The organism is Glutamicibacter soli (assembly GCF_003309065.1).
Lineage (GTDB): Bacteria > Actinomycetota > Actinomycetes > Actinomycetales > Micrococcaceae > Glutamicibacter > Glutamicibacter soli.
Genome location: NZ_POAF01000005.1, coordinates 55495 through 169391, shown reverse-complemented (window position 1 = coordinate 169391; position 113897 = coordinate 55495). Strand labels below are relative to the sequence as shown.

General features: G+C 63.8%; 108 protein-coding genes and 5 tRNA genes (2 of these 113 only partly in view). 72 read left to right on the top strand and 41 right to left on the bottom strand.

The features are described 5' to 3' along the window. The 3 genes in view from C1H84_RS11590 to C1H84_RS11580 are tightly spaced (at most 4 nt apart) and all read left to right on the top strand, a layout consistent with a single transcriptional unit that may run on beyond the window. Positions 1–948, top strand: partial view of a thiolase family protein gene (locus C1H84_RS11590; protein ID WP_113607470.1) — the 3' portion only. Its footprint begins 276 nt before the window's first position; only the last 948 of its 1224 coding nucleotides appear in the window; the start codon falls outside the window, past its left edge; it ends in the stop codon at positions 946–948. 4 nt (positions 949–952) lie between these two features. Continuing rightward, positions 953–1747 carry an enoyl-CoA hydratase/isomerase family protein gene (locus C1H84_RS11585; protein WP_047119803.1) on the top strand — a complete coding sequence of 265 codons (795 nt, stop codon included), beginning with the start codon at positions 953–955 and terminating at the stop codon, positions 1745–1747. 2 nt (positions 1748–1749) lie between these two features. After that, on the top strand, positions 1750–2622 hold the full coding sequence (locus C1H84_RS11580) for a 3-hydroxyacyl-CoA dehydrogenase family protein (protein ID WP_113607469.1): 873 nt from the start codon (positions 1750–1752) through the stop codon (positions 2620–2622). Between the two features lie 70 nt (positions 2623–2692). Here the strand turns inward: C1H84_RS11580 and C1H84_RS11575 are convergent, their stop codons facing one another. Beyond that, positions 2693–3550 (bottom strand): helix-turn-helix transcriptional regulator, encoded by an 858-nt coding sequence (locus tag C1H84_RS11575; RefSeq protein WP_113607468.1) that lies wholly within the window; start codon positions 3548–3550, stop codon positions 2693–2695. A gap of 124 nt (positions 3551–3674) precedes the next feature. Here C1H84_RS11575 and C1H84_RS11570 point away from each other — a divergent pair, with 124 nt between their 5' ends. Continuing rightward, positions 3675–4289 carry an acetate uptake transporter gene (locus C1H84_RS11570; RefSeq protein WP_047119801.1) on the top strand — a complete coding sequence of 205 codons (615 nt, stop codon included), beginning with the start codon at positions 3675–3677 and terminating at the stop codon, positions 4287–4289. Between the two features lie 81 nt (positions 4290–4370). Here C1H84_RS11570 and C1H84_RS11565 read toward each other — a convergent pair whose 3' ends face one another. Continuing rightward, on the bottom strand, positions 4371–5276 hold the full coding sequence (locus tag C1H84_RS11565; protein ID WP_052772453.1) for a serine protein kinase RIO: 906 nt from the start codon (positions 5274–5276) through the stop codon (positions 4371–4373). Between the two features lie 137 nt (positions 5277–5413). Here C1H84_RS11565 and C1H84_RS11560 point away from each other — a divergent pair, with 137 nt between their 5' ends. The 4 genes from C1H84_RS11560 (at position 5414) to C1H84_RS11545 (ending at position 7434) form a co-directional block, all read left to right on the top strand. Beyond that, positions 5414–6142 carry a tyrosine-protein phosphatase gene (locus tag C1H84_RS11560; protein WP_053798579.1) on the top strand — a complete coding sequence of 243 codons (729 nt, stop codon included), beginning with the start codon at positions 5414–5416 and terminating at the stop codon, positions 6140–6142. A gap of 31 nt (positions 6143–6173) precedes the next feature. Further along, positions 6174–6542: a VOC family protein gene (locus C1H84_RS11555; RefSeq protein WP_047119800.1), complete on the top strand. Its 369-nt coding sequence runs from the start codon at positions 6174–6176 to the stop codon at positions 6540–6542. Positions 6543–6645: 103 nt separating this feature from the next. Next, positions 6646–7215 (top strand): hypothetical protein, encoded by a 570-nt coding sequence (locus C1H84_RS11550; protein ID WP_053798578.1) that lies wholly within the window; start codon positions 6646–6648, stop codon positions 7213–7215. Positions 7216–7227: 12 nt separating this feature from the next. Next, complete coding sequence (locus C1H84_RS11545) at positions 7228–7434, top strand: hypothetical protein (RefSeq protein ID WP_047119798.1); 207 nt, start codon at positions 7228–7230, stop codon at positions 7432–7434. Between the two features lie 229 nt (positions 7435–7663). Here the strand turns inward: C1H84_RS11545 and C1H84_RS11540 are convergent, their stop codons facing one another. Further along, positions 7664–8092, bottom strand: a complete 429-nt coding sequence (locus tag C1H84_RS11540; protein ID WP_053798577.1) for a hotdog fold thioesterase — start codon at positions 8090–8092, stop codon at positions 7664–7666. A 91-nt stretch (positions 8093–8183) separates the two neighbouring features. Here C1H84_RS11540 and paaZ point away from each other — a divergent pair, with 91 nt between their 5' ends. Then, entirely contained in the window at positions 8184–10307 is a 2124-nt protein-coding gene (gene paaZ, locus C1H84_RS11535; protein ID WP_113607467.1) for a phenylacetic acid degradation bifunctional protein PaaZ, read from the top strand. Positions 10308–10391: 84 nt separating this feature from the next. Here paaZ and C1H84_RS11530 read toward each other — a convergent pair whose 3' ends face one another. The 6 genes from C1H84_RS11530 to C1H84_RS11505 all read right to left on the bottom strand — a co-directional run bounded on the left by C1H84_RS11530 (position 10392) and on the right by C1H84_RS11505 (position 17083). Beyond that, entirely contained in the window at positions 10392–11117 is a 726-nt protein-coding gene (locus C1H84_RS11530; RefSeq protein WP_181728118.1) for a nicotinamide mononucleotide transporter, read from the bottom strand. A gap of 190 nt (positions 11118–11307) precedes the next feature. Continuing rightward, positions 11308–11937: a TetR/AcrR family transcriptional regulator gene (locus C1H84_RS11525; protein WP_047119794.1), complete on the bottom strand. Its 630-nt coding sequence runs from the start codon at positions 11935–11937 to the stop codon at positions 11308–11310. A 32-nt stretch (positions 11938–11969) separates the two neighbouring features. Further along, the gene (locus tag C1H84_RS11520; protein WP_053798573.1) at positions 11970–13289 is read right to left on the bottom strand and encodes a phenylacetate--CoA ligase family protein; all 1320 of its coding nucleotides are present in this window, start codon (positions 13287–13289) and stop codon (positions 11970–11972) included. A 33-nt stretch (positions 13290–13322) separates the two neighbouring features. After that, positions 13323–13769 (bottom strand): hydroxyphenylacetyl-CoA thioesterase PaaI, encoded by a 447-nt coding sequence (paaI, locus tag C1H84_RS11515; protein WP_047119792.1) that lies wholly within the window; start codon positions 13767–13769, stop codon positions 13323–13325. A 116-nt stretch (positions 13770–13885) separates the two neighbouring features. Next, positions 13886–14899 (bottom strand): bifunctional GNAT family N-acetyltransferase/GrpB family protein, encoded by a 1014-nt coding sequence (locus tag C1H84_RS11510; protein WP_113607465.1) that lies wholly within the window; start codon positions 14897–14899, stop codon positions 13886–13888. A gap of 24 nt (positions 14900–14923) precedes the next feature. Further along, the gene (locus C1H84_RS11505) at positions 14924–17083 is read right to left on the bottom strand and encodes a S9 family peptidase (RefSeq protein ID WP_113607464.1); all 2160 of its coding nucleotides are present in this window, start codon (positions 17081–17083) and stop codon (positions 14924–14926) included. Between the two features lie 275 nt (positions 17084–17358). On the opposite strand from C1H84_RS11505, the gene C1H84_RS11500 reads away from it, so the two are divergent. From C1H84_RS11500 to C1H84_RS11460, 9 genes are all read left to right on the top strand, one after another. Next, positions 17359–18753 (top strand): amino acid ABC transporter substrate-binding protein/permease, encoded by a 1395-nt coding sequence (locus tag C1H84_RS11500; protein WP_082124069.1) that lies wholly within the window; start codon positions 17359–17361, stop codon positions 18751–18753. Between the two features lie 14 nt (positions 18754–18767). After that, complete coding sequence (locus C1H84_RS11495) at positions 18768–19505, top strand: amino acid ABC transporter ATP-binding protein (RefSeq protein WP_047120861.1); 738 nt, start codon at positions 18768–18770, stop codon at positions 19503–19505. A gap of 213 nt (positions 19506–19718) precedes the next feature. After that, complete coding sequence (locus tag C1H84_RS11490) at positions 19719–20165, top strand: DoxX family protein (protein WP_113607463.1); 447 nt, start codon at positions 19719–19721, stop codon at positions 20163–20165. A gap of 183 nt (positions 20166–20348) precedes the next feature. Further along, entirely contained in the window at positions 20349–21335 is a 987-nt protein-coding gene (gene paaA / locus C1H84_RS11485; RefSeq protein ID WP_047119790.1) for a 1,2-phenylacetyl-CoA epoxidase subunit PaaA, read from the top strand. A gap of 1 nt (position 21336) precedes the next feature. Then, positions 21337–21627: a 1,2-phenylacetyl-CoA epoxidase subunit PaaB gene (paaB, locus tag C1H84_RS11480; protein ID WP_047119789.1), complete on the top strand. Its 291-nt coding sequence runs from the start codon at positions 21337–21339 to the stop codon at positions 21625–21627. Beyond that, positions 21624–22484 (top strand): 1,2-phenylacetyl-CoA epoxidase subunit PaaC, encoded by an 861-nt coding sequence (gene paaC / locus C1H84_RS11475; protein WP_047119788.1) that lies wholly within the window; start codon positions 21624–21626, stop codon positions 22482–22484. The genes paaB and paaC overlap by 4 nt, the downstream gene beginning before the upstream one ends. A 40-nt stretch (positions 22485–22524) precedes the next feature. Then, positions 22525–23022, top strand: a complete 498-nt coding sequence (gene paaD / locus C1H84_RS11470) for a 1,2-phenylacetyl-CoA epoxidase subunit PaaD (RefSeq protein ID WP_047119787.1) — start codon at positions 22525–22527, stop codon at positions 23020–23022. Continuing rightward, the gene (gene paaE / locus C1H84_RS11465; RefSeq protein ID WP_047119786.1) at positions 23019–24179 is read left to right on the top strand and encodes a 1,2-phenylacetyl-CoA epoxidase subunit PaaE; all 1161 of its coding nucleotides are present in this window, start codon (positions 23019–23021) and stop codon (positions 24177–24179) included. The genes paaD and paaE overlap by 4 nt, the downstream gene beginning before the upstream one ends. A 15-nt stretch (positions 24180–24194) precedes the next feature. Then, positions 24195–24980 (top strand): enoyl-CoA hydratase/isomerase family protein, encoded by a 786-nt coding sequence (locus C1H84_RS11460; protein WP_047119785.1) that lies wholly within the window; start codon positions 24195–24197, stop codon positions 24978–24980. A 507-nt stretch (positions 24981–25487) separates the two neighbouring features. On the opposite strand, the gene C1H84_RS11455 is transcribed toward C1H84_RS11460, so the two are convergent. Next, positions 25488–25940, bottom strand: coding sequence for an Lrp/AsnC family transcriptional regulator (locus C1H84_RS11455; RefSeq protein WP_047119784.1), 453 nt, complete (start codon positions 25938–25940; stop codon positions 25488–25490). A gap of 226 nt (positions 25941–26166) precedes the next feature. On the opposite strand from C1H84_RS11455, the gene pdhA reads away from it, so the two are divergent. The 4 genes from pdhA (at position 26167) to C1H84_RS11435 (ending at position 31051) form a co-directional block, all read left to right on the top strand. Next, positions 26167–27330, top strand: a complete 1164-nt coding sequence (gene pdhA, locus C1H84_RS11450; RefSeq protein WP_047119783.1) for a pyruvate dehydrogenase (acetyl-transferring) E1 component subunit alpha — start codon at positions 26167–26169, stop codon at positions 27328–27330. Between the two features lies 1 nt (position 27331). Further along, positions 27332–28414 (top strand): alpha-ketoacid dehydrogenase subunit beta, encoded by a 1083-nt coding sequence (locus C1H84_RS11445; protein WP_047119782.1) that lies wholly within the window; start codon positions 27332–27334, stop codon positions 28412–28414. Between the two features lies 1 nt (position 28415). Next, on the top strand, positions 28416–29837 hold the full coding sequence (locus C1H84_RS11440) for a dihydrolipoamide acetyltransferase family protein (protein WP_113607462.1): 1422 nt from the start codon (positions 28416–28418) through the stop codon (positions 29835–29837). A 257-nt stretch (positions 29838–30094) separates the two neighbouring features. Next, positions 30095–31051 (top strand): DUF3093 family protein, encoded by a 957-nt coding sequence (locus tag C1H84_RS11435; RefSeq protein ID WP_113607461.1) that lies wholly within the window; start codon positions 30095–30097, stop codon positions 31049–31051. Positions 31052–31067: 16 nt separating this feature from the next. Here the strand turns inward: C1H84_RS11435 and C1H84_RS11430 are convergent, their stop codons facing one another. Beyond that, positions 31068–31922: a phosphatase PAP2 family protein gene (locus C1H84_RS11430; protein WP_113607460.1), complete on the bottom strand. Its 855-nt coding sequence runs from the start codon at positions 31920–31922 to the stop codon at positions 31068–31070. Positions 31923–32002: 80 nt separating this feature from the next. Between C1H84_RS11430 and C1H84_RS11425 the strand changes: the two genes are divergently transcribed. The 3 genes from C1H84_RS11425 to menD all read left to right on the top strand — a co-directional run bounded on the left by C1H84_RS11425 (position 32003) and on the right by menD (position 37095). Then, the gene (locus tag C1H84_RS11425; RefSeq protein WP_047119779.1) at positions 32003–32998 is read left to right on the top strand and encodes an o-succinylbenzoate synthase; all 996 of its coding nucleotides are present in this window, start codon (positions 32003–32005) and stop codon (positions 32996–32998) included. A gap of 123 nt (positions 32999–33121) precedes the next feature. After that, complete coding sequence (locus tag C1H84_RS11420; protein ID WP_060616998.1) at positions 33122–35245, top strand: PhoX family protein; 2124 nt, start codon at positions 33122–33124, stop codon at positions 35243–35245. Positions 35246–35394: 149 nt separating this feature from the next. Continuing rightward, positions 35395–37095 (top strand): 2-succinyl-5-enolpyruvyl-6-hydroxy-3-cyclohexene-1-carboxylic-acid synthase, encoded by a 1701-nt coding sequence (gene menD, locus C1H84_RS11415; protein WP_047120857.1) that lies wholly within the window; start codon positions 35395–35397, stop codon positions 37093–37095. Positions 37096–37200: 105 nt separating this feature from the next. Here the strand turns inward: menD and C1H84_RS11410 are convergent, their stop codons facing one another. From C1H84_RS11410 to C1H84_RS11395, 4 genes are all read right to left on the bottom strand, one after another. Then, complete coding sequence (locus C1H84_RS11410) at positions 37201–37983, bottom strand: amino acid ABC transporter ATP-binding protein (protein WP_047119778.1); 783 nt, start codon at positions 37981–37983, stop codon at positions 37201–37203. Positions 37984–37995: 12 nt separating this feature from the next. Then, positions 37996–38787 (bottom strand): amino acid ABC transporter permease, encoded by a 792-nt coding sequence (locus C1H84_RS11405; RefSeq protein ID WP_047119777.1) that lies wholly within the window; start codon positions 38785–38787, stop codon positions 37996–37998. A 96-nt stretch (positions 38788–38883) separates the two neighbouring features. Further along, the gene (locus tag C1H84_RS11400) at positions 38884–39681 is read right to left on the bottom strand and encodes an ABC transporter substrate-binding protein (RefSeq protein WP_047119776.1); all 798 of its coding nucleotides are present in this window, start codon (positions 39679–39681) and stop codon (positions 38884–38886) included. Between the two features lie 170 nt (positions 39682–39851). Further along, the gene (locus C1H84_RS11395; RefSeq protein WP_052772449.1) at positions 39852–41189 is read right to left on the bottom strand and encodes an isochorismate synthase; all 1338 of its coding nucleotides are present in this window, start codon (positions 41187–41189) and stop codon (positions 39852–39854) included. A 305-nt stretch (positions 41190–41494) separates the two neighbouring features. On the opposite strand from C1H84_RS11395, the gene C1H84_RS11390 reads away from it, so the two are divergent. Beyond that, entirely contained in the window at positions 41495–42592 is a 1098-nt protein-coding gene (locus C1H84_RS11390; RefSeq protein WP_047119775.1) for a polyprenyl synthetase family protein, read from the top strand. An 81-nt stretch (positions 42593–42673) separates the two neighbouring features. Here C1H84_RS11390 and C1H84_RS11385 read toward each other — a convergent pair whose 3' ends face one another. Genes C1H84_RS11385 through C1H84_RS11375 form a run of 3 tightly spaced genes read right to left on the bottom strand, consistent with a single transcriptional unit; the run spans position 42674 to position 45043 of the window. Beyond that, positions 42674–43186 (bottom strand): HIT family protein, encoded by a 513-nt coding sequence (locus tag C1H84_RS11385; RefSeq protein ID WP_113607458.1) that lies wholly within the window; start codon positions 43184–43186, stop codon positions 42674–42676. Then, the gene (locus C1H84_RS11380; protein WP_113607457.1) at positions 43186–43620 is read right to left on the bottom strand and encodes a hypothetical protein; all 435 of its coding nucleotides are present in this window, start codon (positions 43618–43620) and stop codon (positions 43186–43188) included. The genes C1H84_RS11385 and C1H84_RS11380 overlap by 1 nt, the downstream gene beginning before the upstream one ends. Positions 43621–43639: 19 nt before the next feature. Beyond that, positions 43640–45043, bottom strand: a complete 1404-nt coding sequence (locus C1H84_RS11375; RefSeq protein WP_113607456.1) for a PucR family transcriptional regulator — start codon at positions 45041–45043, stop codon at positions 43640–43642. A gap of 116 nt (positions 45044–45159) precedes the next feature. On the opposite strand from C1H84_RS11375, the gene C1H84_RS11370 reads away from it, so the two are divergent. From C1H84_RS11370 to gabT, 3 genes are all read left to right on the top strand, one after another. Continuing rightward, positions 45160–46767 carry a sodium-dependent transporter gene (locus C1H84_RS11370; protein ID WP_047119771.1) on the top strand — a complete coding sequence of 536 codons (1608 nt, stop codon included), beginning with the start codon at positions 45160–45162 and terminating at the stop codon, positions 46765–46767. A gap of 2 nt (positions 46768–46769) precedes the next feature. Beyond that, on the top strand, positions 46770–46907 hold the full coding sequence (locus tag C1H84_RS11365; protein WP_113607455.1) for a methionine/alanine import family NSS transporter small subunit: 138 nt from the start codon (positions 46770–46772) through the stop codon (positions 46905–46907). Between the two features lie 197 nt (positions 46908–47104). Beyond that, entirely contained in the window at positions 47105–48448 is a 1344-nt protein-coding gene (gabT, locus tag C1H84_RS11360; protein WP_053798557.1) for a 4-aminobutyrate--2-oxoglutarate transaminase, read from the top strand. Between the two features lie 300 nt (positions 48449–48748). Here gabT and rarD read toward each other — a convergent pair whose 3' ends face one another. Further along, on the bottom strand, positions 48749–49687 hold the full coding sequence (gene rarD, locus C1H84_RS11355; protein ID WP_113607454.1) for an EamA family transporter RarD: 939 nt from the start codon (positions 49685–49687) through the stop codon (positions 48749–48751). A gap of 256 nt (positions 49688–49943) precedes the next feature. Between rarD and htpX the strand changes: the two genes are divergently transcribed. Then, positions 49944–50822: a zinc metalloprotease HtpX gene (htpX, locus tag C1H84_RS11350; protein WP_047119768.1), complete on the top strand. Its 879-nt coding sequence runs from the start codon at positions 49944–49946 to the stop codon at positions 50820–50822. An 86-nt stretch (positions 50823–50908) separates the two neighbouring features. Here the strand turns inward: htpX and C1H84_RS11345 are convergent, their stop codons facing one another. Beyond that, positions 50909–51397: a YajQ family cyclic di-GMP-binding protein gene (locus tag C1H84_RS11345; RefSeq protein WP_047119767.1), complete on the bottom strand. Its 489-nt coding sequence runs from the start codon at positions 51395–51397 to the stop codon at positions 50909–50911. Between the two features lie 181 nt (positions 51398–51578). Between C1H84_RS11345 and C1H84_RS11340 the strand changes: the two genes are divergently transcribed. Together C1H84_RS11340 and trxA are read left to right on the top strand one after the other, a co-directional pair. Next, positions 51579–51660 (top strand) — tRNA-Tyr (locus C1H84_RS11340). A 127-nt stretch (positions 51661–51787) separates the two neighbouring features. Continuing rightward, entirely contained in the window at positions 51788–52162 is a 375-nt protein-coding gene (gene trxA, locus C1H84_RS11335; RefSeq protein ID WP_047119766.1) for a thioredoxin, read from the top strand. Between the two features lie 18 nt (positions 52163–52180). On the opposite strand, the gene C1H84_RS11330 is transcribed toward trxA, so the two are convergent. Beyond that, positions 52181–53152, bottom strand: a complete 972-nt coding sequence (locus C1H84_RS11330; protein ID WP_047119765.1) for a DNA-3-methyladenine glycosylase family protein — start codon at positions 53150–53152, stop codon at positions 52181–52183. A 139-nt stretch (positions 53153–53291) separates the two neighbouring features. On the opposite strand from C1H84_RS11330, the gene C1H84_RS11325 reads away from it, so the two are divergent. Next, positions 53292–54656, top strand: coding sequence for a cystathionine beta-synthase (locus C1H84_RS11325; protein ID WP_113607453.1), 1365 nt, complete (start codon positions 53292–53294; stop codon positions 54654–54656). A gap of 25 nt (positions 54657–54681) precedes the next feature. Beyond that, positions 54682–55839, top strand: a complete 1158-nt coding sequence (locus C1H84_RS11320; RefSeq protein ID WP_053798553.1) for a cystathionine gamma-synthase — start codon at positions 54682–54684, stop codon at positions 55837–55839. A 142-nt stretch (positions 55840–55981) separates the two neighbouring features. Here the strand turns inward: C1H84_RS11320 and C1H84_RS11315 are convergent, their stop codons facing one another. Next, entirely contained in the window at positions 55982–56410 is a 429-nt protein-coding gene (locus tag C1H84_RS11315) for a hypothetical protein (RefSeq protein WP_047119762.1), read from the bottom strand. A gap of 305 nt (positions 56411–56715) precedes the next feature. Here C1H84_RS11315 and C1H84_RS11310 point away from each other — a divergent pair, with 305 nt between their 5' ends. Continuing rightward, the gene (locus C1H84_RS11310; protein WP_113607452.1) at positions 56716–58605 is read left to right on the top strand and encodes a DEAD/DEAH box helicase; all 1890 of its coding nucleotides are present in this window, start codon (positions 56716–56718) and stop codon (positions 58603–58605) included. A 602-nt stretch (positions 58606–59207) separates the two neighbouring features. On the opposite strand, the gene C1H84_RS11305 is transcribed toward C1H84_RS11310, so the two are convergent. Next, a tRNA-Thr gene (locus C1H84_RS11305) sits at positions 59208–59279 on the bottom strand. Between the two features lie 259 nt (positions 59280–59538). Further along, positions 59539–59769, bottom strand: coding sequence for a hypothetical protein (locus C1H84_RS18020; protein WP_146956040.1), 231 nt, complete (start codon positions 59767–59769; stop codon positions 59539–59541). 28 nt (positions 59770–59797) lie between these two features. On the opposite strand from C1H84_RS18020, the gene C1H84_RS11300 reads away from it, so the two are divergent. Continuing rightward, positions 59798–59869 (top strand) — tRNA-Thr (locus C1H84_RS11300). Between the two features lie 47 nt (positions 59870–59916). Continuing rightward, a tRNA-Met gene (locus C1H84_RS11295) sits at positions 59917–59990 on the top strand. A 196-nt stretch (positions 59991–60186) separates the two neighbouring features. Here C1H84_RS11295 and C1H84_RS11290 read toward each other — a convergent pair. Further along, positions 60187–60945, bottom strand: a complete 759-nt coding sequence (locus C1H84_RS11290) for a GTP pyrophosphokinase (protein ID WP_047119717.1) — start codon at positions 60943–60945, stop codon at positions 60187–60189. Positions 60946–61390: 445 nt separating this feature from the next. Here C1H84_RS11290 and C1H84_RS11285 point away from each other — a divergent pair, with 445 nt between their 5' ends. After that, positions 61391–62221: a DUF2797 domain-containing protein gene (locus tag C1H84_RS11285; RefSeq protein WP_181728117.1), complete on the top strand. Its 831-nt coding sequence runs from the start codon at positions 61391–61393 to the stop codon at positions 62219–62221. A 10-nt stretch (positions 62222–62231) separates the two neighbouring features. Here C1H84_RS11285 and C1H84_RS11280 read toward each other — a convergent pair whose 3' ends face one another. After that, positions 62232–62762: a hypothetical protein gene (locus tag C1H84_RS11280; protein WP_113607450.1), complete on the bottom strand. Its 531-nt coding sequence runs from the start codon at positions 62760–62762 to the stop codon at positions 62232–62234. Between the two features lie 245 nt (positions 62763–63007). Here C1H84_RS11280 and C1H84_RS11275 point away from each other — a divergent pair, with 245 nt between their 5' ends. The 6 genes from C1H84_RS11275 (at position 63008) to C1H84_RS11250 (ending at position 67024) form a co-directional block, all read left to right on the top strand. After that, the gene (locus tag C1H84_RS11275) at positions 63008–63439 is read left to right on the top strand and encodes a DUF4190 domain-containing protein (RefSeq protein ID WP_181728116.1); all 432 of its coding nucleotides are present in this window, start codon (positions 63008–63010) and stop codon (positions 63437–63439) included. Further along, positions 63436–63711: a hypothetical protein gene (locus C1H84_RS11270; RefSeq protein ID WP_047119714.1), complete on the top strand. Its 276-nt coding sequence runs from the start codon at positions 63436–63438 to the stop codon at positions 63709–63711. The genes C1H84_RS11275 and C1H84_RS11270 overlap by 4 nt, the downstream gene beginning before the upstream one ends. 102 nt (positions 63712–63813) lie before the next feature. Continuing rightward, positions 63814–64260 carry an FAS1-like dehydratase domain-containing protein gene (locus tag C1H84_RS11265; RefSeq protein ID WP_047119713.1) on the top strand — a complete coding sequence of 149 codons (447 nt, stop codon included), beginning with the start codon at positions 63814–63816 and terminating at the stop codon, positions 64258–64260. A gap of 2 nt (positions 64261–64262) precedes the next feature. Then, complete coding sequence (locus tag C1H84_RS11260; protein ID WP_053798547.1) at positions 64263–64703, top strand: MaoC family dehydratase; 441 nt, start codon at positions 64263–64265, stop codon at positions 64701–64703. Continuing rightward, complete coding sequence (locus tag C1H84_RS11255; protein ID WP_244910886.1) at positions 64679–65911, top strand: MFS transporter; 1233 nt, start codon at positions 64679–64681, stop codon at positions 65909–65911. Before C1H84_RS11260 ends, C1H84_RS11255 begins: the two co-directional genes overlap by 25 nt. A gap of 18 nt (positions 65912–65929) precedes the next feature. Continuing rightward, complete coding sequence (locus C1H84_RS11250; protein WP_280524260.1) at positions 65930–67024, top strand: UDP-N-acetylmuramate dehydrogenase; 1095 nt, start codon at positions 65930–65932, stop codon at positions 67022–67024. A gap of 85 nt (positions 67025–67109) precedes the next feature. Here the strand turns inward: C1H84_RS11250 and asd are convergent, their stop codons facing one another. The 9 genes from asd to C1H84_RS11205 form a co-directional block, all read right to left on the bottom strand. Beyond that, positions 67110–68228 (bottom strand): aspartate-semialdehyde dehydrogenase, encoded by a 1119-nt coding sequence (gene asd, locus C1H84_RS11245; RefSeq protein WP_047119710.1) that lies wholly within the window; start codon positions 68226–68228, stop codon positions 67110–67112. A 112-nt stretch (positions 68229–68340) separates the two neighbouring features. Beyond that, positions 68341–68568, bottom strand: a complete 228-nt coding sequence (locus tag C1H84_RS11240) for an NF038396 family protein (protein ID WP_047119709.1) — start codon at positions 68566–68568, stop codon at positions 68341–68343. A 10-nt stretch (positions 68569–68578) separates the two neighbouring features. Further along, on the bottom strand, positions 68579–69154 hold the full coding sequence (locus C1H84_RS11235) for a dihydrofolate reductase (RefSeq protein WP_113607448.1): 576 nt from the start codon (positions 69152–69154) through the stop codon (positions 68579–68581). Then, positions 69151–69954 carry a thymidylate synthase gene (locus C1H84_RS11230; protein WP_053798542.1) on the bottom strand — a complete coding sequence of 268 codons (804 nt, stop codon included), beginning with the start codon at positions 69952–69954 and terminating at the stop codon, positions 69151–69153. The genes C1H84_RS11235 and C1H84_RS11230 overlap by 4 nt, the downstream gene beginning before the upstream one ends. 76 nt (positions 69955–70030) lie before the next feature. Further along, positions 70031–70360, bottom strand: coding sequence for a GNAT family N-acetyltransferase (locus C1H84_RS11225; RefSeq protein WP_047119706.1), 330 nt, complete (start codon positions 70358–70360; stop codon positions 70031–70033). 156 nt (positions 70361–70516) lie between these two features. Further along, the gene (locus tag C1H84_RS11220) at positions 70517–71524 is read right to left on the bottom strand and encodes an NUDIX hydrolase (RefSeq protein WP_082123945.1); all 1008 of its coding nucleotides are present in this window, start codon (positions 71522–71524) and stop codon (positions 70517–70519) included. Continuing rightward, positions 71524–73740, bottom strand: coding sequence for an RNA degradosome polyphosphate kinase (locus C1H84_RS11215; protein ID WP_047119705.1), 2217 nt, complete (start codon positions 73738–73740; stop codon positions 71524–71526). Before C1H84_RS11215 ends, C1H84_RS11220 begins: the two co-directional genes overlap by 1 nt. Before the next feature lie 85 nt (positions 73741–73825). Continuing rightward, on the bottom strand, positions 73826–74782 hold the full coding sequence (mshD, locus tag C1H84_RS11210) for a mycothiol synthase (RefSeq protein ID WP_113607447.1): 957 nt from the start codon (positions 74780–74782) through the stop codon (positions 73826–73828). A gap of 50 nt (positions 74783–74832) precedes the next feature. Further along, entirely contained in the window at positions 74833–75501 is a 669-nt protein-coding gene (locus C1H84_RS11205; RefSeq protein ID WP_113607446.1) for a response regulator transcription factor, read from the bottom strand. A 127-nt stretch (positions 75502–75628) separates the two neighbouring features. Between C1H84_RS11205 and C1H84_RS11200 the strand changes: the two genes are divergently transcribed. From C1H84_RS11200 to ygfZ, 3 genes are all read left to right on the top strand, one after another. Continuing rightward, complete coding sequence (locus C1H84_RS11200) at positions 75629–76369, top strand: hypothetical protein (RefSeq protein WP_146956038.1); 741 nt, start codon at positions 75629–75631, stop codon at positions 76367–76369. A 269-nt stretch (positions 76370–76638) separates the two neighbouring features. Next, positions 76639–77253, top strand: a complete 615-nt coding sequence (locus C1H84_RS11195; RefSeq protein ID WP_113607444.1) for a nitrobindin family protein — start codon at positions 76639–76641, stop codon at positions 77251–77253. 2 nt (positions 77254–77255) lie between these two features. Beyond that, the gene (ygfZ, locus tag C1H84_RS11190) at positions 77256–78338 is read left to right on the top strand and encodes a CAF17-like 4Fe-4S cluster assembly/insertion protein YgfZ (RefSeq protein WP_181728115.1); all 1083 of its coding nucleotides are present in this window, start codon (positions 77256–77258) and stop codon (positions 78336–78338) included. Between the two features lie 84 nt (positions 78339–78422). Here the strand turns inward: ygfZ and C1H84_RS11185 are convergent, their stop codons facing one another. From C1H84_RS11185 to C1H84_RS11170, 4 genes are all read right to left on the bottom strand, one after another. Then, on the bottom strand, positions 78423–79451 hold the full coding sequence (locus C1H84_RS11185; protein WP_053798537.1) for a 6-phosphofructokinase: 1029 nt from the start codon (positions 79449–79451) through the stop codon (positions 78423–78425). A 240-nt stretch (positions 79452–79691) separates the two neighbouring features. After that, positions 79692–79934 carry a PspC domain-containing protein gene (locus C1H84_RS11180; RefSeq protein ID WP_047119699.1) on the bottom strand — a complete coding sequence of 81 codons (243 nt, stop codon included), beginning with the start codon at positions 79932–79934 and terminating at the stop codon, positions 79692–79694. A 30-nt stretch (positions 79935–79964) separates the two neighbouring features. Beyond that, positions 79965–80213 (bottom strand): hypothetical protein, encoded by a 249-nt coding sequence (locus C1H84_RS11175; protein WP_047119698.1) that lies wholly within the window; start codon positions 80211–80213, stop codon positions 79965–79967. Between the two features lie 11 nt (positions 80214–80224). Continuing rightward, positions 80225–81646, bottom strand: a complete 1422-nt coding sequence (locus tag C1H84_RS11170; RefSeq protein WP_113607443.1) for a PspC domain-containing protein — start codon at positions 81644–81646, stop codon at positions 80225–80227. Positions 81647–81772: 126 nt separating this feature from the next. Between C1H84_RS11170 and C1H84_RS11165 the strand changes: the two genes are divergently transcribed. Both C1H84_RS11165 and C1H84_RS11160 read left to right on the top strand, forming a co-directional pair. After that, on the top strand, positions 81773–83044 hold the full coding sequence (locus C1H84_RS11165; protein ID WP_113607442.1) for an ATP-binding protein: 1272 nt from the start codon (positions 81773–81775) through the stop codon (positions 83042–83044). After that, entirely contained in the window at positions 83041–83706 is a 666-nt protein-coding gene (locus C1H84_RS11160; protein ID WP_113607441.1) for a LuxR C-terminal-related transcriptional regulator, read from the top strand. Before C1H84_RS11165 ends, C1H84_RS11160 begins: the two co-directional genes overlap by 4 nt. 72 nt (positions 83707–83778) lie before the next feature. Here C1H84_RS11160 and C1H84_RS11155 read toward each other — a convergent pair whose 3' ends face one another. Then, a complete protein-coding gene (locus C1H84_RS11155) occupies positions 83779–84978 on the bottom strand; it encodes a pyridoxal phosphate-dependent aminotransferase (RefSeq protein ID WP_047119694.1) in 1200 nt (399 codons plus the stop codon). Positions 84979–85242: 264 nt separating this feature from the next. Here C1H84_RS11155 and C1H84_RS11150 point away from each other — a divergent pair. The 8 genes from C1H84_RS11150 to C1H84_RS11115 all read left to right on the top strand — a co-directional run bounded on the left by C1H84_RS11150 (position 85243) and on the right by C1H84_RS11115 (position 91207). Then, positions 85243–85315: transfer RNA gene (locus tag C1H84_RS11150), tRNA-Trp, on the top strand. Between the two features lie 115 nt (positions 85316–85430). Next, complete coding sequence (gene secE, locus C1H84_RS11145) at positions 85431–85679, top strand: preprotein translocase subunit SecE (RefSeq protein ID WP_047119693.1); 249 nt, start codon at positions 85431–85433, stop codon at positions 85677–85679. Positions 85680–85752: 73 nt separating this feature from the next. Beyond that, positions 85753–86589 carry a transcription termination/antitermination protein NusG gene (gene nusG, locus C1H84_RS11140; RefSeq protein WP_053798534.1) on the top strand — a complete coding sequence of 279 codons (837 nt, stop codon included), beginning with the start codon at positions 85753–85755 and terminating at the stop codon, positions 86587–86589. A gap of 127 nt (positions 86590–86716) precedes the next feature. Next, complete coding sequence (gene rplK / locus C1H84_RS11135) at positions 86717–87148, top strand: 50S ribosomal protein L11 (protein ID WP_047119691.1); 432 nt, start codon at positions 86717–86719, stop codon at positions 87146–87148. 139 nt (positions 87149–87287) lie between these two features. Then, positions 87288–87989, top strand: coding sequence for a 50S ribosomal protein L1 (rplA, locus tag C1H84_RS11130; protein WP_047119690.1), 702 nt, complete (start codon positions 87288–87290; stop codon positions 87987–87989). A 932-nt stretch (positions 87990–88921) separates the two neighbouring features. Further along, a complete protein-coding gene (gene rplJ / locus C1H84_RS11125) occupies positions 88922–89443 on the top strand; it encodes a 50S ribosomal protein L10 (protein ID WP_047119689.1) in 522 nt (173 codons plus the stop codon). A 71-nt stretch (positions 89444–89514) separates the two neighbouring features. After that, positions 89515–89889, top strand: coding sequence for a 50S ribosomal protein L7/L12 (rplL, locus tag C1H84_RS11120; RefSeq protein WP_047119688.1), 375 nt, complete (start codon positions 89515–89517; stop codon positions 89887–89889). 148 nt (positions 89890–90037) lie between these two features. Continuing rightward, positions 90038–91207: an acyltransferase family protein gene (locus C1H84_RS11115; protein ID WP_113607440.1), complete on the top strand. Its 1170-nt coding sequence runs from the start codon at positions 90038–90040 to the stop codon at positions 91205–91207. On the opposite strand, the gene C1H84_RS11110 is transcribed toward C1H84_RS11115, so the two are convergent. Further along, positions 91161–91658 carry an aminoacyl-tRNA deacylase gene (locus C1H84_RS11110; protein WP_113607439.1) on the bottom strand — a complete coding sequence of 166 codons (498 nt, stop codon included), beginning with the start codon at positions 91656–91658 and terminating at the stop codon, positions 91161–91163. The genes C1H84_RS11115 and C1H84_RS11110 overlap by 47 nt on opposite strands. 711 nt (positions 91659–92369) lie before the next feature. Between C1H84_RS11110 and rpoB the strand changes: the two genes are divergently transcribed. The 15 genes from rpoB to rplV form a co-directional block, all read left to right on the top strand. Continuing rightward, on the top strand, positions 92370–95876 hold the full coding sequence (gene rpoB, locus C1H84_RS11105; RefSeq protein ID WP_053799447.1) for a DNA-directed RNA polymerase subunit beta: 3507 nt from the start codon (positions 92370–92372) through the stop codon (positions 95874–95876). A 98-nt stretch (positions 95877–95974) separates the two neighbouring features. Next, the gene (locus C1H84_RS11100; protein WP_047119686.1) at positions 95975–99865 is read left to right on the top strand and encodes a DNA-directed RNA polymerase subunit beta'; all 3891 of its coding nucleotides are present in this window, start codon (positions 95975–95977) and stop codon (positions 99863–99865) included. 214 nt (positions 99866–100079) lie between these two features. Continuing rightward, positions 100080–101315 (top strand): phospholipase D-like domain-containing protein, encoded by a 1236-nt coding sequence (locus tag C1H84_RS11095; RefSeq protein WP_053798531.1) that lies wholly within the window; start codon positions 100080–100082, stop codon positions 101313–101315. 431 nt (positions 101316–101746) lie between these two features. Further along, a complete protein-coding gene (gene rpsL, locus C1H84_RS11090) occupies positions 101747–102121 on the top strand; it encodes a 30S ribosomal protein S12 (protein WP_047119685.1) in 375 nt (124 codons plus the stop codon). Beyond that, a complete protein-coding gene (gene rpsG, locus C1H84_RS11085) occupies positions 102121–102591 on the top strand; it encodes a 30S ribosomal protein S7 (protein WP_047119684.1) in 471 nt (156 codons plus the stop codon). Before rpsL ends, rpsG begins: the two co-directional genes overlap by 1 nt. 69 nt (positions 102592–102660) lie before the next feature. Further along, entirely contained in the window at positions 102661–104775 is a 2115-nt protein-coding gene (gene fusA / locus C1H84_RS11080) for an elongation factor G (RefSeq protein ID WP_047119683.1), read from the top strand. Between the two features lie 239 nt (positions 104776–105014). Further along, on the top strand, positions 105015–106205 hold the full coding sequence (tuf, locus tag C1H84_RS11075) for an elongation factor Tu (RefSeq protein WP_113607438.1): 1191 nt from the start codon (positions 105015–105017) through the stop codon (positions 106203–106205). Positions 106206–106917: 712 nt separating this feature from the next. After that, entirely contained in the window at positions 106918–110220 is a 3303-nt protein-coding gene (locus C1H84_RS11070) for a hypothetical protein (RefSeq protein ID WP_113607437.1), read from the top strand. A 413-nt stretch (positions 110221–110633) separates the two neighbouring features. Next, positions 110634–110942 carry a 30S ribosomal protein S10 gene (gene rpsJ, locus C1H84_RS11065; protein ID WP_013349689.1) on the top strand — a complete coding sequence of 103 codons (309 nt, stop codon included), beginning with the start codon at positions 110634–110636 and terminating at the stop codon, positions 110940–110942. 20 nt (positions 110943–110962) lie between these two features. Further along, complete coding sequence (gene rplC, locus C1H84_RS11060; RefSeq protein WP_047119681.1) at positions 110963–111613, top strand: 50S ribosomal protein L3; 651 nt, start codon at positions 110963–110965, stop codon at positions 111611–111613. Between the two features lie 4 nt (positions 111614–111617). Further along, entirely contained in the window at positions 111618–112220 is a 603-nt protein-coding gene (rplD, locus tag C1H84_RS11055; RefSeq protein ID WP_047119680.1) for a 50S ribosomal protein L4, read from the top strand. Further along, positions 112217–112519, top strand: a complete 303-nt coding sequence (gene rplW / locus C1H84_RS11050) for a 50S ribosomal protein L23 (protein WP_047119679.1) — start codon at positions 112217–112219, stop codon at positions 112517–112519. Before rplD ends, rplW begins: the two co-directional genes overlap by 4 nt. Before the next feature lie 31 nt (positions 112520–112550). Next, positions 112551–113390 (top strand): 50S ribosomal protein L2, encoded by an 840-nt coding sequence (gene rplB / locus C1H84_RS11045; RefSeq protein WP_047119678.1) that lies wholly within the window; start codon positions 112551–112553, stop codon positions 113388–113390. 12 nt (positions 113391–113402) lie between these two features. Beyond that, complete coding sequence (gene rpsS / locus C1H84_RS11040; RefSeq protein WP_022874134.1) at positions 113403–113684, top strand: 30S ribosomal protein S19; 282 nt, start codon at positions 113403–113405, stop codon at positions 113682–113684. Positions 113685–113744: 60 nt separating this feature from the next. Next, positions 113745–113897, top strand: partial view of a 50S ribosomal protein L22 gene (rplV, locus tag C1H84_RS11035; RefSeq protein ID WP_047119677.1) — the 5' end (the start) only. The gene runs 213 nt beyond the window's last position; 153 of the gene's 366 nt are visible here — the first part of the coding sequence; its start codon is at positions 113745–113747; the stop codon falls past the right edge of the window.

Sequence of the window (113897 nt, the reverse complement as noted above, 5' to 3'; positions counted from 1 at the left end):
ATGAGCGCCATCACCATGGCAAGCCACATGGTCAAGTCCGGCGCCGCGGACATCGTGGTAGCCGGCGGCGTGGAATCCATGTCCCGCGCCCCATGGGTCATGGAGAAGCCTGCCAAGGCCTTCGCCAAGCCGGGCGCCACCTTCGACACCTCCATCGGCTGGCGCTTCACCAACCCCGCCTTCCTGTCCGGGGAGCTTTCCCGCGACGGCAAGGCCACCTACTCCATGCCGGAGACGGCCGAGGAAGTCGCCCGCGTCTACAACATCTCCCGCGAGGACGCCGACCAGTTCGCGGTGGAATCGCACGCCAAGTCCATCGCCGCCATCGAGGCCGGACGCTTCAAGGACGAGATCGTCCCGGTGACCGTCAAGGGCCGCAAGAGCGACACGATCGTCGACACCGACGAGGGCCCGCGCCCGGGCACCACCGCCGAGGTGCTGGCCGGTCTGCGCCCGGTCGTCAAGGGCGGCTCGGTGGTCACCGCCGGCAACGCCTCGACCCTGAACGACGGCGCTTCGGCCATCCTGGTGGTTTCCGAGCGTGCCATCCAGAAGTACGGGCTGACCCCGCGCGCCCGCATCGTCGACGGCCAGGCCGCCGGCCTGGCACAGGAGATCATGGGCATGGGCCCGGTCCCGGCCACCAACAAGGTGCTTTCCCGCGCGGGCCTGTCCATCTCGGACATCGGCGCCATGGAGATCAACGAGGCCTTCGCCAGCCAGTCGCTGGCCAGCATGAACGAGCTGGGCGTGGACCCGTCCATCGTGAACCGCGACGGCGGCGCCATCGCCCTGGGCCACCCGCTGGGCTCCTCTGGCTCGCGCATCGTGATCACCCTGCTGGGCCGCATGGAGCGCGAACTGGCCGGAGCCGAGCGCAAGCTCGGCGTGGCCACCATGTGCGTGGGAGTCGGCCAGGGCACCGCCCTGCTGGTGGAGGGCGTCTAACTCCATGAGCCTGACTCCCGAAGACTTCACCACCTTGCAGATCACCGAGACCGATGACCGCGTGTGGGTGCGCCTGCACCGCCCCGAGGTCCGCAACGCGATCGACCAGGTCATGGTCGACGAACTGCACGCGGTCTGCGCCTACCTTGAGCGCACCCCGAAGATCATGATCCTGGCCGGCACCCCCGGCACCGCGCCGACCGAGGAAAAACCGCGCGGCTCCAAGGGCATCTTCGCCTCCGGCGCCGACATCGCGCAGCTGCGCGAGCGCCGCCGCGACGACGCGCTGGCAGGCATCAACTCCGGCATCTTCGACCGCATCGCCAAGCTGCCGATGCCCGTGGTGGCCGCGCTTGACGGCTTCGCTCTGGGCGGCGGCGCGGAACTGGCCTACGCGGCAGACTTCCGCATCGGCACCGAGGATCTGCGCATGGGCAACCCTGAAACCAACTTGGGCATCATGGCCGCCGCCGGCGCGACCTGGCGCCTGAAGGAACTGGTCGGCGAGCCGCTGGCCAAGGAGATCCTGCTGGCCGGCAAGGTGCTCACCGGAGCGCAGTGCCTGGAAGTCCAGCTGATCACCGAGCTGCACCCGGCCGCCGAGCTGGACGCCGCCGCCGACGCGTTGGCCGACCGCATCGCCGCGCAGGACCCGCTGGCAGTGCGCATCAGCAAGTCGGTCTTCCACACCCCGCGCGAGGTGCACCCGATCATCGACAACCTGGCCCAGGGCATGCTCTTCGAGTCCCAGGCCAAGTTCGACCGCATGCAGGCATTCCTAGACCGAAAGAAGAAGTAAGCATGAGTGAAGCGACAAACTTTATCGACGGCGCCCTGCCTGCCACCATGGGCGTGCTCGGCGGCGGGCGCATGGGCGCCGGCATCGCCCACGGCTTTTTGGTCAGCGGCAGCGCCGTGACCGTGGTTGAGCGCGACGAGGAATCCGCCAAGGGCGCCTACGAGCGCGTGGTGGAGTCCGTGGACAAATCCATCGCCCGCGGCGCGGTCAGCGAAACCCGCGAGCAGCTGCTGGCGCGCTTCGCCGTGAGCACCAACTACGCCGACTTCGCCTCGGCACAGCTGGTCATCGAAGCCGTCCCGGAAATCTGGGACCTGAAGATCTTCTCGCTGCAGGCGGTGGAAGCCGAGCTGTCCCAGGACGCCGTGCTGGCCTCCAACACCTCCTCGCTGTCCGTGTCCGGCATGGCCGAGAAACTGGCGCGCCCGCAGAACTTCCTGGGCCTGCACTTCTTCAACCCGGTCCCGGCGTCCACGCTGATCGAGGTCGTCATCGGCAAGCAGACCAACCCGCAGCTGGTTGACGCCTCGCGCGGCTGGGTCTCCGCGCTGGGCAAGACCGCAGTGGTGGTCAACGACGCCCCGGGCTTCGCCTCCTCCCGCCTGGGCGTGGCCATCGCGCTGGAAGCCATGCGCATGGTCGAAGAGGGCGTGGCCAGCGCCGAGGACATCGACAACGCGATGGTGCTGGGTTACAAGCACCCGACTGGCCCGCTGAAGACCACCGACATCGTGGGCTTGGATGTGCGCCTGGGCATTGCCGAATACCTTCACGAAACCCTTGGCGACCGCTTCGCTCCGCCGCAGATCCTCAAGGACCTGGTGGCCGAGGGCAAGCTGGGCCGCAAGACCGGACAGGGCTTCTACACCTGGTAGGAACCCAAGAGCACGACAACCGATGGAAAGGGCTGCGCAAGCGGCCCTTTTCGCATATCCGGCGCGCGTTTCAGGGAATCAGGCCGCGGCTTCGGGCCCGCAGCACCAAATCGAAGCGGTTGGCTGCCTCCAGCTTGCGCATCGCCGAGGCGATATAGCTCTTGACCGTGCTCTCGGCCAGGTCAAGGTGCGCACCGATCAGCGCGTTGCGCTTGCCCAGCGCCAAGTGGGTGAGGACATCCAGCTCCCGGGGCGACAGCGGGCCCGCGCCGCGTGAACCGGCGACCTCGCGCGGCTGCCCGGCGCGCAGCATGGATCCCGCGGTGCTCAATCGCTGCGCCAATTCCGGATCCTCGATCAGCCGGGCGATGTCGCGCAGCTCGGTGTACAGCACTGTCAGGTCCTCCTGGCTCAACGCCAGATCCGAGGCGTGGGTGGCGTGGGCCTCCGAGGCGGACAGCACCGCCAGACGACGTTCGGTCTCCTCGTGGACCGACAGTTCCCAGGCCAGGCGCCGCGCCTCGCCGGCCGCGGCGGCCAGCGTTTCATCCGTGAGCTGGGAACGGTCGCGCAGCCCGGCGTAGATCAATGCGCGCACCTGGTTGTCGACCACCACGGGGATCGCCAGCAGGGTGATGATCCCTTCCACGCCGATCTCCCGGTCGTAGCTGTGGATGATGTCGGGGGACTGTTGGTAAGCCCCGGTGGCCGTCAGCTCCCGGCGGGCCAGGGCAAGCCCGCCCAGCCCCTGTCCGGGCTGGATCACCAATCCGCGCAACGCGCCGGTGCGGGTGCCGGCGAAACTTGTCAGCACCGTGCCGCCGGATTCCGCGAAGCCGCCGAAGGCCACGGGGAAGCCGGTGCGGGCGGCCAGGGTGTTCAGAGTACGCTCCAGCAGGGCCACCTGGGGCAAGGAATCGGTGGTCAACTGCTACCTCCTTTAGATGGTAGTGACGCGTCTCACTGCCTCCCTAGGATACCTGCAGGAGAGTTGGTGACGCAGGTCACCGCCCGACGATTATTCCGTACAACTACACATCGGAGTGTGCCCCATGACTGCAACCCTGACCCGCCCGGACCTGGAGTTGCCGCTGCGCGAACAGCCAGCCGCCAAGACCGCTATTGCCGATCCGGCGGCCCTCGGCCTGGGCGCCTTCGCCATGACCACCTTCGTGCTGAGCCTGGCCAATGCCGGGCTGATTCCCGAGGCCGGTTTCGCGGTCCTGGCGCTGGCGTTCTTCTACGGCGGCATTGCACAGATCATTGCCGGCGTCATTGAATTCTTCAAGGGCAACGTCTTCGGGGCCACCGCCTTCACCTCCTACGGAATGTTCTGGATGGGCTTCTGGTGGATCGAGAGCAACCCTGAAATCGCCGCCGCCGTGGGATCCGTCGGCATGGGCGTCTACCTGCTGGGCTGGACTCTCTTCACCATCTACATGACCATCGCCTCGCTGAAAACCAATGGGGTCCTGGTTACCGTGTTCACCGTGCTGTGCACCGCCTTCGTCGCGCTGACCATCGGCGCGTTCACCGGCAACCAGCTGATCCACGAGCTCGGCGGCTGGCTGGGCCTGGTCACCGCGGCACTGGCCGCGTACGGTTCCTGCGCCGTCGTCACCAACGCCACTTGGAAGCGCGAGGTGCTGCCGATGTGGGCCAAGTAGCCCGCAGCTGAGCAGACCGCAAACGACGACAGCCCGCCGACCCGGAGGATCCCGGGTCAGCGGGCTGCCGTCCGTCTGGGGCTAAGCGAACATGCTGGCCAGCAGCGAGGTGAACAGCGCCTCGGCGTCGCGCGGCAGGCCCTTGGCGGTAAACCAGTCGCACATGTTGACGCAGTCGCGGTGCAGGTAATCCAGGCCCTGCACGTTGCCGGCCAGATCCACGCATTGCGGCACATCGATGACCACCAGCCGGGCGCCCGCAACCAGCAGGTTGTAGGCCGACAGGTCGCCGTGCGCGATGCCCAGCGCGGCGAACTTCTCCATGGCGTCGGCCAGCTGGTCCCAGAGGGCCGGAAGCCGAGGATCGTTGCGGGAGATCTGCTGCAGCCGGGGCGCGGCGGCCCGGGGGATCTCCGGGTCCGCAATGAATTCCATGAGGATTTCAGTGCCGTCGATCTGCACGGGATAGGGGACCGGGATCCCCGCTTCGTGGCAGCGCCGCAGATAGGACCACTCGGCGCTCGCCCACTGCAGGGCCGCCACCTCGCGGCCATAGCTGGAGTTGTTTTTCACCGCGCGGTTATCGCGCGAGCGCCGGGCGGAGCGGCCCTCGCTGTAGGCCTGCGAACGGCTGAACTGCAGGTGCTCCCGGCCGCGGTAGCGTTTGGCCGCCAGCAGCGTGCTGCGTGTTTCGGTGGCCCGCTCCACGAGGAAGACATCGCCTTCCTTGCCGGTCTTGAGGATTCCGAGCTCGGTATCCAAGGCCGCGGCGTCCTCGATGAGCCACGAGGGGTAGGGCTGCGGTCCGCGACAGCCCTTTTCGATGGATGGCCAGGTGGAGTAGCGCTGGCCCTCGATTAGATCGTCCTGGGTGGTTTCGTCCCAGGTCGGCTGGCCGCGGCGGGTTTTCAGCTGGGTGTCGGCCTCGTCGTAGCCGTTGCGCGCTAGGGGAGAAAAGGCGGTGTTGCCGCCGGGGTAATGAGACACAATGAGTCCTTGGTGAGAAGGGGAGATGGCATAGCAAGGTCACGGACATTCATCGGTACCCCTCCTTAGATAGACTCATTGGCATTTGCCAATGACTAATACCCTACAGCAGATGGCGAATGTGTTGCAATGGACTCATGAGCCACGCCCCCGAGTACCGCAAGCAGTCGATGGACGTCCACTGGGACGGCGCGATCAATGCCCGCCACATCTGCGGAGTCTTCTACCGCATGGGCCGCCACGAATGGCTCACCGCCCAAGGCTGGCGGCAGCTGCAGGCGGACGGCATCGACCGGGTGATCGACCTGCGCAACCCGGGGGAGATCAGCCGCCGCGAGCACGACCCGGTGGTGGATGAGTTGAGCATGCAGGGCATCGAGCTGTTCAACCTCCCGCTGGAATCCCCGGGCAACAAGCGCTTCGAGGCGATCGCGGTGCCGTACATGAACCACACCGGAATGTTCCGGCTGGTCTGCGAGGAATTCGGCGGGCATCTGGCCTCGGTCTTCGAGAACCTGGCCGCAACGCGCAGCGGCGCGGTGATCCACTGTTCCGCCGGACGGGACCGCTCCGGACTTGTGGCAACGCTGCTGCTGGATTTGGCCGGGCGGCGCGACGAGATCCTGGCCCACGACGAAGCGGCGGTGCGCGGCATCAACGAATGGCATCGGGTCTCGCCGCGCAAGCACCCCTATGAGTCCCACCAGGCGGACGGCGAGCTGGACTCGATCATCCGCGGCCGCGCCGCCGAACTGGAGAAGTTCCTCGACTGGCTCGGCTATGCCGAGGACTACTTGCGCGGGCAGGGCGTGGGCGAAAGCAGCTTGGCTGCATTGCGACAGCTGGCACGTCGCGAAAACCCATGACAGAGCCGCAATCGAACTGTAGGCTCGGGGCATGGATGGAAAGCTGCGGCATCATGCCTTGAACTATGTTGAACTGACCGTCACCGACCTGCAGGCGGCCAAGGACTTCTACGCGGCCGCCTTCGGCTGGAAGTTCGTCGACTACGGCGACCAATACGCCGGCATCCTCATGCCGGAAGCTACTGCGGAGGAGTCCGGGGGACTGCTGTTGGCCGACAAGCCGCGGCCCGTCGGCGGGCCCTTCGTGCTGCTGTATTCCGAAAACCTGGACGCCACGGCGCGCGCCATCGAGGCCGCCGGAGGCTGGATCGACCAGCCTGCCTATCCGTTCCCCGGAGGCCGCCGGCTGCATTTCACAGATCCTTCCGGAAACGAGCTGGGAGTTTGGGCCTCCGCATAGGAACGTGGCACCCATGGCCTTGATCCAGCACGATCAATGGCACTATTTCGATCCATCAGCTTCGCTGACCGGCGGATGATCGTAAAGAAAAGGAGCACGGGAAATGGGCATTGGTGACTCAATCCCGCGCGGCGGTGATGATCTGGTCGTGTCTCTGGGCCAAGACGACGAGGCATTCTGGAGAGATATCGCTGACAGAGGCGTGGACGCTTTGGAAGCACTTGAACCGGGTGGGCCGAATTTCTGGACTGTCGTGCAAGCCTTGGCTCCGTGGGCCGCATTCCTTGCTGCGGCCGTAGTTGCGGTGCTTGCTTTGCTGAATCTTGCGCATCAACGAAAAGTTCTCGCCTCGTCCAATGCCAATGAGTCCCGCTCCGAATGGTGGCGGCGAACCCAATGGGCGCTGGAAGCCAGCACATCTCGGGACCCTTCGATGAAAAAGTTCGGGAAGGAAGTACTGGAGCAACTTGTAGACAGTCCCCTTACCAGCGATTCAGACAAGATATTGCTTGATGCCGTTTGGAAGGGTGGCAACACGGGTTTGGTTGAATCCAAGATTCAGCTACTTTTGCAGGATGCCAATAGGTTTGGTTTTCTCGGGGGTGGGGATCCCGCGTCGGAAGAAACTGTAGACCAGAAATCAACCGAGCGGGACAATGGGGACCAAGAGTGAAAGGAGAAAAACATGTCGGAGCCGGCAACCGCACCTAGGGCGCGGACTTACGACCCCAATAACGCCGAAGAAGTCTTCAGGGTGCTGGGCGAGGAAATCGAAGCAGCCAAGCTTAAGGTTGCGCTTGATCGCCGATTGGGTCGCAAGACGTCCGAGTCAGTCATTGAGCTTTCCCAAATTCGCTTGCCCGAGCACCTCGGCCGAGTTGTGGATGGGTAGTTTCCACCGCGGTTTGCAGAAGGGATGAAATCCAGAGTCTCCGCGGAAATATTCCGCGCCATTCCTAGGTGATCTTGTTGCTCTTCGGAAAACTTGAGGTGTTGGGACTCCACGCGGATTTCATCTGAAAGCGGGCCCGCCGATGGCGAGCCCGCTTGTTCGTGGGATTCCGTTTCCCGGAGCAGCCAGCCGTTCTTTCCTTGTCTCGGCGTAAACCGAGCGCAGGAGCCTAGTGCTTGGGCTTATCCACCACCAGGTTGGTGATGCGCAGGGTGCAGATGCGGCGCTGCTGCTCGTCGGTGATGAGCACTTCGTGGCTGGTCATGCGCCGGCCCAGCTTGATCGGCGTGGCCGTGATGGTGACCAGCCCTTCGGTGGCCGAGCGGTGGTGCGTCGCGTTGACGTCGACTCCCACCACGACCTTGCCGAAGGTCGAGGCGAATTTCACGGCGGCCCAGGAGCCCACCGCTTCACCTACTGCCAGCGAGGCGCCGCCGTGCAGCAGCCCGAAGGACTGGGTGTTGCCTTCCACCGGCATGGTGGCCACCACCTTGTCCACGGACTCCTCGATGATGCGCACACCCATCTTGCGGTCCAATTCGCCCAGCTCAATCGTCCACGGTTCGAGGTTCTGGGCCTGGTGCTGTACGTCGGTCATTTTCACGGTCCTTTACGGGTGTCGTCGATCACGTCATTGCTGTTATGGTTAACACTAATACTGACCGACCGTTCAGGAAGGAATTGCGTCGATGACGACAGCCCAGATTGGTGTAGTCCCAAGTTTCATTGCCGGTCAATGGCAGACCCCAGCAGCCGAGGGAGGCACCGAAGTACTTGATGCCAACACCGGCGAACTGCTCGCCACCGTCACCAAGGACCGCCTCGATGTGGCCGGCGCCGTAGCCTACGGCCGCACCACCGGCCAGCGCGAACTGGCCAAGCTCTCGCTGCATGAGCGTGCGCTGAAGCTCAAGGAGCTGGCCCTGCACCTCAACGAGCACCGCAAGGAGCTCTACGAGATCTCCTACAAGACCGGCGCCACCAAGATCGATTCCATGGTGGACATCGACGGCGGCATCGGCGTGCTGTTCACCTTCTCCGGCAAGGGCCGCCGCGAACTGCCCAACTCCAACGTCATCCTCGACGGCCCGACCGAGCCGCTGAGCAAGGACGGCTCGTTCCTGGGAACCCACATCTACACCGCGCTGACCGGTGTCGTGGTCCAGGTCAACGCCTTCAACTTCCCGGTCTGGGGCATGCTGGAGAAGTTCGCCCCGGCCTTCATCGCCGGCGTGCCGACCATCGTCAAGCCCGCCACCCCGACCGGCTACCTGACCGAAGCGGTGGTGCGCCTGATGCTCGACTCCGGCCTGCTGCCGGACGGCTCGCTGCAGCTGCTCTCCGGCTCGGCCCGCGACCTGATGGACCACCTGGACTACCGCGACATGTTCGCGTTCACCGGCTCGGCGGCCACCGCCAGCAAGCTGAAGGCCCATCCGAACGTCGTCGACGGCGGCGTGCGCTTCAGCGCCGAGACCGACTCGCTGAACGCCGCCATCCTTGGCCCTGACGCAGTGGAAGGCACCCCGGAGTTCGATGCCTTCATCAAGGTCGTCGTCAACGAGATGACTACCAAGGCTGGCCAGAAGTGCACCGCCATCCGCCGCAACATCGTTCCGGCCGGCCAGGTGGACGCGGTCATCGCAGCCATCGGCAAGCGCATCGACGAGCGCGTGGTCGTCGGCGACCCGCGCGTCGAAGGCGTGACCATGGGCGCGCTGGCCTCCCTTGACCAGCTGCGCGACGTGCGCGCCGCGGTCGAGGATATGCTGGCCGCCGGCGGCGAGCTGGCCTACGGCGCGCTGGACGCGCCAAAGGTCCGCGTGGCCCCGGACACCGACGCAGTGGCCGAGCAGGGCGCCTTCATGGCCCCGATGGTGCTGCGCTGGGAGGACGCCCGCAACCCGATCCTGCACTCCCGCGAAGCCTTCGGCCCGGTCAGCTCCGTGGTCGGCTACGACACCGTGGACGAGGCTGTGGCCCTGGCCGCGCTGGGCGCCGGCTCGCTGGTCGCCACCGTCTGCACCAATGACGCCGAAGCCATGCGCCAGCTCTCGCTGGGCATTGCAGGCCACCACGGCCGCGTGCACATCCTGAACCGCGAAACCGCGCGCAGCACCACGGGCCACGGCTCGCCGGTGCCGCACCTGGTCCACGGCGGCCCGGGCCGCGCCGGCGGCGGCGAGGAACTGGGCGGCGTGCGTTCGGTCAAGCACCACATGCAGCGCACCGCGGTGCAGGGCTCCCCGAACATGCTCACTGCCCTGACCGGCGTGTGGCACACCGGCGCGGCCCAGTCGCTGGCCGGCTGCGAGAAGTTCGGCGGTCAGGCCTCGAACGTGCACCCGTTCCGCAAGTCGCTGGCCGAGCTGAAGATCGGCGACGGCTTCGTTTCGGACCTGCGCGAGGTGAGCCTCGAGGAAATCACCGCGTTCGCGAATGAAACCGGCGATACCTTCTACGCGCACACCGACGCGAAGGCCGCCGAAGCCAACCCGTTCTTCCCGGGCATCGTGGCCCACGGCTACCTGCTGGTCTCCTGGGCCGCGGGGCTGTTCGTGGAGCCCGCTCCGGGACCCGTGCTGGCCAACTACGGCTTGGAGAGCCTGCGCTTCATCACCCCGGTCGGTGCCGGGGACTCGATCCGCGTGACCCTGACCGCCAAGAAGATCACCCCACGCGTGACCGACGAGTACGGAGAGGTCGCCTGGGACGCCGTGCTGCACAACCAGAACGACGAGATCGTGGCCACCTACGACGTGCTGACCCTGGTGGAGAAGACCGATTCCACCTACGCCAACTGGCAGGGCTGAGCCCCGCTCCGCGGTAGCGCCATAAACACCACGCCGGCCTTCGAGAATTCTCGAAGGCCGGCGTGGTGTTGTTCCGGGAAGTATTTACTTGTCGTCTGCGGAGTTCAGCTTGTCCAAGGCGGCCTTGGCGGCTGCTTCCAGGGCGATCTCTTCCTGGGTCGGTTCCGGCTGCGAGGCCGCGGGCAGCGCGCGCCACTGATACCAGCCGTACAGTGCCGCCAGGGCGGTGAACACGTACAGGCCCAACATGCCCAGCATCGGGCTGACCAGGAAATACACCACGACATAGGAGATCGCGCCGGCGGCCAGCAGCAGCCAGCCACTGCGCACGCCGCGGGCGATTAGCACGAAGGACGCGAAGATCACCGCGTCGGAAACGTACATGGCCCAGACTTCCGGGGTGGCGCTCAGGTAGCTGCCGTTGAACAGGAAGACGTTGAAGTGCAGGGCCACCAGCAGGATGATGCCGGCCAGCAGGCCGACCACCGAGGTCACGGTGAGCTGGGTGCGGGTCACCATGCGGATGAACTTGCCCTTGAGCTCGAATCGGGAGAAGCGCCACAGTCCGAAGATCGCCAGCAGAAGCAGCGGGACGCCGTAGAACAGCGCGTACAGGTCGTACTTCATGGCGCTGATGATCGGTCCGGAGAATACCGCCATGATCAGGGCCCACCAGCCCAGGTCGTTGCGGTGCGCCAGCAGCAACGCGGCGATGACCACGAACAGGGCGCTGATCGCGAACAGCAGGATCTGCACGCCAGAGCTGGTGCTCAAGGACAGCTGGAAGAGACTATCAATAATTGATTCCACGATGCTTCTTTGTGTTGAGTTGTATACGGCTGCGCGGGAGCAAAACGCACCCCTACGATGCTAGCTGTGAATCCTGTGAGGAACACAAGCGCGGCAGCCAGTCCGGTCCGCAGGAACCCGGTGCACCTCGATGCACGGCAAAGGCCCCGGCCCGCCCCGCAGGGCGAACCGGGGCCGATAGCGCCGGGGTTCAGGAGGTCTGGTCCTCGGGCAGCGCATGCAGGCCATTGAACAGCAGCGAAATCGCCTGGTTCTCCAAGGTCACCGCATCAATCACGCCGTCCAGGCGGTACCAATCCACCACCGAGTTGATCATGCCGAACAGCAGGCGGGCGGTGGCGCGAGGCTCCAGGTCCTCGCGCAGCTGACCCTCGCGCTGCGCCAAGGTCACCAACTGCGAGAGTTCGCGGTCCATCTGGCGTCGGCGCTGCAGCGCGGCGCGCTCAAGCTCCGTGTTCCCGCGCAGGCGCAGCAGCAAGGTCACGTAGGAACGCTTGGCGATCAGGATGCGCACCGTGGAGCGCAGGAAGAATTCCAGGCGCTCGTCGGCGTTTCCCTCATGCCCGTGCACCTGCTCGATCATGGATTCCAGCGGGATCAGCGCCTCGTCCAGCGCCAGGCGCAGCAGATCCTCCTTGGAGGGGACGTGGTGGTAGATCGCCGACTTGCTGATGCCCAGCCGGTCGGCGAGCTTGCCCATCGAGGTTGCATCGTAGCCGTACTCGTTGAACGCCTCGACGGCGGTCTGGAGCACGGTTTCCTGGTCGTAACCGGGACGGCCGCGTTTGACCGGTGGGGTCACTGCTGGGGTTGTCTGCATAATTCCTCGATTATTTCACGTCTCCGTGACGGCTAGCTGTTGCGCAGGTCGTAAATGCGCTTGAGCTTGCCCATGGAGCGTTCAAGAGTCTCCGGATCCACCACGTCGATGGCGCAGGAGGAACCCACATGGATCTTGATCAGCTTGGCCAGGGTCTTGGCGGCGTCGGCCGCGTCCTCGGCCGAGGCATCCGAACGGCGCTCGACCTTGACGGCCAGCTGGTCCATGCGGTCAGGACGGGTGAGCACGAGCTGGAAATGCGCGGAGAGGGCCGGCACCTTCAAGATCAGTTCCTCGATCTGGCTCGGGAACAGGTTCACGCCGCGCAGGATGATCATGTCGTCGCTGCGGCCGGTGATGCGGCCCATGCGGCGGTGGCCCGGACGCGCGGTGCCCGGCATCAGACGGGTCAGGTCGTGGGTGCGGTAGCGGATGATCGGCAGCGCCTGCTTGGTCAGCGAGGTGAAGACCAGCTCGCCGTGCTCGCCGTCCGGCAGCACCTTCGTCGGGTCGTAGGCGTCCAGGATCTCCGGGCGGAAATGGTCCTCCCAGATGTGGCTGCCGTCCTTGCGCTCGCGTGATTCGCCGGCCACGCCTGGGCCCATGACCTCGGACAGGCCGTAGATGTCGCAGGCGTCGATGCCGAACATCTCTTCCAGCTCGTGGCGCATTTCCTCGGTCCACGGCTCGGCGCCGAGCACGGCGACCTTCAGCGAGGTGTCGCGCGGGTCGAGGCCCTGGCGCTGCATGGCGTCGCCAATGGTCAGCAGGTAGGTCGGGGTGCACAGGATGGCATCCGGGGCGAAGTCCTTGATCAAGGTGATCTGCTTCTCGGTTTGGCCGCCGGACATCGGGATCACGGTGGTGCCCAGGCGCTCGGCCGCGGCGTGGGCGCCCATGCCACCGGTGAACAGGCCGTAGCCGTAGGCGTTATGCACCTTCCAGCCCGGCTTGACGCCGGACAGGCGCAGGCAGCGGGCACCGAGCTTGGCCCAGTCGTCCAGGTCCTGCTGGGTGTAGCCGACCACGGTGGCGCGGCCTGTGGTGCCCGAGGAAGCGTGGATGCGGGCGACCTCGTGCTGCGGCACGGCGAACATGCCGAACGGGTAGGTCTTGCGCAGGTCTTCCTTCTCGGTGAACGGGAAGATCTTCAGATCATCCAGTTCCTTCAGGTCGTTCGGGTGCACACCGGCTGCGTCGTACTTTTCCTTGTAGTACGGCACCTTGTCGTAGGCCAGGTGCAGGGTTTCCTTCAGGCGGGTGAGCTGGATCGATTCGATCTGATCACGGCTCATGGTCTCTTCTGCATCCAGCGGATTCGGCAGGCTGTCGCGATCGATATTCTGTGACATGCTCGTACTTTCGTGTGGTGGTGGCGGAAAGGTCTAGCGGCTCTTGGGCTTTGGGACGGTTCGTGAGCGCCCGCGGAACTCGGCCACCGTTTCGGTGGCTCCGTCGCGGCCCGGCTGGGTGACGGTGATGTCGTAGAGTCCGCTGCGGCCCTGCTGGGAGACCCGGCGTGCTGATGCGGTCAACAAGCGTCCGGGGATGCCCGGCTTGAGGAAATTGATGTCCACTCCGGAAGCGACTGTGATCGTGTCCTCCGACCCCTCGGGAGGGTTGCAGCTCAGTGCGAAAGCGGTATCGGCAAGGGCGAAGATCATTCCGCCGTGGGCGATGCCGAAGCCGTTGAGCATCTCCCGTTTCAGCTCCATGGTGATGACGGCCTTGCCGTCGGAGACCTCGACAACCTCGATGCCCATCCACTGCGTGGCATAGTCATTCTCGAGAATTGCGTGCGGAAGAGGTTTCTCGACCTGTGTTTCGCTCATGGACTTCCTTCGCCGAATTATTTACCGAACGATCATTAGGTAATAACAAAATGTGAGGCAAGTCAAGTTCTGGTGGTGAATCGTCTGCGAATGGCTGGCTATCGCGGGGAAAAGTCTTAGCTGCCGAAAATCCGTCGGTGGAGGTCAAGGATGAAAGGCTCCTTGATCCGGTTGTAGTCCATCACCAGCCCCTGTGCCCCGTGCGTCGCCGCCAGCTGGCTGGCCGCCTCGCGTTTGGCCGCGGCGTAGGCCTCGCGGTCCGCGCGGTGGCCGCGCAGGTGGTCGCGGAAGAGGACCATACGCAGGAACTCCGGGCTGCCGGGACTGAAGACATGGATGTTGCCGGCCGCCAGCCCGGTGCCGGCCCCGGGCTTGAACATGCGGTGCTTGTACCAGCCAGGTTCCCGGTGCCAGAAGACCATGCCCGCCGCGCGCAGCTGCGGGACGTACCGCCCTTCATCATCGGCATCGGGAACCAGCAGGGCCACGTCGATCAGCGGCTTGGCCGGCAATCCCGGCACCGAGGTGGAGCCGGTGTGCTCGATGGCCAGGGCGCTGGACCCCAGCGCTGCGGACAGCGCCGCGCGGATCTTCTCGAAGTCCCCAGGCCAGCGCGGATCCGCCGGGGCCAGCTCGATGAGTCCGCGCGAGGGTGCGCCATCGACATCCTCGTAGCCCGGGTCCGAGGTCGGCTGGAGGCCGAGCAGCGGAGCGTAGGGCAGCGTGCACAGGTGCCTGCGCGCCGCAGGCCAGCGTGGATCCGCAGCGCTGTCGCTGATGAGGAAGCCCAGCGCGCGGTAGAAGTCCACCGCATCCGCGTCGGTGGTGGCCCAGATGCAGCGGCCGTGCAGTTCCTGCAGCCGGCTCACCAGTGCCGAGGCCAGGCCCCGGCGCTGGTGCGTCCCGAGCACGGCGAGGTACTCGATGCACAGGCTGTATTCGTCGCCCAGCCGGTAGGCTGCCAGCGCCACCGGGCCGCCGTCCGCGCCGAAGGCTGCCAGGACCTGCAGCTGCAGGCAGTCATCGATCAGTTCCTGCAGGGCCGGCTCGTCCACCGGGTCGGCGGCCAGCGCCAGCAGCTCGCGCACGGCGGGATCCTGGCGGTACTCGGAGATCTGGATGTGGCGCATGGCAGTCTTTCCGGTGGTAGGTGTCTACTTCACGATCTCGCGGCAGCCCAGCGCGTCCAAGATGAATGCGTAGTCCCAGGCGCGGGACTTCCACGACTCGTAGCGGCCCGAGGCGCCGCCGTGGCCGCCTTCCATCTCGGTCTTCAGCACGATCGGCTGCTCTCCGGTGTTCAGCTCGCGCAGCTTGGCCACCCACTTGGCCGGCTCCACGTAGAGCACACGCGTGTCGTTCAGCGAGGTGACCGCCGCGATCTTCGGGTAGGACTGCGCGGTGACGTTCTCGTAGGGGGAGTAGGACTTCATGTAGTCGTAGACTTCCTTGTCCTCGATCGGGTTGCCCCATTCCTCCCATTCCAGCGCGGACAGCGGCAGCTCGGGATCCAGGATCGAGGTCAGCGCGTCCACGAACGGCACCTGCGCCACGATCGCGGTGTACAGCTGCGGGGCCATGTTCGCGATGGCGCCCATCAGCAGGCCGCCGGCCGAACCGCCCAGCGCCACCAGGCGCTGCGGGTCGGCCCACCCGGAGTCCAGCAGGTACTTGGTGGCGTCGATGAAATCGGTGAAGGTGTTCTTCTTGTGCAGCTTCTTGCCCTGCAGGTACCAGTCGCGGCCCAGCTCGCCGCCGCCGCGCACATGGGCGATGACGAACACGACCCCGCGGTCCAGCACGCTCAGCCGCGGGATGCCGAAGCCCGGATCCATGGACGCCTCGTAGGAGCCGTAGCCGTAGATGAGCACCGGGTTGGGCACCGAGGTGTCCAGGTCCGCGCGGCGCATGATGGTCAGCGGGATGCGCGTGCCGTCGGCCGCCACGGCCCATTCGCGGGTGGACAGGTAGTCCGCGGCGTCGTAGTTGTTCACCGGGGTCTGCTTGCGCAGCACCAGCGACTGGTCCTCGAGCCACAGGTCGTACACGCGGGCGGGGGTGAAGTCCGCGGTGTAGCCGATGCGGATCAGCGGAGCTTCCAGCGAGGCGAAGGTCGGGGAGGCGGTGAACAGCTCGTCCTCGAAGGCCGGCTCCAGGGCCGCCTGCTGCGCGGCGGTGCCCAGCCCGTCCAGGGCGATGAGCTGGACGCGCTCGCAGGTGTCGCGGCGCACCGAGAGCACCAGGTGCGTGCCGGTCAGCACGGTGCCCTCGATCTTCACGGTCTGCTGGTGCTCGATGACCGTGCGCCACTGCGCGGGCTCGGTCTGCTCGCCGAGCTGGTCGAGTCCGGCCAGCGACACCATGTTGTTCGGCGCCTGGAAATCGTGGGTGATGACTGCCGCGCCGTCGGTCCCGGGCAGCAGGTCCACCCCGTGCAGCAGGCGCAGCGAGCGCGGCACCAGCAGCCGCACCTGGGCCGCCGGATCAGTTAGATCCAGCACGCTGGTCTCCGAGTATTCGGAGTTGCCGCTGGAGATCAGCAGCTTGGTCCGATCGGTGCTCAAATCGAAGCCCAGCCACATGCCCGGGTCGTCTTCCTGGTAGAGGACGGTGTCCGTGGCGGGATCGGTGCCCAGCACGTGGGCCTTGATCTGGTGCGGGCGCCAGGTCTCGTCCACCACGACGTAGAAGACCGTCGAAGAATCGGGGGAGAACGCCAACCCGTAGAACACGCCCTCGATGACGTCGGGCAGCAGCTGGCCGGTGGCCAGGTCCTTGACGTAGAGGGTGAAGCGCTCGTCGCCTGCGGTGTCGATGCAGTAGGCCAGCAGGTTGCTTTCCTCGTTCAGGGCCATGCCGCCCAGTGCGAAGAAGCTCTGTCCCTCGGCCAGCTGGTTGCCGTCGAGCAGCACCTGCTCGGCCTCCAGCGCGGTTTCCGGGTCGATGACCGGCGGGGTCCAGTCGGCTCGCGGGTCCCCGGTCTGCTCCGCTGCGACGCGGCACTGGATGGTGTAGGGCTTGCCCTCGACCGAGCGGGTGAAGTACCACCAGCCCCGGCGCCGGGTGGGCACCGACAGGTCGGTCTCCACGGTGCGGGCCTTGATCTCGTCGAAGATGGCCTGGCGCAGCGGCTCCTGGTCGGCAGTGACCGCGTCGGTGTAGGCGTTTTCAGCCTTCAGGTGGTCCAGGACCTGCTCGCTGGTCTTCTCGCGCATCCATTCGTAGTCATCGGTGAAGGTGTCCCCGTGGAAGGTGCGGGTGACTGGATTCTTCGCGGCGATCGGCGCGCTGGCGGTAAGCGGTTCTGGATTCATATACCTATTCAATCCCACCGGTCCGCTGTTTGGCAGGCCGCTAAGCTCAGCGCGGACAGCCTTCAGGACCTCGTGCGCTGACGCGCTCGGTTGGGCGGAAAAGGTTTCGACATGCGCGCATTGGCCATAGGCTAGCAAGCAGAGTGAATCAATCTGCCCCATGGGTTACTCGCCCCTACAGCATGAGAAAGCGATTGAGATAAGTGAAAAATAAACACACACCGACCCGGACAGGTCGCCTTGCCCGGTGGATCGCCGGCGTGGCCATCGGTCTGATGGCGCTGGTGGTCGGAGCCCCGGCGTCCATGGCCCAGGGCGCCGACAGCGTCGAAGGCCAGACCTACGTCATCGGCACCGACACCACCTTCGCCCCGTTCGAGTTCCGCCAGAACGGCGAGCTGACGGGCATCGACATGGACATCCTCCATGCCATCGCCGAGGACGAGGGCTTCCAGGTCGAAGTCCGCTCGCTGGGCTTCAGCGCGGCGCTGGCCGCGCTGTCCGCCAACCAGGTCGACGGCGTCATCGCCGGCATGTCGATCACCGACGAACGCAAGCAGATCTACGACTTCTCCGAGCCGTACTTCGAGTCCGGCGTGCAGATGGCGGTGGCCAAGGACGACGAGGCCATCAAGGGCTACGAGGACCTCAAGGGCAAGACCGTTGTCGCCAAGACCGGTTCCGAAGGCGAGACCTACGCGAAGTCGATTGCCGAGCAGTACGGCTTCACCGTCAAGTCCCTTGACCAGTCGGCCACCATGTACGAGTCGGTCAAGGCCGGCTCCGCCGTCGCCGTCTTCGACGACTACCCGGTGCTGGCCTACGGCATCGCGCAGGGCAACGGCCTGAAGACCGTCACCGACAAGGTGCCCGGCGGCTCCTACGGCTTCGCCGTGAACAAGGGCGAGAACACCGCGCTGCTGGCCGCCTTCAACGACGGCCTGGCCGAGCTGAAGGCCAACGGCGAATACCAGAAGATCCTGGACAAGTACCTGGCCGACCCCACCGCCAGCACTCCTGGCAACTTCTTCGACCTGGCGGTCAAGTCGTTCCCCGCGCTGATGACCGGTCTGGGCAATACGCTGGGCGTCACCGCCATCTCCTTCGCGATCGCCATGGCGCTGGGCCTGATCTTCGGCTTCTTCAAGATCTCCGGCAACATCGTGCTGCGCGGCATCGCCACCACCTTCGTGAACATCTTCCGCGGCACCCCCCTGCTGCTGTGGGCGTTCATGTTCTACTTCGGCCTGCCGCAGCTGACCGGATGGGACATCAGCGTCTGGACCGCCGGCATCCTCACCCTGTCGCTGAACGCCGGCGCCTACGTGGCCGAGATCGTGCGCGGCGGCATCCAGTCGGTGGATCCGGGACAGCTGGAAGCCGCCCGCTCGCTGGGCCTGGGCTACGGCAAGTCCATGCAGAAGGTCGTGATCCCGCAGGCCTTCAAGATGATGACCCCGTCGCTGATCAACCAGCTGATCATCAGCCTGAAGGACTCCTCGCTGCTGCTGGCCATCGGCTTCGCCGAACTGCTCTACCAGGGTCAGCAGATCTACGCGGCGAACTTCCGCGTCACCGAGACCCTGCTGATCGTGGGCGTCATCTACTTCGTCGCCATCATGGCCCTGACCAAGCTGGCCAACTATGCCGATAAGAGGTTCAACAAGTGAGCACCGCAAGCGAGATGAACTCGCAGGTAAAGATCCAGGTCACCGACCTGCACAAGTCCTTCGGATCCAACAACGTGCTCCAGGGCATCGACCTGGAGATCCGCGAGGGCGAGGTGTTGTGCGTGATCGGCCCGTCGGGCTCGGGCAAGTCCACGCTGCTGCGCTGCCTGAACAAGCTGGAGGACATCACCTCCGGCACGGTGGTTGTCGACGGCTTCGACGTGACCGACCCGAAGGTGGACATCAACGAGGTTCGCCGCCACGTGGGTATGGTTTTCCAGCACTTCAACCTCTTCCCGCACATGTCGGTGGCCGAGAACATCATGCTGGCCCCGGTGGAGCTGAAGAAGATGAACCGCACCGAGGCCCGCGCCAAGGCGCTGGAGCTGCTGGAGCGCGTGGGGCTGAAGGAGAAGGCAGATGCCCGCCCGGCTTCGCTCTCCGGCGGCCAGAAGCAGCGAGTGGCCATCGCCCGCGCGCTGGCCATGTCCCCGGGCATCATGCTTTTCGACGAGGCCACCAGCGCGCTGGACCCTGAAATGGTCGGGGAGGTGCTCCAGGTGATCAAGGAGCTGGCCGACTCGGGCATGACCATGGTGCTGGTGACCCACGAGATGGGCTTCGCCCGTGAGGTCGCCGACCGCGTGGTCTTCATGGCCGACGGCGTGGTCTGCGAGCAGGGCAAGCCGGAGGACCTCTTCGGCAACCCGCAGCAGGCCCGCACCCAGGATTTCCTGTCCAAGGTGCTGTAGCGACGCAGCGTCCGTAGTCGCGACGCTTTATTCCGCAGGCCGCCCGGAAATGAACAAAAAAATTGTTCATTTCCGGGCGGTTTTGCCATGTGCGGGTCAATCCACAGGAACGACATAGAAAATTATCATTGAAGCTTCAAGTTTTAAGCATAGGGTTGATCCCGAGTTGTTGCGAAGCCGCTCATCCCCGAAGATCCGCCGATGGAGATTGACATGACCACCCGAAACAACCCGCCGATGACCTCCGCCGCCCTGCTGGTGCTGCGCGTTGTGCTCGGCATCATCCTGGCCGCCCATGGCTGGCAGAAGTTTTTCCAGTACACCCTCGATGGGGCTACCGCCTCGTTCGAGCAAATGGGCGTCCCGCTGGCCTCGATAGTGGCTTCCGCCGTGGCCACCCTTGAACTCGCCGGCGGCATCGCGTTGGTCCTCGGGGTGGTGACCCGTGTCGCCGCGGGGCTGCTGGCTCTGGATATGCTCGGTGCGCTGTTCCTGGTCCACCTTCCTGCCGGCATTTTTGTCGACAACGGAGGATATGAGCTGGTGGCCATCTTGGCTGCCGCTGCCGCGGCTCTGGCCTTGGCCGGCCCGGGCTCCTACTCGGTGGACCGTCTGGTCTTCGGCCGGAAGGCCCCGGTCGTGTCGATGTCGAACGCCTAGGAGATAGTCAAGCCCGGCACCCGAAAGGGCATCTTTCGGGTGTCGGGGCATTTAAGCGGACGATTGGCTGGCCTGGGGTGCTTGCGCGATGCCGGTTTCGGTGGTGATGTTGACGTGACCGAACCCACTCTGACATACTGAACGAACGGTCAGTATGTAAATAGTTTTCAGTGAGGTGAACCCATGGCCCCGACCACACCGCAGGAGCCGGGACTGAGTGCCGTCCCAAGCTACGAAGAAGAGCAGTCGCAGGCGCGTTTTGACGCCCTGATCGGCAAGGATTCGCGTATTGAGCCACGCGACTGGATGCCGGATGCCTACCGCAAGACCTTGACTCGCCAGGTTTCCCAGCACGCGCACTCCGAGATCATCGGCATGCAGCCTGAGGCCAACTGGATCACCCGCGCGCCGTCGCTGAAGCGCAAGTCGATCCTCATGGCCAAGGTCCAGGACGAGGCAGGGCACGGACTGTACCTGTACTCCGCCGCCGAAACCCTCGGCACCGACCGCGACGAGCTGAACGACCAGCTGCTGACCGGACGCGCCAAGTACTCCTCGATCTTCAACTACCCGGCACGTTCCTGGGCCGACATGGGCGCCATCGGCTGGCTCGTGGACGGTGCGGCCATCGCCAACCAGGTGCCGCTGTGCCGCGCATCCTATGGCCCGTACGGCCGCGCCATGGTCCGCGTCTGCAAGGAAGAGTCCTTCCACCAGCGCCAGGGCTTCGAGATCCTGCTCTCGCTGTCCCGCGGCAGCGAAGCTCAGAAGAAGATGGCCCAGGATGCCGTCAACCGCTTCTACGAGCCTGCGCTGATGATGTTCGGCCCACCGGACGAGCAGTCCCCGAACTCCAAGCAGTCCATGGCCTGGAACATCAAGCGTTTCTCCAATGACGAACTGCGCCAGCGTTTCGTCGGCATGATCGCCGAGCAGGTCAAGGTCCTCGGACTGACCCTGCCGGATCCCGAACTGCGGTACGACGAAGAGACCAAGCAGTGGATCCACAAGGATCTGAACTGGGATGAGTTCATGGCAGTAATCAAGGGCAACGGCCCAGTCAACGCGCAGCGCATGGAGCGCCGCCGCGAAGCCCACCGCGAGGGTGCCTGGGTTCGCGAAGCCGCCGCAGCATACGCCGCCAAGCAAGTACAAAGTGAGGTTGCCTAACATGAGCCAACAGAACAATTGGCCCCTGTGGGAAGTATTCGTTCGTTCCTCCCGTGGACTCTCGCACGTCCACGCAGGTTCGCTGCACGCTCCGGATGCCCAGATGGCAGTGCGCAACGCCCGCGACCTGTACACCCGCCGCAATGAAGGCGTGTCCCTGTGGGTTGTGAAGTCCGAGGACATCATCAGCTCCGATCCGGATGAGAAGGACGCTTTCTTCGAATCCCCGCAGGGCAAGGACTACCGCCACGCGACCTATTACAAGGCCAGCGAGGGAGTGAAGCACCTGTGAACCACGACGAACTCGATGCCGAGCTCGACAGCTTCGGCGACGCGCTGGCCTCGGCCACCCGCGTCACCCCGGGCAACGCGCTGCGTCCGGAAGACATCGCCGTGGGCGGTGCCAAGCCGAGCGAAGACGTTGCACGCTACGCACTGACCCTGGGCGACGACGCACTGATCCTGGCCCAGCGCCTGTCGCACTGGATCTCCCGCGCACCTGAGCTGGAAGAGGACATCGCCCTGGGCAACATCGCCCTTGACGTGCTCGGACACGCCCGTTCGTTCCTGACCTACGCCGGCCTGGCCTGGGACAAGACCGAAGACGACCTGGCCTACTGGCGCGAAGAAGACGACTTCACCTCGCTGTGGATCGTCGAGCAGCCCAACGGCCACTTCGGCGTGACCATCATCCGCCAGCTGATCGTCTCGGTTTTCCAGCACCTGCTGTACTCCAAGCTGACCGAATCCGCCGACGAGACCCTGGCCGCGATCTGCGCCAAGGCAGTCAAGGAAGTCGACTACCACCGCGACCACGCCATCCAGTGGACCATCCGCCTGGGCCTTGGCACCGAGGAATCGGCTGCCAAGATGCGCCACGCGCTGGAAATCCTCTGGCCATACGTCGACGAGATGTTCCAGGACCTGGAGCTGCACCGCAAGCTGGACGGCATTGCAGTGCTTCCGTCCTCGCTGCGCGAAGCCTGGGACAAGGAAATCAACGCCGTCCTGGCAGATTCCGGCCTGGAAATCCCGAAGACTGGCCAGGCCATGGCCAACGGCCGCGGCGGAGAGCACTCCGAGCACCTCGGATTCATCCTGGCTGAAATGCAAGTCCTTGCCCGCAAGCACCCCGGTGCAAGCTGGTAGCCACCACACCAACCCTTTCGCCCGCTAAGGGGGAGCAGTCTTGAGCAACCTGATCGCCAACACCGAAGATCTGTTCGCCATCGCCTCGAAGGTCACGGATCCGGAGATTCCCGTGCTGACCATCGCCGACCTCGGCATCCTGCGTGAAGTCCAGCAGGACGAGGACGGCGCGGTCCACGTGGTCATCACCCCGACCTATTCGGGCTGCCCGGCCATGGACGTCATCACCGAGGACCTGCACAGGGTCTTCCAGGAGGCAGGCCATGAACAGGTCGACATCCGTTTGGTGCTCACCCCCGCCTGGTCGACCGACTGGATGACCGAGAGCGGCAAGGCCAAGCTGGAAGCCTACGGCATCGCCCCGCCCACCGGGCGGGGCCATGCCGGACGCGTGACGCTCGGCATGAGCGTCAAGTGCCCGCGCTGCCATTCGCTGAACACCCGCGAGCTGGCGCGCTTCGGCTCAACTTCCTGCAAGGCGCTCTACACCTGCAAAGACTGCCTGGAACCCTTCGACTACTTCAAGGTGCTCTCATGACCGACCAAACCACACCAACTCGTCGCCGTGCCTCCTTCCACCGGCTGACCGTCTCCAACGTCCGCCGCCTGACCAAGGACTCCATCGAGGTCACCTTCGCGATTCCCGAGGAACTGAGCGAGGAATACGACTACGTGGCGGGCCAGTACGTGGCGCTGCGCAAGGAGATCCCGAACGCGGAAGGCGAGCTGCACGAGCTGCGCCGTTCCTACTCGATCTGCGCCGAGCCCACTGGCAGCGAGATCAAGGTCGCCATCAAGCGCGACCTGGGCGGCTTGTTCTCCACCTGGGCCAACGAAAACCTGGCCGCAGGCGACCAGATGGACGTGATGAGCCCTGCCGGCGCGTTCATCTCCAAGCACCGCCTGACCGAGATCAATGATCCGTCCAAGATCGACACCGCTGACCAGGACCGCTTCGTCGCGGTGGCCGCAGGCTCGGGCATCACCCCGGTGCTCGCCATCGCCCGCACCATCCTGGCCGCGAACGAGAACACCCGCTTCGACCTGATCTACGCGAACAAGGCAGCCATGGACGTGATGTTCCTGGAGGAGTTGGCGGACCTGAAGGACCGCTACCCGTCCCGACTGGCCCTGCACCACGTGCTCAGCCGCGAACAGCGCATCTCCCCGCTGCTCTCCGGGCGCATCGACGCGGACAAGCTGTCCACGCTGCTTGAGACCGTGGTTCAGGCGCCGAGCGTCGACGAATGGTTCCTGTGCGGACCGTTCGAGCTGGTGCAGCTGGTCCGCGACCAGCTGACCGGCATGGAGATCCCGGCCGAGAAGGTCCGCTTCGAGCTGTTCTCCACCGGCGAGCCGACCAAGCCCCAGGGCCATATCGGCCGCCCGGTCAACGTCGAAGAAGACGAGGACAGCTACGAGATCAGCTTCACCCTCGACGGCCTGCAGGGCGAGGTCAAGTCGCCGGTACGCGCCAACGAGACCGTGCTGAACGCGGCGCTGCGCGTCCGCCCGGACGTTCCGTTCGCCTGCGCCGGCGGCGTGTGCGGCACCTGCCGCGCCAAGGTCACCAGCGGCACCGTCACCATGGCGGAGAACTACGCGCTGGAGCCTGACGAGGTCGAGGCCGGCTACGTGCTGACGTGCCAGTCGCACCCGACCACCGAAAAGCTTAGCGTCGACTTTGACGCCTAGAAACGGGATGACTTCATGATCGAACTGACGATTGCCGACTCCATCGCCCGCGTGGTGCTGAATGCGCCGAAGAAGATGAACTCACTGGACGAGGCGGCACTTGCCGAATTGTCCGAGGCCTATGACAAGGCCGCGGCGGCCGTGGAAACCGGAGAAGTCCGCGCCCTGGTGCTGACCGGCGAAGGCCGCGGCTTCTGCGCAGGACGCGACATCTCCGGGGTCAACCCGGCAGATGACGACGTCATCGGCTACCTCGAAGGCAAGGTGCAGCCGCTGCTGGAGAAGATGTCCAGCTTCCCGGCTCCGACCTTCGCCCTGGTGCAGGGTGCCTGCCTGGGTGTTGGACTTGGCCTGGCAGTCGCCACCGACGTGGTGTACGTGGCGGAAAACGCGAAGATCGGTTCGCCGTTCGCCAACCTGGGCGCGACCCTGGACTCCGGGGGACACTGGCTGTTCACCGAGCGCCTGGGTGCCCACCGCACTCTTGACATGATCTACACCGCAGAGCTGATTTCCGGTGCCGAAGCCGTGCGTTCGGGCCTGTTCTCCCGCGCCTTCCCGGCCGAGGAACTCGCCGAGCGCGGCGAGGAGATCATCGCCAAGGTCGCCCAGGGCGCTACCCAGGCGTTCGTCGCGTCCAAGCAGCTGGTGGCGGAAATCCGCGACCAGCGTGTGGGCCTGTGGAACTCCATGCGCACCGAGAACCGCGCGCAGGCGGCACTGTGCGACACCGTGGACTACGCGGAGGGCTTCAAGTCCTTCCAGGAGAAGCGCCCGCCGGTGTTCACTGGCAAGAAGTAAGTACTTGAAGCCAAGCGCCCGCCAGATTGATTCTGGCGGGCGCTTGGTGCATCAATAGACTTTCAGGCTGGGCCGCCGAGGCTGCCGTCCGTAAAGTTTTTTCTTGCAGGCCAACGCCGCCAAGCCGGCAACGAAATTGCCGACGCGCAGGTTGAACTTGCGTAGAACCAAGCACCCTGTTTCACAGTTTTCCCAGCTGGACCGCGCATGTACTGTGCATGACAACAACAGACTTCATGACCGGTCAACGGAATCCGCACAGCGATGCTATCGATCTCGTGCGGGGACCAGTCGACAGCTTTGCGTTCTTCCATGGGTCGGTGCTCGTCTTGGGCCCCTCAATACGCTGTTGTTCCAGTTCGGCATAGCAAGTATTGGCCAGGGGACGGCTGCGACTTTGGATGTTGAATGAGAAGCGGCCTGCCGTGCGAGAATTTTCGGAGCAACGACAAAACGTCCGCTGGATCTGATCCGGCGGACGTTTTGTCTTCGGGCGGGCTTGCCCGTTTAACGGGTATCGGTGTCTTCAAAAATCAGCAGCGTCTGGGTATCCAGCACGGTGGGCAGCGATTGCAGCTCCTCGAAAACCACCCGGCGCAGGTCCAGATTGTCCTTAGCGCGCACCAGCAGGATCACGTCGAAGTTTCCGCCAACCAACCCGATATGGTGCACCTCCGGGATCGAGGCCAGATGGTCGCGCAGTTCCCGCCAGGAGTGCTGGCGCAGCTTCAATGTCACGTAGGCACTGGCTTTCAGGCCGGTTTTCACAGGGTCGATGACCACCGTGTAACGGGTGATCACCCCTGCATCCTGGAGCTTGGCGATTCGCGAGTACGCATGGGCCCGGGAGACATGGACCTTCTGTGCGACCGTGGTGACCGACTGCCGGCCGTCGCTGGTGAGTTCGGCCAAGATCGCGCGGTCGACATCATCCAGTTTCAGTTCCGCGTCAGCGGTCATTAGTACTCCTTGCGAGCGGGTCGGACGAGTCATCGCCAAACCCATTTTCTTGATACGAATCGTCTACAAGTATACGCATCCCATGCTCAACTTTCCATGATTAGCGCCGGGAGTGGATACAGATTGCCACTGATACGCATAATTAGTTGCAAATGATGTTTGGGTGAAGCCAGTCACAGGTATGCGTGACGGGGGACCTTCGCAGCACTACGAAAGGTGGGAGAACATGAGCACCGATGCACACGCGGGTCGCATGACTGAAGTCAGCGACAAATTCGGTATCACCCCGGAAGACTACATGCTGCCAGCACGGCACATGATCAACCTTCTGGACCCGGATGGAACCCTCCGTCCACAGGACAAGCAGGGCACCGAACCGGGCCATGAGTACCCGTTGCCGAGCCCCGCTCGTCTCATGGAGGCCTACTCCGCCCTGGTGACCGGACGCCGCGTCAACGACCAGAACTCCGCCCTGGTGCGCCAGGGCCGCATGGCCGTCTACCCGTCGAGCCACGGCCAGGAAGCCTGCCAGGTCGCCGCCGCGCTGTGCCTCGAAGAAGGCGACTGGCTGTTCCCGACCTACCGCGACACCGTGGCCGTGCTGACCAAGGGCGTCGCCCCGATGGAAGTCATGACCAGCTTCCGCGGTGAATGGCACTGCGGGTACGATCCGAAGGCCTACAACTGCGCGCCGATGGCCACCCCGCTGACCACCCAGCTGCTGCACGCGGTGGGCGTCGCCCACGCGGCCAAGCTGCGCGGGGAGGACACCGTTGTGGTCGCCATGTGCGGCGACGGCGCCACCAGTGAAGGCGACTTCCACGAAGCGCTGAACTTCGCCGCGGTGTTCAACCTGCCGGTGATCTTCTTCGTGCAGAACAACAAGTACGCGATCTCCGTGCCGTTCTCCCAGCAGTCCGCCGCCCCGTCCCTGGCCCACAAGGCCGTGGGCTACGGCATGGCCGGCGAACGCGTGGACGGCAACGACCTGATGGCGCTGATGGCAGTCATGACCCGCGCCGTGCGCTTGGCCCGCGAGGGCAACGGCCCGCTGCTGGTCGAGGCCCACACCTACCGCATGCAGGCCCACACCAACGCGGACGACGACAAGCGCTACCGCGAGGACGCCGAGGTCGCCGAGTGGAAGGCCAAGGATCCGGTCATCCGCATCCAGTCCTACCTGGACGATGCCGGGCTGCTAACCGAGCAGGCCACCGCGGAGATCACCGAGAAGGCCGAGGCAGTGGCCAAGACCCTGCGCGACGGCATGAACCAGGACGCGGACACCGATCCGCGCGAGCTGTTCGAGCACGTCTACTCTTCCAAGACCCCACAGATGGCCGAGCAGCAGGCAATGCTCGCCGACGAACTAGCCCGTGAGGAGGCCTAGCATGACTACCACCACTTCGCGGGTGAACCCGAACGTCTCCGACGCTACCGCCCGTGCAGCGGCCAAGGCCGCCACCGAGAACCAGCCGGTCACCTTCGGCAAGGCGCTGAACACGGCGCTGGCCGATGCCCTGACCGCAGAGCAGTCCGTGGTCATCTTCGGCGAGGACGTGGGAACGCTTGGCGGCGTTTTCCGCATCACCGACGGGCTGACCGCCCGCTTTGGCAACGAACGCTGCTTCGACACCCCGCTGGCCGAGTCCGGCATCGTGGGCATGGCCGTGGGCATGGCAATGAACGGCATGCGCCCGGTCATCGAGATGCAGTTCGACGCGTTCGCGTACCCTGCCTTCGAGCAGATCGCCTCGCACGTGGCCAAGATGCGCAACCGCACCCAGGGCCGCCTGCCGCTGCCGATGGTCATCCGCATCCCCTACGCCGGCGGCGTGGGCGGCGTCGAGCACCACTGCGATTCCTCCGAGGCCTATTACGCCCACACCCCGGGCCTGAAGGTCTTCACCCCGGCCACCGTGGCCGACGCCTACCTGATGCTGCGCGAGGCCATCGACTCCGAGGACCCGGTGGTCTTCTTTGAGCCGAAGAAGCTGTACTGGTCCAAGGAGCAGGTCAACCTCGAAGAGCTGGCCGCCCAGTACGAGGCCGGCAAGGCCGCGGAAACCGAGGGCAAGGCGCGTATTGCGCGCGCCGGCTCCGATGCCACGCTGATCACCTACGGCCCGAGCGTCTCCACCTGCATGCAGGCCGCCAAGGTCGCAGCGGAGGAGGGTATCAGCCTGGAAGTCATCGACATCCGCACCATCGTTCCGTTCGACGACGAATCGGTGGCAGCCTCGGTGCGCAAGACCGGCCGCGCCATCGTGGTGGCCGAAGCCCAAGGCTTCGCCTCCGTGGCCAGCGAGATCGTTGCCCGCGTGCAGGAGCGTTGCTTCCACTCGCTGGCGGCTCCGGTGCTGCGCGTGACCGGCTTCGACATCCCGTTCCCGGCGCCAACGCTGGAAAAGTACAACCTGCCAAGCGTCGAGCGCATCCTTGATACGGTCGACCAGCTCCAGTGGGAGGCCTAAATTGAGCATTAAGACGTTCCTGCTGCCCGATCTGGGCGAAGGCCTGACCGAGGCTGAACTGGTGCGCTGGATGATCGCCGAGGGCGACTCGGTCATCGTCGATCAGCCCATCGCCGAGGTGGAGACCGCCAAGTCGCTGGTGGAGATCCCGTGCCCGTTCGAAGGCGTGGTCTCGACCCTGCACGGCGATGCCGGGCAGATGATGCTGGTGGACGAACCGTTCATCTCCGTGAACACCGGAGGCGTCGAGCCGGAAGCCGCAGCCCCTGCCGCCGAGGGCGCGCTGTCCTACCGCGAAGAGGAAATGGCCGGAACCCAGGTGCCGGAGGAGGCCGAAGAGGACGAAGCCAGCGGCAACGTGCTGATCGGCTACGGCACCGGCGCCTCCAAGCCGAGCACCAGCCGCCGTCGCCGCCCGCGCGCAGGCAGCACCACCGCGGCCGCGTCCAGCGAGACCTCCACGCAGGCCGTGCGCGTCATCAACCCGCTGGTGCGCAAGCTGGCCCGCGAAAACTCCATCGACATCCACGCAGTGCGCGGCACCGGCCCCGAGGGCCTGGTCCTGCGTGCCGACGTGGAGGCGCTGATCAGCCAGGGCCAGCCAGACGCAGCGGCCGCTGTCCCGGCAGCCCCGGCGGCAGCTCCCGCTCCGGCCGCCGCGCCGGCACCGCAGAAGCCGTCCGAGGGCGCTGCCGCAGGCGCAGACAAGCGCACCGGCCTGCCGGTCGCTTCCAGCCAGGTGCTCTCCGGCGTGCGCAAGACCATTGCCGCCGCCATGAGCACCTCGCGCCGGGAAATCCCGGAAGCGACAGTGTGGGTGGACGTGGATGTCACCAAGCTGCTGAAGCTGCGCGGAAAGATCAAGGAATCCGAGGGCCAGGCGCCAAGCATCATGGCGCTGATCTCCCGCTTCGCCGTGGCCGGCCTGCAGCGCTTCCCTGAGCTGAACAGCCGCATCGACGTGGAGGACGACGGCTCGCTGCGCCACACCATCTTCGATGGGGTCAACCTGGGCTTCGCGGCCCAGACCGACCGCGGTCTGGTGGTCCCGAACGTGCGCGACGCCCACAAGCTGAACGCCAACGAGCTGTCGGCCGAGTTCGCCCGACTGGCCGGCGTGGCCCGCGAAGGCAAGGCCGGGGTCTCCGACCTGTCCGGCAGCACCTTCACCATCAACAACTACGGGGTGTTCAACGTGGACGGCTCCGCGGCGATCATCAACTACCCGGAAGCTGCCATCCTCGGCCTGGGCCGGATCGTTGAGAAGCCATGGGTTGTCAACGGCAAGATCAAGGTCCGTTCCATCTGCGAACTGACCCTGAGCTTCGACCACCGTGTCTGCGATGGCGGCACCGCTGCAGGATTCCTGCGCTACGTCGCCGATGCGATGACCGATCCGAAGAAGGCCCTGTCTACCCTGTAGACGGCAGGAATCAGGCCCCGCAACCCGGGAAGTTTTCCCGGGTGGCGGGGCCTTTTCCGTACCCTTTGGGCGGCTGCAGCCCGGGGGATTAATTGGCAAGTCAAGGCGCATTTCCTAGACTTGAAGATGACTTATCCGGCGACCGGCCCGAGAACGGGGCGGAGCGCCGAAGCCGAAAGGGGCAGATCATTTCCAGCGAACGCGTTGCGATCAGAAGCCGTACACCACTGATCATCCTGCTTTTCCTGCCCATTGCGGTGATCGCGCTGACCCGGACGCTGCTGGGGACGTCGCTGCCCAGCATCACAGCGACCCACTGGTCCGACAGCGCCCGGCCGGACGGATTCGCCGACAGCGCGGTGTTCTTCACCGCCTCCATGACCTTCGCGATCCTCGGAGGCTTGGTCGCATGGGCATCGTTGTACCTGACCCGCAAGCCACTGGTGCTGCTCGGGCTTCTTTTTGTGGGAAGCCTGATGGCTTGGACCACCGCAGGGGTCTATGTTTCCAGCTCTGTGCCTACGGCGTTCGCCGGTGATCCGACCCAAGCCGTAGCGGGACCCTGGATCTTCGCCAGCATCGCAGCGACCTTGGTCAGCCTTGTTCCTGTTTGGATCTGCGGGGTATTCCAGCAGTACCAGCTCAATCGCCAGAACAAGCGCCGTGACCGCTTGGCTAAGGTACAGGAGAAGCGGCAGGCAGCCACAGTGAAGGCCCCGCCGGCGGCTGAAATCGCACCAGGTGATGAATTCAGCGAGACAATGAACGCCCCCCGGTGGTTGTGGCTGCTAGGACTTTTCATGGCGGGCATGGGTATCTTCATGATCTTCATGAGCACCACTGAAGGTGGAGACATCGTCAGCTTCATCATGGGAATCGCCTTCATCGTCCTGCTCACCCCGCTGGTCCTCGGGCTGGCGAGGATCCGCGTGACGGTGGCCGGCGGAAGGCTACGCGTGTCCAGCGCCCTTCTGGGGTTCCCGTTGCGCACCATCGATGTCAAGGACATGGAATCGGTCCTCGCCGAGGAGATCCAGCCCATGGAATGGGGCGGCTGGGGATGGCGCTTCTTCCCCGGCGGATCCGCCGTGGTGCTGCGCCGCCATGAAGGGCTGGCCGTTGAATTGAAGGACAAACGCCGCTTCGCGGTCACCATCCCTCGTTCCGAACAGGCCGCCGCCCAGCTGAACGCCCTGATCGCCCAGGGTCGCTAGCCGGTACTGCGGCGGATCAGATGCGGGCCGGGCCGATGACAACGGAGCGCAGCGCCAGCCCCGAGATCAGGGACGCAGCCACCACATGCACGATGCCCAGTACCGCATAGGCCAGCAGCAGCTCCTGCGGGACCTTCTGGATGTGCGGGTGGGGGAGCAGATAGGACAGCAGCAGCACCAGCACCCAGACGACCAGGCTTAGGACGCCCAGGCTTCGCGACCAGCTGGTCTTGCTGACCTCGCCGCTCAACGGCTGGATGCGCTGCAGCACCGCGCTGGCAAGGACCATCCAGAACGCTGCGACCAGGAAACCGGCGGCGATATCGCTGGGACGGTGCCAGCCGCACACCAACGTGGCCACTCCGGCCGCCGTGGCGAAAACCCACGCGACCAGCTGAACCACAGGCCGCAGCGTCGGCGGCGAGACCAGGTACATCAGTCCCATCGCCGCGGCGGCGGCCGTGGTGTGTCCCGAAGGGAATGAATTTCCCGAGGTGCCGAAGTTGAAATCTGGGCGGATCAGGATCAGGTGCTTGAGGATCTGCGTGGTGGCCATGGCGGCACCTGCAGCAGCAACCGCAATCACCGCCCGCAGGAATCTGCGGTCGCGGATGACGCGGTAGAGCAGGAACACCGTGGCAATGGCTCCGCAGATCAACGGCAGGAAATCGAGGAACTGGCGGACCGGGTTGCCCGAATTGGTGGACGGCCACCACTGGGACCACACGGTGAAGCCCACCTGGTCGGCCCACTGGCCGGCGCGCATCTGGACAAAAAAGACGTACTCGACAATGAACAACGCCAGCAACAGCAACCCGCCGGACCACCACTGCACGTGGCGCGGCTTCAGGGTGGCGGAATGGCGGCTCATATCTCTAGCCTGTCATAACTCACGTGCTTCAAGGCACGCTTTGGGCATGTAACTATCGCCACCATGGCTAGGCTGGGACTATGAACTTTCCCCTGCCTGCCCTGGAAGAAATCCTCGCCCACAGCCACGTAGTCCAGCTGCCCATGCAGGTGAAATTCCGCGGGGTGACCCAGCGCGAAGCGCTGCTGATCGAAGGACCGGCGGGCTGGGGAGAATTCTCCGCCTTCTTGGAATACGGTCCGCAGGAAGCATCCCGCTGGCTGGCCGCCGCCATCGAAGCCGCCTACCAGCCCTTCCCGCAGCCGCTGCGCACCAGCATCCCGGTTAATGCCACGCTCCCGGCCGTTCCGGTCGGCGAAGTCGGCCGCGTGCTTGAACGCTACGATGCGCCGCACACCATCAAGATCAAGGTGGCCGAGCAGGGGCAGAGCGTAGATGAGGACCTTGCCCGGGTGGCCGAAACCCGGCGCTTGTACCCGCAGGCCGCGCTGCGCGTGGACGCGAACATGGGATGGGACATCCCCACCGCGGTGGCAGCGCTGACCCGGCTCAGCGACTTCGATCTGCAATACGCGGAACAGCCGGTGCCCGGCATCACCGGACTGGCCGAGGTCCGCGCGCGACTGCGTTCCGCGCGGATCGACCTGAAGATCGCCGCGGACGAAGCAGTGCGCAAGCACACCGATCCGCTGGAAGTCTCCCGGCTCGGGGCCGCCGACCTGATGATCATCAAGGCTCAGCCGCTGGGAGGCATCCAGACCGTGCTCGACATCGCTGCGCAGGCCGAACTCGATGTCGTGGTCTCCAGCGCCCTGGACACCTCTGTGGGCCTGGCTCAGGCCGCCGCGCTGGCCAGCGCCCTGCCCGAGCTTCCCTATGCCTGCGGGCTGTCCACCGGAACCCTTTTCGCGGACGACGTGACCGACGAGCCGCTGCTGGCTACCGCCGGGTACCTGCCGGTGCGCCGCGTGAAGCCGCAGCCGCACAAGCTGGCCAAGCTGCATCCGGGACAGGAACGAGAGGCCTGGTGGCACCTGCGGGTGCGCGACTGCTACGCGCAGCTGTTGGAGAACTAGGGGAGCCGCACCCAGAATTATCCTCGTGTTAACCTCCAGTACGGCTTTTGACCACTTCGGGATGAAAACCTCGAATCGCTTCACCCCCTGACGAGCGAGCCACACCGAGGAAGTGACGGATCAATGAATCCCACCCGTACCCTGCTGCCGATGCTTGGCCATACCCGCGGCGGACGTTCCGCAGCGACCTGCCACTTCAAATGCGGGGATGCCTGCGTCAAGCCGGACTGCAACAACTCATCCAACGCGTACTTCCGCGACATCGCCGACTCCGCGCTCTCCCGCCGCCAGATGCTTGGGCTCGGTGCCATCGGTGCCTCCGCACTGGTCGTCGGCCCGCAGCTGTTCGGCGCCCCGCCGGCATCCGCTGCTGAAGTGGCCGTCGCCGGCAAGCACGGCTCCCACGGCGGGAAGCTCGGTTTCCAGGCCATCGACCCGGTCTCGCGCTCGGTGGACACCATGACCGTGCCCGAAGGCTACGACTGGCACAGCATCATCCGCTGGGGCGACCCGCTGTTCAAGCGCTCGCCGGAATTCGACGCGCAGAATCAGACCGCACGCAAGCAGGCCGAGCAGTTCGGATACAACTGCGACTACCTGGACATCATCGTGGACAAGTACTCCGGCCGCACCGGCGTGCTGGTCGCCAACCACGAATACACCAACGAAGACATGATGTTCGACGCCGACTGGTTCGAGGCGAACAAGGACGAAGCCCGCCGCATCGCCATGAACGCCCACGGCTTCAGCGTTGTCGAGGTCTCTCGCAAGAAGAACGACAAGAAGTGGACCTACGTCCAAGGCGGCGAACGCAACCGCCGCATCACCATGCAGACTGAGTTCACCGTGGACGGGCCGGCTGCGGGCAGCGACCTGCTCAAGACCGCAGCGGACCGCACGGGCACCAAGATCCTGGGCACCTTGAACAACTGCGCCGGCGGCACCACTCCGTGGGGCACCGTGCTCTCCGGCGAGGAGAACATCGACCAGTACTTCCGCGGCCGCGGAACTGCCGAGGAAGCCCGCTACGGAATCGCGGCCAAGGCCACCGAACGCGGCTGGGAAGACACCGACCCGCGCTTCGGCCTGCACCATGAAGGATTCGAGAACGAGGCGAACCGCTTCGGCTGGGTTGTCGAGATCGATCCGCAGAATCCGAAGTCGATCCCGGTCAAGCACACCAATCTGGGCCGCTTCAAGCACGAGGGCGCGAATGTGCGCATCGCCAAGAACGGCAAGGCCGTCGCCTACTCGGGCGACGACTCGCGCTTCGAATACATCTACAAGTTCGTCTCCTCGGGGACCTACCGCAAGAACGACCGCCGCCACAACATGACCCTGCTGTCGGATGGCGACCTGTATGTCGCGAAGTTCGCCGGCAACTCGCCGGCCGCTGAAATCGACGGCAGCGGGGCGCTGCCCTCGGACGGCGCCTTCGACGGCACCGGCACCTGGCTTCCGCTGGTGCGCGGCGGCAAGTCGATGGTGGACGGCATGAGCGTGGAAGAAGTGCTGGTGTATACCCGTCTGGCCGCCGACAAGATCGGCGCCACCAAGATGGACCGCCCCGAAGACGTGGAGCCGAGCCCGGTCTCCGGCAAGCTGTACGTGGCGCTGACCAACAACTCCGACCGCGGCAAGGCAGGCAAGGAAGGCGCCACCGAGCAGAACCCGCGCGTGGCAAACCGCGACGGGCACGTCCTGGAGCTGACCGAAGCTGGCAACGACGCGACGGCCACCAAGTTCACCTGGAACATCCTGCTGGTGGCGGGCGACCCGAAGGTCAACTCCTCCACCTACTTCTCCGGCTATCCGGCGCAGAAGGTCTCCCCGATTTCCTGCCCGGACAACCTGGCCTTCGACTCGGCGGGCAACCTATGGATCTCCACCGACGGCGCCCCGGGCACCATCGGCTACTCCGACGCGCTGCACAAGGTGACGTTGACCGGCAAGGACCGGGGCCGCGTGGAGCAGTTCCTCGCGGTGCCCACCGGGGCCGAGACCTGCGGCCCGGTGATCCATGACAAGGACGGTTCGGTGTTCGTTGCGGTGCAGCATCCGGGCGAGGGCGGCAGCTTCGCCCAGCCGGCGTCGCTGTTCCCCGATTTCGTAGCCGCTCCGGGCAAGGTGAAGAAGGGCCAGTTCTACGGCCCGCGGCCCAGCGTGGTCCAAGTCTTCACCGAGCGCCAGGGCAACAACGGAAACGGTCACGGGCATGGCCACGGCAATGGGCACGGCAAGCACTAGCCATTTCCGGTGACAGGCAGGAAGCGGCGGGAAGCGACAGGCTTCCCGCCGCTGTCCGCGTCCCGGGATGAACTCCGGGTACCGGGCAACCGGCGACTCGATAGACTTGGAAGGGTGTTTTCCGGCCAAGACTAGAGGTGACTGAACGCGTGAGTGCGCAGCAGGATGGACAGCGTGCCATCACCACGGCCCGCGAGGTGCTCTCGGCACTGATTGCCGCAGGAATCAGAGACCTGGTGATTTCTCCCGGTTCCCGCAGCGCCCCGCTGGCCTACGCCGCGGCCGAAGCCGAAGCCGCAGGGAAGCTTCGGGTGCATGTGCGCATCGACGAACGCTCGGCTTCTTTCATGGCGCTGGGACTAACCCAGGCCACCGGCGCGCCCACTGCCATCGCCGCCACCAGCGGCTCGGCCATCGGCCAGATGCTGCCCGCCGTCATGGAAGCCAACCACACCGGCACGCCGCTGCTGGTGCTCTCGGCCGACCGGCCGGACGAGCTGCACGGAACCGGCGCCAGCCAGAGCACCCGGCAGAAAACGTTGTTCGGCGAGCACGTTCGTGCGGCGCTGAACGTCCCCGCCGGGAACAGCCCTGCAACTGCGCTGGATGCGGCCCTGGCCGCTCTGCGCGGCAATGCGCAGGCACCGGCCGGCCCGGTGCAGCTGAACCTGCAATTCCGCGACCCGCTGACGCCTGAAGACGACTCCCGAGTGGAGACCCAAGCCTGGACCGGCATTGAGCCGGGGGACTGGGCAAGCCCAGGAACCCAACTGTCCGGAACCGCCTGGCCGCAGCCCACCGACGCCGCCGTGCGGCGCACAGTGGTTGTCGCCGGACACGCTGCGGGTCCCGAGGCGCAGGCTTTCGCCCAGCACCTGGGGCTGCCGCTCTTCGCCGAGCCGTCCTCCAACGCGCGCTTCTCCGCCCACGCCATCCGCCACTACCGCCCGCTGATCGCGGTAGGTCTTGAGCGCATCGAACGCGTGGTGCTGTTCGGGCGTCCCACGCTCAGCCGCCCGGTCGGCCGGCTGCTCGCCGCAGCGCACATCGACTCGGTGATCTGGGAACCGGCTCCTGCCCCCTGGTACGAGGCCGGGCGCCGGCGCGAAACACCCGTGGCAGATCCCCAGCAGCTCGTCGACTTCGCCGGCACCGCACCCCGGGGCTGGCTGGAGGGCTGGCAACAACTGGATGCGCAGGCCCAGCCGATCCGCGCAGCACTGCAGGAACCCGAAACCCTGGACGGGGCCGCAGTGGCGGAGGAAATCTGGAACGCCCGCATTCCGCAGCTGCTGCTGGGGTCCTCGAACATCGTGCGCGACTTCGACCTGGCTGCGGATCCGAGCGTTCCGGGGGCCAGCACCTGCCATGCGAACCGCGGATTGGCCGGCATCGACGGGACCATCTCCACGGCCCTGGGCCTGGCGGCGGGCAGCGGGCAGCACACCGTGGCAGTCATGGGGGACATTACCTTCGCCCATGACGCAAGCTCGATGCTCTGGACCCTGGGCGAGCAGAAGCCCACGGTGGACGTTGTCGTCTACAACGACGGGGGAGGAGCGATTTTCTCCACACTGGAGCACGGCCAGGTGGACGAATCCCGGCGCTACGGCAATAGCGTGGAGCGGCTGTTCGCCACGCCCCAGCAGATGGACCTGAGGGCGCTCGCCGAAGGCTACGGCTGGAGCTACCACCGGGTGCTCACCCGCGCAGAACTCGGCTCGCTGCTGTCTAGCGGCACCCCCGGGGACTTGCGGCTGATCGAGATCCCGGCGAGCCGCCAGGCACTGCGCGCGCACCATCTGGAACTGAATAAGCGCCTGGGCGAACTGCCCTGGCCTGCGGCCTGATCCGGACTCGGAACCGCCCCAGACGCGGCGAAGCCCCGGCAGGCGAACTGGCTGATGGCCAGGATGCCTGCCGGGGCTTCGGCGATTCCTATCTCCGGGGGAGGACTAGATATCCACGTGGGTAGGGTCGAGCACGCGGCGCAGGAAGTCCTGCGTTCGCGGCTGCTGCGGATTGCCGATGACCTCGGCCGCAACGCCCTCCTCCACCACGACGCCGCCGTCCATGAAAACCACGCGGTCGGCGACCTCTTTGGCGAAGGCCATCTCGTGGGTCACCACCAGCATGGTCATGCCCTCGCGGGCCAGCTTCTTCATGATGGCCAGCACTTCGCCCACGGTCTCCGGGTCCAGCGCACTGGTCGGCTCGTCGAAGAGCATCAGGGTCGGTTCCATGGACAGCGCGCGGGCGATCGCCACGCGCTGCTGCTGGCCGCCGGAGAGCTCGTCCGGATAGCGTCCGCCGAAGTCGCCCAGACCCACACGTTCCAGGTTCAGCTTCGCGGTGGCGTGCGCCTTGGCCTTGTCGCGCTTGAGCACCTTGATCTGGGCGACGGTGCAGTTCTCCAGCACGGTCAGGTGCGGGAACAGGTTGAACTGCTGGAACACCATGCCGACGTTCTGGCGCATCTTGTCCAGGTTGACCTCGGGGTCGGTGGCCTCGAAGCCGCCCACGTGGATGGTGCCGCCGTTCGGCTTCTCCAGCAGGTTCACGCAGCGCAGCAGGGTGGACTTGCCCGAGCCCGAAGGGCCGATCAGGCAGACTACCTCGCCGGGCCTGACGTCCAGGCTGATGCCCTTGAGCACCTCGTTGCTGCCGTAGGACTTGCGCAGGTCCGAGATCTCCACGCCGGCGGCGCGTTCTGCCATCGAGTTGTTGGTCGTGGTCATTGTCGGTCCTTTCTAGCGCTTGGTCCGAGCCGAGCGGGATTCAAACTTCCGGGCTACCAGGCTCAACGGGATCGTGATGACCAGGTAGAACAGGCCGGCGGCGACCAGCGGGGTGATGCCGGCGTCCAGCGACTGGATGCCATCGCGGCCGAATTTAGTCATTTCGTACTGGGCCATCGACGCGCCCAGGATGAAGGCCAGCGAGGAGTCCTTGGTCAGCAGGATGATTTCGTTGGTCATCGGAGGCAGGACGATCTTGAACGCCTGCGGGATCACGATGGTGACCATGGCGCGCCAGGCAGGCATGCCCAGCGAACGTGCCGCTTCGGTCTGCCCCTTGGGCACTGCCTGCAGGCCCGCGCGCAGTGTCTCGGCGATGTAGGCCGAAGATACCAGACCCAATGCCAGCATGATGTTCACCGGCTGCGGCCAGGTGGTGCCGAAGGCCTGGGGGAGGCCGAAGCCGAAGGCCAACAGCACCAGGATGGCGGGGATGCCGCGGAAGAATTCAACAAAAGCGGTGGCGAACCAGCGGTACGGGGCGAAGGACGCCATTTTCATCAACGCCAGCAGCAGGCCGACAACCAGGCCGAAGGCGAAGGAAATAACGGTGTAGAAGATGGTGTTCTTCAAGCCGACAATGATCATGTCCGGGAACATCGGGCCTAGCTTCTCGAAGGAGAAGAAGGCATAGCGGGTCTTTTCCCAGTCCAGGGACAAGACCACTGCGGCGATGATCGCAACAAACAGGATGATCTGGATGGTTTTGCTCAGGCGGGCGCGCTGACTCGTGGTCATTGCCATGGTGTACCTCTCATAAAGGTCGCGGGGGCCGCCGCGGCGCCCGGATCAGGGCGTCGCTCGGCCCCCGCGTCTAAATAGTCCGTTAGCGACGAGGACTTACTTCTCGCCGAACCACTTCACGGTCAGCTCTTCCATTTCACCCGAATCGGTCAGGCGCTTCAGGGTGCCGTTGACCAACTCGAGGGTGGCGGCCTGCTCCAGCGGCACTCCGACGCCCAGCTGCTCGCCGGTCTTGAAGTCGGCGACCACCGCGTAGCCCGGCTTGTCCTTGATCGCGTAGCCGAGCACCGACTGGTTGCCCAGCAGCGCGTCAACCTGGCCGGCCAGCAGGGCCTGGGTCTGCAAGCCCGCGTCCTCGTAGCCCACGATGTTGCTCAGGCCCTGTTCCTTGGCGTACTTCTCGCCGGTGGTGGCCTGCTGCACACCCACCTTCTTGTCCTTGGCCGTGGCCAGATCGGTGATGCCCGAACCGTCCTTGGAAATCAGCACCAGGTCGTCATCCATGTACGGGGTCGAGAAGTTCATCTTCTTGGCGCGCGCATCGGTGATGGACAGCGAGGAAATGGCAATGTCGCACTGGGACTTGAACAGGCCGGATTCGATGGAGTCGAAGCTTGCGTCGATGACGTTCAGCTCAACCTTGGCATCCTTGGCGATTTCCGCGGCGATGTCCATGTCGAAGCCGACGTTCTTGCCGCCCTTGACGAACTCGAATGGCTCGTAGGGGATGTCGGAGCAAACGGTGAGCTTGCCTGCGTTGAGGAAGGTCGGCCCACCTGCGGCGTCTGCCGAAGGCTCGGCCGAACCGCTATCGGAGCCGCAGGCGGTCAGGGCCAGAAGTGCCACGGAAGTTGCTGCCAGGGTGGTGGCAAAACGTTTTTTGGTCAGACGCATAGGATCAAAACCTACTTTCGGGTAATGCGAGTGGATCATTGCGTACGCACAATCATAACCACGCTACAACGAGGATGAGATTCACCTCACACACGTGTCGGGGAGCATAAGTAAAACTTGTGCTGAAATCCGACCATTACCTGACCAGCACGAGGAAGCCGGCTAGGGCACTACTCGGCGCCCAGCGCCTGGCGCATCGGGCGCATTTTCGCCCATGACTCGGCCAGCTCGTCTTCGGGCACCGAGCCTGGAACGATGCCGCAACCGGCGTAGAGGCGCATGTGGTTTGCATCCTCCAGAATGCCTCCGCGCAGCGCGATCCCGAATTCGCCGTCGCCGCGCGAGTCCACCCAGCCCACCGGGCCGGCGTAGGGTCCGCGGTCCAGGCCTTCCAGCTGGCGCAGCACCGCTCCGGCCTGCTTCGTGGGAGTGCCGCACACCGCGGCGGTCGGGTGGAAGATCTCCGCGATGTCCAGTGCTGAGGGCAGCGCCCCGCGCTCGTCCGGGCGCAGTTCGGCGCGCACGTCGCTGGCCAGGTGCCAGACATTGGGCAGCTGCAGGATGAACGGCTCGTCCGGGGACTTCATGCCGTGGGAAATCGGGTTCAGCGCTTCGGTCAGCGAATCGATGGCCAGCTGGTGCTCGTGGCGCTGCTTGGGGTCGTCGAAGAGCCGGCGCTTGGCAAAGTCCGGGGCGTCAGCCCCTTCGGTGGCCCGGTCCAGGGTGCCGGCCAGCACGCGGGCCTCGGCCAGTCCGTTGGTGACACGCACCAGCATCTCGGGGGTGGCGCCCACCAACCCGTCCACCGAGTAGGTCCAGCAGTTGCCGTAGCGTTCGGTCAACGCGGTCACGACATGGGACAGGTCGATCGGTGTGGTGCTGCGGGCCATGATGTCCCGGGCGAGCACCAGCTTGGAGATGCCTGACTCGCTGAACGTGCCCAGCGCCTGGCGCACCGCGTCAAGGTAGGCGCCGGCGGTCAGCTGTCCGCTGGTCAATTCGATCTCGCCCTGGGTCGTCGGGGCTAGTGCCGCTTCGTCCTTAGCGGCCCGGGCGCGTTCCAGCGCGGAGTCGAGAGTCAGGCCAGCCAGCTGTTCGGCGCTGCCGGTCACCGTGATCCACGACTTCTCGTCATCCTGCCCCAGCACGATCTGGGGGATCACCAAGCGCGAGTCGAAGGCGCTGGTGAAGGAGAAGGCGAAGGACCCGAACGCGATCAGGCCGCTGCCGGGCCGGTTGATCGGGTCGGTGATCTGCGCCTGTGAGAGCAGCTGCGCGAACCAGGTGCGCGCCTCGACGAAGCGCTGTTCGCCGCGGGTAGTCAACCGCGCGGCGGTCCCGAATCCCACCAGCCCGCGTCCGCGCCGCGTCCAGACCATGCTGCCGTGGCGCAGGGAATCGGAGATGAGATGCTCGGAGGCACCTTCGTACTCGAAGGTGATGCTGGTTAACGCTGGTGCCGAGGCATGAAGGCCGCTGGCGCCGAGAACGGACGAATCTGCAGACATGATAGGGCTAAGCCTACCGCGCAATGACCACCGGCGACTGGAGGAGGTGTCCGCTGTCACCACGCCGGATGCAGCTGTGACTTTCAGCGGGTTGCGCCGCGCCATCGCGCGCGACCCGGTAAACTCGGTGTTGACCAGTTTCGCGGCCCATTGCCATGCCATAAAACGCGGCAAGCGCCGGTCTGCGAGCGTTCAGTGGAACGCATCGGATAGAGTGAAGTGATGTTTGTGCGCCACCAGCGCGGGCAAGCAGTCCTCGTTCAATGCGATGACCAAGCCGATGAAAGATAGTAAGCCGTAAAACAGTGACTGATTCCAAGAGCAACTGGACCGCAGCCGGACACGAGGTGTCCGACTCGATTGAGCTGAATCCTGAAACCGCAGTGCTTGCTGCGGCCATCAATCTTCCCTCGGGCTTTGCACTGATCGCCGAGGATCCCGAATTCGGACCTGCCATCTCCATGGGCATGGCCAAGGTGGAGAAGCTGCTGCGCGATGCGCTGGCCAACTCCGACCCGTTGATTGATGCCTCAAGCCGACACCTGGTGGAAGCCGGCGGCAAGCGCGTGCGCCCGCTGCTGGTGCTGCTGACTTCCCTGCTGGGCGGCGGCGTGACCGACGAGGTCATCAAGGCCGCCGCCGTGGTCGAGCTGACCCATCTGGCAACCCTGTACCACGATGACGTCATGGACTCCGCGCCGATGCGCCGCGGCGCTCCCACCGCCCATGAGGTCTGGGGCAACTCCGTGGCCATCCTGGCCGGAGACCTGATCTTCGCCCGCGCTTCAGTCTTCGGCGCCGACCTGGGCCCCGAAGCGGTGCTATGGCAGTCGCGCACCTTCGAGCGCCTGTGCCTGGGCCAGCTGCACGAATCCATCGGCCCGCGTGAGGGCGACGACGCCATCGCCCACCACATCCAGGTGATCAGCGACAAGACCGCCTCCCTGCTGGCGACCTCCGGCGCCTTCGGCGCCCGCTTCGGCGGCATCCCCGAATTCATCGAAGTGCTGCGCGAGTACGGCGAGAAGGTCGGTGTGGCCTTCCAGGTCGCGGACGACGTCATCGACATCGCCTCCAAGGAAGCCGACTCGGGCAAGACCCCGGGCACCGACCTGCGCGAAGGCGTGCCGACCCTGCCGGTGCTGCTGCTGCGCCAGGCCGCCGAGAACGGCGACGCCGCCGCGCAGGCGGCCGTCGAGCTGGTGGATTCGGACCTGACAAGCGACGAGGCTCTGGCCAAGGCCGTGGAAGCCGTCGCCGCCCACCGCTCCGTCCAGGACGCCTGGAGCGTGGCTCGCCGCTGGGCCGACGACGCTATCGAGGTGCTGGCTCCGTTGCCTGAAGGCACCGTGAAGAGCGCGCTGATCTCCTTCGCGGACGCCGTGGTGACCCGCGAAGCCTAGCTCCGGCGAACCGTCCAAGCAACGAAGTCCTGCACCTCCCGGAAGGGAAGTGCAGGACTTCATTGGTTTAAGCCGCGGTTTTCAGCACCGCAGGTCGGACTCGTAGAGCCGCTGCGGGTGTTCGTCGCTGAAGAGCGCCGCGCGCAGCTGCTCGGCCTTCGCGGCGCGGTCCTCGACAGGAACCCGGTGGCGCAGCTGGCGGTAGAGCTCGTCGTCCCAGTACCGCGGGAAGACATGCTGGTGGTAGTGCCAGACATGCTGGTTCCCGGCAGGCTCGTTGTGCTGGCGGGTGCTGGTGCCGTCCGGATTCCACGCCAGCTTCATGGCCAGCGCGATACGCCGGGTCTCGCGCATGATCGCGGCGCCGATCTGCTCATCCAGGTCGTACAGGGATTCAAGATGGGCGGTCGGGATGATCATCACGTGCCCGCCGAAGTTCCCGAAACCGTCGCAGGCCATGATCGCCGCGACCTGGTCGGTCTGGTAGATCATGTCCGTCGGGGCGCACAGGTTGTCCTCGCTGAAGGGCAGGTTGTTGACCAGCTCGCAGAACGGGCACTGGTAGCCGTGCGGTTCGTGGGAACGGTAGAGCACTAGTCCTCCAGCTCGGCAGCTAATTCCTCGAAGACCCAGGCGAACATGTCCAGGGTGAATTCGCTGAAGGTGCCCTCCTCGCTGACCCAGTTGCCCTTGGCGTTGTTGCGGCGGTAGACAATCGGATCCGGCACCTCGAGCTGGGACTGCTTGAAGCCCCACACGAACTTCTCTTCCTCGTCCTCGAGGAACAACAGGTAGCCGTCCTCGATTTCCAGCTCTTCGGGATCGAAGAAGTAGTGGTAGGCCTCCATGAAATCGTCGTTGTTGCCCAGGGCGAGGTAGAACTCCTCCAGGACAAAGGGGATCTTGACCTTGGCCTCGGCCAGGCCGTCTGCCAATTCCCCGGCGCTCAGGCCATCGGCTTCGTTCCACTGGTCCTCAAGGTATTTCGGGACGAGTGAACGGAACTTCTCTAGAAACATGTCAGCCATGCGTTAATCCTATCCAGAACTAGCGCAGCTCAAGTGCACTGAGCGCAATCCATAGTTGGACCCGGTCACTGGTGACGTTCGGGTCGTAGCCGGAGAGCTCGGCAATTTGCTGCATGCGGTAGCGCACGGTGTTGCGGTGCAGCCCCATCGATTCGGCCACCGCTCCCACGGAGCCGTCGCGGTTCAGGTACTCGCGCAGGGTGCGCATCAGCCCCGAGTCGTGGGAGGAATCGAAATCCTGGATGGGGCCCAGCGCCTCGGCGGCCAGGTCCTGCAAGGGCACGTCGCGGGCGGCCAGCAGCAGGGAGGTCAGCGAGAGCTTGGTGGGGACATTGACGCGTTCGCCGTGGCGCAGCGATTCCAGGGCCTCGAAATAGCTCCACCGGATGCCGGTGGTGTTCGAGTAGCGTCCGCCGTAGCCGACCTTGGCGGGGATGCCTGCGGTGGCCAGGTAGGTGTCGAGCCGGTCGATGGACAGCTGCACCTGCTTGTACGCCACGATGACCACTAGCCGGTCCTCGACGATGGCGGTGACCTGCGAGGCGAGGTCGGCGGGCAGGGGGAGTGTCTGCAGCCTGTCGGCTTGGCCGCTGGCCTGCACCAGCACCACCGAGTGCTCGCGCTGGGATTCCAGGCCCAGCGCGCCCAGGCGGACCGCCGCGTCCGATCCGGACAGCGCTCCGGAGGCAAGGTCGGCCAGCACCTGCCCGTTGGCCAGGCGCCGCGAGGCGCGCAGCCGGGACTTGTTGGTCAGCTCCAGTCCGATCAGCGACTGGGCGTATTCCACGATGGGGTCACGGGTGTAGGGCTCGGCGATGTGCAAGGTGCAGCGGTCGCGCAGCCCGGTGGCCACCGGCAGCTCGTGCCAGGCCCGCCCCGGATCGAAGTCGCCGCTGATCACTTCGCCGTGCAGGCTCAAGGCGACGTCGGTGCTCAGCATCTTGGACAGCTCGGTGAGCATGCGGTCCAGATCCGAAGACAGCAGGGACTGGGCCAGCTTCTGGTGGGCGCGCAGCAGGTTCTCAACACGCTTGACGTGGTCTGCGTTCAGCGCTTCGGCAATCAGGCGCGAAATCGCCGCGAAAGGAGTTTTATAGGGCACCTCGATGACCGGCAGGCCCACCTCTCGGGCGGTTTCAAGTACCGGACCCGGTACGCTTTCGTGCTCCAAGCCGATACCGAACCCCAGCGCCACCACATCGTTAGCCGCCAGCGTGCGAACGAAATCGATCTGCGCCGCGGCCGACTTCTGGCGGACTCCGGTGGTCAGCACGATCTCGCGGCCGGTGAGGAATTTGGAGGGGTCCAGAAGCTCAGTCACCGCGCCCCATGTGATCGCGGTCTCCAAGGAGTGTGTAGGATCAGTCAAAGCCTTTAAACCAAGCTCGTCATGATCCAGCAGTCCGCGTAAACTAATTGCCATAGGTTCATTCTATGGTGCGTCTGCTGCTGCAAGGATTTGCGCAAAATGCTCAAAAACTTGAGTGAAAGATGCCGAAAAGTGACCACATTGCGAAATTTTTGCGCTAGCTTAGTGACATGAGCTCTCAATCATCTACTCAGGGCGCTCCGCTCGCATCAGACAAGCGTGAGACTTTCTCGTCACGCAAACTCTTCATTCTCTCCGCGATCGGTTCGGCCGTTGGTCTAGGAAATATTTGGCGTTTCCCCTACGTCGCCTACGAAAACGGCGGCGGCGCATTCCTCATCCCTTACCTGGTTGCCATCCTGTGCGCCGGTATTCCGCTGCTGTTCCTGGACTACGCAGTCGGCCACCGCTACCGCGGGTCGGCCCCGCTGTCCTACCGCCGCGCGAATCGCAAGGCCGAAGTGCTCGGCTGGTGGCAGGTTCTGATCTGCTTCATCATCGCCATCTACTACGCAGCCATCATTGCGTGGGCCGCCATGTACTGCTGGTTCTCCATCACCAAGGCCTGGGACAAGAACCCCGACGGCGCCGGTGGATTTTTCATGAACGACTTCCTGAAAGTCCAGGAAGAAGTCACCGTTGGCTTCGACTTCGTCGGCCCGGTGCTGATCCCGATGTTCGCCGTCTGGCTGATCGCCATCGTGATTATGGTGGCCGGCGTGAACAAGGGCATCTCCCGCGCCAACGCCATCTTCATGCCGCTGCTGATCATCATGTTCCTGGTCCTCGTGGTCCAGTCGGTCTTCCTGCCCGGCGCCATCGACGGCCTGAACACCTTCTTCACCCCGAACTTCGAAGCGCTGAAGAACCCGAGCGTCTGGGCTGCTGCCTTCGGACACATCTTCTTCTCGCTCTCCGTGGCCTTCGGCATCATGGTGACCTACTCCTCCTACATGAAGCGCAAGAGCGACCTGACCGGTTCCGGCTACGTGGTGGCCTTCGCCAACTCGAGCTTCGAGCTGCTGGCAGGCATCGGCGTGTTCGCCGCCCTTGGCTTCATGGCCTACAACGCGAACTCCAGCGTGGACGAGGTCGCGGTCAGCGGCATCGGCCTGGCATTCATCGCCTTCCCGACCATCGTGTCGCAGGCGCCGCTGGGTTCGGTCATCGGCGTGTTGTTCTTCGGTTCGCTGGTCTTCGCCGGCTTGACCTCCCTGATCTCGATCCTCGAAGTGATCGTGGCGGCGTTCCAGGACAAGCTGGGCTGGCGCCGCGCACCGGCGACCCTGATCGTGACCATCCCGGTCGCGCTGATTTCCCTGGCGCTGTTCCCGACCACCACGGGCCTGTACCTGCTGGACACCATGGACGCGTTCGTGAACCAGTTCGGCATCCTTGCCTGCGCACTGGTCATCGTGATCGTCCTCGGCGCCGGCCTGGGCATGCTCCCGAAGCTGGCCAAGCACCTTAACCGCCACAGCTCCATCAAGGTGGGCACCGGCTGGAAAGTCCTGGTTGGCGGCGTCGGCCCGGCAGCGCTGGGCTACATGCTCATCAACGAAGTCCAGACCAAGATGGCCGAGCAGTATTCCGGCTATCCGGCATGGTTCAACGGTGTCTTCGGCTGGGGCATGGCCGGTGCGCTGATCGTGGGCGCAATCATCTTGTCCATGGTTCCGTGGAGCAAGAAGTCCAAGCTTGATGACCCGGAATTCCACCAGCACAAGAAGAACGTCGAAGCCGAGGAAATTCCGGAACCCGCAGGAAAGGAATACTGACAATGAGCGCACTGGCGATTGTCTTCATGATCATTTCGATGCTCACCATCTGGGGCGGCCTGGCCCTAGCCCTCATCCACCTGTCGCGTCACCCGGAGAAGACCGATGACGACGTGATCGAGCCGGCACACTCGCTGTAGCCTCGATTCACGGCAGCACCAGCGCGGCTCCCGTTCCTTCGCGGAACGGGGGCCGCGCTTTGTCTGTGCACTTGCACTACCAAGCCGGCAGCTCCTTGTGCTGAATCCGGTAGTGCAACGTTTCGCGCCAACATATTCTGCTACTAGAACTTTGCATTCCTCGGCGGATGCAAGAGCCATAGTGAGAGGAAAAGCTGGTGGACGTTACCTACCGCATTGAACAGAAGCGCAAGCTCGAAGGCCCATTCCCAGGCCCCAAGTCTCAGGAGCTGACCGCTCGCCGCGCCAACGCGGTGGCAGCTGGCGTCGCCTCGACCCTCCCGGTGTACGCTGCAGACGTTGACGGCGGCATCATCGTCGACGTGGACGGCAACCAGCTGATCGACCTCGGCTCCGGCATCGCCGTGACCACCGTTGGCGCCTCGAACCAGGCAGTGGCCAAGGCCGTCGCCGAGCAGGCCCAGCGCTTCACCCACACCTGCTTCATGGTCGCCCCGTACGAGGGCTACATCGAGCTGGCAGAGAAGCTTGCCTCCATCACCCCGGGCAGCTTCGAAAAGCGCGCCGCATTCTTCAACTCGGGCTCCGAGGCAGTGGAGAACGCCATCAAGGTGGCCCGCGTGGCCACCGGCCGCCAGGCAGTGGTTGCCTTCGACCACGCCTACCACGGCCGCACCAACCTGACCATGGGCCTGACCGCCAAGGCAGCTCCGTACAAGCGCGGTTTCGGCCCGCTGGCGCCGGAGATCTACCGCATGCCGATGAGCTACCCATACCGCGAAGAGAACCCGAACATCTCGGGCAAGGAAGCCGCTGAGCGCGCCATCCTGGCCATGGAGAAGCAGATCGGCGGCGACCAGATCGCCGCGATCATCATCGAGCCGATCCAGGGCGAGGGCGGCTTCATCGTCCCGGCCACCGGCTTCCTGCCTCGCATTGCCGAATGGGCCAAGGAAAACGGCATCGTCTTCGTCGCCGACGAAGTCCAGGCCGGCTTCGCCCGCTCGGGCTCCTGGTTCGCCTCGGACATCGAGGAAATCGAGCCGGACATCATCACCGTGGCCAAGGGCATCGCCGGTGGCATGCCGCTGTCGGGCATCGTGGGCCGCGCCGAACTGATCGACGCCGTGCACGGCGGTGGCCTGGGCGGCACCTACGGCGGCAACCCTGTTGCCGTGGCAGCTGCGCTGGAGTCCATCAAGTTCATGGAGGAGCAGGACCTCTCGGGCCGCGCCCGCGAGATCCAGGAGCAGTTCTTCACCCGCTTCACCGCGCTGCAGAAGGACGTCCCGGCAGTGGGCGACGTCCGTGGCCGCGGTGCGATGATCGCGCTGGAATTCGTCAAGGCCGGCGGCAAGCAGCCTGACGCAGCCGTAACCAAGGCCATCGCCGACGAGTGCCTGGCCCAGGGTGTCCTCATCTTGACCTGCGGCACCTACGGCAACGTTGTCCGCCTGTTGCCACCACTGGTCATCGGCGACGAGCTGCTCACCGACGCGTTCGATGTTCTGGAAGCAGCAATCCGCAAGCACGCCGCCTAATTGGCAGCGAACGGATAAACCCACCGCAAACGGCATCCCGCACAGCTCGCGCTGTGCGGGATGCCGTGCATTAACCGGGGACTTCCCGGCCTTCCGCGTCGCACCCGCGCGGGGAGGCACCCGGCCGGGCGCTGCAGGAGACCTGTCGGCCGGGAAGTGAAGCAGCACGGGACGGGTGCGCTGGAGCGGCCAGAAGGCCTCAAGAAGCGGGGCATGCGGTTCAGCTAATGAACAAGGCCCGCAGCTGCTTTCCCGAAGAACTGGAAGAAGCTGCGGGCCTCGCTGCGCGCGGAGGGAGCCTTAGACGAGCTGCTTGGGCTCCGGCATGGTGCCGGCCTTGGGCGCGCGCAGCATGTCGACCAGTACGATGATGACGGCGATCCAGACCAGCCCGAAGCCGATCCAGCGTTCCACCGGCATCTGCTCGCCGAAGACCAGCAGTCCGAGGATGAACTGGATCAGCGGAGCCAGGAACTGCAGGGAGCCGACGGTGCTCAGCGGCAAGCGCCGGGCAGCCCCGCCGAAGAGCAGCAGCGGCACAGCGGTAATGATGCCGCTGGCGGCCAACAGGAGCACCGTGGCCGGATCGGCCGCAAACAGGGCCGAGGCGTCGGCCATGGCTAGCCAGCCGATGAACACGGCGGCCAGGGGAGCGAGCCACAGGGTCTCCATGGTCAGTGTGCCCAGCGCAGTGCCGCTCTGGCCCACCTGGTTCTTCACCAGGCCGTAGAAGCCGAAGGAGAAGGCCAAGCCCAGGGAGATCCACGGAACCCGGCCCAAGCCGATGGTCAGCACGATCACCGCGAGGCAGGCGAAGCCCACTGCCACCCATTGCAGGGTCCGCAACCGTTCCTTCAGCACCAGCACGCCCAGCAGGATCGCCACGATCGGATTGATGAAGTAGCCCAGCGACGCCTCCAGCACGTGTCCGGTCAGCACCGCCACCGCGTAGAGCACCCAGTTCGCCGCGATCAGGAAGCTGGCCAGCGCCAGCTGCCGCATGGTCTTGCCTTCCTTGAACATGGCCGCGAACTGGCGCATCTGCTTGGTCGCAAGCAGCAGCAGGACGCAGAAAACCAAGGAGAACACCACTCGGACCGCAACGAACTCGAAGGCCGAGATCTGCGGGAGCATGAGGAAATAGACCGGGAGCAGGCCCCAGATGAGGTAGGCGGTGCTTCCCTGGATCAAGCCGTAGCTGTGCTGCGAGCGGATGGGGTTCACGGTGCGTGGTGTCATGCGGCGGATCGGCTTTCGAACAGGGAGGACTGCGGTGAGCCCGGAAACTTCTTATCAAGAAGTGGATACAAATCACACGCTATAACATCGAGCCGTGCGCGGCGTTCCCAGTTTCGCTTCATTAACCGCCGGCGTTGCCAAGATCACCCTGCCGCGGCGCAGGTTTTCTCCCCGCAGCGGAACGGTGCGGCGTTTCCGTACGTTGACTAGACTAGGAAGACTAAGTACGAATTCATGACTAGGGGAGTACGCCATCGTGCATGGACACAACAACGGATTCAAGACGGCCCTTTTGCTTGGCGGCATGTTTGCGTTGCTCCTGGCAATTGGCTCCCTGATTGCCAACGGCACCGGCAACGCCAGCTTCATCTGGATCTTCGCCCTGATCGGCGTCGCCACCACCGCGTACGGCTACTGGAACAGCGACAAGATCGCGCTGCGCTCGATGCATGCCTACCCGGTGACCGAGGAGCAGCAGCCGGAAATGTACCGGATCGTGCGCGAGCTGTCGATGAATGCCCAGCAGCCGATGCCGCGCCTGTACGTTTCGCCGACCGCCTCGCCGAACGCGTTCGCGACCGGACGCAACCCGGAGAACGCCGCGGTGTGCTGCACCGAGGGCATCATGCAGCTGCTCAACGAGCGCGAGCTGCGCGGGGTGCTGGGCCACGAGCTGATGCATGTCTACAACCGCGACATCCTCACCTCCTCGGTGGCGGCGGCCATCGCCGGCGTGATCACCTCGCTGGCGCAGTTCCTGCTGTTCTTCGGCGGCGGAAACAACAACGAGAACCGCAACGTCAACCCGATCGCGCTGATCGCGCTGTCCCTGCTGGCTCCGATTGCCGCGTCGATCATCCAGATGGCCGTGAGCCGCACCCGCGAGTTCGACGCGGACGAGGACGGCGCCAAGCTGACCAACGACCCGCTGGCCCTGGCCAGCGCGCTGCGCCGGCTTGAAAGCGGCATCAGCGCGGCCCCGTTGCCCGCCCAGGATCAGAAGCTGGTCAACAGCTCGCACCTGATGATCGCCAACCCGTTCGGTTCGAAGCTGAAGCAGATGTTCTCCACCCACCCGCCAATGGACCAGCGTATTGCGCGCCTGGAGTCCATGGCCGGCGGCCAGCAGTACTAAACTCCGGTATCGCACCGGTTAGATGGAAATAGGCGAGGAGCCCCGGCAGGGGCTCCTCGCCTAGGTCGTACCGCAGCGGTGGACGCTTAGCGGTAGTTGATGAACTGGAGGTCGGCTTCTTCGAAGTCCTTCAGCAACGCGATGATGCTCTGCAGGTCGTCGCGGGACTTGGAAGAGACGCGCAGCTCGTCGCCCTGGATGATGGACTTGACACCCTTCGGGCCCTCGTCGCGGATCAGCTTGTTGATCTTCTTGGCGACATCCTGGGCGATGCCCTCCTTGATGGCGGCTTCGATGCGGTATTCCTTGCCCGAGGCGAACGGCTCGCCGGCGTCCAGGGACTTCAGCGAGATGTTGCGCTTGACCAGCTTGGACTGGAAGACGTCGAGGACTGCCTTGACGCGCTCTTCCGAGGCGGCCTTCATGAGGATCTTCTCGCCGCTGAAATCGATCTCTGCCCCGACGCCCTTGAAGTCGTAGCGCTGCTGGATCTCTTTTTGGGCCTGGTGCAGCGCGTTGGCTACTTCCTGGCTGTCCACCTTGCTGACAACGTCAAAACTGGAATCGCTAGCCATGTGAATACTCCTAGATGTAACGGTTCAGATTCGAGTCCAAGACTACCGGGTTTGGGCCCCGAAAACCGGCTGTGATCAGGGTTACAGCAAAAAGACCCCTCTCGATTTCACATCACTGAAAATCTCCTGTAGAGTTATTTCTCGTTCCGACAAGAACAAATGTTCTCAAACGGAGCGACTCGGCAGATTACCCGAGTGGCCAAAGGGGGCTGACTGTAAATCAGCTGGCAACGCCTTCACTGGTTCGAATCCAGTATCTGCCACAAATAACTCCCAGATCGAAAGATCTGGGAGTTTTTTGATTAACCGGAAGCTATTCCCGAAATGGCAAAGGTTTGTGAAATCTCCCATTTCTGGGTATTCACCGCGCTCGTCCGCTACCGTGTAAGCATGGCAACTAAAAATGTGAGCGAAAACGATTTCGCGCAGCTGATCGAAGAGAACGACATTGTCCTCGTGGATTTCTGGGCTGCGTGGTGCGGCCCCTGCCGCCAATTCGCCCCAGTGTACGAGCAGACCTCGGAGAAGTTCACCGATGTCGTCTTCGCGAAGGTCGACACCGAAGCAGAGCAGGGCCTGGCCCGCGCCGCCAACGTCACCTCCATCCCGACCATCATGGCCTTCCGTGAAAAGGTCCTCGTGTTCTCGCAGGCAGGCGCACTGAACGCGAGCCAGCTCGAAGACCTGGTCACCGCGGTCAAGGGCATCGACATGGGCGAGGTCCACGCGCAGATCGCCCAGGAAGCCGCCCAGGCGGAATCCTAAGCACCTACGCTTCGGGTTCTAGCGCTCCCGGTGATCCAGCGGCGCATAGCGGGGCCCGAAGCTTTGCTTCCGTTCGCCCGAAAGCTGCAGCAGGCGAACCACTCGCTGCCGATGCGGAGCGAACGGAGCAAGAAGTTCCATCATTCCGGCGTCATCCACACGCCTTCCGGTGAGCACCTGGCCCACGAACGCGGCCAGATGGAAATCTCCCACCGAAACGAAATCCGCCGAACCGTGCGAACGCTGCAGCGTCTCGGCCACGGTCCACGGACCAATACCCGGCAGCGAGAGCAACGCAACCTCCAGAGTCCCGGGTTCTCTCGCCGCCGGCTTCGCCGCGTCAATCGGCTGACCGGCCCACCACTGGAGGCTTCCAGCCGCCGCCGCTACCTGGCGCAGGGCAGTTGCCCGCTTCTGGTCCACGCGCGCGGCCTGCCAATCCCAACGATTCATCGTAGCGATCTGGGCCGCACCTGGGGCGATCCGCAGCCCATCGGGCACCGGTCCGGGCGCCGGCCGTCCCTTATGGCGGATCAGCCAGCGCCATGCGTAGTTCGCCTCGATCCCCGTGACTCGCTGCTCCAGCACTGCGCCCAGCAGATGCTCGAAGATCCGGTTGGTCCGCGGCAGGACGACGTCCCGGTGCAGGGTGCGGGTATGCTGCACGATCTCCGGCAACGTGGCGCTGAACTCCGGAGCGTCGAAACCGCTCCAGTCATCGCTGGCGCCCAGTAGATCCGGGGCGCAATCCACGGCCCAGTGGGCGCCGGGACCCCACCCCTGGAATGTTGCAGGCGCGTTAAGCGTGGGCTTGAGAATTCGCAGGGAGGCGTCGCCCGCCGGCGTCGTGAACGCCAACCAGGCCTCGGAAGCGGACAGCCGGATGGTCGGATCGCCCAGACCGCGGCGCAGAACACCTAGCGACCTGCCCAAAGAGACCGGTCCCTGCGGGGCGTAGGTTCCGGTGACTGCGTCCTGGTCCAATTGCATGCTCGGCTGCTTCCTTTCCTTATGCCGGCCCGCCGCCGTGCGGCCCGTGTTAACACCGTGGATGGGCGTGCGGGGACTGCGTGACGTTAAGCTACGAACGGCAACGACAAGTGTGACACCCGCCGGTAAAGTTCTTGACATGAAGTATGCGCCTACTGTTTTGGACCTGATCGGCAACACACCGCTCGTCAAGCTCAACCGCGTGACCGAAGGCGTCAAGGCCACGGTACTCGTGAAGCTCGAATACCTGAACCCGGGCGGCTCCATCAAGGACCGCATCGCGCTGAAGATGATCGAGCGCGCCGAGCAAAGCGGCGAACTGAAGCCCGGAGGCACCATCGTGGAGCCCACCAGCGGCAACACCGGGGTCGGCCTGGCCATGGTGGGGCAGCTTAAGGGCTACAACACCGTCTTCGTCACCCCGGACAAGGTCGGGGAGGAAAAACGCGACGTGCTTCGCGCCTACGGTGCCGACGTCGTGGTGACCCCCACGGCGGTAGCTCCGGATTCTCCTGAATCCTACTACGGGGTCTCCGACCGCTTGGTCACCGAAATCGACGGCGCCTACAAGCCGGACCAGTTCTCCAACCCCGGAGCCCCGGACAGCCACTTCGAAACCACCGGACCTGAAATCTGGACCGACACCGACGGCAAGCTGACCCACGTGGTGATCAGCGCCGGCACCGGCGGGACCATCACCGGCACCGGGCGCTACCTCAAGCAGATTTCCGCCGATCGCGCCTCCGGCCCGGTCAGGGTCATCGCCGCGGATCCGGATGGCTCGGTCTATTCCGGCGGCACCGGCCGCCCGTACTTCGTCGAAGGCGTCGGCGAGGACATGTGGCCCGGCAACTACGACTCGGCCGTGCCCGACGAGGTCCAGGCGGTCACCGATGCCGAAGCCTTCGCCATGACGCGCCGGCTGGCTAAGGAAGAAGGCTTGCTGCTGGGCGGCTCCTCCGGCATGGCCGTGGCTGCGGCCCTGCGTATCGCCAAGGACCTCGACGAAAACGACGTTGTGGTAGTCATCGCCCCGGACGGCGGCCGCGGCTATTTGGCCAAGATCTACAACGAATCATGGATGCTGACCCAGGGCTTCACCGGCGAGCAGAACTCAGAGCTGCGTCGCGTGGCCACGGCGTTGGCGACCGAACCGGTCATGACAATTGGCCCGGACGCCACGCTGGCCCGGGCTGCCGCGTTGCTGCGCGAATCCGGAGCCGACGCGCTGGTCGTCGCCACGGCGCAGCTTCCGGCCCGCATCGGCGAGGTCCGCGGGGTCGTCGGCGCTGGCCAGCTCACCGAGGCGCTGCTTGCCGGGGCCGCTCCGGACAGCACCTTGGCGGACCTGGAATCGCTGCCGGTCCCACTGCTGGGAGTGGGGGAGAGCCTGGACCGCGCACGCCAGTTGCTGGAGCATTGCCCCGCCGCGCTGCTGACCGAAGACGGCGAGGTTGTCGCCGCACTGACTTCATCCGACCTGCTGGCCTATGTCACCCGCTAGAGATTTCGCAAAGGACACACTTTCAATGACTGAAAATCCCCAGGGATCCAACACCCGTTTCGTCCACGCCGGCCAGGCCTTCGAACCGGTCACCGGCGCCGTGGTGCCGCCGCTGCACTTTTCCTCGACCTACGCCCAGGACGGCATCGGCAACCTGCGCGGTGGCTACGAGTACGGCCGCGGTGGCAACCCGACCCGCGACGCGCTGCAGGCCCAGCTGGCCGCCGCCGAGCACGGCACGCACGCCTTCTCCTTCGGTTCTGGACTGGCCGCCGAGGATTCGCTGATCCGCGCCATCCTGCGCCCCGGTGACCACATCGTGCTGGGCAATGACGCCTATGGAGGAACCTTCCGCCTGATCGACCGCGTGCTGGGTGCCTGGGGCATCGGCAACACCCCGGTGGACATGGGCGACGATGCGGCGCTGGCCGCGGCCATCGAGAAGAACAAGGCGAAGCTGGTGTGGGTCGAGACCCCGTCCAACCCGATGATGAAGATCACCGACATCGCCAAGGCCGCGCAGATCGCCCACGCGGCCGGCGCGCTGCTGGTCGTGGACAACACCTTCGCCAGCCCGTTCCTGCAGCAGCCGCTGACCCTGGGCGCGGACATCGTGGTGCACTCGACCACCAAGTACATCGGCGGCCACTCCGACGTGGTCGGCGGCGCGGTGATCGTCAAGGACTCCGAGCTGGCCGAGAAGATCGGCTTCATCCAGTTCGCCGTCGGCGCGGTCTCGGGTCCGATGGACGCATTCCTGACCACCCGCGGACTGAAGACCCTGGGCGTGCGTATGCGCACCCACTCGGAAAACGCCGCGCAGGTGGCAGCCTGGCTGGGGGAGCGCAAGGAAGTCGAGCGCGTGCTGTACCCGGGCCTGGAAAACCATCCGGGCCACGACATCGCCAAAGCGCAGATGAGCGGCTTCGGCGGCATGGTTTCCGTGCAGTTCGCCGGCGGCGAGGCCGCGGCCCGCAAGGTCGCGGAAAGCACTCGCCTGTTCACCCTGGCCGAATCGCTGGGCGGCATCGAATCGCTGATGAACTACCCCTCGGAAATGACCCACGCCTCGGTCAAGGGCACCGAACTGGCAGTTCCGGTGAACCTGCTGCGCCTCTCGGTGGGCATCGAGGACGCCGCGGACCTGATTGACGACTTGGAGCGGGCCTTCTCCGCGCTGTAGCCGAGGCAGGAGCCCCGCGCCGGAGGAAAGCCATCCGGCCGAGAACTGAAAATGCGCGCTGAACCCGTCTCCGGGTTCAGCGCGCATTTTCGGTCTTTTCTCTGGTGCCCGGAGGCCCGGGTGCTGCGAGGCGGAGTGCCCGTCAGCGCGGAGGCACCGGGCCGCGTTTGCGTGGCTTGGGGGAGACCACCTTGAAGTAGCGGTTGCTGGCCGGCACCCACATCAGCGCGACACTGAACAGCACAATGGCCGCCAGGATCGAATAGCGTCCCATGCGCAGCACCATGGGCAGCGCCGCGATCAGCCCGACCCAGGTCAGCTGGGCCCGCGCCGAGCGCTGGCCGAGAAACAAGCGGTAGGCCAGAACGCCGAAAGCGACGCCGGCCGCCAGCAGCAGCGCAACCAGCGACATGGCCGCAAGGTCCAACGAACCGCGCTGGGTCTGCTCGTAAACCAGGAATGCCCCGAAGCCGAGAAAGAGCACTCCGGCCAGTACCCAGAGCAGCTGCGAGATGAGCAGCCCGCCGGGGACCGGCTCGTCCGGACGCCTTGGAAAATCACGAATATTCACGGTTTCAAGCCTACTGGGTGAGTAGCGGTGCCCGATCTCACACACCCCTGGCGCTGACAAACAGGGGCAGGGTTCGTTAGCATTAAGTGTTCGCGAACATCAGGGTATCCCTTGCATCTGGCCCAATTTTTGAGGTTAGAGCCTTCTCGTGTTGTATCTCCGCAAAGTGTGTGCGGGTCTTTATGTCATAGGGGAGCGCTTGATGAGCGTGACTTGTTTTCTGACTGTGTAGCCTTGTGTCGTTTCTTTGGGGACGGCTAGGCCTATTCCCCTAACGAATGAGGTAATTCTTCGTGTCTTCTGACATGCCCGTAAACACTGCCGACACCCAGACCACCGAGGAACCAACGGTTACCTTCAGCGAACTTGGTCTTGATGCCCGCGTGCTTGCTGCACTGGCCGACCTGGGCTACGAAAAGCCGTCGCCGATCCAGGCCGCCACCATTCCGCTGCTGCTCGACGGCCGCGACGTTGTCGGTCTGGCCCAGACCGGTACCGGCAAGACTGCCGCTTTCGCATTGCCTGCGCTCTCCCGCATGGCAGAGCTGGCCGACCTGAACGGTCCGGCCACCACCCCGCAGATCCTGGTTCTGGCACCGACCCGCGAGCTCGCGCTGCAGGTTGCCGAGGCTTTCACCTCCTACGCCAAGTACCTTCCTGACTTCACCGTGCTGCCTGTCTACGGCGGCTCGCCATACGGCCCGCAGCTGGCCGGCCTGCGCCGCGGCGCACAGGTTGTCGTCGGCACCCCGGGTCGCGTGATCGACCACATCAACAAGGGTTCCCTTGACCTGTCCAACCTGCAGTACATGGTGCTGGACGAGGCCGACGAAATGTTGCGCATGGGCTTCGCCGAAGAGGTCGACAAGATCCTGGAAGCCACCCCGGAAGAGAAGCAGGTTGCCCTGTTCTCGGCCACCATGCCACGCACCATCCGCCGCATTGCTTCAGAGTACCTGCGCAACCCGCAGGAAGTCGCCGTCAAGTCCAAGCAGACCACCGGCGCCAACATCACCCAGCGTTACCTGCAGGTCATGGGCGCCCACAAACTGGACGCCATGACCCGCATCCTCGAGTCCGAGGAATTCGACGGCGTCATCGCCTTCGTGCGCACCAAGATGGCCACCGAGGACCTCGCCGACAAGCTGAAGGCCCGCGGCTTCACCGCTGCAGCCATCAACGGCGACATCCCGCAGCAGCAGCGCGAGCGCACGGTCGAGAACCTGCGTTCGGGCAAGATCGACATCCTGGTCGCCACCGACGTTGCCGCCCGCGGCCTGGACGTCGAGCGCATCTCGCACGTCGTGAACTTCGATATCCCGCACGACACCGAGTCCTACGTGCACCGCATCGGCCGTACCGGCCGCGCAGGCCGCAAGGGCGACGCGATCCTCTTCATGACCCCGCGTGAGAAGTACCTGCTGCGCGCCATCGAGAAGGCTACCCGCCAGTCGGTGACCCAGATGCAGCTGCCTTCCCTGGATTCGGTGAACAACCGCCGCATCCAGAAGTTCACCGACCGCATCGATGCAACCATCACCGGCCAGGACCTGGGCACCTTCCGCGAAATCGTGGAGCAGTTCGCCGCCCAGCACGAGGACCTGGACCACCTTGAAATCGCTGCGGCCCTGGCCCTCATGGCCCAGGGCGGCCGCCCGCTGCTGATGACCGAGCCGGTCATGCCACCATCCAAGAAGGCCCGCCTGGAGCGCGACCGCGCAGACCGTGGCGATCGCGGAGAGCGCGGCCCACGCCGTGGCAAGACGGCCGCCGAGGGCAACGCCATGTACCGTCTGGCAGTTGGCCGCCGCAACCGCGTGCAGCCGGGCTCCATTGTTGGCGCACTGGCCAACGAGGGCGGCTTCAACTCCTCGGAAATCGGCGGCATCGAGATCCGTTCGGACCACACCTTGGTCGAGCTGCCAGCCGAGCTGAGCAAGGACCAGTGGCGTGCACTGTCCAACACCCGCATCGGCGGCGAGCCGATCAACCTGGAGCTGGACTCCGGCCGCAAGCCGCGCCGCGATGACGACTCGGATCGCGGCGGTTACCGCGGCGGACGTGGCGGCAGCTTCAACGACCGCAAGCGCTCGGGCGGCTTCCGCGGCGATGACCGCCGTGGCGGCGGCGACAAGCGCTTCGGCGGACGAGGCAAGGATCGCTTCAGCGATTCGGCTCGTCGCCGCGACTACTAAGCCGCCAGTGGCTTAGCCAGCGTGAACTGAGAACCCCTGGGAAAGACCGCAAGGTCATACCCAGGGGTTCTTCGCATCCCGGGGCTTGCTTGGCGCCGCCGTAGCCAAGAACTCGCCATGATGTGGGAATGCCTGGTCTCCGGCGTCTTGAGGGGCCTCAGGGACACCTGAATGCCGGACGTGGCCCCACGGGAGCCGCACGAACTCCTGAAAGGCCGTCAAATCCGCTCTGGCGTGCGAAGAGGTGATTCATCGGCGGCGGGGAATGAGTGGCAAACGCAGCCATTCTACGCTCAAATTCAAAAGGCTCAGGGTAAGCAACGCCCGAGCGTGGGTTCGCTGGCCAAAGCCTGATCAGTCCAACCGGGGATGCAGTGCTTGATCCGAGGGGTGATGACTGGCAACAGCGCGAGAACCTTGCAAGCGGCCGGAAAGGTCTTGAAGGATTGCAGAGCCATGCGTAGTTCAGTGATTTGGACTCCGACTAAAGCGCTGTGAATGCCAGGACGCGAAGCCCGCTAAAACGGCAATGAATACCACAAGAAAAACGCAGGGAAACGAAAAGAGAGACAATCTGAATTCAGATTGTCTCTCTTATTTCGAGCCCCCTGCCGGAATCGATCCGGCGACCTCGTTCTTACCAAGAACGCGCTCTACCACTGAGCTAAGGGGGCAACGAGTAATAACTTTACACAGCTTTCGGTTGATTGCAAAATCCTGAGCGGATATGTCGTTGAGGTCACATCATTCCTACTCAGGATGGTATTAGCGACGCTGGCACCAAAGAGATGTGAGGTGGCGGAAATTATGGCGATGTGCCACGTCGCTCCGCCGGCATTCAGGCGGTGGAGCCGGATTGCCAGGAGTGGGTCCCTGTGGGTGCGGTGCTGGAAAGAATCGCGACCAGCGATGATTGGGTGCGGCCCGTGACCTTTATTGGGTCGCCCGTTCGCCGCGGGCAGGAGCTGGAGATTTTATTATCGGGTGGCAATTATTTGCCAATTTTTCGACCCCGAAACGGCCGTGAGCATCGTCACTTACGGTGTTCTTGTCCCATTCTTCGTCCCGCGCCGCCTTGCGGTGATCGGTATTCTCTACCTGACTTGGGTTTATCCATGATTCCGGGTGGTGATCCCGGGGGTGGTTGGCGATTTTTGTTTCCACGAAAACCCGTGTAGAGTATTTACTCGTTGCCCCCTTAGCTCAGTGGTAGAGCGCGTTCTTGGTAAGAACGAGGTCGCCGGATCGATTCCGGCAGGGGGCTCTGAGTGAGAAGCGATCTTGGCTTCTACTGGAAAGCTTCTCACTTGTGGCGGCGTAGCTCAGCTGGTTAGAGCGCACGACTCATAATCGTGAGGTCCCGGGATCGAGTCCCGGCGCCGCTACAGCAGTAAAACCCCGGAAACCCAACGGTTTCCGGGGTTTTTGTGTTCGCGATCGGCCCGTTCACAAGCCCGGGTACTCAGATAATGCCTCCGAAAGGGATCCGTGGGTTCAATGGAGCCAAACGCAGTTCCCGTGAAGCCACCCGATGAATGAGAAAACGCGGATCGGCTCAGTGCCGATCCGCGCCTATCCATCCTAGTTTTGTTTCCTTGGCGACTCGGTTGGTTCCTCAGGAATACCTTGCTGGGCGATCATCAATAATTCCTGCAAAACGGAATCATCGAAACCTCGATCGTCCTCGGACTCCGTGCTGTTGACATCGTGGCCGTGGACTTCCGTGTGCAGCCTTTGCATTTTCATGTCCAGGCTTTCTGCGACCCGTGCCGCCTCGGCCAGCTCTTCGACAAGATGCTCGGGCACGGCGCCTTCGTACTTGTAGAAGATCTTGTGTTCGAGCGTCGCCCAGAAGTCCTGCGCAATGGTCCTGATCTGGATTTCCACGGTGATATCAACCGGCCCCTCGGACAGGAAAACCGGGATCTTCACGATGGCATGCAGGCTTTTGTACCCGTTGGGCTTGGGATTCTTGATGTAGTCCTTGATCTGGATGACTTCCAGATCGCTTTGCGATGTCAGCGTATTGAGCACCTTGTAGATGTCTTTCACAAAACTGCAGGTGATGCGAACGCCGGCGATGTCGCTGATATTTTCGCGGATTGCCTCGAACGTTGGAGTGATGCGCCGCTGGGCGACTTTCCGCATGATGCTTTCCGGCGACTTGACCCGGGAGGTGACATGCTCGATGGGGTTGTACTTGTGCAGGTACAAGAATTCCTCGCGCAGAATCGACACCTTGGTCAGGATTTCATCGACCGCAAACTGGTGTTCCATCATGAAGCGCTGGAACTGGTGATGGAAAGTGCGAGCCATGTTCTGGAGTTCAGGGTTGTTCATCGCTGCGGTACGCAGTGCCACAGGGGGAGGGGACGGCCTGTCTGAGCTTTGAGTTGAAATCTCTATCACCTCTGAATATTCAATGTCGCGAAGTCGGGGCACGCGTCTGTATGTACCTCCAGAGTAGAACGCAGTCCTAAGAAAATGGACAGAACCCCGGGTATACCGACCGAAAACCATCCGATGCCTACCAGAGTTGACGCGGTTCCGGCACAACTGGAACACTGCCCAACGAGCTCTGCAATGTGAGCGCCTACGAAGCGGTGAGCGGAGTTCCAGGAATCAGGTGGTACTGGCTTAGGCTTGAATGCGACTCTTTTCTTGAAAGGCCTCCATGGAATTCCCCAGTGAATCACGACAGCTCTGCCACGGGATCAGCTTTTCCCACTACGAGCCGGCGCCAAGCCTGAGCCTCCGTCGCGGTTCACAGTGGATCCATGAGTCCTTGTCCAAGAATCGAGCCCTTCGCTTGCAAGTCAGCGACCTGAAGTTCTGCCTGGGCTATATCACCATGAACCCTGACGGCGGTCGCAACAATTTCCCCTGCCCGAAAAACAAAGCTGTACGGACAGGCAATCAGTGCGACCAGTGTCGGAGACTTGACCACTCCAAATTCATGCACCACTTCCATACGACCGGCGAAGCGCCGGCGGGGATGCGAAAATATTTGGAACAGCCGCATTTCCTCTACGTGGCAAGCTTCGCCCATGGAGCCACGAAGGTCGGCACGACCTCAACCCAGAGCAAATGGAGCCGCCTAGCACAGCAGGGTGCGGTCGTCGCCCGCTACATCGCTGGCGCGGGGGACGGCGCGGCCATCCGCGTGCTTGAAGATCTCATCACCGAACACGTGGGACTGGGCCAGCAAGTGCGGCAGAAATCCAAGGTGAAGGGGCTGACCAGCTGGGAACTGACTTTGGCCAGCCTCGATGACATCAACCGTGCAGCGGCCGACAAGGCCCGGGACTTCCTGTCTGCACAACGCGGGCTGGAGACCTATGGCATCGAACTTCGCGATGAGCTGTGGGAGCACCCGGAGTATGCGCAACTTGTGGTCGACGCCTGGGACGCGCATGCGCTGCATCCGTGGGATCAGAAGATCGCAGACAACCAGTTCAACATCAGGGTGCGCGGAGTTCTGGGGCAAACCATCATGGTCGACAGCGGCCCGTCTACAACCCTGAGGCTCATCGACGCGGCGGAACTCAAAACCCACGAATTGGGAGTTGCCGATGAACGTGGCGACTTCCATGAAGAACAGTCTGCGCTGTTCTAGGTAATCGAGGCTAGGGGGCCGAATCCGCCACGGCTGCGGCTTCGGCTACGCGCGCCAGCTGCAGATCTTCGATACAGAGCAAGAGCACGCTGTTGGGTTTGTTGAAGCAATAGAGTTCAACCCCGCAAGTCCCGATCGTCCACCTTGCCGCGGGCATGGCTTCGGTTCCCCAGGTTTCCGTCGGAGGAGAAAAGTACGTTGACAGTTCCGTCCGGAGCTCGGCGAATTTTTCCAGAACCTGCGGATGCTGTTCCGATGGCTGCGGGTACAGGAATAAGGTGATCAGCACGAGAGAACCCCGGAACGAACTCCAACGAGCATCCACCTCGGCCCACAACGGAACTTTCAGCACCCAGATGCCTCCGATGTTCTCCTCTGCATCTTCCGTGGGTCGCTGCGGGCTGTGCATGCCCAACGCTTCGAATACGCGAACGCGCTCAGCCTCGCTGTGGGGCCATTCGTGGCCGAGGATGCGGCCGATGAATGCGACCACTTCTACCGGTGCCGGTGAGTAGGGCATGCCCTGCGTAGGCGCTGTCATACCCGGAGCCTAGCGCGGGTCGGTAGATCAATGCAACGGACGCAGTACTGCAGGGCGAGGCCGCGATCCGATGACGATGGCATAGACGCCCATGGCGCCGACGTCGCCTAGACTCCGTGAATGGGTGACGGGGGAATGCCACGTCGTCGGCGGAATGCCGACCCCAGATGCTGCACATCCCCACTCCGGCTGAGGTCAAGACCTCAGATGGCACCTGCACAGATTCCAGAATTGATGGAGGAGACATGGATAAGCGCAACGGCACCCAAGCCTCCGCAAGCTTGCGGGTCAACCGATTGTCGATCATCGCCCTCTGCCTGGCCATTGCCGAAATCCCGGCCCTGATCTTCCTGGGCGGCACTGGCCCGGCGGTTTTCGCGGTAGGTGCAGGCCACGTGGCACTGAACCAGATCAAAACGAGAAATGAGCAAGGCGCGAAAGCCGCCATCCTCGCCTTGGCGCTCGGCTACGCGGTGGCGCTGTTCGGGGTCTTCAGCACCTGCGAGCGCTGCCGTACATCTTCGCCTAGTCGTCTGGGCGGGCTCGCCTTGCCGATGCGTCCTGCCGATGAGTCAGGCCAGATGTCCTTCCATGAACTGGCGGTTGCGGGATGTCAGCAGAAATACCCTTGTACGTCCGCGGTCGCTCCCTGCCCTGAACTAGACTGGTGGGTATGACCAATACGCCTTGGGAGGCGGCCTCCCAGCACTACAAGAAGATCGTCTTTACCGCGATGGGCACCATCGGGCTAGGGATCATCCTGACGATCATCGGTTCAGTCAACCACATTCGACCGGTGCTCTACGTAGCCATCGGACTGCTGGTCATCGGCATGCTCTGCCACGTTGCAGGACTTGTCATTCGCGCCCGGGACGCCCGCAACTGGCGGATCGCCAACGGCCTGGCAACCCCTAAAGCCAAGAAGAACAAGGGCAACGGCGGCAACTAGCCGCACCCCGAAGGTTTCGTGTTCCGCAGAGCTGGGAGCCCCGAGCGGCTGAGCCCTGCGTGGACAGCAATCAACACACAGTCACAAAGTTCAGGAGAACTAATGGGCATCAACCCTGATCTGGTGGGGCGCATCTACCCTGCCGGCGAGTCCTACCAGGTAGGACGAGAGAAGATCCGAGAATTCGCAGCAGCCACCAAGGCCACCTCTCCGGCCCACTACGATGTCGAATCCGCGCGCAAGCTCGGCTTCAACGACGTGGTCGCCCCGCCGACCTTCGCCATCATCGTGGCCCAGCGCGCCGACGCCCAGCTGATCGCTGACCCTGCCTCGGGCATCGACTTCTCCCGCGTGGTGCATGCAGACCAGCGCTTTACCCACCACCGCCCCATCGTGGCCGGCGATGAACTGCTCGCCGAGCTGTACGTGGACCAGATCCGCGAAATGGGCGCCGGGGCCATGATCACCACCCGCGCCGAAATCACCACCGTCGGTGGGGAAAAGATCGCCACCACCGTTTCATCGCTACTGGTTCGAGCTGAGGACTAATCATGATCGCTTTCGACACCCTTGAAAAGGGACAGGTTCTCGGCACCCACACTGTCAACGTCAACCGCGCCGACCTGGTGCGCTATGCCGGCGCTTCGGGGGACTTCAACCCCATCCACTGGAACGAGCGCTTCGCCAAGGAAGTCGAGCTTCCCTCGGTCATCGCCCACGGCATGTTCACCATGGGCGCGGTCATCGACCTGGTCTCCACCTGGGTGGGCAATCCGGGCGCAGTCATCGACTACCAGACCCGCTTCACCAAGCCGGTCGTCGTCGAGGACCCCGAAGGTACCAACCCCTCGGACTTCGAAGGAACCACCATCGAGGTCGAGGGCAAGATCGGTGCCCTGGATGCCCAGGCCCGCACCGCCCGCGTGGACCTGACCGTCTCCGCCAACGGAACCAAGGTATTGCTCAAGTGCCAGGCCGTGGTGCAGCTCTGAACCAGCAACCCGCAGCCGACGTGCCGGTCGCGGTAAAGCACTGGCGCAACTCGTTGATGGCCGCCTACATGGCCAGCGGCCTGCTGCTGGCAACCCTGGTCTCCAGGCTTCCGGCACTGCGCGACGAGCTGGGGCTGGACCACTCGCAGGTCGGCCTGCTGCTGCTCGGAATGAGCGCAGGCTCCTTCCTCTCCGTATCCCTGGCTGGTCACCTGGTGATGCGTTTCGGCGCCACCAACGTCATGCGCTACGGCGCACTGATTGCAGGACTCGCGCTCATGGGCGTCGGCTCCACCTCGGGACTGCTGCACTCAAGCATGCTGACCGCGACGGTGCTCTTCTGCCAGGGGCTTGGAGCCGCCTCGTGGAACGTCGCCTCGAACATCCAGGGCGCGGCCATGGAACGGGCACTGGGACGCAGCGTCATGCCTGCCCTGCACGGGTTCTTCTCCGTGGGTACAGTTCTCGGCGCCGGAATCGGCGCCGGCGCCGCAGCGGTCGCGCTGCCGCTGCAACTGCACTACGGGGTCATGGGCATCTTGATCATCGCCACGGTGCTGTATTCGACCCGTTTCTACGGGGAAGACCGGAGCCGGGCCTCGAAGGATTCGAAGTTCAAGGGGCATTCGCTGCTGAGCACCTGGAAGGAGCCGCAAACGGTCCTGCTGGGCGTGCTGGTGCTGGGCATGGCGCTCGCCGAAGGCGCGGCCGGAGACTGGGTGGCCTTGGCCCTGGCCGATGGCTACGGGACCACCGAAGCCACCGGCGCGCTGGGCTACGCGGCCTTCGTGACTGCCATGACGCTGACCCGATTGCTGGCCGGGGACCTGATCCTGCGTATGGGGCGGGTTTGGATGATCCGGGCCAGCGCCATCGCCGCGCTAGTGGGCCTGCTGATCTTCGCGTTCGGAGACAACCTGCCATTGGCTTTCGTGGCGCTGGCCGTGTGGGGCATGGGTGTTGCCCTGACCTTCCCGCTGGCCATGAGCGCCGCATCGGATGACCCGGAACACGCGGCAGCGCGCGTGGCAGTGGTTTCTACCATCGGCTACGCGGCATTCCTGGGAGGTCCGCCGCTGCTGGGCCTGCTGGCCGGGGCTATCGGCCTGCTGCCTGCCCTCGGCTGCATCTCGATCCTGGTTGTCGTGGCGTTCCTGCTGTCGAAGAACGCCGCAGGCTATCCGCGCCAGCCCGAGTCCGCCAGCTAGATCCGCCCGAATCAACGTATTTCCAGAGACAAATCGAAAGATAGTAGTTCAATGCTGAAGAACATGACCACCACGGCTGTTGGCGGCGACGCTGCGCGCACCGTGACCGCGTCCACCGAAGCCGAGCTGATTGCGGCGATCACCGCCGCGGACAACGCCGGCGAGGACATCCTGTTCATCGGCGGCGGCTCGAACCTGGTTATCTCGGACGAGGGCTTCTCGGGCACCGTCATCCGCATCGCCACGCGCGGCCTGGTTGTCGAGGAACAGGACGGCGGGCTGGCGCTGCTGCGCGCCGCGGCCGGCGAGAACTGGGACGCCACGGTCGAGTACTCGTTGGCCGAAGGCCTGAGCGGACTCGAAGCCCTCTCCGGGATCCCCGGCTGTGCCGGTGCCACCCCGGTGCAGAACGTCGGCGCCTACGGAGCGGACGTCTCCCAGACCTTGGCCTGGGCCCGCGTCTGGGACCGCACCGCGCAGGAGATCCTGCAGCTGTCGAACGAGGACCTGGCGTTCGCCTACCGTGATTCGCTGATCAAGCGCACCAGCACCCACGGTTCGCCCCGGTACGTGGTGCTGGAAGCCGCGTTCCTGCTCAAGCGCGGCAACGAGTCGGCGCCGATCCGCTATGCCGAGTTGGCCCGCCGCCTGGGCGTCGAAGCCGGCCAGGGCGCGGATGCAGCGCTGGTTCGGCAGACGGTTCTGGAACTGCGTCGGTCCAAGGGCATGGTCTATGACCCGCAGGACCCGGACTCGCATTCAACCGGCTCCTTCTTCACCAACCCGATTGTCGACGCGTCGGTGCTGGAGCAGCTGCCGCACAACGCTCCGAACTACCCGGCCGAGCAGGCCGAAATGGTCAAGTTGTCGGCCGCCTGGCTGATCGACCAGGCAGGTTTCGGCAAGGGCTACGGACTGGAGGGGACCGACGGGTTCCAGATCGCCGGGGGACGGGCTTCACTGTCCACCAAGCACACCTTGGCCATTACGAACCGGGGCACCGCCAGCGCGGCTGACATCCTGGCCATCGCCCGCGCAGTGCGCGCCGGGGTTGCCGAGCGGTTCGGCATCACGCTGGTCAATGAGCCGCTGCTGATCGGAGTGGAGCTCTAGTATCCGTCCGCATATGTGAAAATGCCCGGGGCGCACCGTTCAGTGAACTGTGCGCCCCGGGCATTTGTCGGCGGGGAAGTAGTCCCTACAGGCGGCCCTGTGCGATGGCCAGCATGCGCCGCAGCGGCTCCGCGGCGCCCCAGAGCAGCTGGTCGCCCACGGTGAAGGCGGAGATGTACTCCGGGCCCATCTCCAGCTTGCGGATGCGGCCGACCGGGATGTCCAGGGTGCCCGAGGCGGCCACCGGAGTCAGCTGCTCCATGGTCGCTTCCTTCTCGTTCGGCACGACCTTGGCCCACTCGTTGTCCTCGGCCAACAGCGACTCGATCTCGGAGACCGGCAGGTCTTCCTTCAGCTTCAGGGTCAGCGCCTGCGAGTGCGAGCGCATTGCGCCGATGCGCACGCACAGTCCGTCCATGGCGATGTGGCGGCTGCCGGAGGTCTGCAGGATCTTGTTGGTCTCCGCGCCGGCCTTCCACTCCTCGCGGGACTGGCCGTTGCCCAGGTCCGAATCGATCCACGGGATCAGCGAACCGCCCAGCGGCACGCCGAACTGTGCGGCGTCCAGGCCGCCGCGCTGGGTTTCAAGCACCTTGCGGTCGATCTCCAGGATGGCGCTGGCCGGGTCCGCAAGCTCGTCCGCGACCGAGGCGTTGATGTCGCCGAACTGGGTCAGCAGTTCGCGCATGTGGCGGGCGCCGCCGCCGGAGGCCGCCTGGTAGGTCATGGAAGTGCCCCACTCGACCAGGTTGTTCTTGAACAGCCCGCCCAGGCCCATGAGCATGCAGGACACGGTGCAGTTGCCGCCCACGAAGTCCTTGACGCCGGCAACCAGCGACTGGTCGATGACGTTGCGGTTGATCGGGTCCAGCACGATCACCGAGTCGTCGTTCATGCGCAGGCTCGATGCGGCATCGATCCACAGTCCGTCCCAGCCGGCCTTGCGCAGCTCGGTGTGGACCTTGGTAGTGTAGTCGCCGCCCTGGGCGGTCACGATTATCGGCAGCTTGGCCAGCGTCTGGATGTCGAAAGCATCCTGTAGCGGGCCGGCGCCCTCGGCGAATGCGGGGGCCTGGCCGCCGGCATTCGACGTCGAGAAGAAGACCGGGTCGATCTGCGCAAAGTCGCCCTCGTCGAGCATGCGCTGCATGAGCACGGAACCGACCATGCCACGGTAACCTACAAAACCAACAGATGAAGTCATACCTCAATGGTAGGGCTGAATTACGTTATTATCCCGGTTCGTTACAGCGCTTAAAGCAGAATCACACCCAAGCCCCAGAAGGGCCGGGTGTGATTCTGCAGCAGCAAAAGTTCTACTTTTCCTCAAGCAACAGCTTGCGGTTCTTGATGGCCCAGAACGCCGCGTAGAGGAACACCTGGGTCGGGACGAACAGCAGGATCACGCCGAAGATCTTGTGGCCGCCGAGCACCATGAAAAACCCGAGCACCGCGACAACCAGCGCGAGCAGCGGGAAAAGCATGTAGCCGAGGACGAACAGGGCATCTGAGTGCTGTTTGAGATCAGCGAGGTATTTTTTCATGGGATGTTAACTAGTCCTTTTCGCGGATCCAGGTTTCAAAACGGTAGCGAGTGCCGGTACCGGACTTGTGCCATTGGTTCTCCGGTCCATCCAGTCCCGGGTCGCTGAGCCCCAGGGCAAAGTCCTCGGGGAGCTGCGGCGCGCGGGTGTCTCCCTGGACCTCCAGATCGAGCTTGGTGATCACTGCCAGGTCCAGCAGCTGAAGCGATTGGGCGTAGACCTTGCCTCCGCCGATGATCCAGATTTCCCGGCTGCCCTCGCAGGTCTTGGCCAGGGCCAGGGCTTCGCCGAGGTCCGCGACCGGCAGCGCACCGGCATCGCGCAGCGCCTGGTGCGACTCGGCGCGGGTGGTCAGCACGATGTTGCTGCGTCCGGGCAGCGGCCGGAACTTTGGCGGGAACGACTCCCAAGTAGCGCGGCCCATGATGACAGGATGGCCGGCGGTGATCCTCTTGAAATGGGCTAGGTCTTCCGGGACATGCCAGGGCATGGTTCCCTGGTTGCCGATGATTCCGTTGTCCGCCTGGGCCCAGATGGCGCCGACCAGCGGCGTGAGGTCGGCGGTGTGGCGCGGTTCAGGCGTCATACGGCGACGGTCCCCTTGATGGTCGGGTGGTGCTTGTAGTCGTTGACCACGAAGTCTTCCAGAGTGTAGTCGAAGACTGACTCCGGCTTGGACGCGAAGTCGAGCGTCGGGTACGGGTACGGCTCGCGGGAGAGCTGTTCGCGCACCTGCTCCAAGTGGTTGGTATAGATGTGCACGTCGCCGCCGGTCCAGATGAACTCACCCGGCTCCAGGTCCAGCTGATGGGCGAGCATGCGGGTCAGCAGCGCGTAGGAAGCGATGTTGAACGGCACGCCGAGGAACATGTCGGCGCTGCGCTGGTAAAGCTGGCAGGACAGCTTGCCGTCGGCCACATAGAACTGGAAGAAGACATGGCAGGGCGGCAATGCCATGTTCTCGATTTCGGCGACATTCCAGGCCGAGACGATGTGGCGGCGGGAATCGGGGTTGCTGCGCAGCGAGTCGACCAGCTGGGAGATCTGGTCGATCTGGCCGCCTTCGGGGGTGGGCCATGAGCGCCACTGGACGCCGTAGACCGGCCCCAGTTCGCCGTCCTCGTCAGCCCATTCGTTCCAGATGCGCACGCCCTGGTCCTGGAGCCACTTCACGTTGGACTCCCCGCGCAGGAACCACAGCAGTTCTGCAGCGACCGAGCGGAAATGCACGCGCTTGGTGGTGATCAGCGGGAAGGAATCGGCCAGGTCGAAGCGGATCTGGCGTCCGAAGACCGACAGCGTGCCGGTTCCGGTGCGGTCTTCCTTGGCGGCGCCGTTCTCCAGAACGTCGCGAAGCAGGTCTTCGTATGGGGTAGGAATGCTCACCCCACCAGTTTAGTCCACCGGCGAACGGCGCCGGAGGTCCCGTGGCGTATCCCACGAAGCCCCGGATAACGAAGCTTCAGCCCTTGACGACCATGCCCTGGTACTCCGGGTAGCGGCGCAGGTAGTCCTGCACGTAGCTGCACTCGGGAACGATCTTGACGCCCTCGTTGGCCAGCCGGTCCAGTACCAGCGTCACCAGCGCCCGGGCGTAGCCGCGGCGGCCGAATTCCTCGTTGACGATGGTGTGCTGGATGGTGACCACGTCGTCTTCGCGGTGGTAGCCGATGAAGCCGACATAGGTGGATCCGTGCCACAGCGAGAAACGCCCGCGGTCTTCATCATGGTCCAGGCGCAGACCCTGGTGCACGATCTTCTCAACCGGTTGCTGGGGCTGATTTGCACTCATGGCTTGGCCTTTCTCTGGGTGACAAGAGCCACTGGGGATTCTTATTAAACAGTCATAGTCGCATTTGTGCGCAGATGCAACGACGGGCATCCTCGCGGCGTGAGGAGCCGGGGATGCCCGTCCGCCGGGTGCGGTGCAGCGGCGCCGGCGGTGGTGTCAGTCGTGATACGGGGTATGGACTTCCAGGGAGATGATCCGCGGATTCGCGCCGGGTAGCTGGTGCGCCACGATCACCCCTCCGGGATCGAGGAAAGGATCCTTGGCGGGGAGCACCTCGGCGATTGTCGCCGAGGTGCTGCCCTTGAGGACCTTCAGTACCGTGGGAAGCACCGGCCGGTGCGTGCACAGCACCTGGGAGCGGTTCTTGTCCAGGAGTTTCTGCACCGCCTTCGCAGCCCGCTTCGGGTGCCGGGTGGCCGCATGCTCGGTGACCGCCCGCACGGAGCTGAGCTTCAGCTGGTTCGCCGTGACGTAGGGCGCGACGGTCTGCACGCAGCGCATCCACGGCGAAGACGCGACATGCCCCGGGGCCCAGGCTTCCAGCAGTCGCGAGACCGCCTGGGCCTGGCGGCGCCCGGTGGCCGCCAGCGGGCGGTCGCCTTCGGCACGGGTCCACTTGCTGCGCGGCTTGGCCTTTGCGTGGCGGACCAGGATGAACGGCTTGGCCTCCAGATGGCCGGCCTTGTGGGCGGCGAGCAGGTCCTGCAGCGGCGCGGCGTCCGAGGGGTTGGTCAGCATGCCGATGGCCTGCTTGGGGGAGACCCAGCGGACCTCGTCGCATTCGGATCCGTCCGGGATGACCTCGGCTTCGTGGTGCGTGGCGGCCGCCCAGTAGTAGACGACCTTGGCGCGCTGCTTCACCGAGTACGCGGTGGCCGCCAGCGGCAGGCCGAGCGTGATCTGCAGCCCGATCTCCTCGTGGACTTCGCGCACCGCGCATTCGGCGATGGCTTCGCCGTCGTCCAGCTTGCCCTTGGGCCAGGACCAGTCGTCGTACTTGGGCCGGTGGATGACCAGCACCCGCAGCTTGCCGTGCTCCAGCCGCCACGGGATGGCCCCCGCGGCGATGATGTCGAAGTGGCCCAGGCGAATTTCCTCGGCATCGGATGAACGATGCAGTTCCAGCACCCGGTCAAGGGCGCGTTGGACATTCGAATCGGCCACTAGCTGTTTCGCCCGCTATTTCGCCGCTGGGCGTGGTCCTGGATGAGCCAGAACTGGACATCGGAGAGCGGGTTGCCGTCCTCGTCCTTGTAGTGCCGGTCCCACTTGCCGTCCGAGTGCAGATGCCAGGAGGAGGTCCCGTCGTCCATGTAGCGTTCCAGCAGGCTGATCATTTCCTCGATGTCCTCCGGCTGCCCCAGGGAGACCAGGGCTTCCACGCGGCGATCGAGGTTGCGGTGCATCATGTCGGCCGAGCCGATGTACACGATCGGGTTCCCTGCGTTGGCGAAGGTGAACACGCGGCTGTGCTCCAGGAAGCGGCCTAGGATCGAGCGGACCCGGATGTTCTCGCTCAGCCCCGGGACGCCCGGGCGCAGGGCGCAGATGCCGCGCACGATCACGTCGACCTTCACCCCGGCCTGGCTGGCGCGGTACAGCGCGTCGATGATCGCCTCGTCGACAATCGAATTGACCTTGATGACCACCTTGGCGTCGACCCCGGCCTGGGCGTTGCGCACTTCCTGCTCGATGTGCGCCAGCAGCCCGGTGCGCACCGAACGCGGGGCGACCAGCAGACGCTTGTAGGTGGAGCGCGGGGCGTAGCCCGAGAGCTGGTTGAACAGCTTCGAGACGTCCTCGCCGACCTCCTCGTCGCAGGTCAGCAGCCCGAAGTCCTCGTAGTAGCGCGCGGTGCGCGGGTGGTAGTTTCCGGTACCGATGTGGCAGTAGCGGCGCAGCTTGTCGCCTTCGCGGCGCACCACCAGGGAGAGCTTGGAGTGGGTCTTCAGGCCCACGATGCCGTACACCACGTGCACGCCCGCCTGTTCCAGCTTGCGCGCCCAGGAGATGTTCGCCTGCTCGTCGAAGCGGGCCTTGATCTCCACCAGCGCCAGCACCTGCTTGCCGGCTTCGGCCGCGTCGATCAGCGCATCGACGATCGGCGAGTCGCCAGAGGTGCGGTACAGGGTCTGCTTGATGGCCATGACCTTCGGATCCGCAGCGGCCTGCTCCAGGAAGGCCTGGACCGAGGTGGAGAAGGAATCGTAGGGGTGGTGCAGCAGGATGTCGCGGCGGCGTACGGCGCCGAACACGTTGGCTGCCTTGGCGGTTTCCGACTCGTTCAGGAACCGTGAGGTGTGCCCCATGTGCTTGGGGTAGTGCAGCTCGGTGCGGTCCAGCGAGGCGATGACGCCCAGGCCGCGCAGGTCTAGCGGGGCGGGCAGCTTGAAGACCTCGTCCTCGTCGATACCCAGCTCGCGGGAGAGCAGATCCATGATCTGCGGGTTGATGTCGTCAACCACCTCCAGGCGCACCGGAGGGCCGAAGCGGCGGCGCAGCAGCTCCTTTTCCAGGGCCTGCAGCAGGTTCTCGGCGTCGTCTTCCTCGACTTCCAGGTCCTCGTTGCGGGTGACGCGGAAGAAGTGGTGCTCCACGATTTCCATGCCCGGGAACAGCTGCTCCAGGTGCACGGCGATCAGGTCCTCCAGCGCGATGAAGCGTGCGGCGCGGTGCGAGGAGTGGGCGGCGCGCGGGCCGTCGATGCTGACCAGGCGGTCGATGGTGTCAGGCACCTTCAGGCGGGCGAACAGCTCCTTGCCGGTCAGCGGGTTGCGCACCACCACGGCCAGGTTCAGCGACAGGCCGGAGATATAAGGGAAGGGGTGGGCCGGATCCACCGCCAGCGGGGTGAGGATCGGGAAGACCTGGGCCATGAACCACTCGGAGAGCAAGCTCTGCTCGGAGGCCGAGAGCTCGTCCCAGCCGGTGATGCGGATGCCGTGCGTGGCAAGGTCGGGGGAGACTGACTCCGAGTAGACCCTTGCATGGCGGGTCTGCAGCTCGTGCGCCGAGTTCAGCAGCAATTCGAGCTGGTCCACCGGGTTCATCCCGTTGGCCGCCGGGACGGCCAGGCCGGTCACGATGCGGCGCTTCAGGCCGGCGACGCGCACCATGAAGAACTCGTCCAGGTTGGAGGCGAAGATCGAGAGGAAATTGACGCGTTCAAGCAGCGGCAGGTCGACGTCCTCGGCCAGTTCCAGCACCCGCGCGTTGAAATGCAGCCAGCTCAGTTCCCGGTCGAGGAACCGCTCGTTCTCGAAACCCCCGTCCGGATGGAGGTCGGGCAGGAGTCCTGCCGGTTCGATCCGGTCTTCATTGACCTTGGATGAAGGGACATCCCTCAGTTGTGCCGGGGGCTGCTTGGGGGTGGTTGTCATCTGCTGAACTCACTTCTTCCTGCAGGTGGAGGCCATCTTCACCGTTGGCTGGCAGTCCGGGAAAATCCCGGACTGCCATGCGCTATCAGTCTATCTGTTCGGGGCCGTACATGATGTCTGCGGACCATAGCGTGAAGCCGAGCGACCGGTAGAGCTTGACTGCCGCCTCGTTCTCGGCGTCCACGTACAGCAGCACCGACCCGACCCCCTGCTCGAGAAGGTAGTTGATGCCCACAGTAGTCAGCGCGCGGCCCAAGCCCAGGCCCTGCGCCTCGGGAACCACTCCGACCACGTAGACCTCGCCCATCGGGCGGTTGTCGTCGGCGCCCGCCGGATGGATCTTGGTCCAGTGGTAGGCGATGAGCTGGTCTTCCGGGTCGAAGGCCAAGAAGAAGCCCTGCGGGTCGAACCAGTTCTCGTTCATGCGCGCATCGAGATCGGACAGGGTCAGCGAACCCTGTTCCGGATGGTGCGCGAAGGACTTGGCATTGGCTTCAAGCCAGGCCGACTCGTCCTCGCCGACGCGGAAGCTGCGCAGCGTCAGCCCGCGCTGCAGCGGCGTCTCTTCCAGAGAGTCGGTGCCTTCGCGGCGCATCCGGTACAGCTCGCGGTTGCGCGACAGGCCGATCGAATCGGCCAGCTTGCGGGCCGCTGCGTGGTCGCCGTGCGCCCAGGTCAGGATCTGGCTCAGATCCAGCTGTTCGCCCAGCCTCTGCAGCAGCTGGCGGCCGATGCCGTGGTTGCGGAACTGGGGGTGGACCACCAGTTCGACGATCCAGCGCCGGGATATCGGGTCGTCGATCGCGACGATGACGCCGCTGAGCTGGGCTTCGCTTCCCTCGCCCGAGGAGGCCAGCAGCGTGATGACGTTCTCGCCGGAGGTTTCCGAGCCCAGTGCGACCAGCGTCTGGTCGCTCAAGGGCGGATTGCCGTCCTCCTGCAGCGCGGCGGCGGCCAGGTCTCGGACCTCGGCCAGCGAACTCTGTTCCAGCTCGCCGAGGACCTTCTGAATGGACACAGTTTTCTGGGGCAGCTCGTTCATGCTCTCAGGTTATCCGCTGGATGACCTGACCCGCCAGAGGCCCTGTCATGTTAGGCCTCGTTGTGGAACCGGTAGCCGACATTTCGCACGGTGCCGATCAATTGTTCGTGGTCGGTGCCCAGTTTCGCGCGCAGACGCCGCACGTGCACGTCCACGGTGCGGGTGCCCCCGTAGTAGTCGTATCCCCATACCTCGTGCAGCAGCTGCTCGCGGGTGAATACCCGGCCCGGGAACTGCGAGAGGTACTTGAGCAGCTCGAATTCCTTATAGGTGAGGTCCAGGATCCGCTGGTCGATCTTCGCGGTGTAGCTCAGCTCGTCGATGCGCAACCCGGAGCGGTTCTGCGGCTCTTCCGCCGGGGCGGCGGGCTCCGGCACGGCGGAGAGGAGCAACCGGATGCGGGCCTCCAGCTCGGCGGGGACCGCCGTGGGCAGGATGAAGTCCGCGGCATGCCATTCGGAGTTCAGGATGCTCAGCGCGCCCTCGCTGGCCACCAGCAGCAGCGGAAGCTTCAGCGTTGAATGGATGACCTGCGCCAGCGAGCGGGCCGCCACCAGTTCGGTGCGGGCATCGAGGATGACCGCGTCGCATTCGGAAACCTGGCTCAGGGATTGCGTTTGCGCCGGGAGGCACTGGATCTGATGCAGTAGTAGTTCGAGCGCCGGAAGCACTTCAGCTTCGGACTGTCCGTTGTTCGTCAGGAGCAGCAGGTTCGCCACAGCGGTCTTCCTCCTGCCAGATAGATGCGAGAAAATCGTTTTTACGTGTCAAAGTATAGAGAATGGAAGAGTCCAAGCTCGCATGTGAAGTCACAAGTGCGCATAAATTACCGTCAGGAATTCTGGTTTGAGGATCAAGGTATTAATAAGCGGTCTGCTGGCTTCGGCCCTGCTCCTGGGAGCGGCCAGCCTTCACTCCGTCGAATGGGCGATGGGCGCTGTCGCGGTCATATTGCAGCTCGCGTTCGCCTACACCTGGCCCCGGCTGATCCGCGCTGAAGCGCCATGGCCGCTGACGGTCATCCTTGCCGTGTGCTCGCTCGCCTCGACCGCGGCGGTGCTGTTCATGCCGGGCGTGTCGCCGATGTCCCATGGCGTCGAAGTCATCGCGGTGGGCGTGCTTCTGGTGTTCATCAGCCAGGTGCTGCGCGGGGCCGAAGCCGAGGGCCGCATGGCCGGCACGGTCAGCGGCATCACCGGCGTGGTCATGGCGGTTCTCGGTTCGGCATGGGCCGCCGCCGGAACCGTGAACTTCGGGTTCGCGCTGACCCTGGTCACCGTCATCGGGCTGGCCGGGGCCGGCCTCGTGGCGATGACGCGGTTGCCCAACCGCATCACCATGTTCCTGGCGCCGCTGGTATCGCTGGTGCTCGGCGCCATCGCCACCGCGCTGCCGCTGGGGATGCACATTGTTGAAGGCGTGGTGCTGGGCCTGCTGGCGGGAATCCTGGTCAGCGCCCTGCGCGCCCTGGCGCTGTCCACGCGCAGCGTGCGGAACCTGACCGGCGTGCTGGGCCTGTCCAGCGGGATCGTCCTGCTCAGCGGCGCCGCCAGCTGGTACGCCCTGGATTTGATGGTTTTCAGCTAGCGGATCGCACCGGTGGCAGCACCGAAGCCCGGGCTGCGTCACGCAGGTCGCGGTTCATGCAAAGCTCGCGCTAAGATGAAGCCATGAATGATAACTTCCTTGCACTCGAAATTTTCTTCCAGGCTCTCGTGGTCATCGCCGGACTGGGAATGGCGGGCTTCGCCGGACTGGTCGTCAAGCGTCTTTTCCAGGGCCAGAAGTAGCAAACAGCGCACACAATAGCGTGTGCGCTGTTTTTGTTTCACCAACGACTAAGGAGCGAGTGGTCCATGGCATTTGCCCTACCGACTGACCTCACCCCGGAACTCGTGCCTTTCGCCTGGCTCATTGGAACCTGGGAAGGCATGGGGCGCCTTGGAGAAGGCGAAGCCGAGGACGAATATTTCTGGCAGCAGGCCACCTTCAGCGACGTCGGCGGCCCCTACCTCGAATACCGCAGCGAATCCTGGCTCGCCGACGCCGAGGGCAACAAATTGCGTCTGCTTACCGTGGAGACCGGTTTCTGGTCCCTGGATCGTGAGCAGCTCGAAGCCGATGCCGGTCCCGGCATGATTCCGGGCGACGTGTTCCCGGTGCTGCGTTCGGCGGATGACGTGCAGCAGCTGCACACCAAGGACGGATTCAAGATCCAGGCGCATATCGTGCAGCCCGGCGGCATCTCGGAACTGTACTACGGCCTGATCGATGGTCCGCGTGTCCAGCTGGCCACCGAAGGGCTGCTGCGCAGCAAGAACGCCAAGCATTACGCCTCCTCAACCCGCATCTACGGGTTGGTCAACGGCGAACTGTTCTGGCGCTGGGACGTGTCCATGGGGAATCTGGAACTCAAAGCCCATGCATCAGCCGCGCTGAAGCGTGTTGCCGCGGACGAATCAACGAAGTAGCCATGACTGAAACTTATCGTTCCCAGCTGCTGCAGCGCGATGGCGCCGTGGAAGCCGGGGGAGTGGACGCAGGGGTTGCCGCGCACTACGGTGCGCCGACCCGCGAAGCCCGACGATTGTTCGAGGGCGAAGCCATCGCCGACCTGTCGCATTTCGACGTCCTGGAAATCACCGGAGTCGATCGTCAGAGCTGGCTGAACACCCTGAGCACCCAGCAGACCACCGCGCTCAAGCCGGGAGACAGCAGCCAGGCGCTGCTGCTCTCCATCCAGGGGCGCATCGAGCATGAGATGAAGGTGCTGGTCGATCAGGAGCGCCTGCTGCTGATCGTCGAGCCCGGCAGTGGACCGGCGCTCCAGGAGTTCTTGAACTCCATGCGCTTCATGCTCCGCGTCGAGGTCAACGACCTGTCCGCCACCCACGGAGTGCTCGCGGCCACCCGCCGCATTCCCACCGCAGGCGAGCTGGTCTGGACCGATCCGTGGCCTGGAGTCACCGAGGGCGGCTGGGCCTACTCGCGGGACGAGCACCCGGGCGCCGAGCGCCCGTGGCTGCTGCACGTCATCGAGCTGGAGAAGCTCGGCGAGGCGGTGGGCGAGGAGCAGCTGGCTGGCATGATGTCGGTGGAGGCCCTGCGCATCGCCGCCTGGGAGCCGCGCTTCGGGGCGGAGATCGACGACAAGACGATCCCGCATGAGCTGGACTGGCTGCGCACCTCGGTGCACCTGAACAAGGGCTGCTACAAGGGCCAGGAAACAGTAGCCCGCGTGCACAACATCGGGCACCCGCCGCGCCGCATCGTGTTCCTGGATCTGGACGGCTCCATGCACACGCTGCCGGCTTCGGGGGCCGAGATCAAGCTCGGCGACCGGGTTGTCGGCAAGGTGACCTCCGCGGCGCTGCACTACGAAGCAGGGCCGATTGCGCTGGGCGTCATCAAGCGCAACGTGGACCCCGGCGAAGTGCTCAGCGTGGTGGACGGAGACAGCGTCTACCCCGCCAGCCAAGAAGTCATCGTGACCCCGGACGCCGGACAGGTGGCCGGGCGGTTCACCGGATTCCTGCGCACGCCGCCCGCCAAATAGGAGGCCGGCGAAACAGCACGAGCCGTGAAGTCTTCAGGGACTCCACGGCTCGTGCGTCGTTTAAGACGTTGCAGGCGCGACGGGTCAGCCGAAGAGGATCTTCGCCTCGTTGTAGCGCTCCATCGGCACCCGCTTGAGGTTGTTCAGGGCCGCGCGCATCGGCACGCGGTTGATCTTGGTTCCGTGCAGCGCCACCATGGTGCCCCACGCCCCGTCGACGACCGAATCCACCGAGGCCATGCCCAGCCGGGTGGCCAGCACCCGGTCGAAGGCGGTGGGCACCCCGCCGCGCTGGATGTGGCCCAGCACGGTGGCGCGGGTCTCGATGCCGGTGCGCTCCTCGATCAGCGGGGCGAGCATCTCGCCGATGCCGCCCAGCCTGGCGCGGCCGAAGGTGTCAAGGCCGCGCACGGAGAAAGCCTCTTCCATGCCTTCGGGCACGAAGCCCTCGGCGACGACGATCAGCGGCGCGCGGCCGCGGTCGTGGGCCTCGTTGACCCACTGGCAGATCTGCTCCATGGTGGTGGAGACCTCGGGGATCAGGATGGCGTGGGCGCCGGAGGCCATGCCCGCATGCAGCGCGATCCAGCCCACGTGCCGGCCCATCACCTCGGCGACCATGCAGCGGTGATGGGAATCGCCGGTGGTGCGCAGTCGGTCGATGGCCTCCACGGCGATCTGGTTCGCGGTGTCGAAGCCGAAGGTGTAGTCGGTGGCGTCCAGGTCATTGTCGATGGTCTTGGGCACGCCCACGATCGGCAGCCCGGCCTCGCACAATCGCTGCGCGCCGGCGAGGGTGCCCTCGCCGCCGATGGCGATCAGCGCGTCCACGCCGTTGTCCTTGAGCACTGCGGCGATGTTCTGCGGTCCGCCGTTTTCGCCTTCGAAGGCGTTGGTGCGGGAAGTGCCCAGAATGGTGCCGCCCTGCTTGGAGATGCCGCGCACCGCGGTGCGCGGCAGCTCGAAGAAGTCGCCTTCCTTCACTCCGCGCCAGCCGTCGCGGAAGCCGACGAATTCATGGTCGTAGCTCTTGATGCCGTTGAGCACGGCACCGCGGATCACTGCGTTCAGGCCCGGGCAGTCGCCGCCCGAGGTCATGATTCCAATGCGCATTTACCCTCACTTGGTCATGATGGGACATAACCTGCGGCGGTGCGTGGGGGACGGGAAAATCGCTTGCCCCGTGGGGCAGCGCTGCAGGCAATCCATCTGGATGTCATTCGATATCCGCGCGCCATTGAGCATCGAGTTTGAAAAATAGTCTACGTGCTTAAGCCCACAAGGGCGAGTTTGCGGACCATGGGAGATCCGCAAACACGCCCCGGGTTGCTGCGCCGCCTCAGGCGGTGCCGGCTAGAACTTCCTGAGCCATTTCTGCAGGATGATGCTGTCGTCCTGGGCCGGGATGAGCAGCCAGGCCACGATGTAGGCGCCGATGCCGAGCACCGGCAGCAGGAACGAGACCAGCATGATGATGCGCACGATGGTGACATCCCAGCCGAACTTGTCGGCCAGTCCGCCGGCTACGCCGCCGGCCATGCGGGCCGGGCCGCGGCGCAGCGGGATTGATCGGATCGAGTTGAAGAACTTGTCCATGTTCGGGCTCCTGGTTTTCGGGTTGGAAGACTAGTAGTTGGGGTTGGCAGGGGGTGGAAGCTCGTCATCGCGGTTGCCGCGCTTCATGGCTGAAGCGATGCCGGAAACGATCATCACGATACCTGCCAGGGCGATCAGCGAGATGAAGAACAGCGGGGTGTCCAGCGTCCAGTCGAAGATCGTGTTGCTCAGCGAGACCACGGCGACCACAACGAGAATGAGTCCGAAGACCAGGGTTCCGGTGGGGAACTTGGTCTCCCGGGTTGGTTTGGAATTCATGTGTCCATTCCTTAGAACTGCGGATTGGTGGCGTTGCCGGGGCCGGTGGATACCGTTGACTCGAAGCTGGAGAACACTCCGTCGATGTCCACGGTGAGGGTCGGTGCGTCGGCCGGCAGCTGGCGCAAGTCCTGGGGCAGCTGGCCCTCGAGGTCCGAGATGAAGACCCCGTCGCTCTTGATCTTGACCGGAACATTGTCAGGGAGTTTCAGTTCCAGCTTGGAGAAGACCGAGGAGACGTCAACGGTGGTATCCGAGGTGATGTCCTGCTTGTCGGTCAGGTCCAGGGTTGAGTTGCTGAAGACGGCGCTGTACGAATGGTCCGAACCATCGGTATGCACCATCGACTGGTGGCCCGACGCGAGGTTGCTTCCGCCGAAGATGACGGTCAGCACCAGCAGCGGAATGGCCAGCCCCAGCAGGCCCCCGCTGGTGCGCTTGGTGGCGGAGATGAGGATCAGGCTCAGACCCACCAGAAGCAGCCCGCAGGCCAGGGCGACGGACCAGCCGTTGCCGGGCAGCTCCACGACGTTCAGGTAGTCGATGCTGAGCACCGCGGCGATCACCAGGACAGTCAGGCCCACGATGGTGGTGGCGATCCAACCCGGTACCGGAGGGGCCAGCCGCGCCCGGCGGGCTTCCTTGGCCTGCTTCGACGGGTTGGGCCGCGGCGGGTAGGCCTGGTGCTCGAACGGGGTGGTGTAGTCCGCGTCCGGCCGCGAGGTGGAGGCCGAGCCCTCCTGCGGTCCGGAGGGACCCGGTTTCTCAGATTCCATGGTGTGCTCCTCAGAAGCCGAAGTGGATGTCTGCGTGAAGTCGAACTGATCGGCGCCGGCAGGTTCATGCCCCGGAACACTTGCCTGCGCGCTGAAAGACGTGTTTTCCGAACGCCAGGTTTTTTCAACCACGGTGCCGGTCAGGGTTTCCCCTGAGCCCTGGGCCGTGTGTTGCGTGGTCCCGGCAGGTGATGAATCCTCCGGGGCCGGGCGGTAGGTAGCGCCGGGCCGCGAGCCGTCGTATTTGGTGTTGCGGCGCTTGAAGATCAGGAAGACGATGGCCGCGACGATGGCGATGGGCCACAGGATCGGGGCCAGCGAGTCCAGGAACCAGGGAGCGGGGAAGATACCGAGCACCACGGTAATGAGCGCGCCGGTCATGCCGCTGGTCCATTCCTTGTTGATGGCGCGTTCCAGGTGGATCCGGTCCTCGGTGTCCGGCAACAGCGCCCAGGCGATGCCGTAGAGCACCAGTCCCACGCCGCCGAGGATGCTCAGGGCCACCAGCACGCCGCGCACCAGCACCACGTCGATGCCGAAGCGCTCGGCGATGCCCGCGGCGACGCCACCGATCCATTTGGATTCCTGGCGGACGATCTTCAGCTTGCGCATCTGGGCGAAGAATTTGTCTTCATGGCCCGGGCTCTGGTTCCTCATGCTTCAATTCTGGTGCAGAGGGAGCCGTACCCGCTATGAGGGGCTACCCTGATTTGTCCCTAGGGGTGCCCCCGGTTGTGCCCAGAACGCGGCGGAACCCGGCGATTCCATGCTTGACTTAGAAGCATGGCAACCCCTGAACAGCGAAAATTCATCGTGCGCAGCGAGAACCGGTTCATTGCCGGCGTCTGCGGGGGACTGGCCGAGCACCTGAACGTCCCGGTCAGCTATGTGCGCCTGGCATTCCTGGCGCTCAGCGCGCTGGGCGGCGTGGGCTTGCTGCTGTACGGGTGGCTCTGGGTCTTCACCCCCAGCGCGGACGAAACCCAGGCCGACGAGTTGCGTTCCTGGGGCGCCAAGAACCGCACCCTGGCCGAGGAGATGGCCCGTGTGCAACAGGGCCTGTTCAGCGGCCGGGAGAACGCGGTGTCGCTGAGCCGCTGGCGGGACGCGCTGATCGGTGCGGGCCTGCTCGCGCTGGCGGTCCTCGCCCTGGGCCAATGGGCAGGCTGGAACTTCCGCTGGGACCTGATCTGGCCGGTGATCGGCATCCTCGGCGGCATCCTGCTGGCCTGGATGCAGATCGACCGCAGCGCGGTGCAGCCGGACCGCAAGATCAACGCCACCCTGGTCATCCGGCTGGCCCTGGGCCTGGTGCTGGTGGTCGGCGGGCTGCTGGCCATCCTCAGCGGCACCGTGGCGGTGGCTGACCTGCTGGGCGGGTTCTGGGCGGCCCTGGCGATCATCGCCGGCGCCGTGGTGGTGCTGCTGCCCTGGGGCGCGAAGCTTTGGCGCGACTACCTGGCCGAGCGCAGCAACCGGCAGGCCACCGCGCAGCGCGCGGAATTCGCCGCGCACCTGCACGACTCGGTGCTGCAGACCCTCGCGGTGATCCAGAAGCGCAGCGAGGAGCCGGCCGCGGTGCGGACCCTGGCCAGGGTGCAGGAGCGCGAGCTGCGCCAGTGGCTCTACGGGGAACAGCACCTGGACGCCGAAGACGTGGTGGTCGAGATCCAGAACGAGGCGGAGAGCATCGAGCAGCTGATGCTGCGCGACATCGACGTGGTGGCCGTGGGCAACGGCCAGGGGTTCGCCGGGCAGCAGGCGCTGGTGGCCGCCAGCCGGGAAGCCATGATGAACGCCGCGAAGCACGCCGAGGGCAAGATCTCGGTATATGTCGAATGCTCGCCGGCGCAGGTCGAGGTGTTCATCCGCGACCGCGGCGCCGGGTTCGACCTCGGCTCGATCCCCGAGGACCGGCACGGGGTGCGCGAATCCATCCTCGGGCGCATGGAACGCGCCGGCGGGGCCGCGCGCATCCGCAGCGGCCAGGACGGCACCGAAGTACAGTTGAGCATGCCGCGTGGCACTGAGCAGGAAGAACAGAGGGCATCATGAGTGAAACCACCGAACAGACCTACCGGGTGGTGCTGGTTGACGACCACGCCATCTTCCGTTCCGGGCTGCGCGCGGATCTTGCCGCGGACCTGCAGATCGTGGGCGAAGCCGGCAGCGTGGAGCAGGCCATCGAGGTGATCGAGCGCGAGCGCCCGGACGTGGTGCTGCTGGATGTCCACCTGCCTGGCGGCCGGGGCGGCGGGGGCGCGGAGGTGCTTGCCTCCTGCGCGCACCTTTTCTCCCAGACCAAGTTCCTGGCGCTGAGCGTTTCGGACTCGGCGCAGGACGTGGTGCTGGTAATCCGCTCCGGTGCGCGCGGGTACGTCACCAAAAGCGTTTCGGGCCAGGAGATCTCGGATGCGGTACGCCGGGTGGCCGGGGGAGACGCGGTGTTCTCCCCGCGCCTTGCAGGCTTCGTGCTCGACGCCTTCGGCTCCTCGGTGGCGTCGGGGCAGATCGACGAGCAGCTGGACCTGCTCACGGACCGCGAGCTGCAGGTCATGCGGCTGATCGCCCGGGGCTACAGCTATAAGGAAGTGGCCAAGGAGCTGTTCATTTCGATCAAGACCGTCGAATCGCACGTCTCCAACGTGCTGCGCAAGCTGCAGCTGTCCAACCGCCATGAGCTGACCCGCTGGGCCGTGGAGCGCAAGATCCTCTAGATGCCGGAAACCAGACAAGCCGAGGCGCCACCCTTTCCAGGTTGGCGCCTCGGCTTGTGTGGTGTTGGAAACCTACTTGGCTTCGCCCAGCAGCTTGATCATGCGGTCGACACCTTCGGCCAGATCAGCGTCGCCCAGTGCATACGACATCCGGATGTAGCCCGACGGGCCGAATGCCTCGCCCGGAACCACGGCGACCTCGGCCTGCTCCAGGATGAAGGCGGCCAGCTCGGCGCTGGTGTTGTTCACGACGCCGCGGATCTCGCGGCCCAGCAGGCCGCGGACATCCGAGTAGGCGTAGAAGGCGCCGTCCGGGGTCGGGCAGTGCAGGCCGTCGATGGTGTTCAGGCCCTCGACGATGGCCAAGCGGCGGCGGTTAAAGGCGGTCTTCATCTCGTTCACGGCATCCAGCGGACCTGCCACGGCGGCCAGCGCGGCGCGCTGCGACACGTTGGCGACATTCGAGGTCGCGTGCGACTGCAGGTTGGTGGCGGCCTTGATGACGTCGTTCGGGCCGATCATCCATCCCACGCGCCACCCGGTCATCGCATAGGTCTTGGCTACGCCATTGAGCACGACCACGCGGTCTTCGAGCTCCGGCACCAGGGTGGCGATGGAGCTGAACTGCGCATCGCCGTAGGTCAGGTGCTCGTAGATCTCATCGGTGACAACCCACAGGCCGTGCTCCGCGGCCCACAGGCCGATCTCCCGGACCTGCTCCGGGGTGTAGACGGCGCCGGTCGGGTTGGACGGGGAAACGAAGAGCAGGATCTTGGTGCGCTCGGTGCGCACGGATTCCAGCTGCTCCACGGTGACCTTGTAGCCCTGCTCCGGGCCGGCAAAGATCTCCACCGGCTTGCCGCCGGCCAGCTGGATGGCTTCAGGGTAGGTGGTCCAGTACGGAGCCGGGACGATGACCTCGTCTTCGGGATCCAGCAGCGCGGCGAAGGTGTTGTACACGGCCTGCTTGCCGCCGTTGGTGATCAGGACCTGGGAAGGGGCGACCTCGTAGCCAGAATCTCGCAGGGTCTTCGCTGCTACGGCTTCACGTAGCTCGGGAAGTCCGCCGGCAGGAGAGTAGCGGTGGTTCTTCGGATCGCGGGCTGCCTGCACGGCTGCCTCGACGATGTAATCCGGGGTTGGGAAGTCAGGCTCACCAGCGCCGAATCCGATGACCGGGCGTCCTGCGGCCTTCAGGGCCTTGGCCTTGGCGTCAACGGCGAGGGTTGCGGATTCGGAAATTGCGCCGATGCGGCGAGAGATTCTAGACATGGAAGATTTCGTCCTGAAGTCAACGATGGTTGGTGATGCTTCTAGTCTAGATCCCGCGGGCGCGCTTCCCGCGCCGAACTGGAAAAATGACCTCTCACGACCAGTCCAGTGGTGACGAAAATGCGTTATGCGCCACACTGCATCTGTCCAGTTCGACATTTTGGATTTCGTTGCGTAAAGTTATTTCTCGTTGCAAAGACATCGCAACGGACAAGGCATAACGCTGAATCCGACAAGATTATGCAACGGAGCATTCAGCTCTAAAGGGTAGTGGCGCAATTGGTAGCGCAGCGGTCTCCAAAACCGCAGGTTGCAGGTTCGAGTCCTGTCTGCCCTGCGCAGTAGCGATCTATCGCTCAGCGAGAATCTCACGTCACGGTGTGTTGTGGTCAGAACGGCTGCGGCACACCGTGATTGTTTCAACTGGCCAAAAAATTGAAACGAGGAACAACGTGACAGAGGCTGTAGTGAACTCGGGCAAAGGCAAGCAGAAAAAGGGCATCTTCGCCCGCATCATGCTGTTCTTCCGCCAGGTAATCGGCGAACTGAAAAAAGTCGTCACACCAACGCGCAGCGAACTCGTGAACTACTTCTTCGTTGTTCTTGGCTTCGTCGTGGTGGTCATCGCGATCGTCACAGCGTTAGACTTCGTCTTCGGGCAGGGATCGATCCTCCTGTTCACCCGGCAAGTAGAACAGTAATTTGATTGCCTCGGCGGTATAATCGCTCCGAGGCAATTTTAGTGTCATCCAGTCAAAGAAAGCAGGATCCGCAGTGTCCGACAAGGAACTCGAACCGCAGATTAATGACGAGGTCGAAAACGAGTTCGTTGAAGCCACCGGCGATCAGGTGGAGGCAGCTGAAGAAGCTGCAATCGACGAAACCGAAGAGGCAACCGCAGCGGTTGACGAATCCTTCGAGGCCCTCGTTGCGGACGTGGATGCCGATGACGCAGACGCCGAGGAAGAAGCTCCAGCAGAAGAGGACGCTGCCGACAAGGTAGCCAAGCTCAAGGAAGAATTCCGCACGAAGCTGCGCCGTCTTCCGGGCGACTGGTTCGTAATCCACACCTACGCAGGTTACGAAAACCGCGTGAAGGTCAACCTCGAAACCCGTATCCAGACCCAGGACATGGAAGATTTCATCTACGAAATCCAGGTTCCGATGGAAGAGGTCGTCGAGGTCAAGAACACCCAGCGCAAGATCGTGCGCCGTGTGCGCATTCCGGGCTACGTCCTGGTGCGCATGGAACTGACCGACGCTTCGTGGGGTGTTGTTCGACACACCCCAGGCGTCACCGGCTTCGTGGGCAACGCCCACGATCCGAACCCGCTGAACCTCGATGAAGTGTTCTCCATGCTGGAGCACACCGTGGTCGACCCGGCCGAGCAGCCAAACGCCGCGAAGCCAGGCCGCGCCCCGATTACCGAGGTCACCGTGGACTTCGAGGTCGGCGAATCGGTCATCGTCAACGATGGTCCGTTCGAGACCATGCCGGCTACGATCTCCGAGATCAAGCTGGAAGCCGCTCAGCTGGTTGTGCTCGTTTCGATCTTCGAACGCGAGACCCCGGTGACCCTGAACTTCAACCAGGTCACCAAGATCCAGTAGTATTAAGTCTTCGTGCCCCGCTTCGAGTGCTTTCGATGCGAGGGCGCGTTCGGCTGTCGCGCCACGATAGCCACAACCCGCACCACGCTCCTGTGCTGCGGGAACTGCAAGAGTAGAAGGACCCGACATGGCCCCAAAGAAAAAGGTCACCGGACTCATCAAGCTGCAGATCCAGGCAGGTGCTGCTAACCCAGCTCCTCCAATCGGTCCTGCACTTGGCCAGCACGGCGTCAACATCATGGAATTCTGCAAGGCTTACAACGCTGCCACCGAGTCGCAGCGCGGTAACGTGATTCCAGTTGAAATCACCGTGTACGAAGACCGTTCGTTCACTTTCATCACTAAGACCCCACCTGCAGCTGAGCTGATCAAGAAGGCTGCCGGCATCGCCAAGGGCTCGGGTGTTCCGCACACCAACAAGGTTGCAAACCTGACCCAGGCACAGGTTGAGGAAATCGCCACCTCCAAGATGGCTGACCTCAACGCAAACGATCTGGCTGCAGCAGCCAAGATCATCGCCGGCACCGCTCGCTCCATGGGCGTGACCGTAGAAGGCTAATAACGCCTTCGGTCATTCGCCCCATGGGTGAAGGACACTCAAGAATTCAAGAAATGGCGATAAGTTCACCCGGACTTTTCGCCCGTGGCAGGACCCAGCGCGGTCCACATGACCACGACTGCATAAGGAGATAACGCAGATGGCAAAGCGCAGCAAAGCATATGTAGCCGCCGCGGCTAAGATCGAGGCTGACAAGTTCTACGCTCCAGCCGAGGCAATCGCCCTGGCCAAGGAGATCGCTGGCGACAAGACCCACTCGACCGTTGAGGTTGCATTCCGCCTGGGTGTCGACCCACGCAAGGCCGACCAGATGGTTCGCGGTACCGTGAACCTGCCACACGGCACCGGCAAGACCGCCCGCGTGGTTGTTTTCGCCAACGGTGACAAGGCTGAGGCAGCCCGCGAAGCCGGCGCCGACTTCGTTGGCTCGGACGACCTGATCGAAAAGATCCAGGGCGGCTGGACCGACTTCGACGCAGCGGTTGCTACCCCGGACCTGATGGGCAAGGTTGGCCGCCTGGGTAAGATCCTCGGCCCACGTAACCTGATGCCAAACCCTAAGACCGGCACCGTGACCATGGATGTGGCCAAGGCTGTTACCGACATCAAGGGCGGCAAGATCGACTTCCGCGTCGACAAGCACTCGAACCTGCACTTCATCATTGGCAAGGCTTCGTTCGATGCCAAGCAGCTGACCGAGAACTACGCAGCTGCACTGGATGAGGTTCTGCGTCTGAAGCCTTCGGCTTCGAAGGGCCGCTACATCTCGAAGGCCACCATCGCTACCACCTTCGGTCCAGGCATCCCTGTTGACTCGAACGTAACCCGCGTTGAGGCCTAAGCTTTAGAGCTTATTTAAGCCCGCGGGCTCCATCACTGATCGTGATGGTGCCCGCGGGCTTTTGCATTCCCCGAGGGCATCCGCTGTTGTGCAAGCAACCTCCCAAGGTCGATAACAGGGCTGCCCCGGCGCCGTGGGTCCAGGGGAGCGGGAGAAGCCAGGCGTCGGGCCGGCCAGGAAATGGGCGGCCAAATCAAGTGCACCCTCACCCAGATGCGCCCGCAACAGGGCACGGACCTGGGATGAATCTCCGAGTGGGTGCATCCAGAAGTGGACTTTCGTGATGAGCCTCCCGGGCAGTGCGATACGCGGGGAATCGAGAGGAACGCGGACGCTGGAAACCCTCCTCAAAGCGCTAAAATCGGCCACGCTCGCATAAACATGCAAATGCGTTCAATTTTTTTCATCATGCGTTTAACCCCGTAATTTCGCGGATCTTGGAGTGTCAACCCCCGAAAACATGGGAAATTCATTGGAATTTGCCAGCTTACGGTTCTGTGTCATGGGCAAGAAATGCTACCATTGAAGCACTGATTTATTCAGCGGTGTCTGCATGGGACCCCCAAGACTATGCAGGCGCTGGGTGGGTAAGTTTCCCCAAAGCTTACTCATCGACAAGGAGCCTGTATCTAGCGTCCCCCAAGTGCTAGATGCAGGCCTTGTCTTTTTAAGCAGCGGTTCAAGTGGGCGGTATCACGCCTCGACGATACCGCTGAATTTGGAAGAGGGCGTGATGCGTGCCTACAATAGAAATACCGAAGACCGTCGGTTGAGCATTTATGCTCCTAAAGGTCCGCAAGGACGACCAACGCAGGTTTCATAGATTTGATTTGACTTGAATGAGTTGAACTGCCCTGTGCTCCTGCGCGGGGCCTTTTTTATGGCCTCGCCGGTTATGAAACGGTACCGAACAAATCCCCGGAAGGAGTGTTATGGCAACCCCGAGCAAGACTGCAGCGATTGAAGAGATCACTGCTGACTTCAAAGATTCGTCTGCGGCTGTCTTGACCGAATACCGTGGGCTTACCGTTGCACAGCTCAAGGATCTGCGCCGCTCGCTTGGTCAGGAGACCAAGTACGCCGTTGTGAAGAATACCTTGACCGCTATCGCAGCGAAGGAAGCCGGCATCGAAGCATTCGATGACCAGCTTTCCGGTCCGACCGCTATCGCCTTCATTAAGGGCGATGCAGTTGCTGCCGCAAAGAGCCTCACGGAGTTCGCCAAGGCCAACGACAAGCTGGTTATCAAGACCGGTTGGTTCGAAGGCAAGGCACTTGATACGGCCGGCATCGCAGCCTTGGCTGCGCTGGAATCGCGCGAGACTCAGCTGGCACGTGTTGCTGCCGTGCTGCAGGCTCCAGCTTCCGCTGCTGCCCGCGTCGTCGACGCCCTGCGTGCAAAGCTCGAAGAGAACGGTGGCGCTGCCGCCGAGGAAGCCCCGGCAGAAGCCTAAGCTTTCGAGATTCTCTCGCAACGTAACCCATATTCATAGGCCGCAAGGCCAAAACCGAAAGGACGCCGACCATGGCGAAGCTCACCAACGAAGAGCTGCTTTCCGCATTCAAGGAAATGACCATCATCGAGCTTTCCGAGTTCGTTAAGGAATTCGAAGAGACCTTCGACGTTACCGCTGCTGCTGTTGCAGTTGCAGGCCCGGCTGCCGGTGGCGAAGCCGCTGCTGAAGAGCAGACCGAATTCGACGTAGTCCTGGAGTCGGCTGGCGACAAGAAGATCGCAGTCATCAAGGAAGTTCGCGCAATCACCTCCCTGGGTCTGAAGGAAGCTAAGGAGCTCGTTGACGGCGCTCCTAAGGCTCTGCTCGAGGGTGTTGCCAAGGACGCTGCTGAGAAGGCTAAGGAAGCCCTCGAAGCTGCCGGTGCAACCGTTACCGTTAAGTAAGTTACGCGGTCACTCGCAACTTATTACCAAGGGTCCACAGATTTCGATCTGTGGGCCCTTGGCCGTTAACTGAATGATTTCTTAGAAATAGATTTATAACGTTTCTATTAACAGCGTTTTTATAGGTTCAGTGTTTAAAGTTGGAGGCGTGCCAAACAGCGATACCATTCAGCCGCGTCAACCGGCCCCGCGCTTGGGATTACTGGACGGTCTACGTATCACCGCAGCCGTGGTCGTAGTCCTCTACCACTACACCGCATGGGGCCACAATTTCTGGGGTCAACATGCCCACGATACTTGGCCGGTGCTCTCGACGGTCACCCGGTACGGCCAGATCGGCGTACAGCTGTTTTTCCTGATCTCCGGCTTCGTGATCCTGATGTCGATGCAGGGCAAATCGGTCATCCAATTCATCGGTTCGCGCGTGGGCAGGCTCTATCCCGCTTATTGGGTTGCCGTGCTCGCGGCAGCGCTGCTGTCTTTCGTCTTCTGGCCATCGATCGCCGACGGACGCACTCCGGCGGACATCTTGCCGAACCTGACCATGATGCAAACGGCGTTCGAGGTGCGGCATCTGGACGGCGTGTATTGGACGCTCTGGGTCGAACTGCGCTTCTACATCCTGCTTGGCATCATGCTCTTGTGCGGCCTGGTGAAGAACAAGTCGATCATGCTGCTCTCGGTGCTCTGGCCTGCGCTGGGCCTCTATCTGCACTTCACCAGCTACGTGAAACTCCAGGACTGGATCGCCGGCCCCTACGCCGCGCTCTTCGCCGCAGGCATGGTGCTCTACCTGATCTACCGCGATGGCCACAGCCTGCTGCGCTGGTTCGTCGTGGCATTCAATACCGTGATCGCGGCCTACTTCACCGGCTTGAAGGGCAGCGAAGACGCGCTGCAACTGTCGAACATGCACGTTCCCGCGTGGCACTTCCAGGCGCTGATCGTGCTCTGCGTTGGCCTGCTGGCGCTGTGCACGCTAACACCGCTGAAACATATCCGAGCCAAATGGCTTGCCGTTGCCGGTTCCCTGACCTTCCCGCTCTACCTGTTCCACCAACTGTGGGGATGGTGGATCATCGAGCAGCTGCATGGCCAAGTGAACAAGTACGTCCTGCTGACCGGCACCGTTGCGGTGCTGATGCTGTGGTCCTATGCTGTTGTGCGATTCATCGAGAAGCCGCTGGGCCTGCGCCTGCGCAATGCAACGATCGCCGGCCTGACCAAGGCCAAGACCGCCACGCAGAAAATATTCGCGAAGCCTCCAGTGGCTATTCCGGAGTCGAAATATCAGCAATCGTGGCCTCAAAGCCGCTGACCAGATCCTGGGGATCCACCAGCAGGCCGTGCATCGGATCCCCGCTGCCCATGGCCACGCGCTCGGGAACCGGATCGGCGAAGACGCTCGCATCGATGATCACCGGCAGTGCCGTGTGGGAGCCGAAGGGCGTAATGGTGCCGCGCACGAAATGAGTGACGGCCAACGCGGTCTCGGCATCGGGCAGCGAAAGCTTGTTGACCCGGAGCACCGCGCGGATCTTCGCCCAATCCAGTTTGCGGCCGCCCGGGATCAGGGCGAAGACGAATGAATCGTCCGATCGCTTGAGCACCAAGGTCTTGAGCAGATGCCCAGGTACCACACCCAGAAGTTCGGCGGCTTCCTCAAGGGACGTCGCCGCTGCCCGGGGAACGATGTCGATCGGCACTTCGCGGCGTGCTGCATCCAGCAGAACGCGGGTCATTGCTTCCGACGACTTCAGATCCGACATTGAAAACCCCTCATCACGTGACCGGCCCGGTCGCAGTGCAGGTGGGCAGCGCTGCGACCGCGGCATGCTTATAGCTGAGCCTAGTGCAGAAGATCCTGGCAGGCGGTGTTTGCCAACGCGACACTTGATGCCGCGCCGATTCCCGGATCGCGGGAGTACCCGTGGGATACGGCCACGGTGGGGGATAGGCAATGCAGCGGTGCGGGTGCTGAGCGGGCGCCTTCGGGCAGAAGCAATTTCCGTCAATCGCAGAAACTGCGCTCATTTGGAATCCGGAGCGCAAGATCGACGGCCCCGTGAAACTCCTGTGACTAATCGCACGTAGGTGCGGCACTCGAATTTTTCGGCCACCAGGTGTGAACTAGCTCATGCCCTCGCGGTGTAAATCGCAGGGAAAAAATGCCGGGATCATCTGGGAAAAGTTCCTGCCCGGGGGAGCAGGGCGACGCTGCCAGCGCGGGAAATCCGGGGTCCCGGGACACTGGAGCGAGGGGTTGCGAGAGCAGAACCAAAAACTATAGCACGGATTTTGGCCGGAGGTGTCGACAAGTGCAAATTCCTCCGGTAAGGTTGAAATTTGCGCCTTACTGTTTGCGCGCGCGGCCTTCATATAGCGGTGGGTCTCGTGGACGAAAAAGAGGGCTTGTCCTATGACAGGCACCTTAGCACGGTAAGCGTTCGGAAACCTGACGGTCTTTGGAAGGATCCATCTTGGTCGCCTCGAGCAACCCTAACAACCAAACCGCTAGTTCGGCTCGCGATGCTGCATACGCTGGCCGACTTTCTTTTGCAAAGATTCACGAACCACTTGAAGTGCCTAACCTGCTGGCATTGCAGACCGAGAGCTTTGACCGCCTCGTCGGCAATGAGCGCTGGGTAGAGCGCCTGACCAAGGCCGAAGCTGCTGGCGACTCCAGCGTGCCGAACACCTCGGGACTGGCCGAAATCTTCGAGGAAATCTCACCGATCGAGGACTTCCAGGACACCATGTCCCTGAGCTTCTCGGAGCCGGAGTTCGCTGATCCGAAGTACACCATTGCGGAGTGCAAGGACCGCGACGCCACCTACTCGGCACCGCTGTACGTCAAGGCCGAATTCATGAACAATGAAACCGGCGAAATCAAGCAGCAGACCGTGTTCATGGGCGATTTCCCGCTGATGACTGAAAAGGGCACCTTCATCATCAACGGCACCGAGCGTGTCGTGGTGTCCCAGCTGGTCCGCTCCCCGGGTGCATACTTCGAGTCCGCACCGGACAAGACCAGTGACAAGACCATCTACTCGGCACGCATCATCCCGTCCCGCGGTGCATGGTTCGAACTGGAAATCGACAAGCGCGACCAGATCGGCGTGCGCCTGGACCGCAAGCGCAAGCAGTCGGTCACCGTCCTGCTTAAGGCCTTGGGCTGGAGCGAAGAGCAGATTCTGTCCGAATTCGGCCAGTACGACTCGGTACGCGCCACCCTTGAGAAGGACAACATCAAGGACCAGAACGAAGCGCTTCTGGACATCTACCGCAAGCTGCGTCCAGGCGAGCCTCCTACGGTCGAGGCAGCCCAGGCTCTGCTGAAGAACATGTACTTCGAGCCTAAGCGCTACGACCTGGCAAAGGTCGGCCGCTACAAGATCAACCGCAAGCTCGGCGTGGAGACCCCGGTCAACGCTGAGAACGCTTCGGTGCTCTCGATCGACGACCTCGTCGCCATGATCCGCTACCTGGTTGCGTTGCACGCAGGCGAGAAGACCATCTCCGGCACCCGCAAGGGCGAGATCGTCGATATTCCGGTGAACGTGGACGACATCGACCACTTCGGCAACCGCCGCATCCGCGCGGTGGGCGAACTGATCGAGAACCAGATCCGCACCGGCCTGTCCCGCATGGAGCGTGTTGTGCGCGAGCGCATGACCACCCAGGACGTCGAGGCGATCACCCCGCAGACCCTGATCAACATCCGCCCAGTGGTGGCAGCGATCAAGGAGTTCTTCGGAACCTCGCAGCTCTCGCAGTTCATGGACCAGAACAACCCGCTGGCCGGCCTGACCCACAAGCGCCGCCTGTCGGCCCTGGGCCCGGGCGGCCTGTCGCGCGACCGCGCCGGCATGGAAGTTCGAGACGTCCACCCGTCGCACTACGGCCGCATGTGCCCGATTGAAACCCCGGAAGGCCCGAACATCGGCTTGATCGGTTCGTTGGCGACCTACGGCCGCATCAACGCCTTCGGCTTCATCGAGACCCCGTACCGCAAGGTGTCCAACGGCGTCGTGTCCAACGAGGTCGAGTACCTGACCGCGGACGACGAGCTGCAGCACTACATCGCGCAGGCCAACGCCCCGCTGGATGAGAACGGCGCGTTCATCGAAGACGCCGTGCTGGTCCGCGAAAAGGGCGGTGGCGGCGAGCCTGTCATCGTCGACGCCGATGAAGTGACCTTCATGGACGTTTCCCCGCGCCAGATGGTGTCCGTGGCTACCGCTCTGATTCCATTCCTGGAGCACGACGACGCCAACCGCGCACTGATGGGCGCCAACATGCAGCGCCAGGCTGTGCCACTGCTGCAGTCGGACCGACCGCTGGTCGGCACCGGCATGGAGAAGTACGCCGCGGTTGACGCCGGCGACTCCGTGGTGGCCGGAAAGCCGGGCGTGGTGACCGAGGTCTCCGCCGACCTGGTGGTTGTCATGAACGACGACGGCACCGAGTCGATGTACCCGATCATGAAGTTCGCCCGCTCGAACCAGGGCAACGCCTACAACCAGCGCGTGCGCGTGTCCGAAGGCGACCGCCTGGAGTACCAGTCGATCATCGCCGACGGCCCGTCCACCGACATGGGCGAGCTGTCCCTGGGCAAGAACCTGCTCGTGGCATTCATGTCCTGGGAAGGCTACAACTACGAGGATGCGATCATCCTCTCCCAGCGCATGATCTTCGACGACGTGCTGACCTCGATCCACATCGAGGAGCATGAGGTCGACGCCCGCGACACCAAGCTGGGCGCCGAGGAAATCACCCGCGACATCCCGAATGTCTCGGAAGACATCCTCTCCCAGCTCGACGACCGCGGCATCGTGTACATCGGTGCAGAGGTCGAGGCCGGCGACGTGCTGGTGGGTCGCGTGACCCCGAAGGGCGAAACCGAGCTGACCCCTGAAGAGCGCCTGTTGCGCGCCATCTTCGGTGAGAAGTCCCGCGAAGTGCGCGACACCTCCCTGAAGGTGCCGCACGGCGAGTCGGGCACCGTCATCGGCGTTCGCATCTTCGACCGCGACAACGACGACGAGCTGAGCCCGGGCGTCAACCAGCTGGTGCGCGTGTACGTGGCCCAGAAGCGCAAGATCACCAACGGTGACAAGCTCGCAGGCCGCCACGGCAACAAGGGCGTCATCTCCAAGATCCTGCCGCTGGAGGACATGCCGTTCCTGGAGGACGGCACTCCGCTGGACGTCGTGCTGAACCCGCTGGGTGTGCCAGGCCGCATGAACGTGGGCCAGGTCATGGAAATCCACCTGGGCTGGGCAGCCAAGCAGGGTTGGAACATCGAGGGCGAGCCTCAGTGGGTCAAGGACCTGCCGAACCTGCCTCGCCAGTCGGGTCCGACCACCGTGGCAACCCCGGTCTTCGACGGCGCCTCGGAAGAGGAAATCCGCGGAATCCTGGATTCGACCAACAAGACCCGCGACGGCGTGCGCCTGATCGGCAACTCCGGCAAGGCCCGTCTGTTCGACGGCCGCTCCGGCGAGCCGTTCCCGGATCCGGTATCGGTCGGCTACATGTACATCTTGAAGCTGCACCACCTGGTGGACGACAAGATCCACGCCCGCTCCACCGGTCCGTACTCCATGATCACCCAGCAGCCGCTGGGCGGTAAGGCCCAGTTCGGTGGCCAGCGCTTCGGTGAGATGGAAGTGTGGGCCCTGGAGGCCTACGGCGCAGCTTACACGCTGCAGGAAATCCTGACCATCAAGTCGGATGATATCCACGGCCGCGTGAAGGTCTACGAAGCCATCGTGAAGGGCGAGAACGTGCCGGAGCCCGGTGTTCCGGAATCGTTCAAGGTTCTGATCAAGGAAATGCAGTCGCTGTGCCTGAACGTCGAGGTGCTCGGCACCGACGGCCAGACAATCGAAATGCGCGAATCGGACGAGGAATCATTCCGTGCCGCAGAAGAGCTCGGCATCGACCTGTCCCGGTCGGAGCCGAACTCCGTAGAGGAAGTGTAGTCCGGTGCGCCGCCCGGACTGCACAGCCCGGGCGGCCGCGCCGCACACCGACTTATTCGTATCGACTTCAGACACCATAGAAGAGAGAAAAGGACCCTATGTCCAACGATTCCTCATTCGGCCTCATGCGCATCAACCTTGCCACCGCGGACGAGATCCGCGCTTGGAGCTACGGCGAGGTTAAGAAGCCTGAAACCATCAACTACCGCACCCTGAAGCCGGAGAAGGACGGTCTTTTCTGCGAAAAGATCTTCGGTCCTTCCCGCGACTGGGAATGCTACTGCGGCAAGTACAAGCGCGTGCGCTTCAAGGGCATCATCTGCGAACGCTGCGGCGTCGAGGTGACCCGTGCGAACGTGCGCCGCGAACGCATGGGTCACATCGAGCTTGCTGCTCCCGTGACCCACATCTGGTACTTCAAGGGCGTTCCTTCGCGCTTGGGCTACCTGCTGGATCTGGCACCCAAGGACCTGGAAAAGGTCATCTACTTCGCCGCCTACATGATCACTTCGGTGAACGAGGAACGCCGCCACGCGGAGATGCCGAACCTGCAGGCACAGCACGACCTTGAACTGCGCCAGCTGGCCAACAATGCCGAGGCCGACAAGAAGGCTGTTGCCGCCGACCTGGAAGCAGAGCTGGAGCGTCTTGAGGCAGACGGCGCCAAGAACGCCGAGCTGAACAAGGCCCGCACCCTGGCCGAGAAGACCGTGCTGCAGATCGACAAGCGCGCCAAGGCGGAGTCCGAGCGCCTGCGTGCGGTCTGGGAACGCTTCAAGGGCCTGAAGGTCGCCGACCTCGAAGGCGACGAAGGCCTGTACCGCACCATGCGTGAGAAGTACGGACTGTTCTTCGAAGGCTCCATGGGCGCCGAGGCGATCCAGAAGCGCCTGGAGAACTTCGACCTCGAAGCCGAAGCCGAAGATCTCAAGCAGATCATCGACAACGGCAAGGGCCAGAAGAAGGCCCGCGCCCTCAAGCGCCTGAAGGTCGTCAACGCATTCCTGGCCAATGGCAACTCGCCAAAGGGCATGGTGCTCGACGCCGTTCCAGTGATCCCGCCGGAGCTGCGCCCGATGGTCCAGCTCGACGGTGGCCGTTTCGCCACCTCGGACCTGAACGACCTGTACCGCCGCGTGATCAACCGCAATAACCGCCTCAAGCGCCTGCTTGATCTCGGTGCGCCAGAGATCATCGTGAACAACGAAAAGCGCATGCTGCAGGAAGCCGTCGACTCGCTGTTCGACAACGGCCGCCGCGGCCGTCCGGTCACCGGACCGGGCAACCGTCCGCTGAAGTCGCTGTCCGACATGCTCAAGGGCAAGCAGGGCCGCTTCCGCCAGAACCTGCTCGGCAAGCGCGTTGACTACTCGGGCCGTTCGGTCATCGTGGTTGGCCCACAGCTGAAGCTGCACCAGTGCGGTCTGCCTAAGCAGATGGCCCTGGAGCTCTTCAAGCCGTTCGTGATGAAGCGCCTGGTTGACCTCAACCACGCGCAGAACATCAAGAGCGCCAAGCGCATGGTCGAGCGCTACCGCCCGCAGGTGTGGGATGTTCTCGAAGAGATCATTACCGAGCACCCGGTGCTGCTGAACCGTGCGCCTACCCTGCACCGCCTGGGCATCCAGGCCTTCGAGCCACAGCTGGTCGAAGGCAAGGCCCTGCAGCTGCACCCGCTGGTTTGCGGCGCGTTCAACGCTGACTTCGACGGCGACCAGATGGCAGTCCACCTGCCGCTGAGCCCGGAAGCTCAGGCTGAAGCACGCATCCTGATGCTGTCCTCGCACAACATCCTGAAGCCTTCGGACGGCCGTCCGGTGGCTCTGCCCTCGCAGGATATGATCATCGGCCTGCACCACCTCACCACCAAGCGCGAGGACGAGATCGGCGCCGGGCGCGTGTTCTCCTCGGTCTCCGAGGCCATCATGGCCAAGGACCGCGGCGAGCTGCACCTGAACGCCCCGATCAAGGTGCGTGTCGAGAACTTCGTTCCTTCGGACGAGCAGCCGGCCCCAGAGGGCTGGGAGCCGGGCACCGAAGCCTTGCTGGAGACCTCGCTGGGCCAGGTGCTGTTCAACGACACGCTGCCGGCGGACTACCCATGGGTTTCCCGCGTGGCCGGCAAGGATGCGCTCTCGGACATCGTCAACGACCTTGCCGAGCGCTACCCGAAGGTCGTCGCGGCGGCAACGCTGGACAACCTGAAGGACGCAGGTTTCCACTGGGCTACCCGCTCGGGCATCACCGTGGCGATCTCGGACATCACCTCGAACATGAACAAGGCAGAAATCCTTGAGCCGTACGAGGAACGTGCCCGCAAGGTCCAGGGTTCGTACGACAAGGGCCTGATCTCCGACATCGAACGCCGCCAGGACCTGATCGACATCTGGACCAAGGCCACCGACGAGGTTGCCGAGGCCATGAAGAACGGCATGGAAGAGCTGAACACCATTAACCGAATGGTGACCTCCAAGGCTCGTGGTAACTGGCTGCAACTGCGCCAGATTGCCGGTATCCGTGGTCTGGTGTCCAACCCCAAGGGCGAGATCATCCCGCGTCCGATCAAGTCTTCCTACCGTGAAGGCCTGTCGGTGCTGGAGTACTTCATCGCGACCCACGGCGCCCGTAAGGGCCTGGCGGATACCGCGCTGAAGACCGCCAACTCGGGTTACCTGACCCGTCGTCTGGTGGACGTCTCGCAGGATGTCATCGTTCGCGAAGAGGACTGCGGCACCAAGCGCGGCCTGACCGTCGCGATCGCCGACTCCAGCTCGGGCATCCGCATCAAGCACGAGACCGTGGAGAACTCGGCCTACACCCGTACGCTGGCCGCCGACGTCAAGGACGCCGAGGGCAACGTGCTGGCGACCGCCGGTTCCGACGTGGGCGACGTGCTGATCGACGAGCTGTACGCTGCAGGCGTGGATGAGATCCGCGTCCGCTCCGTGCTGACCTGCGACTCGGCCGTTGGAACCTGTGCGCTGTGCTACGGCCGTTCGCTGGCCACCGGCAAGACCGTGGACATCGGCGAGGCAGTGGGCATCATCGCCGCGCAGTCCATCGGCGAGCCCGGTACCCAGCTGACCATGCGTACCTTCCACACCGGTGGTGTGGCATCGGCCGACGACATCACCCAGGGTCTGCCTCGTATCCAGGAGCTCTTCGAAGCCCGTACCCCGAAGGGTGTGGCTCCGATGTCGGAGGTCTCCGGTCGCGTGTCGATCGAGGACGACGAGAAGCAGCTGCGTGTTGTGGTCACACCGGACAACGGCGACGAGAAGCAGGCCTACCCGGTTCTGCGTCGTGCCCGTCTGCTGGTGGAAGATGGCCAGTCCATCGTCGCCGGTACCCAGCTGACCAGCGGTACCCTTGACCCGAAGCAGGTGCTGCGAGTTCTGGGCCCACGCGAGGCGCAGAAGTTCCTGGTCCGCGAGGTCCAGGACGTGTACCAGTCCCAGGGTGTGGGCATCCACGATAAGCACGTGGAAGTCATCGTCCGCCAGATGCTGCGTCGCGTCACCGTCATCGAGTCCGGCGAGACCGAGTTGCTCCCGGGTGAGCTGGCCGACCGTTCGCGCTTCACCGCTGCGAACCGCAAGGCAGTCGCCGAGGGCAAGCGTCCGGCCGCTGGCCGTGACGAGATGATGGGCATCACCAAGGCATCGCTGGCCACCGATTCGTGGCTGTCGGCGGCTTCCTTCCAGGAAACCACCCGCGTCCTGACCCAGGCCGCGATGGAGGGCAAGGAAGATCCGCTGCGCGGTCTGAAGGAGAACGTGATCATCGGTAAGCTGATCCCGGCCGGTACCGGTCTGGATCGCTACACCCAGGTCGAGGTCGAGCCGACCGACGAGGCAAAGGCAACTTTGTTCACCGGTACCTCGGCATTCTCCTCGGGTCTCTACGACGATGCGCTGGAAGGCGGGCTGTCGCCTGAATTCCGCGCCATCTCGATGGACGACTACGACCACGGCTCGGACTTCCGCTAAACCGGCAAGCACCGAGGCTGGCAGCTAGCCAGCTCGTAGGGCGCCCGCCGCACACGCAAGTGTGCGGCGGGCGCTTGCGCTTTTAATTTGGCAAAGGCCTGTTCACCAGGGCTTCACTTGGTGCTCACCACAATATGAAATCGTGCAGAAGTTGGAGCGCGGGCTCGGGTAACCCCGCAACCCGCCACGAATCGAAGACGAAGACGGTGAGAAGTTGGGAAAGACATCACGAGCCATCGCAGCAGGGGCACTGGGCCTGGGACTGCTGTTCAGTACGCTGCCGGCGCAGGCCGCCGGGCAGATCGATCCGGGCAAGCAGCCCGAAACACCCTGCGCCGCAGCGCCGCCGGTCAAAATTGAAACCGGCGCGGTCTTCTCCGACCCGTTGCAGGACCGGGCCGGAGCAGTTGCCGAACGGTTGTGCTCCTACTTCAAGCAGGCCGATGCGGGGTCCACCATTTCGCTGGCGGCATTCGTGATTTCGGGACAGAGCGGCGAAGACTACGTCGACCAGTTGCTGGCCGCGCACGAACGCGGGGTGAAGATCCAGGTGGTCATGGACGGGTGGCAGATTTCCAAGGCGCCGTCGGCGCGGCTGATTAAGGCCCTGGGGACCGACACGACCGCCGGATCCTGGGTGGCGGTCTGCTCGAATACCTCGCCGGAGGGGAACACCAGCTCCTGCCAGGGGACCAAGGGCATGCACAACAAGTTCGCGCTGTTCTCCTCGGTGTCCGGGCAGCAGAACGTAGTGGTGCAGTCCTCGGCCAACGTCACGGATGTGAACCATGTGAGCTACTGGAACAACGCACTTACCGTGACCGGCGATGACGGGCTGTACCGTGCATACCGTTCCTACCATGCGGACATGGCTCGTATGGAGCAGACTCCGGATTACCACCGCACCGAGACCTCACGCGGGCCGGCCGGTGTGTCGGTCGTCCGCTTCTTCCCGGCGGCAACTGCGGACCCGGTGGCGCAACGGCTTTCGGAGCTGCAGTGCAAAAACAAGAACAGCTCGGTGGCTGTCACCATGAGCGAGTGGGACGATACGCGCGCCGCCGTCGCGGAAGAACTCGGGCGTCTGAAGGCCGAAGGCTGCGAGGTCACCGTGGCCGCTGGACCGGTTGACGGGCAGGTCGCCGCCGTGCTGGATGCCGCGGGCATCGAACGCCGCGTAGTAGAGGATACATCTACTACTGGACGCGTGCACTCGAAGTACTTCGTCGTGTCCGGAATGCGTGATTCAGCCTCTCCCGAAGGCAACCGCGGGGATGCCTCCTTCGTCTTCACTGGGAGCCACAATTACAATTCCACCAGTCTGCGCCGCAATGACGAGGCCATCTTGGAACTGCACAACCGCAATGTGGTCAAGGCCTACCAGGCCAACGCCCAGCGGCTGATGCAGATCGGGGAACCGGCCGGAGAAAAGCAGACAGTCAGCAAGTAGATTTATCTCCTGGCAGATATTGCTACTAGAGATTCCACTGGATCCTCCGCCTCGCTGTTCAGTGGGCCGTTACCTCGCGGCGCTCGCGCGTTCACGGGCGGGGGATAGGTTGGAGCCAGATTCCTCGCCGGTCGGCGGCATCAAGCAGTAATCGCACGGTGCCGACGCGGTGAGATAGCTTACTGTTCATGGTGCAGGGGCCGATTAATGCTAGAGTTAAGGCAATTGTTTTATGTGTGGCAAAATGGACACGGTCCGGGTTGCGGGTAGGTTGCGCAACGAATGCCACACTTTCGCACGCCTAGGGACATTCTGATCCTGGATGGGCGGTAAAGCAAGCAGTTAGTGCTGCAGAAGAACAGTGTGAGCCCGCAAGAGCCCGCCCGCTCCGATGCCGTGCCGAAGAACTTAGACAATGGAAGGACACGAAAGTGCCTACTATTCAGCAGCTGGTCCGCAAGGGCCGCTCGCCTAAGGTCGTAAAGACCAAGGCTCCTGCCCTGAAGGGCAACCCAATGCGCCGTGGCGTGTGCACCCGTGTGTACACCACCACCCCGAAGAAGCCGAACTCGGCACTGCGTAAGGTCGCACGTGTGCGCCTTGCCGGTGGTATTGAGGTCACCGCTTACATTCCAGGTGTCGGTCACAACCTGCAGGAACACTCCATCGTGCTCGTTCGCGGTGGTCGTGTGAAGGACTTGCCAGGTGTCCGCTACAAGATTGTTCGTGGTGCTCTGGATACCCAGGGTGTGAAGGATCGTAAGCAGGCTCGTTCCCGCTACGGTGCAAAGAAGGATGGTAAGTAATGCCTCGTAAGGGTCCGGCGCCAAAGCGCCCACTAGTTTCTGATCCAGTTTACGATTCCCCACTGGTCACCCAGCTGATCAACAAGGTTCTCGTAGACGGCAAGAAGTCCACCGCAGAGCGCATTGTTTACGGTGCACTCGAAGGTGCAGCTGCAAAGTCCGGCACCGACGCAGTGTCGACCCTCAAGAAGGCCATGGATAACATCCGCCCGGCCCTTGAGGTTCGTTCCCGCCGTGTTGGTGGCGCGACCTACCAGGTTCCTGTCGAGGTCAAGCCAGGCCGTGCAACCGCACTGGCTCTGCGCTGGCTGGTTGGCTACTCGAAGGCTCGCCGCGAGAAGACCATGATCGAGCGTCTGATGAACGAGATCCTGGACGCTTCGAACGGTCTGGGCGCAGCTGTGAAGCGTCGCGAAGACACTCACAAGATGGCTGAGTCCAACAAGGCATTCGCCCATTACCGCTGGTAAGAACCGCTTGGATTTGCTGGGCGTCTACCGGCGCCCAGCAAATCCAGCATCACCTCTTAGGGAGACAACGTGGCACAGGACGTGCTGACTGACCTGAACAAGGTCCGCAACATCGGCATCATGGCTCACATCGATGCCGGTAAGACCACTACTACTGAGCGCATCCTGTTCTACACGGGTGTAAACCACAAGCTCGGTGAGACCCACGACGGTGGCGCTACCACCGACTGGATGGAGCAGGAAAAGGAACGCGGTATCACCATTACCTCCGCGGCCGTGACTTGCTTCTGGAACAAGAACCAGATCAACATCATCGATACCCCGGGCCACGTTGACTTCACCGTTGAGGTGGAGCGCTCGCTGCGCGTGCTCGATGGCGCCGTTGCCGTGTTCGACGGCAAGGAAGGCGTTGAGCCTCAGTCCGAGACCGTTTGGCGTCAGGCTGACAAGTACAACGTTCCACGTATCTGCTTCGTGAACAAGATGGACAAGCTCGGTGCTGACTTCTACTTCACCGTGGACACCATCATCAACCGCCTGGGTGCCAAGCCGCTGGTCATGCAGCTGCCAATCGGCTCCGAGTCGGAGTTCACCGGCGTGGTGGACCTGCTGACCATGAAGGCATTCGTCTGGGAAGGCGACGCCAAGGGCGACGTCACCATGGGCGCTGCTTACGAGACTCGCGAAATTCCTGCAGACCTGCAGGAAAAGGCCGAAGAGTACCGCGCCAAGCTGGTCGAAGATGTCGCTGAGGCATCCGAAGAGCTCATGGAGAAGTACCTCGAAGGCGAAGAGATCTCGCTGGACGAGCTGAAGGCCGGCATCCGCAAGCTGACCGTGAACTCGGAAGCCTACCCGGTCTTCTGTGGTTCGGCGTTCAAGAACCGTGGTGTTCAGCCGATGCTGGACGCCGTGATCGACTTCCTGCCAAGTCCTCTGGACGTGGGCGCCATGGTAGGTCACGATCCAAAGAACGAGGAAATCGAGCTCACCCGCGAGCCTTCCGAGGATGCACCATTCTCGGCACTGGCTTTCAAGATCGCTGCTCACCCGTTCTTCGGTCAGCTCAACTTCGTCCGCGTTTACTCCGGCAAGGCCGAGTCCGGCGCACAGCTGCTGAACTCGACCAAGCAGAAGAAGGAACGCGTTGGCAAGCTCTTCCAGATGCACGCCAACAAGGAGCAGCCGGTAGACGAGATCCACGCAGGTCACATCTACGCTGTCATCGGCCTGAAGGACACCACTACCGGTGACACCCTGTGCGATCCACAGAATCCAATCGTCCTCGAGTCGATGACCTTCCCGGATCCAGTGATCTTCGTGGCCATCGAGCCTAAGACCAAGGGCGACCAGGAGAAGCTGTCGACCGCTATTCAGAAGCTGTCGGCGGAGGATCCAACCTTCACCGTTTCGCTGAACGAAGACACCGGCCAGACCGAAATCGGCGGCATGGGCGAACTCCACCTGGACATCCTGGTGGACCGCATGAAGCGTGAATTCCGCGTGGAGGCCAACGTCGGCAAGCCGCAGGTTGCATACCGCGAAACCATCAAGAAGGCTGTGGAGAAGGTCGACTTCACCCACAAGAAGCAGACCGGTGGTTCGGGCCAGTTCGCAAAGGTCCAGGTCACGTTCGAGCCTCTGGAAGTTGTGGACGGCGTAACCTACGAGTTCAAGAACGCCGTCACCGGCGGTCGCGTGCCTCGTGAGTACATCCCGTCGGTTGACGCTGGTATCCAGGATGCTATGCAGTACGGCATCCTCGCCGGCTACCCGCTGGTCGGCGTGAAGGCTACCCTCATCGATGGTGCCTACCACGACGTCGACTCCTCGGAAATGGCGTTCAAGATCGCCGGTTCGCAGGTCTTCAAGGAAGGTGCACGCCGCGCCAACCCTGTTCTGCTCGAACCGCTGATGGCCGTTGAAGTTCGTACCCCGGAAGAGTACATGGGCGACGTTATCGGCGACCTGAACTCCCGCCGTGGCTCGATCCAGGAGATGTCCGACGCCGCAGGCGTCAAGGTCATCCGCGCAGCTGTTCCGCTGTCTGAGATGTTCGGTTACATTGGTGACCTGCGTTCGAAGACCCAGGGTCGTGCAGTTTACTCGATGACCTTCGACAGCTACTCTGAGGTCCCGAAGGCAGTTGCCGACGAGATCATCCAGAAGTCCCGCGGCGAGTAATCGCCTCGGAACCAAAACTTGGCCGTGACCCCCGAGTGGGGAAGTGGCCGATCGCGAGGCCGGCGGAGATCCGTCGACGCCGGCCTTGCAAACGGCCAACGAGGGATTTGCATCACATGCAGGGCCCGCAGAGGACCGAAATTTCCATATTTATCCATGCCCCCAGTAGACTATTTGAAGTTCGTTTGCGAACCGCGCAGACGAAAAAAGTCTTCTGTAAATGTTTCTAGGAGGAACTTGTGGCAAAGGCAAAGTTCGAGCGCAGCAAGCCGCACGTCAACATTGGTACCATCGGTCACGTCGACCACGGTAAGACCACTCTGACCGCAGCAATCTCCAAGGTTCTGGCTGACAAGTACCCGGACCTGAACGAGCAGCGCGACTTCGCTAACATTGACTCGGCTCCGGAAGAGCGCCAGCGCGGTATTACCATCAACATCTCGCACATCGAGTACCAGACCGAGAAGCGTCACTACGCACACGTTGATGCTCCAGGTCACGCTGACTACGTCAAGAACATGATCACCGGTGCTGCTCAGATGGACGGCGCGATCCTGGTTGTTGCCGCAACTGACGGCCCAATGGCTCAGACCCGCGAGCACGTTCTGCTGGCCCGCCAGGTTGGTGTTCCTACCCTGATGGTCGCACTGAACAAGTCCGACATGGTTGACGACGAAGAGCTGCTCGAGCTCGTGGAGATGGAAGTTCGCGAACTTCTGTCCTCGCAGGGCTTCGATGGCGACGACGCACCAGTCATCAAGGTTTCGGCTCTGAAGGCCCTCGAAGGCGATCCAAAGTGGGTTGCAGCTGTTGAGGAACTGATGGACGCTGCTGACACCTTCATCCCGGATCCAGTTCGCGACCGCGACAAGCCATTCCTGATGCCGATCGAGGACGTCTTCACCATCACCGGTCGCGGTACCGTGGTGACCGGCCGCGCCGAGCGTGGCACCCTGGCCATCAACTCGGAAGTTGAGATCGTTGGCATCCGCCCGATCCAGAAGACCACCGTTACCGGTATCGAGATGTTCCACAAGCAGCTCGACGAAGCATGGGCAGGCGAGAACTGTGGTCTGCTGCTTCGCGGTCTGAAGCGCGACGATGTTGAGCGCGGTCAGGTTGTCGTAGCCCCAGGCTCGATCACCCCGCACACCAACTTCGAAGCCAACGTCTACATCCTGTCGAAGGACGAAGGCGGACGTCACAACCCGTTCTACTCGAACTACCGTCCGCAGTTCTACTTCCGCACCACCGACGTTACCGGCGTTATCACCCTCCCAGAGGGCACCGAAATGGTTATGCCAGGCGACAACACCGAAATGTCGGTTGAGCTGATCCAGCCAATCGCTATGGAAGAGGGCCTCGGCTTCGCAATCCGCGAAGGCGGCCGCACCGTTGGTTCGGGCAAGGTCACCAAGATCACCAAGTAGTCTCTGCTTGACGATCTAGATCGCTAGCGGTCTATCGGCAATCCCCGCCACTCATTACGAGTGGCGGGGATTTCTGTCTTAAACGCTACCCGATGTGGTGAGTAACTCTAAAAGGTGGTCTAATTAGAGGGGCGGGATATTCCCGTCGGATTGACGAATCATCAGCGAGGGGAGTGCCGGGGCACTGGAAGTACTCGTAGCACTGGTATTCATCGCGGCGGCATTTATTGTCGGCCGCAACGCGGGCCGCAAGGCGCCCTCCAGTGACGCGCAGGCCCTGCGCCAAGCCCGGGAAACCGCGTGGCAGGAAGGCTACGAGGCCGCGGTCCGGTTCCTCGGCGAGCTGCGCAGGGAACCCGGCCCCAGCCCCGAGCTCCCCGATGCAGTCGAGTCAGGGCCGGAACAGGACAAGCACCTGCCGGCTGCCGGCATCCCCAGGCCCGCCGCATTCCAAACGACGGAGCCGCAGGCCGCCCCGCAGCCGGACGCCGTACCGCCGCCGGCGGGGCAGCCGTATCTCGCGGATGCAGCCGCGGACATCCCGGCCGTCCCAGGCGCGTCCGGCGCCTGGCAGGACCGTCCGCGCATCCTGCAGACGGGAGGCAACCGCACGGCTGCGCAGCCTCCGGCGCCCGCAGCCCCGGTCAAGGTCCTGAGCAAGCGCGAACGCGAACTGCGCAATATCAACGTCACCCTGTACGTCGCGGCCTTGATGATCGTGGCCGCTGGGGCGCTGTTCCTCAGCTTCGCGCTGTTGCCGCTGGCCAAGCTGGTGGCGCTCTTCGCACTGGCTGCCGCCTTCTACGGCGGGGGACTGGCAGTCCATGCCACCCGTGAATCCCTGAGGCCTGCGGCGGCCGCGTTCGCCGGCACCGGGCTGGCCCTGCTGCCGTTGTGCGCCATCGCCACCTACAACACCGTGGACCTGAGCGGACCGACCGTCTGGCTGGTTTTCTCGGCGATCGCCACGGTGGCTGTCGGCTACGCCACGGTGCGCTTCCGTTCACGGGTGCTCGCCTGGCTGGCGGTGCTCATTCTGGTGAGCACCGCCATGGCCTCGGCCGCGACCATGCAGCGCGGAGTATTCTATTACCTGCTCGTCCTGCTGGTCCTCTCGATCATCCTGCTGCTGGCGGCCACTCGCAGCCGGACCGTTCGCGACTCGATCTTCTTCCAGGCGCTGAAGACCACCGCCCAGATGATCCCCGCGCTGGTGCTGGCCCTCGCGGTAATCCTGTCCCCGGCGCTGACCGCGCGGAACTACCTCTGGGTCTTCTTCCTACTGACAGCCCAGCTGCTGCTCTCGGTCAGGCTGTTCGAGCGGGCTCGACACCTGCGTTTCCTCTCCGCGCGCGCCACCGCCATGCTCACGGTTATTGCAGGCTGCGCGCTGCTGGAGCTGCCGGTGCGATCCATCGCGCTGGTCGTCGCGGTGCTGCTTGCCGCGCAGGCCCTGGCCGTGGTGCTGGCCGGCGACAGCTACCGCGCCATCTTCGCGGTCGACGCCAGGCTGTGGCGCATCGAGCGCGCCACCTTGTGGATGCTGGCGCTGCTGTCTGTGGTCACCGCCTATCAGGCTTCGGCGTTCGGCGCCGATACCGGGCTGATTAGCTTCGTGGCGGTGCCTGTGCTCGTGCTCGCCGCAGTTCCCGGGCTGTGGCGACAGGCAAAGATCGAGCTCGCAGCCTTGCTGGCGTTCGCCGTTCTTCCCGGCATGGACAACGCTGCTGAACCCTGGCGCCTGCTACCCGCGCTGGGCTTGGCGCTGCTCGTGGTTCTGGCACTGCGGACGAAGATGCCAGCTCCGTGGTCCGTAGCCTACCGGGTGATCGGCTGGGCGCTCTGCCTTGCCCTCGGCGTGACCGCCGGCGCCGCGGCAGGCGATCTGGGATACCCTGCGCAGCCCGCCGCGCTCAGCGTGGCCAGCGTCCTGGGTCTGTGGGTGCCGCTTTTCGCCTTGTGGGCCATGGACGCTGTTGCCAGCGGGAGCAAAACCCTGATCTATCGGGGCATCGACCTGCGCCAGCTGCGCTTGGCCTGCAGCGCCGCCTTGGCGTTGGCGAGCCTCGCCCTGCTCACCAGTCTGGACTTTGCGGATGCCGAGGCCTACTACGGGTTGGAGCCTGTGGGGTGGTTCAATGCCGGCGCAGTGCCCACCCTCGCGCTGACGATACTGGCCGCGCTGCGCGCCGCACCTCGAAGCCTGACGAAAGAGCACGCAGTGCGCGGAACCGCCGCCGCAGTGCTGGCCCTGGTCTACCTGCTGAGCCTGGGCGCGAGCCTGTGGCAGCCGGGGTTGGCCATCGCCCTGGTGCTGCTGGCCTATTTCCTGGCTGAGGCCCGCCGGGTCCGGATTGCCGGCTGGAAGATGATCTACGCAGGCGCCGCCCAGCTTACTTTCTCCAGCGCCGTCTGGTGGTTCACGGGGCACATGAACTTCGACGGCCACGGACAGTTCGCCCTGTTCAGCGTCTCGGTGGTGCTGCCGCAGCTAGTCCGGCTCGGTTCCGCCTGGCGCCAGCGCCGTGAACTGCGCCTTGAGCTGCGTATCATCGCCTGGGGCATGCTGGTGTTCATCCCGGTGTCCACGCTGGGCTATTCCAGCGTGGGCCTCGATGCCGACAGGGGAGTGCTGCTGCTGCAAAGCCTGTTGTTTGGACTTTACGGCACGGCGTTGTTCATGGCAGAGCACTCAGCCGGCCGGTGGCGCCAGGCTTATCTCTTCGCCCCGCTGCTGTCCGTGCTCGCCCTCATCCAGATCCCCGCGTTGGACCTGTCCACGCAGAGCGGATGGGTCAGGAACTCGTGGTGGGACACCCCGGTGGCCTTCGGGCTGCTGCTGGTTCTTTCCGGCGCGGCCGCGGCCGCGGAGTGGATCTTCCGACGCCGGCCGGATGTGGGCGTGGCCGTCGGTGCGGGAATGTTCCTGCCGCTGCTGGTGCTCAATGCCCGGATCCCCGGTGATGGATGGGTGCTTGCCAGCGCCGCCCTGACCGCGGTGTACTTCGCCTTGATGGTGCACACCCGGTCTGTCGCCTGGTTCGCCCTGGGCTCCGGCCTCGCCGCCTGCGCCGCGCTGCTCTACTCGGTACAGCTGTGGCGAAATGTGCAGGTTCTCAGCCGGTTGCAGACCCTGGACGTGGTCTGGGCCCTGCTGGCCGCCACCTTCGTCTTCTACGTCATGGCCGCGACCCATGGACGTTTCGCCGAGGCGCGCCCCAGCTATCCCGCCGAGGCCTACCGGGCAGCGGACGCCAGGGGATCCGCCTCGCGGTTGTACCTGCTGATGGGCCTTGCCTGCGCCTTCGGAGCCGGCGCGTTGGCCCACCTGGGCAACCGGGAACCCGGCCCGGTACTGGGCGGCGCGGCGCTGGTCTTCGCGGTGGCAGTGGCCGTGCGCATCTTCGAATGCCCTCAACAGCTCAAGCCGTACACCCTGGATCTGCTGCTGCCATTGGCCGCCTACCTGGGTATCAGCAGCTACACGATCCTGGAGCACCTGCCGGAAGCAAGCATCCTCGCCTGTTACTCCAGCTTGGTCTTCGTGCTGCTCGTCGTCTGGCGCAACCTGCAAAAAAAGCCGGTGCTGGCCAACCGGTACCTGGTTGTCGCCGGCGTGATGGCGAACCTGGCGATGCTGGCGAACCTTGTCGATGCCAAACCGGCGACCAGGATCTACGCGCTCATTTTCTTCGCGGCGCTGATCGCCTACGGACTGAAGCAGGGCCGCCGCCTCTACATCTGGTGGGGCGCCGCAACCATTACCTTGGCAGTGCTCTGGTCCTTGAGGTCGCTGGCCTTCCTCTGGCTGGTAATCCTCGGCGTGGGCCTGATTGCCGCGGCGGTGATCAAGCTTTCCCGGGTGGACAGCTTGAAGCAGGGCGGGGGACCTGCCGGGTCCATTCCGTCCGGGAGCCCCCAGCCGGGCCAGCACCCGGTGCCCGGAGCGCCGTGGCCGCCGTCCAATCGCCCCGATGCCGGCGAGGACCAGCCGGATTCCGGGCAGCCCAGGTAGCCCGTGGCGGCGCGTGAGGTCAAGATCACGCGCCCGGATGCGCCCAAAAGATTTGCGCGATTCCCGCCGACCTGTCAGACTAGATAAGTTGCTTCGGTGCAACCCGATCCCCGTTTGCCGGGGTAATCGGCTGGTTTGAACGACCGGGATCGACTCTCACGCAGGATAATGCCTGGGGTTCGGGATCGATACAACTGCTTCAAACTATAAGGCCTCCGATGAAAGTGAAAACTTTTGCGGACTGTCGTGACTAAAATTTACGCGACACGCCCGAGTTCGGGGGTCGGAGCCTCCTGGGGTTGAGGAACCCGGATTCATCCGGATTCAGCCACAGCGTAAGGCGTGCCGGCTCGCAAGAGCCCGTATTAGGCACAGAACTTGTAAATAGTGCTATCAGAAAGAGGCATGACGCCATGGCGGGACAGAAAATCCGCATCCGGCTGAAGTCGTATGACCACGAGGTCATTGACGTTTCAGCCCGGAAGATCGTTGAGACGGTCACGCGCGCAGGCGCAACCGTAGTCGGCCCAGTGCCGCTGCCAACGGAAAAGAACGTGTACTGCGTTATCCGTTCGCCACACAAGTACAAGGACAGCCGTGAGCACTTCGAAATGCGCACGCACAAGCGTCTGATCGACATCGTCGATCCGACCCCGAAGGCTGTTGATTCGCTGATGCGTCTCGACCTGCCGGCGGACGTCAACATCGAAATCAAGCTTTAAGGGGAGGTGGCGAGAAAACTATGACCGCAACCCGCAATGTTAAGGGCCTGTTGGGCACGAAGCTCGGCATGACCCAGGTTTGGGACGAGAACAACAACCTGATCCCTGTCACCGTCGTGCAGGCTGATAGCAACGTTGTCACCCAGCTTCGCAACGCTGACCGCGATGGCTACACCGCAGTTCAGATCGGCTACGGCCAGATCGATCCGCGCAAGGTGACCAAGCCACTGGCAGGTCACTTCGAAGCTGCAGGCGTGACCCCACGTCGTCACCTGGTAGAACTGCGCACCGCAGACGCTGCCGAGTACGCAGCTGGCCAGGAACTGTCCGTGGAACTCTTCGAAGCCGGCCAGAAGGTCGACGTCGTTGGCACCTCCAAGGGCAAGGGCTTCGCCGGTACCATGAAGCGTCACAACTTCTCCGGTGTTGGCGCTTCGCACGGTGCTCACAAGAACCACCGTAAGCCAGGTTCCATCGGCGGCGCATCGACCCCAGGTCGCGTTTTCCGTGGACAGAAGATGGCTGGTCGCATGGGCGCTGAGCGTGTTACCACTCAGAACCTGACCATCCACGCCATCGACGCTGAGAAGAACCTCCTGCTGATCAAGGGTGCCGTTCCAGGCGCCCGCGGCCGCGTCGTCCTCGTACGCACCGCCGTGAAGGGAGCATAAGTAAATGACTAAGGCACTTAACGTCGAACTGCCTGCAGAGATCTTCGACGTACAGACCAACGTCCCGCTGCTGCACCAGGTTGTCGTTGCACAGCTGGCTGCTGCCCGCCAGGGTACCCACAAGGTCAAGGACCGCTCCGAGGTTTCGGGTGCAGGTCGCAAGCCGTTCAAGCAGAAGGGTACCGGCCGCGCCCGTCAGGGTTCGATCCGCGCTCCTCACATGACCGGCGGCGGCATTGTCCACGGCCCAACCCCGCGCGACTACTCGCAGCGTACCCCGAAGAAGATGAAGGCTGCTGCACTGCGCGGCGCCCTGTCTGATCGCGCACGCTTCGATCGCGTCCACGTCATTGAGAACCTGGTCGCCGGTGAGACCCCGTCGACCAAGGAAGCACTGGCAACCCTGCGTTCGCTGACCGAGCGCAAGAACCTGCTTGTCGTCATCGATCGCGCCAACGATGTTGCTGCACTGTCCGTGCGCAACCTCGCCGCTGTGCACGTTCTGTACGTCGACCAGCTGAACACCTACGATGTTCTGGTTTCGGATGACGTAGTCTTCACCAAGGCTGCATTCGATGCCCTGGTCCAGAAGGAGGAAGCCAAGTGAGCACCTTCTCCAAGGCTCCACACGACGTGGTCATCGCACCAGTCGTATCGGAAAAGAGCTACGGTCTGATCGACGAAGGTAAGTACACCTTCCTGGTCGACCCACGTTCGAACAAGTCGGAAATCAAGAATGCCGTTGAAGCTATCTTCAACGTCAAGGTTGATTCCGTGAACACCATCAACCGTCCAGGTAAGCGCAAGCGTACCAAGTTCGGGTGGGGCGCACGCAAGGCTACCAAGCGTGCAATCATCACCCTCAAGGATGGTTCGATTGACATCTTCGGCGGTCCGCTTTCCTAAGCGGAGACCACTTTAACGAGGAATAGAATAAATGGGAATTCGTAAGTTCAAGCCGACTACCCCGGGCCTGCGCGGCTCGTCGGTAGCCGACTTCGCAGAAATCACCCGATCGACTCCGGAAAAGTCGCTGGTTCGCCCACTCACCAAGAGCGGCGGCCGTAACAACTCCGGTAAGATCACCACCCGACACAAGGGTGGCGGACACAAGCGCGCATACCGCGTGATCGACTTCCGTCGTCACGACAAGGACGGCGTTCCGGCAAAGGTTGCTCACATCGAGTACGACCCGAACCGCACCGCTCGTATCGCACTGCTCCACTACGTGGACGGCACCAAGCGCTACATCATCGCACCGAACAACCTCAACCAGGGTGACACCGTTGAGGCCGGTCCGAACGCTGACATCAAGCCAGGCAACAACCTGCCGCTGCGTAACATCCCGGTTGGTTCCGTGATTCACGCTGTGGAGCTCCGCCCAGGCGGCGGCGCCAAGATGGCTCGTTCCGCTGGCGCTTCGATCCAGCTGGTAGCCCGTGAGGGTCGCTTCGCTCAGCTGCGTCTGCCTTCCGGCGAAATCCGCAACGTCGATGTGCGCTGCCGCGCAACCATCGGCGAAGTTGGCAACGCCGAGCAGATCAACATCAACTGGGGCAAGGCCGGCCGCATGCGCTGGAAGGGCGTTCGCCCAACCGTGCGTGGTGTTGTCATGAACCCAGTCGACCACCCACACGGTGGCGGTGAGGGCAAGACCTCCGGTGGTCGCCACCCGGTCAACCCCAACGGTAAGCGTGAAGGACGCACCCGTCGTCCGAACAAGGAAAGCGACAAGCTCATTGTGCGTCGTCGCAAGACCGGCAAGAACAAGCGATAGGAGCCTGGAAACATGCCACGCAGCCTGAAGAAAGGCCCCTTCGTCGATCAGCACCTGTTCCTGAAGGTCGTTGCTGAAAACGAAAAGGGCACCAAGAACGTCATCAAGACGTGGTCCCGCCGTTCGATGATCATCCCGGACATGCTGGGACACACCATCGCCGTGCACGACGGTCGCAAGCACATTCCTGTGTTCGTTACCGAATCCATGGTTGGTCACAAGCTCGGAGAGTTTGCCCCAACGCGCACGTTCCGTGGCCACGTAAAGGACGACAAGAAGGGCAAGCGCCGCTAGGCCCCGCAAGGGAACTAGTGATCGCTTAGCACTTCTTCGATAGACGAGAGAAGGATAGCAATGGAAGCCAAGGCAATTGCGCGCCATATCCGCGTAACGCCTATGAAGGCCCGGCGCGTCGTCAACCTTGTTCGTGGTCTGCAGACCAACGAGGCACTGGCCATTCTGAAGTTCGCCCCACAGGCAGCTTCGGAGCCGGTATACAAGGTTGTC

Coding starts and splice junctions, on each gene's coding strand:
- paaA (WP_047119790.1), top strand. CDS start 20,349: ATGGCCCCGACCACACCGCAGGAGCCGGGACTGAGTGCCGTCCCAAGC.
- C1H84_RS11495 (WP_047120861.1), top strand. CDS start 18,768: ATGAACTCGCAGGTAAAGATCCAGGTCACCGACCTGCACAAGTCCTTC.
- C1H84_RS11110 (WP_113607439.1), bottom strand. CDS start 91,658: ATGTCGGATCTGAAGTCGTCGGAAGCAATGACCCGCGTTCTGCTGGAT.
- rpsG (WP_047119684.1), top strand. CDS start 102,121: ATGCCTCGTAAGGGTCCGGCGCCAAAGCGCCCACTAGTTTCTGATCCA.
- C1H84_RS11490 (WP_113607463.1), top strand. CDS start 19,719: ATGACCACCCGAAACAACCCGCCGATGACCTCCGCCGCCCTGCTGGTG.
- C1H84_RS11555 (WP_047119800.1), top strand. CDS start 6,174: ATGGATGGAAAGCTGCGGCATCATGCCTTGAACTATGTTGAACTGACC.
- C1H84_RS11365 (WP_113607455.1), top strand. CDS start 46,770: ATGAGCGCACTGGCGATTGTCTTCATGATCATTTCGATGCTCACCATC.
- paaZ (WP_113607467.1), top strand. CDS start 8,184: ATGACGACAGCCCAGATTGGTGTAGTCCCAAGTTTCATTGCCGGTCAA.
- C1H84_RS11375 (WP_113607456.1), bottom strand. CDS start 45,043: ATGGCAATTAGTTTACGCGGACTGCTGGATCATGACGAGCTTGGTTTA.
- C1H84_RS11420 (WP_060616998.1), top strand. CDS start 33,122: ATGAATCCCACCCGTACCCTGCTGCCGATGCTTGGCCATACCCGCGGC.
- rplC (WP_047119681.1), top strand. CDS start 110,963: ATGACCGCAACCCGCAATGTTAAGGGCCTGTTGGGCACGAAGCTCGGC.
- C1H84_RS11460 (WP_047119785.1), top strand. CDS start 24,195: ATGATCGAACTGACGATTGCCGACTCCATCGCCCGCGTGGTGCTGAAT.
- C1H84_RS11235 (WP_113607448.1), bottom strand. CDS start 69,154: ATGACGCCTGAACCGCGCCACACCGCCGACCTCACGCCGCTGGTCGGC.
- C1H84_RS11585 (WP_047119803.1), top strand. CDS start 953: ATGAGCCTGACTCCCGAAGACTTCACCACCTTGCAGATCACCGAGACC.
- C1H84_RS11195 (WP_113607444.1), top strand. CDS start 76,639: ATGGCATTTGCCCTACCGACTGACCTCACCCCGGAACTCGTGCCTTTC.
- C1H84_RS11280 (WP_113607450.1), bottom strand. CDS start 62,762: ATGACAGCGCCTACGCAGGGCATGCCCTACTCACCGGCACCGGTAGAA.
- C1H84_RS11070 (WP_113607437.1), top strand. CDS start 106,918: ATGATCGTGGCCGCTGGGGCGCTGTTCCTCAGCTTCGCGCTGTTGCCG.
- pdhA (WP_047119783.1), top strand. CDS start 26,167: ATGAGCACCGATGCACACGCGGGTCGCATGACTGAAGTCAGCGACAAA.
- C1H84_RS11525 (WP_047119794.1), bottom strand. CDS start 11,937: ATGCAGACAACCCCAGCAGTGACCCCACCGGTCAAACGCGGCCGTCCC.
- C1H84_RS11290 (WP_047119717.1), bottom strand. CDS start 60,945: ATGAACAACCCTGAACTCCAGAACATGGCTCGCACTTTCCATCACCAG.
- C1H84_RS11380 (WP_113607457.1), bottom strand. CDS start 43,620: ATGGCTGACATGTTTCTAGAGAAGTTCCGTTCACTCGTCCCGAAATAC.
- C1H84_RS11550 (WP_053798578.1), top strand. CDS start 6,646: ATGGGCATTGGTGACTCAATCCCGCGCGGCGGTGATGATCTGGTCGTG.
- ygfZ (WP_181728115.1), top strand. CDS start 77,256: ATGACTGAAACTTATCGTTCCCAGCTGCTGCAGCGCGATGGCGCCGTG.
- C1H84_RS11330 (WP_047119765.1), bottom strand. CDS start 53,152: ATGCAATTGGACCAGGACGCAGTCACCGGAACCTACGCCCCGCAGGGA.
- C1H84_RS11165 (WP_113607442.1), top strand. CDS start 81,773: ATGGCAACCCCTGAACAGCGAAAATTCATCGTGCGCAGCGAGAACCGG.
- C1H84_RS11570 (WP_047119801.1), top strand. CDS start 3,675: ATGACTGCAACCCTGACCCGCCCGGACCTGGAGTTGCCGCTGCGCGAA.
- C1H84_RS11430 (WP_113607460.1), bottom strand. CDS start 31,922: ATGAGCCGCCATTCCGCCACCCTGAAGCCGCGCCACGTGCAGTGGTGG.
- C1H84_RS11100 (WP_047119686.1), top strand. CDS start 95,975: ATGTCCAACGATTCCTCATTCGGCCTCATGCGCATCAACCTTGCCACC.
- C1H84_RS11505 (WP_113607464.1), bottom strand. CDS start 17,083: ATGAATCCAGAACCGCTTACCGCCAGCGCGCCGATCGCCGCGAAGAAT.
- C1H84_RS11345 (WP_047119767.1), bottom strand. CDS start 51,397: ATGGCTAGCGATTCCAGTTTTGACGTTGTCAGCAAGGTGGACAGCCAG.
- C1H84_RS11180 (WP_047119699.1), bottom strand. CDS start 79,934: ATGGACAAGTTCTTCAACTCGATCCGATCAATCCCGCTGCGCCGCGGC.
- C1H84_RS11520 (WP_053798573.1), bottom strand. CDS start 13,289: ATGTCACAGAATATCGATCGCGACAGCCTGCCGAATCCGCTGGATGCA.
- rplD (WP_047119680.1), top strand. CDS start 111,618: ATGACTAAGGCACTTAACGTCGAACTGCCTGCAGAGATCTTCGACGTA.
- C1H84_RS11395 (WP_052772449.1), bottom strand. CDS start 41,189: ATGTCTGCAGATTCGTCCGTTCTCGGCGCCAGCGGCCTTCATGCCTCG.
- rarD (WP_113607454.1), bottom strand. CDS start 49,687: ATGACACCACGCACCGTGAACCCCATCCGCTCGCAGCACAGCTACGGC.
- C1H84_RS11175 (WP_047119698.1), bottom strand. CDS start 80,213: ATGAATTCCAAACCAACCCGGGAGACCAAGTTCCCCACCGGAACCCTG.
- C1H84_RS11405 (WP_047119777.1), bottom strand. CDS start 38,787: ATGGCAATGACCACGAGTCAGCGCGCCCGCCTGAGCAAAACCATCCAG.
- C1H84_RS11310 (WP_113607452.1), top strand. CDS start 56,716: ATGCCCGTAAACACTGCCGACACCCAGACCACCGAGGAACCAACGGTT.
- C1H84_RS11545 (WP_047119798.1), top strand. CDS start 7,228: ATGTCGGAGCCGGCAACCGCACCTAGGGCGCGGACTTACGACCCCAAT.
- C1H84_RS11275 (WP_181728116.1), top strand. CDS start 63,008: ATGGATAAGCGCAACGGCACCCAAGCCTCCGCAAGCTTGCGGGTCAAC.
- C1H84_RS11270 (WP_047119714.1), top strand. CDS start 63,436: ATGACCAATACGCCTTGGGAGGCGGCCTCCCAGCACTACAAGAAGATC.
- rplB (WP_047119678.1), top strand. CDS start 112,551: ATGGGAATTCGTAAGTTCAAGCCGACTACCCCGGGCCTGCGCGGCTCG.
- C1H84_RS11370 (WP_047119771.1), top strand. CDS start 45,160: ATGAGCTCTCAATCATCTACTCAGGGCGCTCCGCTCGCATCAGACAAG.
- C1H84_RS11160 (WP_113607441.1), top strand. CDS start 83,041: ATGAGTGAAACCACCGAACAGACCTACCGGGTGGTGCTGGTTGACGAC.
- C1H84_RS11215 (WP_047119705.1), bottom strand. CDS start 73,740: ATGACAACCACCCCCAAGCAGCCCCCGGCACAACTGAGGGATGTCCCT.
- C1H84_RS11265 (WP_047119713.1), top strand. CDS start 63,814: ATGGGCATCAACCCTGATCTGGTGGGGCGCATCTACCCTGCCGGCGAG.
- C1H84_RS11510 (WP_113607465.1), bottom strand. CDS start 14,899: ATGCGCCACATCCAGATCTCCGAGTACCGCCAGGATCCCGCCGTGCGC.
- C1H84_RS11155 (WP_047119694.1), bottom strand. CDS start 84,978: ATGTCTAGAATCTCTCGCCGCATCGGCGCAATTTCCGAATCCGCAACC.
- C1H84_RS11185 (WP_053798537.1), bottom strand. CDS start 79,451: ATGCGCATTGGAATCATGACCTCGGGCGGCGACTGCCCGGGCCTGAAC.
- C1H84_RS11240 (WP_047119709.1), bottom strand. CDS start 68,568: ATGAAAAAATACCTCGCTGATCTCAAACAGCACTCAGATGCCCTGTTC.
- mshD (WP_113607447.1), bottom strand. CDS start 74,782: ATGAACGAGCTGCCCCAGAAAACTGTGTCCATTCAGAAGGTCCTCGGC.
- C1H84_RS11455 (WP_047119784.1), bottom strand. CDS start 25,940: ATGACCGCTGACGCGGAACTGAAACTGGATGATGTCGACCGCGCGATC.
- rplJ (WP_047119689.1), top strand. CDS start 88,922: ATGGCAACCCCGAGCAAGACTGCAGCGATTGAAGAGATCACTGCTGAC.
- C1H84_RS11400 (WP_047119776.1), bottom strand. CDS start 39,681: ATGCGTCTGACCAAAAAACGTTTTGCCACCACCCTGGCAGCAACTTCC.
- paaB (WP_047119789.1), top strand. CDS start 21,337: ATGAGCCAACAGAACAATTGGCCCCTGTGGGAAGTATTCGTTCGTTCC.
- rplL (WP_047119688.1), top strand. CDS start 89,515: ATGGCGAAGCTCACCAACGAAGAGCTGCTTTCCGCATTCAAGGAAATG.
- rplK (WP_047119691.1), top strand. CDS start 86,717: ATGGCCCCAAAGAAAAAGGTCACCGGACTCATCAAGCTGCAGATCCAG.
- asd (WP_047119710.1), bottom strand. CDS start 68,228: ATGACTTCATCTGTTGGTTTTGTAGGTTACCGTGGCATGGTCGGTTCC.
- paaI (WP_047119792.1), bottom strand. CDS start 13,769: ATGAGCGAAACACAGGTCGAGAAACCTCTTCCGCACGCAATTCTCGAG.
- C1H84_RS11540 (WP_053798577.1), bottom strand. CDS start 8,092: ATGACCGACGTACAGCACCAGGCCCAGAACCTCGAACCGTGGACGATT.
- C1H84_RS11445 (WP_047119782.1), top strand. CDS start 27,332: ATGACTACCACCACTTCGCGGGTGAACCCGAACGTCTCCGACGCTACC.
- C1H84_RS11425 (WP_047119779.1), top strand. CDS start 32,003: ATGAACTTTCCCCTGCCTGCCCTGGAAGAAATCCTCGCCCACAGCCAC.
- paaE (WP_047119786.1), top strand. CDS start 23,019: ATGACCGACCAAACCACACCAACTCGTCGCCGTGCCTCCTTCCACCGG.
- C1H84_RS11170 (WP_113607443.1), bottom strand. CDS start 81,646: ATGAGGAACCAGAGCCCGGGCCATGAAGACAAATTCTTCGCCCAGATG.
- C1H84_RS11410 (WP_047119778.1), bottom strand. CDS start 37,983: ATGACCACGACCAACAACTCGATGGCAGAACGCGCCGCCGGCGTGGAG.
- C1H84_RS11320 (WP_053798553.1), top strand. CDS start 54,682: ATGACTGAAAATCCCCAGGGATCCAACACCCGTTTCGTCCACGCCGGC.
- rplA (WP_047119690.1), top strand. CDS start 87,288: ATGGCAAAGCGCAGCAAAGCATATGTAGCCGCCGCGGCTAAGATCGAG.
- C1H84_RS11225 (WP_047119706.1), bottom strand. CDS start 70,360: ATGAGTGCAAATCAGCCCCAGCAACCGGTTGAGAAGATCGTGCACCAG.
- rpsS (WP_022874134.1), top strand. CDS start 113,403: ATGCCACGCAGCCTGAAGAAAGGCCCCTTCGTCGATCAGCACCTGTTC.
- C1H84_RS11260 (WP_053798547.1), top strand. CDS start 64,263: ATGATCGCTTTCGACACCCTTGAAAAGGGACAGGTTCTCGGCACCCAC.
- C1H84_RS11325 (WP_113607453.1), top strand. CDS start 53,292: ATGAAGTATGCGCCTACTGTTTTGGACCTGATCGGCAACACACCGCTC.
- rpsJ (WP_013349689.1), top strand. CDS start 110,634: ATGGCGGGACAGAAAATCCGCATCCGGCTGAAGTCGTATGACCACGAG.
- C1H84_RS11500 (WP_082124069.1), top strand. CDS start 17,359: ATGGCGCTGGTGGTCGGAGCCCCGGCGTCCATGGCCCAGGGCGCCGAC.
- C1H84_RS11560 (WP_053798579.1), top strand. CDS start 5,414: ATGAGCCACGCCCCCGAGTACCGCAAGCAGTCGATGGACGTCCACTGG.
- C1H84_RS11580 (WP_113607469.1), top strand. CDS start 1,750: ATGAGTGAAGCGACAAACTTTATCGACGGCGCCCTGCCTGCCACCATG.
- trxA (WP_047119766.1), top strand. CDS start 51,788: ATGGCAACTAAAAATGTGAGCGAAAACGATTTCGCGCAGCTGATCGAA.